This is a genomic window from Amycolatopsis sp. cmx-11-12 (genome assembly GCF_046269425.1).
Classification (GTDB): domain Bacteria; phylum Actinomycetota; class Actinomycetes; order Mycobacteriales; family Pseudonocardiaceae; genus Amycolatopsis.
The window spans coordinates 56,022-168,181 of sequence record NZ_JADNQM010000012.1 but is presented as its reverse complement, the minus strand read 5'-3'; the positions used below and the strand labels follow the sequence as shown (position 1 = coordinate 168,181).

Sequence of the window (112,160 nt, the reverse complement as noted above, 5' to 3'; positions counted from 1 at the left end):
CCCGCTCCAGTAGGAACGAGCGGAACAGCGGCCACGTCTCCGAATCCACGCCGTCGAAGCCGCCGACGGACGGGTAATACCGCGAGAGCGGGTGGATCGGGTCGGCCTGGATGAGCCGGTGCGCGGTCGCCAGTAGCAGCGTGCCGCGCGCTTCACCGCCGCGCGCGTCGGTCAGCAGCCCGGCGACGTCGTCGTCCTCGGCCGCCTTCGCCGCCAAGTGTTCGTACAGCGGCGAAACACCGGCCGCCTCGACCGTCGCGAACTTCCGCAGGCGGCTCTTGATCTCATCCAGCCCGATGGGCATCGACGCGCTCCCTTTTCCGTTCGTGACACCCGTTATTCGTGCGGCACGGGACGGCCGGGCTGTTCACCGCCCCTGGTGTCACCGTAGGACCGCTTCGGCACCATCACCTTGCGACGGAACACACACACGATCGTGCCGTCCTGTTTGTAACCACGGGTCTCGACGTAGACGACGCCGCGATCGTCCTTCGACTTCGAAGGCGTCTTGTCCAGCACCTCGGTCTCGCCGTAGATGGTGTCACCGTGGAAGGTCGGCTTCACATGTTTCAGCGATTCGACCTCGAGGTTCGCGATCGCCTTGCCGGACACGTCGGGCACCGACATCCCCAGCAGCAGCGAGTAGACGTAGTTGCCGACCACGACGTTCTTGCCGAAGTCGGTGGTCTCTTCGGCGTAATGCGCGTCGAGGTGCAGTGGATGGTGGTTCATGGTGATGAGGCAGAACAGGTGGTCGTCGTACTCGGTGACCGTTTTGCCCGGCCAGTGCTTGTAGACGGCACCGACCTCGAACTCTTCGTAATAACGACCGAACTGCACCCAGTCCTCCTGCACGAGTAACGCGGCGTGAGCCTGGAACGACAGGCTTTCGTGTTGAGGAGTACCCTCGACCATTGGTGTCGGGTCGTCAACGCGACCCACACCACTGCGTAACCGTCCGCCGAGCCGAAGGAGGTGAGGAACCCGATGTCCAGTGGCGATAGTCCGCTTCCTAGTAGTCGCAGCGTTTCCGCCTTCACGTCTCGCCGGATCCCCACCTGGCAGGGCTGACGAAACCGGGAACGCTGGCCTAGCCGAGCGGCCCCCCGACCGCTCGGCCCGTCGTCTTCGCGCACCAACGCACGACGTCTGCCCAGGAGATCCCATGCCTGCCATTCCCTCGCTCGGCGGCCTTCGCGGCCGGAGCAACGGTCGCGCCAAGAGCGGCGCCGAGCGCCCGCTGCCCGTCCCCCTTTCGGCGTACGTCGTCGATTGCGCGGTGTACGTGGAAGGCAAGCGCCTGCCCGGCCGCTGGTCGCACTCCGAGGCGATCAAAGAGGTGCGCAAGCGGCACGCCGGCTTCGTCTGGATCGGCCTGCACGAGCCCGACGCGGTCCAGATCCAGGGCATCGCGGAGACCTTCGGCCTGCACGAACTGGCCGTCGAGGACGCACTCGAAGCGCACCAGCGGCCCAAGCTGGAGCGCTACGACGACACGCTGTTCATGGTGCTGAAGACGGTCCGCTACGTCGAACACGAGTCACCCGCGACGGCGAACGAGATCGTCGAGACCGGCGAGCTGATGGCGTTCCTCGGCCGCGACTTCGTGATCACCGTGCGGCACGGGAACCACTCGGGGCTCGCCCGGCTGCGCCGCGAACTCGACCAGGACCCGGAGCGGCTCGACCTCGGGCCGTCCGCGGTGCTGCACGCGATCGCGGACCACGTCGTCGACCACTACCTCGATGTCACCACCGCCATCGAATCGGACATCGACGAAATGGAGACGCACGTCTTCGCGCCGCGCTCCAAGGTGAGCGCCGAGCAGATCTACTTCATGAAGCGCGAAGTGCTGGAGCTGCGCCGCGCGGTCATGCCGCTGGGGACTCCGCTGCAACGCCTCGCCGAGGGCTACACGCGGCTGATCCCGGACGAGGTCCGGTCCTATTTCCGCGACGTCTCCGACCACCTCACCACGGTCGCGGAGCGGGTCGCGAACTTCGACGAACTGCTGACCACCCTGGTGGACGCGACACTGGCGAAGATCACGCTCCAGCAGAACACCGACATGCGCAAGATCACCGCGTGGGCGGCGATCATCGCGGTCCCGACGGCGCTGGCCGGCATCTACGGGATGAACTTCGACTACATGCCGGAGCTGCACTGGCGGTTCGGCTACCCGATGGCGATGACGGTCATCTTCGGCGTCTGCATCCTGCTCTACCGAATATTCCGGAAGAACCGCTGGCTCTGACCTTCTTCCCCTTTCGGTAGTTGTGGAGTTCCCTCATGCCAAGGATCCTGACCAACCTCAAGTTCTGGGCACTGGCCTTCTGCGTCGTCTGGCTGGGCATCGTGATCGCGATCATCGCCAAGGACCCCGCGTTCGCGCACGGCCCCAAGTAGCGCGTCCGGCATTACGCTGGAGCGCATGAAGGCGCTGGTAGTCGCGGACGAGGTCGAGGAGCGGTTGTGGACGTCCGCTGTCCACAACCACCGGGCCGACCTCGTCATCGGCGCCGGTGACCTGCCGTACGACTACCTCGAGTTCCTGGCAGGCGCGCTCGACGTGCCGTGCGTGTTCGTGCCTGGCAACCACGATCCCGACCTGTCCGGCTACACGCGCTACGGCGGACTGTCCATGAAGGACGGTTTCCCGGCGGTGTGGCCGGGCCCGGCTGGCGGGGTGAACGCGGACGGCCGGATCGTCGACGTCGGCGGGCTCCGGTTCGCCGGGCTCGGCGGCTCGGTTCGCTACAACGACGGCCCGAACCAGTGGACGCAACGCCAGCAGGCGCGGCGTGCGCGGCGGCTCGTGCGCCGGGCGCGGTTCCGCCGATGGCGGGACGGGCGGGGCGTCGACGTCCTGCTCACCCACGCGCCGCCGCGGCACTGCGGCGACCGCGAGGACCCGCCGCACCGCGGGTTCGACTGTCTCCATCGCACGATCGAGTCGTTGCGGCCGAAATGGTTGCTGCACGGGCATATCCACCCGCACGGTGAACCCGTGCCGGACCGGGTGGTCGGCGGAACCACGGTACGCAACGTGGTCGGGCACCGGATCATGGAGTTCGCGCTATGAAGGACACCGGATTTCCCAGGGCTGACGCGGAACACGACTTCCTCCGCGCACGGCGGCGTCAGGTGCTGTCGCGGCTGGCGAACTGGCTGCGGGGCGAACCCGACGACGTCAACATCATGCTGCCGTTCCACGAGGTGGTCGACGCGCTCGGCTACCTCGGCGAACGGAAGATCGGGGCGCGGGTGATCCGGCTCGATTCGATCGTCGGCAGCGTCGACCGCGGCCGCGACTTCGACCGCCGCTTCCGCCCGACGTCCGGCCGCGTCCGCGAACGCTGGGAACGGCTGGCACTCGCGACCAGGCGCGGCGAGTCGATTCCGCCGATCGAGGTGTACCGCGTCGGCGAACTGCATTTCATCATCGACGGGCACCACCGCGTTTCGGTGGCGCACGCGATGGGACTGTCCACAATAGAGGCGATGGTCACCGAGGTACGGACCAAACTGGACCCGAGCGGCATCCGGTACCGCGGCGACCTGATCGTCAAGGACTACCGGCGGCTGTTCCTGGAGCGAGTCCCGCTTTCCGGGCAGTCGCGGGCTTCGGTGGTGTTCACGGATCCGTGGGACTACGCGCGGCTCGGTGAGCATGTGGAGGCCTGGGGTTTCCGGCTGATGCAGGACGAAGGGCACTACTCGGACCGCGCGACACTGGCGCAGCGGTGGTTCGACGAGGAGTTCGTCCCGGTGGTGGCGATGCTGCGGCAGGCGGATCTGATCGGCGACCGCACCGATGCCGAGGCGTATCTGTGGGTGGCTTGCGAACGGTACCGGCTGATCCGGACGCACCGGTGGGACGACGAGGTCTTCGAAGCCGTGCGCTCACAGTCCCGGTGACGCCTCCCCCGCGTGTTATGAACGGACCTTTCATAACAAATTCTGTTATGAAAGGTCCGTTCATAACAGCCGAACTACATGTGTACGGCGACCGGAGCGTCTGAAGAGGCGGCCTTCGCCGGAGCACCCGACCGCAGCAGCAGCCCGCAGATCACCGCACCCGCGACGAAGATCCACCCGCCCCACACGAAGGCGGTCGTGTAGCTGTGCACAGCCGCTTCGGCCGCGAGTTGCGGCGAAGGCGTCTTCCCGACGGCGAACGACGTCGCCGCGTTCCCGGCCAGCGTGCTCAGCAGCGCGGTCCCGATCGAGCCACCGACCTGCTGCGCGGTGTTGACCGCGGCCGACGCGACACCGGCGTCGTGCGTGTCGACGCCGAAGGTCGCGACGCTCATCGCGGGCGCCATGGCGAGGCCGATACCGACGCCCATGATCATCAGCGGGAACAGCACCCCGCTGGCGTAGGTGCTGGTGGTGTCGATCGCCGAGAGCCAGAACAGGCCCACTCCGGCGATCAGCATTCCCAGTGACACCAACGGTTTCGCACCGAACTTCGGCAGCAGCACGGCCGTCGCCGACGTCGCGCTGGCCATCAGGGTGGCGACCATCGGCAGGAACGCGACCCCGCTCTGCACCGGCGTGAACCCGAGGTTCAGCTGGATGTAGAAGGTGAGGAACAGGAAGATCGAGAACATCCCGATGGCGAGCAGGAACATCGCGAGGTACGAACCGCCGCGGTCGCGGTCGAGCAGGACGCGCAGCGGCAGGAGCGGGTGTTCGGCCCGTTGCTGGATCGCGACGAACGCCACGAGCAGCACGACACCGGCGGCGAGGAAACCCCACACCGAGATCGCGGACCACGAGTCACGCTCGGCGTTCGCGAAGCCGTAGACCAGCGCGAAGAACCCGGCCGACGCGGTGATCGTGCCCGGGATGTCGAGCTTCGGGCGCGGGCCTTCGGTCTCGGAGTTCTTCAGCAGCACGAGCGCGCCGGCGAACGCGATCACCGCGAAGACGATGTTGACGTACATCGACCAGCGCCAGTCGAGGTACTCGGTCAGCACGCCACCGAGCAGCAGGCCGATCGCCGCGCCGGCACCGGCGATCGCGCCGAAGACACCGAAGGCCTTGCCGCGTTCCTTCGGGTCGGTGAAGGTCGTGGTCAGCAGCGAAAGGGCGGCCGGAGCGAGAAGCGCGCCGAAGACGCCCTGTGCGGCACGGGCGACGAGCAGCATTTCGATGCTGGTGGCGGCGCCGCCGATCGCGGACACGACGGCGAAACCGGCGAGCCCGACGAGGAACGCGCGTTTGCGGCCGAAGAGGTCCGCGAGCCGCCCGCCCAGCAGGAGCAGGCTGCCGAACGCGAGCGCGTAGGCGGTGACGACCCACTGGCGGGCGTCGTTCGAGAAGCCGAGGTCCTGCTGCGCCGACGGGAGCGCGATGTTCACGACGGTGGCGTCGAGCACCACCATCAGCTGGGCGAGACCGATCATCACCAGGATCAGCCATCTCCTGGCGTGGTGCGGATTGGTGTGCTGCGCGGCCGCGTCCCCCGGCGGCGTGACGACAGCGGTGGATGACTCAGGCATACGGGCGGTTTCCTCACCGATAGTGACGGAGAAGCTATGTGGAGTAGGTATCTCCCCTTTCGTCGCCAAGGTACCCGAAAAGCGGAGAAGCGTCCTCTACTTCATTTGTTAAGCTGGACGAATGGCTCGGGACCTCGCTCCCGCCGCACCGGCGCGACCGCTGCGGCGCGACGCTGAACTCAATCGGCAGCGCATCATCGCGGCGGCACGCGATGTCTTCGGCGAGCGCGGGCTCGAAGCGACACTCGACGACGTCGCGCATCGCGCCGGCGTCGGCGTCGGCACCGTCTATCGACGCTTCCCCAGTAAGGAACACCTGGTCGAGGCGATGTTCGTCGACCAGTTCGAGACGATCCGCGAGTTCGCCGAAGAGGCGCTTCGCGCCGAAGACCCTTGGGAAGGCTTCACTAGCTTCACTTGGCGCGCGGCCGAACTGCACGCCGGTGACCGCGGGTTACGTGAGGTCATGCTGTCGAACGTCTTCGGCCACGAGCGTGTCGCCGAGGCGAAAGCACACATGGTGCCGTTGATCACACAGCTCGTCGAGCGGGCCCAGTCGGCGGGCGTCCTCCGCGCGGACGTCGTTCCGACGGACATGCCGCTGCTGCACCAGATGATCGGCTCGGTCATCGAGTTCACGCACGGTATCCAGCCGGACCTGTGGCGCCGGTGCCTCGCGCTGTTGCTGGACGGCCTGCGCGCCGAACCCGGCCGCGCCACCCCGCTGCCGCACCCGCCGCTGGACTTCGAGGCGCTCGACGAGGCGATGTGCTCCTTCCGACTGCCCAAGCTGCGCTGACTCACTCGCAATTAGTCACCTACTTGCGGCCCCACCCCGCCTCCAACGGCGAACTCGCGTGATTGGGCGGCGAACTCGCGTGTCCAGACGGCGAACTCGCGTGCTTGAAGGCGGAACTCACGTGATTAGACGGCGAACTCGCGTGATTGGGCGGAGAACTCGCGGCGAGATCCGGCCGCGGGCAGATCTCCGCTCAGTCACGTGAGTTCTCCGCTCAGTCACGTGAGTTCTCCGCTCAGTCACGCGGCGCGGAGCGAGGGCCACGCAAGTAGTCCTCTAGTTGCGGTAGTTGCGCGGGCAAGGACCGCAACTAGGGGACGAATTGCGGTCAGGGGAGCTTCGGGAAAACGGCCACGGCGACTTCCCGCGCCGCGGCGCACGTGGCGTCCTCCGGCGCACCGTCGACGCCGACCACCGAGAGCAGCGCCTGCTCGACCCGTTCCGGCGTGCCCGGGATCGGCCGGTGCGTGGTCACCTGGCAGAACGCGCCCGACGTGGTGACCTGGACCTGCCGCCCGCCCAGCGCCTCCGTCGCGCCCGGCGTGGTGTCCACCCCGACCGACAGCGAGACGCTGACCTTGCCGCGGATGCAGTTGTGCCCGGACAGCGCCGGGGCCGGTTTGGTCTCCGCCCCGGCGGCGGCGTCGAGTTCGTGCTGGTCGAGCAGGGCACAGGGGGCGACACGGCCCCAGGACCGCTGGTCGAAGTTCAGCCGGCCGACCTTCTGCGCGGCGATCACCCCCGCCGCGCTGCCGACCGTCGCGTCCGCGATCCGGCAGCGATCGGCCTGGTCGGCCGGGTTCTCGTTGTCGGAGGTGACGACGATGGACAGCCGGATCCCGTCGGCGAAGGTCAGCAGCCGCGTGCAGGTGGTGTCCTCGTTGAACGTCGACTGCTGGACGCTGACACCCTCCGGCAGCGATCCGCCGAATTCGTAGGGCTGATTGTTCGGATCCTGCCCGGAAGTGATCGGACCGGTGGTCACGGTGTAGCGATTGGCGCCCTCGACGAATTCGAGACGGCAGAACTCGAAAGAGGACAAGGGTGGTTTGACCGCGTTTCCCCCGCCGATCACTTTCGCCTGGTCGACCAGGCTGCAGTAATCGAGCGACGAGTAGTCCCCGAGCGCCTCGGCGGCGGTCAGGGCCTCGTCACGAGCCATGGTCGGCGACGGCGTCACCGCCGGTTCCGGAGTGGCACAGGCCGCGGCCAGGAACAGGCCACAGAGGACCACGATCAGTCTCTTCGAGGGCACCGGAGCAGTATCGTCAAAAGAACCGGGAACACCACCCCCTACGGGCGAAGAACACAGGGTCTTCGGCGTTTTCCCAGGTGGGTGCTTTACCGCGATTTCACGCCCTTAGGGGTGCGTTTCGTCCCGCGGTGGGATGCGGCGGCGGCGCCGCGCGACGAGAATGGGTTTCACACACAGCGACGACCGAGAGGGAAGAACCCGTGACCAACCCCGTAGCCGCCCGCCTGACCCGACCGCGCCAGGGCCGCATGATCGGCGGCGTCTGCGCCGGGATCGCCAAACGCTTCGGCACCACGCCGGGCAAGGTCCGCCTGCTCGCCGTGCTCTCCTGCCTGCTGCCCGGCCCGCAGTTCATCGTCTACATCGTGCTGTGGCTCGCCCTGCCCGAGAGCCAGTACTGACCCCGGGCAGGACGAACCGGCGAGCTAGTCGGTGTAGGTCAGGTTCTTTCCGCTGGCCCCGTCGAACAGCTTGATCTTGTCGGCGTCGAACCACAGCTCGACGTTTTGGTTCTCCGCCGCCGCGGACGCCGCCGAGAGGCGGGCCACGATCTGCGACTCGGAGCCGGGAACGTCCGAGGATCCGCTGTCGGCGGCGAGATCCGCGAGGTCCGACGACGACGCGGCCTCACCCTCGACCGAGAAGTGCGCGAACTTCTCCGAACCCATCGACTCGAGGACGTCCACGTGGGCGGTGAACGTCGCGCCCTCGCGGGCGGACGCGTCCACCAGTGCGGCGTCCTCGAAGTGCTCCGGCCGGATGCCGACGATGACCTCGCGAGGCGCGTCGGCGGCCTCGACCAGCCGCCGGACCCGGTCGGTGAGCGGGATCTCGCCCAGTGCGCTGCGCGCGACACCGTTTTCCAGCGTCGCCGAGACGAAGTTCATCGACGGGCTGCCGATGAACCCGGCCACGAACAGGTTCGCCGGGTTGTCGTAGAGGAACTGCGGCGACCCGATCTGCTGCACGTAGCCCGCCCGGAGCACGACGACCCGGTCGCCGAGGGTCATCGCCTCGGTCTGGTCGTGCGTGACGTAGAGCGTCGTCGTGCCCAGCTGCTTCTGGATCTTCGACACCGAGGTCCGCATCTGACCGCGCAGCTTGGCGTCCAGATTGGACAGTGGCTCGTCCATCAGGAACGCCTTGGGGTTGCGGACGATCGCGCGTCCCATCGCGACCCGCTGCCGCTGCCCGCCGGAGAGGTTCGCCGGTTTGCGGTCGAGATGCCCGGTCAGGTCGAGGATGTTCGCTGCCTCTTCGACCTTCGCGCGCACGGTCTTGTCGTCGACCTTGGCCAGCCGCAACGGGAACGCCATGTTCTCCCGCACGCTCATGTGCGGATACAGCGCGTAGGACTGGAACACCATCGCGATGTCGCGGTCCTTCGGCGCCTTTTCGTTGACGCGCTTGCCGTCGATGCGCAGTTCGCCGGAGGAGATGTCCTCCAGGCCGGCGACCATGTTCAGTGTCGTGGACTTGCCGCAGCCGGACGGGCCGACCAGGATGATGAACTCACCGTCGGCGATCGTGATGTCCACTTCGGACACCGCGAGGGCGCCGTCGGGGTACTTCTTGGACACCTTCTCGAGAACAATTTCAGCCATGGGTCAGCCCTTCACCGCACCGGACGTCAGCCCCGCCACGATGCGACGCTGGAATAGCAATACGAACAGGATGATCGGGACGGTGATCACCACGGCGGCCGCGGAGATCGTCCCGGTGGGGTCTTCGAACTGCGAGGACCCGGTGAAGAACGACAACGCCGCCGGGACCGTCCGCGAGGCCTCGGTCGAGGTCAGCGAGATCGCGAACAGGAAGTCGTTCCAGCAGAAGATGAACACCAGGATCGCGGTGGTGAACACCCCTGGTGCGGCCAGTGGCGCGATCACCTTCCGGAACGCCTGTGCCGGCGTCGCGCCGTCCATCTTCGCCGCTTTTTCCAGCTCCCACGGGATTTCCCGGAAGAACGCGGAAAGCGTGTAGATCGACAGCGGCAGCGCGAACGTGATGTACGGCAGGATCAGCCCCGGCCAGGTGTCGAACAACCCCAGCTCACGTTCGATGTTGAACAGCGGCGTCACCAGCGACACCTGCGGGAACATCGCGATCAGCAGCGACATCCCGACGAGCAGCTGCTTACCGGGGAAGTCCAGCCGCGCGATCGCGTACGCCGCCATCGTGCCGAGGACGACCGCGATCACCGTCGCGATGATCGCGATCCCGATCGAGTTCACCAAGGCCCGGATGAACTCCGTCGTCTCGAAGATGTCCGCGTAGTTCTGCCACGTCCATTCCTGCGGGAAGAAGTACCCGTCGTCCAAGGTCTCCTTGGTCTTGAACGAAAGGGACACCACCCACAGCACCGGGAACAGCGCGAACACCAGGACCAGGAGGTCGACCAAACCCCATTTGAGTTTGCGGCCGGGAGTGACCGCTCCACCCATCACCATCAGCGCTTCCCCCCGTTGTCACTACCAGGTGCGGCCGTGCCGAACACCTTGATGAAGATGAACGCGATGATCGCCACCGTGATGAAGATCAGCACCGCCATCGTCGAGCCGATCCCGAGGTTCAACCCCTTGACCAGGTTGTTGTAGGTCTGCATCGACACCGACGACGTGTCCTGTGCACCGTTGGTGAGCACGAAGATGTTGTCGAAGATGCGGAACGCGTCCAAAGTGCGGAACAGCAGCGCCACCAGGATCGCCGGCTTCATCACCGGCAGCATCACCTTGGTGAACCGCTGCCACGCGGTCGCGCCGTCCATCGACGCGGCCTTGAGCAGGTCATCCGGCACCAGCGCCAGCCCCGCCATCAGCAGCAGCGCCATGAACGGCGTCGTCTTCCACACCTCGGCCAGCACGATGATCGCCAGCGAGGGCCAGTACTCGGTCAGCGGCGCGGTGTCCGGGAAGAACAGGTTGGCCAGATACCCGGTGTCCGGTGTCCAGGCGTAGTACCAGGAGAACGCCGCGACCACCGTCACGATGCCGTACGGGATCAGGGCGACCGTCCGCACGAGGCCCCGTCCGACGAGCGTCCGGTGCATGATCAGCGCCAGGCCCATGCCGAGGACGAACTCGATCACCACCGAAACGATGGTCAAGCCCATCGTCGTCCCGAACGCCGTCCACCAATAACCGTTGGACAGCACCGCGATGTAGTTGTCGAGACCGACGAATTCCTGCTGCGCGGGGAACCTGAGGTCGTAACGCTGCAGGGACAGCCAGATCGAGTAGATGATCGGATACCCGGTGACGGCGATCATCACGAACGCCGCCGGGGCGCACAGCCAGAGCCCGAGCCTGCGCTCGGCCTTCTTTCCTTCACTGAGAACGGGTTTCGCCTTCTTGCCCGGCGCGCTCTTGGTCGCCGAACCGGCGGTTTCCTGCACGGTCACGGGATCACTCCCTTCGACTGGAGCGCGTCGGCGAGCTGCTCCCGCAGCTTGTCAGCCGTCTTCTGCGGATCGATTTCAGAAGGCGGGGAAAGCACCTTCGACAACACGGTCGAAGCGTTCTGGTACGCCGGGGTCAGCGGGCGCACCGCGGCGTTCTTGAGTGCGTCCAGGATCGTTTCCCGCATCGGGTATTTCGTGTCCATGCTCGGGTTGTCGTCGCCGACGGCGGCCGTCGGATCGAGCGGGACCGTGTCGGTGTAGAGCGATTCGAGCGTCGGTGGGACACCGTCCTTGAGCGCGGAGAACTTCTGGTTCTTCTCGTTGCGCAGGCACAGCGCGACCTCGTAGGCCTCGGCCTTGTGCTTCGACGTCGAGCTGACGGCCAGGTTGTAGCCACCGATCGTGGTCTTGGCGGGCTTGCCCGCTTCGAACTCCGGATAGGTGGTCCACTTGAAGTGCTGGAGTTCGTCCTTCTTCTCCTTGGCGTAGGAGGCGTAGACGAACGGCCAGTTCAATTCGAAGGCGGCGTTGCCGCGCTGGAAGGACTGGCGGACCTCGTCCTCCTTCGAGTTGGTCAGCGACGGGTCGGTGATCCCGGCCGTGGTGACCTTCTTGAGCATCTCCAGCGCCTTGATCGCGCCCGCGTCCATCACGACCGATTTACCGTCGTCGGAGAGGATCTTGCCGCCCGCCGACTCGACGAGCGTGTTGTAGATGACGACGAGGCCCTCGTACTGCGCGCCGGTGAACACGACGTTCGCCGGTTTGCCCTGTGCCTTGAGCGCCTGGGCCTGCTGGATCATCTCGTCCCAGGTCTTCGGCGGCGTCGGCGTCAGCCTGTCGTCGTACCAGAGCAGCTGAACGTTGGTGTTCTTGGTCGCCGCGTAGAGCTTTCCGTTCCACGTGGCGGTTTCGAGCGGTCCCGGCAGGACACCGGCGGTCGCTTCGGCCTTCGCCTCGCCGGTCCATTCGTCGGCCCAGCCCGCCTCGGCGAACTCGGAAACCCACGTGACGTCCAACCCCAGTACGTCGAGCGAATCGTCCCCGGCGGCCAGCCGGCGGACCATCTGTTCCCGCTGGCCGTCGGCCGGACGCGGGAGCTTGTTGTAGACGACCTCGTACCGCCCGTCCGAGGCCTTGGTGCATTCGTCCACAACGGACTGGAAGTTGTCTTCTGGCGCGTAGTAGACGTTGATCTTGAGTCCGGCATCCGATCCGCAACCGGCCAGCAGGCCGACCGTCAGCGCTGTCGCGCCGAGTAGCGAGCCGGTGCGGCCTGGTGAGCGACCCCTCCGGCTCGCGCTCATCCTCTTCCCCATGAGGCCTCCTCACCCGCGCACACCCGGGATGCGGCGGCGCTAGGACGCGTTGAAGAAGCCGCGCGCCAGCACCCCGACGTGCTAGTGCTCGGGCGGACACGCTGGAGTACGTGACCGCCCGACTGGTGTTGTGCAACCTATTCCGGGCGATCTACGCCCGCAAGCAGTATCGGTAACGATTCAGCGGATCGCACGACGAACAGGTGAACCAGTACCGCCGAATGTCAGTGGCGGTCCCGGCGTCACCCCGGCGAGCGCATCGCGAGCTGGGCGAGGAGCTCACGGCCCTGCTCGGCCGAACGCGGCTGGCAGAGCACGTCGTAGCGACCGGCGACCAGCTGGCTCGCGGAGGAGAAGTCGCGGCGGGACATGCTGTAACTGATCGCCGCGAAGACCGTCCACGCCAGAATGCCGAGCACGAGCCCGCCGATCATGGGCTGCCACGCGAAGCCCTGGTTGTTGAACATCCCCAGCAACAGGCCGATGATCAGGCCGAACCACGCGCCCGACACGGCACCGGTGCCCAGCACGCGGCCCCAGCTCAACCGGCCGACGACGCGTTCGACGAGCATCAGGTCGACGCCGACGATGGTCACGTCGGCGACCCCGAACTCCTTCTCCGCGAGGAAGCCGACGGCGTGCTGCGCTTCGCCGTACGTCGCGTAGGAGCCGATCGGCCATCCGGAAGGCGGCGTCGGCAGGCGGGGCAGCCCGCCTGCGGCACGTCCGCCTCCGCCAAAGGGAGCACTCACGTAATCACCTCTCGCCCGTCCTGGTCCATCTTCTCAAGGACGGGCGAAAGGCGCGAACGTTCAGGAGCGGGACTTGTACTCGCGGAGCAGGCCGCGGCTGATGATGGTCTTCTGGATCTCGCTGGTGCCCTCGCCGATGAGCAGGAACGGCGCCTCGCGCATCAGACGCTCGATCTCGTACTCCTTCGAGTAGCCGTAACCGCCGTGGATGCGGAACGAGTCCTGGGTGACCTCGGCGCAGTACTCGCTCGCGATCAGCTTCGCCATCCCGGCCTCGACGTCGTTGCGCTCGCCGGAATCCTTGAGGCGGGCGGCGTTGACCATCATCAGGTGCGCGGCTTCGACCTTGGTGGCCATCTCGGCGAGTTTGAACGCCACCGCCTGGTGCTCGGCGATCGCCTTGCCGAAGGTCTTGCGCTGCTGGGCGTACTCCACGGCCAGTTCGAACGCGCGGATCGCGATGCCGCAGGCACGCGCGGCGACGTTGACGCGGCCGACCTCGACACCGTCCATCATGTACGCGAAGCCCTTGCCCGGCGCCCCGCCGAGGACCTTGTCGGCACCGATCTTGTAGCCGTCGAAAACGGCTTCGGTGGTGTCGACGCCCTTGTAACCCATCTTGTCGATCTTGCCGGGGATGGTGAGGCCGGGAGCGACCTCGCCGAAGCCCTCGGGCTTCTCGACCAGGAACGTGGTCAGGTTCTGGTGGGCCTTCTCGGCGCCCTCGTCGGTCTTGACGAGCAACGCGATCAGGTTGGAGCTGCCGCCGTTGGTGAGCCACATCTTCGAGCCGTCGATGACGTAACCGTCGTCGGTCCGGCGGGCGCGGGTCTTGATCGCGGCGACGTCGGAACCGAGGTCCGGCTCGGACATCGAGAACGAACCGCGGACCTCACCGGTCGCCATCCGCGGCAGGAAGTGCTGCTTCTGCTCCGGCGTCCCGTGACGGGAGATCATGTGCGCCACGATGAAGTGCGTGTTGATGACGCCGGAGACGCTCATCCAGCCGCGCGCGATCTCCTCGACCACGAGCGCGTAGGTCAGCAGCGATTCACCGAGGCCGCCGTACTCCTCCGGGATGGTGAGCCCGAACAGACCCATCTCCTTCATCCCCTCGACGATGTCGGTGGGATAGGTGTCGGAGTGCTCGAGCTCCTGCGCGCGCGGGATGACCTCCTTGTCCACGAACTGGCGGACCGTGGCCAGGATTTCGGACTGCACGTCGGTCAAGCCGGCGGTCTGGGCGAGGCGAGCCATCGCTGCTCCCTAAATTCGCGCGCACCGGGCTCCCGGCGCTGGGTTACCGGTGAGTATGACGCTTGACCGGGGACCTCGCTATGAGCGCAGTCACGCGTACGCCATCCGTGACCATGGCACTACAGTGACAAGCCGATCACAGTCCGAGGGGGACGAACGTGGCTCTGCAGCCCTTTGGTGGATTCCCACCGCATCAGCAGTACGGCTTCCCGAACCAGCCACCGGCACAGAGCAAGGACTCCGGCCTGGCGGTCGCCGCCCTGATCTTTTCACTCTTCGGGCTGATCGGACTGGTGTCCGTGATCCCGGGGATCGTCCTGGGCCACGTCGCCTTCGCGAAGGCCCGGCGCGGCGAAGCCGGCGGCAAGGGCATGGCGCTGGCCGCTTTCATCGTCGGCTATCTGATGATCATCCTCTACGCCATCGCGATTCCGGTCCTCCTGAACGTCGCCGCGAAACACGGGGCTTTCCGCTAGCGATACCGTCCGGTGCCGACGAGGGGACCATCATGACGAATCCGCACGACCCGTACGGGCGACAGCAGCAGCCTTCCGGGCAGTTCGAACAGCCCTACGGCCTCCAGCCGTACCAGCCACCGCAGCACTTCTACGTCCAGCAGACCTACGTGCGGCCGCCGGACCAGGGCATGGCGGTGGCGTCGCTGGTGTGCTCGCTGATCGGGCTGATCATCTGCTTCCCGGCGATACTGGGGATCATCTTCGGGCACATCGCGCTCTCGAAGGCCAAGCGCGGCGAAGCGGGCGGCAAGGGCATGGCGCAGGCCGGAATGATCGTCGGGTACGTCGTCACCGGGCTGTGGCTGATCCCGGTCATCCTGTGGTTCGTGTTCGTGGTGTTCGCGATCGGTGCCGCGGGAGTCTCGTGACCCGTTCGGAGGATACGGTGGTGTCCCGCACGAACCAGGGGGCCGACCGGATGAACAGTTCCGACCCGCAGGACACGCCGTCCTACACCGACTCGAACACCTTTTCGGACCCGACGTCCGCGTCCTCGTCCGAAACGGTGGCGAGCCCGTCGCCGGCGGAACCGCAGCAGTTCCAGCCTCCCGAGCCCTTCACACCGCCTCCGCCTTTCGAGCCACCGGCTCCGTTCGAGCCTCCTGGTTCCGCTGCTCCGGTGGATCCTCCCGCTCCCGTGGAGCCGTACGCGCAGGCCATCGACCCGCTGACCGCCGAGCCCGTCCCGCAGCCCGAGACCACCTTCGCGACTCCGGACCCTTCGGTCCTTCCGGTGTACCCGTCCGCGCCCATGCCGCTCGTGTACCCGCCGCAGCCGTACAACCCGTACGCCGCGACGGCACCGCAGCGTCCGCAGGACAACGGGATGGCGATCGCCGGACTGGTGTGCTCGCTCATCGGGATCTGCTCGTGCGTGACCGTGATCGTCGGGCTGATCCTGGGGCACATCGGGCTCGCCAAGGCGAACCGCGGTGAGGCCGGCGGGCGAAGCATGGCGCTCGCGGCGGTGATCATCGGTTACATCGTGCTCGCGCTGTACGTCGGTTTCTTCGGGACTTTGATCGTTTTGGGTGTCAACGGCGAACTGGACTAAAGGGCCTCGTCGTCCGGTTGGCGAGGCGCGGGCGCCCTACCGGGTGTCGCGAAAGCCACTTTCGCGACGTCTGATGTCCCGAAAGTGGCTTTCGCGACACGGCCACTGGGTTGGCTCTAACCGTCCTTACCACTCATGAGCCCTGGAGCCGCGTCGTCCGATTCGCGAGGCGCAGGCGCCACTTGTCCATTGGCCTCCTCCGGGGAAGGCGAGGGAGAAGCTTCCCGCTTCGGGGTGTTCGCGTCCAGGAAGCGCAGCAGTTCCACCGGGAACGGCAGGACCAGCGTCGAGTTCTTCTCCGCCGAGACCTGCACGACGGTCTCCAGCAGCCGCAGCTGCATCGCCGCCGGGGTGTCGGCCATGGTCGCGGCCGCCTGCGAAAGTTTGTGCGACGCCTGCAATTCACCGTCGGCCGAGATGACCCGCGCGCGCCGCTCGCGTTCGGCTTCGGCCTGGCGTGACATCGAGCGTTTCATCGATTCCGGCAGCGCGACGTCCTTGATCTCGACACGGTCGATGTGGATGCCCCAGTCCAGCGCCGGGCTGTCGATCATCAGCTCCAGGCCCTCGTTGAGCCGTTCGCGGTTGGACAGCAGGTCGTCCAGTTCGCTCTTGCCGATGATGGACCGCAGCGACGTCTGCGCGACCTGCCCGACGGCCGAGCGGTAGTCCTGCACGTTCACCGCGGCCAGTACCGGGTCGATCACCTTGAAGTACACGACCGCGTCGACCCGCACGCTGACGTTGTCGCGGGTGATGCCGTCCTGCGCGGGGATCGGCATCGTGATGATCTGCATGTTGACCTTCTGCATCCGGTCCACGAAGGGCACCAGCATCGCGAGCCCCGGCTGCCGGGGGTTCACGCGCACCCGGCCGAACCGGAAGATCAGACCGCGTTCGTACTGTTTCACCACGCGCAGACTGGTCGCGAGCCAAGCGCCGCCCGCGACGGCGATCGTACCGAGAATCTCCACCACCATGGCTACTCCCCGGGGTTGTGTTCTCCCTGCTCACGGTACGCCTGACGGGTCACGGGCGAAACACGGTGGACACGCCTGCCAAGGTGGGATCGTGACCGGTTTCAAGATCCCGCCCAAATTCCTCGACCGCGCCGCCGGACTCGGCCCTGGAGCCGCCGAATGGCTCGATTCCCTCCCCTTTCTCGCCGCGAAGTACACGGCCAAGTGGGACCTCGGTTACGACGGCGAGGCGATGCACGGTTTCGCCGGCGTCGCCCAGCCCGTCCGCCGGGCCGATGGCTCCCCCGCGATCCTGAAACTCGGCTGGCCGCACGAGGAATCGGTCGACGAGCCGCTCGCACTGTCCACTTGGGCCGGTCAGGGCGCGGTGCTGATGTACGACAACGTGCCCGAGGACGGCGTGCTGCTCCTGGAGCGGCTCGACTCCACTCGATCGCTCGAAACCGAGCCGATCCAGGAAGCGATCGAGACCATCGGCGTGATGGCCCGGCGACTGGCCGTCCCGGCTCCCGAAGCGCTGCAACGTTCCCTTCGCGAGGAAGCCGAGGAGCTGGTCACCGAACTTCCGAAGACGTGGAGCGAACTCGGCGAACCGTTCGACCGGAAGTACATCGACGCGGCGGTCGAGATCTGCGTGAACCTCGGGCCGGAGGCCGGTGAGCTGATGGTGAACGAGGATCTGCACTTCGAGAACGTCCTCGCCGGGGAACGCGAACCGTGGCTGGTGATCGATCCGAAGCCACTTTCGGGTGACCTCGAGTTCGGCGCGATCTCGATCCTCTGGAACCGGGCGGCCGAGTCCACAATGGACGAAAAGATCGCGTGGTTCACCGCCGCTGCCGGTGTGGACGTCGAGCGCACGCGGGCGTGGACGCTCGTGCGCGCGGTGGAGAACTGGATTTGGCTCCACGAAGACCTCGCCGAGGGTGCCGAGCCCACGACCCTCGCCGAAGACCCGGCCTACGCAGCTGTCCCCGAAATCGCCGCGTGGGCATTGCGGTGATCACACGAATCGTCTCCAGGCCCGGAAGCCGATAACCTTCGGGCATGGCACCCGTGAACAGGGTATTCGCAGCTCAGTTGGCCGGTTTGCCGGTTTTCGGACCCGACGGCGAATCGATCGGCAAGGTGCGGGACCTGGTGGCGGGTCTCCGGCTCGACCAGCAACCACCGCGGATCCTGGGCATCGTCGTCGAGCTGACGACGAGGCGCCGCGTGTTCGTGCCGATGTTGCGCGTGACCTCGATCGAGCCCACCGCCATCACGCTCGCCACCGGTTCGGTCAACATGCGGCGGTTCCACCAGCGGCCCAACGAGGTGCTGGTGGTCGGGCAGCTGTTCGACGCGTACGCCACGCTCACAGGCTCGGACACCCGTGTCACCGTGGTCGACGCCGCCATGGAGCCGACGCGGACCCGGGACTGGGTGCTCGCGAAACTCGCGATCCGCGAGCGGTCGAGCAGGCTCGGCCTCGGCAGGCGGCGCGCGCCGATGCAGGTGCTGCCGTGGTCGGAGGTGTCCGGGCTCGGGCTCACCGACCTGACCGGCCAGACTCAGGGCGCGGCGCAGCTGCTGATGCTGTTCGACACCATGCGCCCGGCGGACGTCGCAGCCACGGTCCGGGACCTGCCGTTGAAACGACGGCACGAGGTCGCCGACGCGATGGACGACGAGCACCTCGCCGACGTCATCGAGGAGCTTCCCGAGGACGACCAGAAGGAACTGTTGTCCTACCTCGCCGAGGAACGGGCCGCCGACATCCTCGAAACGATGAACCCCGACGACGCCGCCGACCTGCTGGCCGAACTGGCACCCGCCGAACAGAACCGGTTCCTGGAACTGATGGAACCCGAGGAGTCGGCGCCGGTGAAGCGCCTGCTGAAGTACTCCTCCGACACCGCGGGCGGGTTGATGACGCCCGAACCGGTCGTCCTGACCCCGGACGGCACTGTCGCGGAGGCACTCGCGCATATCCGCAACGCCGACCTGCCGGTGGCACTGGCGAGCATGGTGTTCGTCTGCCGCCCGCCCACCGAGACGCCGACGGGGCGTTTCGTCGGCGTCGTCCATTTCCAGCGGCTGCTGCGCGAACCCCCCGCGGAGATGGTCGCGAGCGCCGTCGACACGCAGCTGCCGGCGTTGCGGCCCGACGCCACGTTGTCCGAGGTCACCCGCTACTTCGCCGCCTACAACCTCACCTGCGGGCCGGTGGTCGACGCCGAGGACCACCTGCTGGGCGCGGTCACCGTCGACGACGTGCTCGACCACCTGCTGCCGGAGGACTGGCGCGAGACCGGGCTGCACGACACCACCGGCGAGATCAATGAAGAGATCGAGGAGGACGACCGTGCCTGAACTGACGTCCGGGCGGCGGCTGGACCAGCCCCGCGGCCAAGGCCGGTTCAGGCTGAACATGGATCCGGACACGTTCGGCAGGCTCACCGAACGGGTCGCGCGGTTCCTCGGTACCGGCAAATACCTGTTCTGGCAGACCCTGACCGTCATCGTCTGGATCGTGCTGAACCTGGTGGCGGTCTCGCTGCGCTGGGACCCGTATCCGTTCATCCTGCTGAACCTGGCGTTCTCGACGCAGGCCGCGTACGCCGCGCCGCTCATCCTGCTGGCACAGAACCGCCAGGACGACCGTGACCGCGTCTCGCTGGAGGAAGACCGGAATCGGGCCGAGCAGACCAAGGCGGACACCGAATACCTCGCGCGGGAGCTGGCGTCACTGCGGATCGCGGTCGGCGAGGTCGCCACCCGTGACTTCCTCCGTGGCGAACTCGACCGCCTCCGTGAGGATCTTGATGCCAAGCCGCGCAAGGGCAAACCCGACCGCACGGCTACCGGTACGTAACATGGACGTGTGACCAGTACGCAGCAACTCCCCAGCGTCGACGACGTCCGCACCGCGCTGAAGGCCGTGTACGACCCGGAGATCAAGAAACCGATCACCGACCTCGGCATGGTCAAGGGCGTGGAGGTGGGCTCGGACGGTGTGGTCACCGTCGGGATCTACCTGACGGTCGCCGGCTGCCCGTTGAAGGCGACGCTGACCAAGGACACCACCGACGCCGTCGCGAAGCTCCCCGGCGTCAACGACGTCCGGGTCGAGCTCGACGTGATGAACGACGAGCAACGCACGGCACTGCGAAAATCGCTGCGCGGTGACGCCGCGGAACCGGTGATCCCGTTCGCGCAGCCGGGTTCGCTGACGCGGGTCTACTGCGTCGCGTCCGGCAAGGGCGGGGTCGGCAAGTCCTCGGTGACGGTGAACCTCGCGGCCGCGATGGCCGAACGCGGGCTTTCCGTCGGCGTGGTCGACGCGGACATCTACGGGCACTCGGTGCCGCGGATGCTCGGCGCGCGGGAGAAGCCGACCAAGGTCGACACCATGATCATGCCGCCGCAGGCGCACGGCGTGAAGGTCATCTCGATCGGCATGTTCACCCCGGGCAACGAACCCGTCGTGTGGCGCGGGCCGATGCTGCACCGCGCGTTGCAGCAGTTCCTGGCCGACGTGTTCTGGGGCGACCTCGACATCCTGCTGCTGGACCTCCCGCCGGGCACCGGCGACATCGCGATCTCGGTGGCGCAGCTGATCCCGAACGCGGAGATCCTGGTCGTCACCACCCCGCAGCAGGCGGCCGCCGAGGTCGCCGAGCGCGCGGGCGCGATCGCGTTGCAGACGCGGCAGCGGATCGCCGGGGTCATCGAGAACATGTCGTGGCTGGAGACGCCCGACGGCGGCCGGATGGAGATCTTCGGGTCCGGCGGCGGGCAGTCCGTCGCCGACTCGCTGTCGAAGTCGGTCGGCTCCCCCGTGCCGCTGCTGGGGCAGATCCCGATGGACCCGCGTCTGGTCACCCTCGGCGACGCGGGCAAGCCGATCGTGCTGGCGGAGCCGGACGCGCCGGCGTCGCTCGTGCTCAAGGAGGCGGCGAAGAAGCTGACCGTCCGGGCGCGCGGGCTGGCCGGGATGATGTTGAACGTGACCCCCGCAGGCCGCTGACCTCAGGCCTCGCCGAAGCACCCCTCGCGTGCAATGAAGGGGCCTTTCATAGCAAAATTTGCTATGAAAGGCCCCTTCATTGCAGCTTGGGGCCGTGAGGTCAGGTGGCGTCGGGGTCGACCGGCGGGCGCTCGCCCGGCTTCAGCGGCTCGGGCTGCGCGGCGGTCGCCGGATAGCCGTTGGGCTTGGCCGCACCACTCGAAGCGCCGTTCGTGGCGCCATTGGAGCCATTGGTGCCGTTGGCGTCCTTGAGCCCCAGCGGATCCGAGTCACCGTCGAACAGGTGCTGGGTGACGACCCGCTTCGGGTCGAAGTTGCGCAGGCCTCGCAGGTCCTCCAGCGGCTTGCGCAGCTGATCGAACTCCGGGCCCATCTCTTCGCGCAGTTGCGTCTTGGCCCCGGTCGCGAACTCGCGGACCTTGCGGACGCTCTTCGCCATCCACGCCGCAGCTTCCGGGAGCCGTTCCGGACCGAGAATGAACAGACCCGCGACGATGATGATGAGGATCTCGCCCCAGCCGACACTTTCGAACACCCGTGTGAACCTCCGCCTCGGCGTCTTCCCCGTTCAGGGTACCCGGCCCGACCGGCTAGTCCGAGGCCAGTTTCACGTCCACCACAAGCGAAGACCCATCCCGGACAAGCCGGACTGGGACCATCTCGCCGACTTCGCGGGCGCGGACCGCGACGAGCAGCTCCGCCGAGTCGCGCACGAGCCGCCCGCCGACCTCGGTGATGACGTCGCCTTCCTTGATCCCGGCCGACGCGGCCGGGCCACCAGGGGCGACATTGCGGACCTGTGCGCCCATGGTGCTGGAGCCCGCGACGGTCGACGAAGCGTTGATGCCGATGTCGGGGTGGACGACCTTTCCGTCCTTGATCAGTGTTTTCGCGATCTTCACCGCGTAGTCGCTCGGGATGGCGAACCCGATGCCGATGCTGCCGCCCTCGGCACTGGACGAGCGGATCGCCGAGTTGATCCCGACCAGCGCACCGGTCGCGTCGACGAGCGCGCCGCCCGAGTTGCCGTGGTTGATCGCGGCGTCGGTCTGGATGGCCTCGTAGATCACCGGCGCGCTGCCGCCGTCGCCGCCCGCGGTCACCGGGCGGTTGAGCGCGCTCACGATGCCTGCGGTGACCGAGTTCTGCAAGGCCAGCGGCGAGCCGACGGCGATCACCGAGTCGCCGACGGCCAGGTCGGACGACTTCCCGACCTGTAGCGCGGTCAGGTTCTTGACGTCGACCTTGACCACGGCCAGGTCGGTCTTGGCGTCGGCGCCGACGACCTTCGCCTCGACGCGCTTTCCGTCGAAGAACACGGCGGTGACCTTGGTGGCCGAGTCGGCCGTCGCGGCGGAGATCACGTGCTCGTTGGTGAGCACGTAGCCCTGGTTGTCGATGACGACGCCGGAGCCCTGCTGACCGGCATCGGCGCCGGGCTTGAACACCTCGAGCGAGACGACCGCGGGCGCCACGCGGTGGGCGATGTCGGCGATCGAACCCGCCGGACGCTCCTTGGCCGCGTCGGCCTCGGAGATGCTGGCCTGCCCGGTCAGTTCGGTGCCGGTGTCGGCGAACCACCAGCCGATCAGCCCGCCCGCGGCGCCGACGACCAGCGCGACGGCGGCGAGCATCGCCAGCGCCTTCGTCTGCACGCGCCGCCCGAAGAGGACTTCCGGGAGGCTCAGCAGCGCGCCTTGCGGGCGCTTCGCGTCCTTGTCCGGTTCTGACTCCGCCTGCACGGCGGGCCCGGCGAGCACCGCGCCGGAGGAGGGGTCACGCCACGGATCCGAGGTCGTGGTCCAGAGCGGGCCCTCCACGCCGTTTTCGGACGCTTCGGAGCCGTTGGACCCGTGCGGCCGCTCCAGCACGACACCTTCGGCGCCCGGCGGGCGGCGGAAGGCCTCGGCGAGCGATTCCGGCGTCGGCGGTGCCAGGTTCACACCCGGCATGGCCTGCCCGTTCGTGCCGGGCTGGTAGAGCTTGTCGAAGGCGCCGTCGACGCCACGCGGCCTGCCGAACGTGGCCGCCTGAGCCGGATCGACGGCGGGCCGGGCCAGCGGGCGCGGCGCCAGCCGATCCCCCGCCGGGTCACCAGGCTGCTGCGGATTCGCGTTCGGCTGCTCGGTCATCATTCCCCGGGGCTGAGATCAGGTTGGCCGGACGCGAGAGTACGCCAGGCCTCGACCTGGATTCTGCCGTGACCACGGTGAAGTGCGCGTTGATTCCCCGGAACGACAAGAAATGTGACACTTGAGGCAACCATGTCTCACTTCTGGCAGTCTAACGACCATGTCGGAGAATCACGGGGGACACTTCCCACCTCAACAGCAGTGGCAGCAACACCAGCAGTGGCCCCAGCAGCAAGGCTGGCCGCAGCAACCACCCAAGAAGAAGGGCCTGTCCACCAAGGTGAAAGTGCTGCTGCTCGTCGCCGCGCTCGTGGTGGTCGGCGGCGGACTCGGCCTGCTCTTCGTGCTGAAGGCGGCCGCCGGGCCGGAGAAGCAGGCGAAGATGCTGACCGAGGGCGACTGCGTCGTGCTGACCGGCTCCGGCAAGGAGGCCGACGCGGTCAAGACGCCGTGCGACTCGCCTCAAACGCCGTACGCGGTGAGCCTCACCGGCGTCGACAAGGGCGATTGGGACTGCAAAGAGGGCTTCTACAAGTACTCCGTCCCGAGGCCGGCGCGCGGGGACGGCGTCGCCCTGTGCCTCGCGATCAACGCCAAGGTCGGGCTGTGTTTCGACGACATCGGCTCGAAGACCCCGCCGCCGCTGAAGGACTGCGGCTCGGCGCGGCTGCGGATCAGCGAGGTCTTCCCGAAGATGAGCATCGTGAACAGCCCGTGTGCCGAGGGCACGGCGGAGGTCATCTCCTACGCCAGCTACGGGACTTCGAACTTCAAGAGCGCGACGATCTGCTTCGTCAAACCCTGACGAAGCGGATCAGCGGGCCGACACGGGCATGGGCGCTGTCGACGTGCTCGGGCTCGGCGCGGGGCTGCGCGGCGGTTCCGGTTTGGCGCCGCCGCCCAGCTGCGCGGGCAGCAGACCGGCGTTGACGCCCTGCGGAGGTACGAAAGCGGGGCTCGGCTGGTCTTCCACGCCGTCACCCGAGGTCGCGACCAGGGCCAGGGCGCTCAGCACCAGACCCGAAACGACGACTCCGGCGCCCTGCGCGTACTTCCGGCGGGCGAGGCCGAACTTCCCGCCGCCGAGGACGTTCGGGGACTGGCCCAGTGGCGCGGATGATCCCAACGGCGCTGTACCGCCCAACACCCCGCCGCCCAGCACTCCGGCGTCACGAAGGCCGGCGACCCTGTCGGGCCGCTGGATGGCCACCAGCTGACCGTCGGCTGTCATCGCCAGGTTGTCCGGCGCGCTGGGGAGTTCGGTGTTCTGCGGGATGGAGCACAGGCTGGCCAGGAAACCCGCCGACATCGACGGGGCGCCTGCCTGCTTCACGGCGGTGACGGCCTGGCGCTGCGCCGTGACCTCGGCCGCGCACGACTGGCAGCGGGCGATATGCGCCGATGCCCTGTCCTGGGCGCCGAGACTCAGCTCGCCGTCCACGAAGGCGACGATGGCGTCCGGAAGCAGATGCGACTCGGGGAGTCCCCAGCCTCGCGGTGCGGTCATACCCCCACCTTCGCAGACTCCTGCGCCGCGGCGCGACGACGCTCCAAAGAAGCTCGAAGCGCCTGGCGGCCGCGGTGGATCCGGCTGCGCACGGTGCCGAGCTTGACACCGAGGGTGGCGCCGATCTCCTCGTACGAGAGGCCTTCGACGTCGCACAGCACGACCGCGGCGCGGAACTCGGGCGGCAACTCGTCGAGCGCGGCTTGCAGATCCGGGTCGAGATGGGTGTCCGAGTAGACCTGCTCGGGGCTCGGGTCGTCACCGACGATGCGGTCGGTGTCCTCGGGGAGGCCTTCCATCCGCACGCGTGAGCGGCGGCGGGCCATGTCGAGGAAGAGGTTCGTGGTGATGCGGTGCAACCAGCCCTCGAACGTGCCGGGCTTGTAGGACGCGAGGGAGCGGAAGACCCGGATGAAGGTCTCCTGCGTCAGATCCTCGGCGTCGTGGGCGTTACCGGTCAGGCGGTACGCCAGCCGGTACACGCGGTCGGCGTGTTCGCGCACGACCTCGTCCCACGACGGCGGCGTCCATGCGGCCTCGTCCACGGTCACCGGCGTGACCTGGTCCGCGTGCTGGTCCTGCATCGTTTCCTGCATCGGGGAAGTAGGCACCTCCATCAGCGTCTTCTCCCAACTACTCCACCCAACGCGGGCGATGTGCACGGTGTTCCCGTTGTCGAGACCCAGTCTGTCCGGCCTGCTTATGTTTCTAGTGAGACTGGACTGAGAAGAGGCTGAGAAGTCGGTACCAGGGAGTCTTCGCTGTTTTGTCCACAGGCAGCGCTAACCTCCGCGTGTGAATTCCGGGACGCATGCGGGCTCGCCAGCCGAGGCCGCCGACGCCGACCTCGTCGACGGGTACCTCCCCGACGACGAGGTACTGGCCACCGCGCGGGCGCGGTCGGCCGACCTGGGGTGCGGTCCGCTGAGCGCGGGTGCCGGCGCGACCCTGCGTTTCCTGGCGACGACGCTGCGCGCGAAGGCCGTCGTCGAGGTCGGGACCGGAGCGGGAGTGAGCGGGTTGTGCCTGCTCAGAGGCATGGTCGACGACGGGATCCTGACCTCGATCGACATCGAACCCGAGTACCACCGGGCGGCGCGGGCGGCCTTCCGTGAGGCGGGTTATCCGCCGGGGCGGACCCGGCTGATCATGGGCCGCGCGCTCGACGTTCTGCCCCGGCTCACCCCCGGCGGTTACGACCTGGTGTTCGTCGATTCGGCGCCGATCGAGTACCCGAGTTGCTATGAGAAGGCCGTCGCGCTGTTGCGGCCCGGCGGGATACTGGCGTTCCACAACGTCTCGGGTGCCAGGGTGACGGATCCCTCACGGCGCGATCCGGACACCCTCGCGCTGCGCGAGGTCGCGCGGGCCTTCCGGGAGGACGACCGGCTGGTCCCGGCGCTGTTGCCGGTGGGCGGCGGCCTGCTGGTCGCCGCCATCGCGTAGCAAGGGACCTTTGCTATCGCCGGGGGCTGAAGGACGCTTTCACCGCATCAGACGGGGCGAAGGACGCTTTCACCACGTGCGATGCGGGGAAAGTCCCCTTCAGCACGGCGACCGCGGCGAGGGCGAGCCAGGCGGCGGTGAGCGCGATCAGCCAGGTCCAGCCCGCGTGCCCGTAGACGGTCGCGCCGACAGCGCCGCCGATGCTGCTGCCGAGGTAGTACGAAAGCGTGTACAGCCCACCCACCTGGCCTCGGGCGTTCTCGGGCGCCTCCGCGGCGGCCCAGCCGTTGGCGACGGCGTGAGCGGCGAAGAACGCGCCCGTCAGCACGACGAACCCCACGATGACCAGCGGCAGCGAATCGGGCAGCGTCAGGGCGGTCCCGGCGATCGTGAGCAGCAGCGCGCCGGCGAGCGACCGGCGGCGTCCGAACCGGCCGACGAGCTTGCCCGCGGTTGCCGACGAGACCGCGCCCATCGCGTAGGCGAGGAAGACGAGCGACGCGATCGCGGGCGAGAGGTCCAGCGGCTCGCCGGTCAGGCGGAATCCGGCGGCGTTGTACAACGCGACGAACGAGCCCATCGCCAGCAGCGCGACCGCGTACTGGACCAGCAGGACCGGCTTCCGCACGGCCGCGCCGAGCCCCTTGAGGACCGCTTGCCCATGCCCGCGCAGTACCTCTGACCTGCGACCATCCCCGGAAGTGATAGCAAAGGTCCCTTGCTCCCCCGGCGGCAGGGCCACCACCGTGACCACCGCGCAGACCAGCCCGATCACCGCGACGACGAGCAGCGCGCCGTGGTAGCCGAACGGACCGGCGGTGAACCCGGCCGCGAGCCTGCCGACCATGCCGCCGACGGTGTTCCCGGCGATCATCGCGCCCACCGCCGCCGCGAGCCCGGCCTTGCCGAGCCGTTCCGCGAGGTAGGCCGCGGCCACTCCGGGGAACCCCGCGATGGCGACGCCCTGGAGCGCCCGCAGCACGAGCAGCGCCGGGTAGCTGGGCGCCAGCGGCAGCAGGAAACCGAACACGACCGCCGAGACCACCGAAGCGATGATCACCGGACGCCGTCCCACGACCTCGGAGAGCACCGCGATCGGCAGCACGGCGATCGCGAGCGCGCCGGTCGCGACGCTCACCGCGAGCGAAGCGCCGCCCGGGTCGAGGTGGTACTGCTCGGCCAGCTGCGGCAGCACCGGCTGCGGCGCGTAGAGCAGGGCGAACGAGGAGATCCCGGCCGCGGCGACGGCGATCGTCACGCGGCGAGTGGTTCCGGTGGCAGGCACGATCTTGAAGCTAAGCCCGGCTAAACGATACGTCTAATACGTCCATCTGCCACAATCGATACCGTGCTGAATGAAAGGATGACCGCCCAGCTAGCGCCCCAGCTCGCGTTGCTCTCCGCACTGCGCCGCACGACGAACGTCACACGCGCGGCCGAACTCCTCGGTGTCCCGCAGCCGACGGTGAGCCGCCGGATCGCCGCGCTCGGCGAGGCCCTCGGCGCCCCGCTGACCGTCCCCGACGGCCGCGGCATCCGCCTCACCCGGGCAGCCGAACTGCTGGCCGACGCCGCCGAACGCGCCCTCGCCACCGTCGACGCCGGAGTCCGCCAAGCCCGCGAAGAGGTCGACCCCGAATCCGGGCACATCGTCCTCGGCTTCCTGCACCTGCTCGGCCGGTCGCTGGTCCCCACCCTGCTCCGCGGCTACCGCGCGGACCACCCGCACGTGCGCTTCACGCTGGTCCAAGGCTCACGCCAGGACATAGTCGACAGGCTGACCAGCGGCGAACTCGACGTCGCGCTGCTCGCCCCCGCGCCCGTCGAAGACCCGCTGCTCGACACCGTCGTGCTCGCCGAACAGGAGATCTTTCTCTCCGTCCCGACATCGCACCGCCTCGCCGACCGGCCCAGCGCCGCCGTCGTGGACCTCAAGGACGAGGAATTCGTCCTCCTCGAAACCGGCTACGGCCTTCGCACCATCACCGACGAGCTGTGCGCCGAAGCCGGCTTCGAACCGAAGATCGCCTTCGAGGGCCAGGAGTCCGACACCGTCCGAGGGCTGGTCGCGGCCGGGCTCGGGGTGGCGCTGCTCCCCCGGTTCGAACCCGGCAGCCCCGCGGGCGTCGCCGAAGTCCCGCTGGTGCCACCGGTCGGGCGGACCATCGGACTGGCGTGGCGCAAGGACGTCGTCCTGCCGCCCGCGGTCATGCGGTTCCGGGAGCGGGTCCGCGCCGAGCGCTGGTGACGATCGTCAGGGTCGGTCACTGCCTTTCGTACAAGGCGGTGAGTCCGTCATTTTCGCTAACTTCGGGTGAATGTACGACGACATCGTGGAGCTGGCCAGGGAGAGCCCGAACTGGCTTCAGGCATCAGGCGTCCTGTTCACCGACGCGGGACTGCTGATCTTCGCCGCCCTGATGGCCTGGGTCTTCTGGCGGGCTCGCCCCTCGCCCGCCATGATCGCGGTGTCGCTGCTGGTGCCCGCCGCGACCGCGATCGCGTACCTGATCAGTGAAGCGGCGAAGAGCGTGATCCGCGAGGACCGGCCATGCCGGAACCTCGTCACGCTCGTCGACTGTCCCGCGCCAGGCGACTGGTCCTTCCCGAGCAATCACTCCACGATCGCCGCGGCGGCCGCCGTCGGGCTCGCGCTCGCCTGGCGACGACTCGCGCCGTGGGTGCTCCCGGGTGCCCTGCTGATGGGCTTCTCGCGGGTCTTCGTCGGCGCGCATTACCCGCACGACGTCCTCGCCGGACTCGTCCTCGGCGCCGTAACCGCGTGGCTCGTGTTCCGCTATCTGACCGGTCCCGCGACCAGGCTCGCTCGACGGCTCACCGCGCATGCCGGTGACGCGCCGACCCAGCCCATGCCCAGGGTGCGCCCGCGGGGCGATAGCAAAGGTCCCTTGCTACCGCCCCGCAGGTCAGGCGTAGGAAGCGACCAGTTCGACCAGCGTCCGCGCGGCGAAACCGGTGGCTCCCGGCACGACGTCGGCGTAGGTCTTGTCGGCCCGCGCGGGCCCGGCGATGTCGAGGTGCGCCCACGGCACGTCGCCGACGAACTCGCGCAGGAACAGCGCCGCGACGATGCTGCCGGGGCCACCGGGCGCCTGCCGGACGTCGCCGAGTGAACCCTGCACGGTCTCGGCCAGGTCCTCCAGCAGCGGCATCCGCCACCACGCCTCGCCGACCCGCTCGCCCGCCTTCGTGACCCGCTCCGCGAGCGCGTCGTCGGTGGCGAACACGCCGCCGATCCGGACGCCGAGCGACACCTTCATGGCGCCGGTCAGCGTCGCCGCGTCGATCACGGCGTCCGGTTTGTGCTTCTTGATGCCGTAGACGAGCGCGTCGGCGAGGACCATGCGGCCTTCGGCGTCGGTGTTGCCCACCTCGGTCGTCTTGCCGCCGTAGTGCCGGACGATGTCGCCGGGCCGGTACGACGAGCCGGACACGTGGTTCTCGGCGGCGGGCACCAGCCCGGTCACCTTGACCGGCAGGCCGAGCGCGGCGATCGCGCGGACCGCGGCGATGATCGCCGCGCCGCCCGCCATGTCGGTGCGCATGAGGTGCATGCCGTCGGCCGGTTTGATCGAAAGACCGCCGGTGTCGAAGGTGATGCCCTTGCCGACCAGCAGCAGATGCGTGGTCGCCCCGCGCGGCCGGTACTCCAGCTCGATCAGCCTCGGCGGCGCGGCCGAACCGCCACCGACGGCCAGGACACCGCCGAAGCCCTGCTCCGCCAGCCACTTCTCGTCCCGGACCGAGACGGTCAGGTTCGGGATGCCGCCGGCGACGCGCGCGGCGGTGTCGGCGAGCCAGGCGGGGGTCTTGACGTTCGAAGGCGCGTTCGCCAGGTCGCGGGCGAACGAGGCGGCGGCGGCGAGTTCGCGAACCCGCTCCAGTGCCTTCTCGTACGTGGGCACGGCGCGCTCGTAGCGGGTCAGCAACCGCACGGTCCGCGGGCTCGGCTTCGGCTCCTCGGCCGTCACCGTGAACCGGTAGCCGCCGAGCAACAGGCCGAACGCCAGTTCCTCGACGTGCTCGGCGCCCGCGTCCTCGGGTAGTTCGACGGCGAAGGCACGGAACGCCTTCTGGCCCGCCTTGACGTCTTCGTCCAGCGCCGAGGAGACGGCGCGGATCAGCGCGGCACCGGCTTTGCGATACTGACGCGGTTCCCCATCGCCGACACCCGCGACCCAGCGGGTGCCACCGGTCGGCACGGCCTGCACGTCACCGGCCTTGCCGGTCGGCCGCACGCCCTCGATCTCCTCGAGTCCGGCGTCACCGTCCTCTTCGGACGGCGCCGCGATTAGCGTGGCCAGCGGCGTACCGCGCCGCAGATCGTCCGAGACCTCGATTTCGAGCAGCTTCCCCGGAACGGGGGGTAGCGGGTTACGCACAGTGAGCGACCTCCGGGCGCAGATGAACCGCGACCCCGGCCTCCGAACGGAGACCGGGGTGCGGGTGGTTGAACGTTGGTGCGGTCCGGCTCAGCCGGTGACCTCCTGCAAGGCCGCGCCGAGATCCTTCGCTTCTTCCGCGGAGAGTTCGACGACGAGGCGCCCACCACCCTCGAGTGGTACGCGCATCACGAGGCCCCGCCCCTCCTTAGTCACTTCGAGGGGACCATCTCCGGTCCGGGGCTTCATGGCCGCCATAGCGTGCTCCCTCCGTCTCAACCGGCGCGCCCGGGTCGCGCTCGTCAAAGCCAGCCGGGTCTACTGTCCATTGTCCCTCATCAGCGGCCGGGCGCGAACGCGGACCGATCTTTTGCCGTCGTATCGGTGCTGGTATGCGGCTCGCGAGGCTGAAAGACTCCACTCAGACCGCAGTTTCGCCGACTAGGAGATCCCGTGACCACATCCGACGTTCTGCTGACCGCCGACGCCGATGGCGTGCGCACCTTCACGCTGAACCGGCCGCAGGCGTACAACTCGCTGACCGTCGAACTCAAGGAACTGCTGCTGGCGGGGTTGCGGGAGGCCGCAGCCGACGACAGCGTCCGAGCCGTCGTGCTGACCGGCTCCGGCAAGGCGTTCTGCGCCGGGCAGGACTTGAAGGAGCATGTCGGACTACTGCAGGCGGGTGACCCGGCTCCGCTACACACCGTCAAGGAGCACTACAACCCGATCGTCAAGACCATCGTCGGGATGCCGAAGCCGGTCATCGCCGCGGTGAACGGCCCCGCGGCCGGTGCCGGTGCCGCCTTCGCCTACGCGAGCGACCTCCGGATCGCGGCGACGTCGGCGAACTTCCTGATGGCGTTCGCGAACGTCGGCCTCGGCCCGGACTCGGGCGCGTCGTGGACGCTGCAGCGGCTGATCGGCCTCGGCCGCGCGGCCGAACTGATGCTGCTGGCCCGCACGGTCGACGCCGCCGAAGCGCTGACGCTGGGACTGGTCAGCGAAGTCGTCCCCGACGAGGAACTGGCGGCCCGCGCGCAGAAGGTCGCCGCGAAGCTCGCGGCCGGCCCGACGGTCGCCTACGCGAAGATCAAGAACGTCCTGTCCGTCGCCGCCGAGTCCTCGCTCGAAGAGGCGCTCGACGCCGAGGACGCCGCGCAGTCCGCACTGGGCGCGACCGCCGACCACAGCGAGGCGGTCGAGGCCTTCGTGGGCAAGCGCAAGCCGAACTTCCAGGGCAAGTAGCCGCCCCGGACGTGCAATGAAGGACGCTTTCATAGCAAATTTTGCTATGAAAGCGTCCTTCATTGCACCTTCGGGACCGGTACCGAGCCTGAGCGGTTAGCGTCCCGCCGTGATCCCGATCCCCGCCCACCTCCACGCGAAAGCCGCGGAGCACGGCCTTGGCGAATGCCTCCGCCGCTACCGTCGCAGACCAGGGGTCGTCGGCACCTTCTTCGCCTTCGCACCACTAGCGGGCGCTCTGGCGCTCGGGATCCGCGAAGGCGACATGACCGGAGCGCTGGCCGTAGTGCTGTTCGTGTGGCCGCCCCTGTTCCTCCCGTGGTGCCACCTCACGGGGAAACGCCTCGCCGGTGGCGTCTACGTCTTCACCGGCGGCTTCGCCGAGGTCTATGGCCGCAAGATCCCGCACGCGATCACCTGGGCCGAAGTCCGTGAAGTGCGCTACAAGGGCGTCGAGCACTGGGTGAACTTCTTCCCCGTCGCCTACGTCGCGAGGTGCACGATCGGCCTGCGCGACGGGCGCGAGATCGAGTTCGACGGCACTTACCGGCCGCTGGAGCGACTGGCGAACGACCTCCACGCCCGCGCGGCCTAGGCTCGGAAGCAGTCCTTCACGTGGTCGTCGACCATGCCCGTCGCCTGCATCAGCGCGTAACACGTCGTCGGCCCCAGGAACACGAACCCGCGTTTCTTGAGGTCCTTCGCCATTGCCTTCGACTCGTCGGTGATCGCCGGGACGTCCGCCATCGTGCGCGGCCGCTTGTGCCGCGCGGGCGCGAACGACCACAACAGGTCGTCCAGCGAGCCGTCCAGTTCCGCGATCACGCGCGCGTTGTTGATGGCCGCGAGGATCTTCGCCCGGTTCCGCACGATCGACGCGTCCTGCATCAGCCGTTCGACGTCGTCGTCGGTGAAGACGGCGACCTTCTTCGGCTTGAACTTCTTGAACGCCTTACGGAACGACTCCCGCTTGCGCAGGATCGTGATCCACGAGAGCCCGGACTGGAACGACTCCAGGCACAAGCGCTCGTACAGCTCTTCGTCACCGTGGAGCGGCACGCCCCATTCGGTGTCGTGGTACTCGACGTAGTCCGGCGCCGAGTTGCCCCATGAGCACCGCTTGATCCCGTCCGTGCCCAGCAAACCCGCCTCAGCCAACCCGGTACCCCTCCGCGTACTTCACGAACTTCTGCAGGCACAGCCGCAGTCCCAGCTCGAACCCCGGTTTCGCGACCGGCCAGCCGAGCCGTCCGACGACGCCGAACGGCGGCCGCAGATGCTCCGCCCAGACGAACGTCGACGCGTGCGGCCCCTTCTCGATCACCTGGAACACCCCGGTGCCCCGCACGATCTTGCCGAGGTGCCGTACGACGCACCGCAGCGGCGGCTCCCAGCTGGTGATCTCCATGGTGTCGGTGAACCCGATCCCGGCGACACCGGTGAAGGCCGACAGCTTCGAGCCCACACTGCGCCCGTTGCCCTCGACGATTTTGACCTCGGTGCCGAGCATCCATTCACCCTGGCGTTCCCAGTCGGTCAGCGCGAGCCAAGCCGTCCCGGCCGGTACCGCGACGTCGACGGAGACGACGACATCGGTCACCTGGCGCCCTCGCGCTCGGCCTCCAGCTCGGCCACCTTGGAGCGCAGTTCGTCGATCTCGACGCCGAGGCGCCGCATCACCCAGTCCACTTCGGACATCTTGTAGCCGCGCACCACCATCTGATAGCGGACGGCGTAGACGTCCTCGGCGGTGATGTCCTCGGCGGGCAGCCTGGTCGGCGAGCTGCCGGGGGGCAGCGGGGCCAGTTCCTCACCCCGGCCGAACACCACGGCGGCCAGCAGAAACACCACTGCGGCCACCAGCAGCATGACTACGAGATAGATCAGGGCGGTCGTCACGCCACGATCGTGGCACACGAACGCCACGATCGTCGCGCCAGCAACGCGAGTCGCACGCTGACCACCACCCAGAGGATCATCAGGATCCCGCACGGCACGGACAGGAACAGCCGCGACGCGTCGAGGAACCCGGTGGCGAGAACCATCAGGGCCACCGAAAGCAGGTTCAGCCCGACGGCCTCACCGATCAGCACCCCGGCCGTCCGGACCAGCCGGACGCCGTCCATCCGCCGGGAGAGCCGTCGCATGCAGAGGAGCGCGAACACTCCCAGCACCGGCACGAGGTACACCGAGCCGTGGGTGAATTGGGCGACGTAGAGGTACCAGCCCGGGGTCGGCGTCGCGAGCTGCGACCAGTCACCGAAGGTCCACTTGCGGGCGAATTCCCAGGTGAGCTGCATCAACGGCACGCCGAGGATCAGCTGCCAGAGGGTGCGGGTGCCGCTGTGCATCCCGAGTTCGGCCTGGTAGTCCCGCGCGATCAGGTGCGCCGGCCCGAAGTCTTCGACGGCGCGCCGCTGCGCGTCGTGCTCGCTCCACCCGCCCTCGCGGTAGGCGTCGGCGGCGTCGTTGAGCCCGTCCCGCGCCTCGCGCAGCAGATCCCGCTTCGCCGACGCCGGGCCGTCCAGCCGCGTGCGCAGGTCACCGAGATAAGCCTCGATCACAGTCATGCCGTAGTTCTCCCGAAGCTCCGCGCGGTCAGGCCGCGATCGCCATTTCCGGCCGCCGGTGGCGGCGCGCGGCGACCGTGAGCCGCATGCTGAACAGGATCCACGCTCCGGACAGGACGGCGCACGGCACGCTGATGATCAGCCGGGCGGGCTCCAGCAACCCGGTCGCGCCGCCGTACAGCGCGACCGCGATGAGGTTCAGCCCCACCGCCGCGGCCACGGTCAGCGAGACCGAGCGTGCCGTGCACGGGCCGTCCATCCGCCGCGAAAGCAGCCGTGCCGCGATCACCCCGGCGATCGCGACCACCGGGGACAGCGCCGCCACGACGTCGGCCGCGCCGATCACGCGGTGGTACCAGGACGGCGGCGGGGCACCGAACCGCGACCAGTCGCTGAAGCTCAGCACCCGCGCGAGGTCCCAGGCGACGATCAGGATCGGGACACCGACGATCAGCTCCCACAGGACGCGGACGTCACGCCGTAGTCCCAGTTCCGCCTGGTAGTCACGGGCGATCAGGTCGGCCGGGCCGAAATCGGCGACGGCCCGTCGTTCGGCGTCGAGCTCCGTGACACCGCCCGCGCGATAAGCCTCGGCCGCGTCGATCAGGCCGTCCCTCGCCTCGGTGAGCAGGTCGGCCTTGGCCCCCGCCGACCCGCTCAACCGTCTGCCCAGCTCCGAAATGTAGGCCTCGATCGCGCTCATGCCGTGCTCCCCCCGAGGACACCACCTATGACCGTGGTGAACTCCTGCCACTCCGCCCGTTCCGCCGCCAGCGCCTTCTGCCCGGAGCGGGTGAGCTTGTACGTACGACGTTTGCGGCCGGACACGACGTCCCATTCGCTGGCGAGGAACCCGGCGCGCTCCAACCGGCGAAGCGCCGGGTAGACGGTGCCCGTCGGCAGGTCGAGCGCACCGTCACTGCGGAGCTGGAGCGCCTCGATGATGGCGTACCCGTGCAGCTTCCGGCCGTCGAGGACGGCAAGGAGCAACGCGTCGAGGTGCCCGCGCAGGCTGTCGGCCTTCATAGATAGACAGTCTACACATCGCCGATCATCAGGGTAGTCGGGTTCTTCCCGGAACCACCTCAGGGAATGTCCCCGAGATCACCCCGATTTCATAGATTTCGTGCCTACATGTAGCCAGCCTACGTATACAGTGCTTCGACATGGACGCACTCCCGATCGCGAGACTCCAGTTCGCGACGACGACCTCGTTCCACTTCCTGTTCGTGCTGCTCACACTGGGGCTCGTGACACTCGTCGCGGTGATGCAGACACGCTCCGCGCTCGGCGGCAAGCCGACACACCTGCGGATGACCCGCTTCTGGGGCAAGCTTTACGTGATCAATTACGCGCTGGGAATCGTCACCGGAATCGTGATGGAATTCCAGTTCGGACTGACCTGGACCGGCTTGTCGTCGGTCGCGGGCGACGTCTTCGGCGCGCCGCTGGCCATCGAGACGCTGGTGGCCTTCTTCGCCGAATCGACCTTCCTGGGGCTGTGGATCTTCGGCTGGGGGCGGCTGAACAAATGGGTCCACCTGGCGCTGATCTGGCTGGTCACGCTGACCGCGTACGCCTCGGCACTGTTCATCATGGTGGCCAACTCGTTCCTCCAGAACCCGGTCGGCACGCACAACGAAAACGGTGTGCTGAAGCTCGACGACTTCGGTGCCCTGTTCACCAACCCGGCATTGACGATGTCGCTGCCGCATGTGCTGAGCGCGGCGTTGATGACCGGCGGGTTCTTCGTGGTCGGCGTCAGCGCGTACCACTTCATCAAGCGCACCAAGGAGATCGAGTTCTTTCGGCGTTCGATGCGGATCGGCGTGCTCGCCTCGCTGGTGGGCAGCACGCTGGTGATCGGCTTCGGTTTCGGCCAGTTCGGCCCGCTCGGGGAGTACCACCCCGACAAGCTCGACGGAGCGGATCCCCTCGTCGGTGCCTCGCTGGGCTTCATGATCCAGATCGGGTTCATCGCCTTCCTGGCCTCGATCCTCGGCACGCTGCTGCTGTTCCGGAACTGGATCACCAAGGTGCGCCCGCTGCTGTACGTGATGGTGCTGGCCATCCCGCTGCCGTTCATCGCGGCGATCCTCGGCTGGCTGGTGCGGGAGATCGGCCGTCAGCCGTGGCTGATCCGCGGTCAGCTGACCACGGCCGACGCCGTCGCGTCGATCCCGGCGGGCCAGATCCTGTTCTCCTTCATCGCTTTCACGCTGTTGTTCACGGTTCTCGCGATCGCCGACTGGGTGCTGATGTCGAGGGTCGCCAAACGCGGCCCGGAACCCGAAGAAGAGACGACCGCGCCTCGTGCCGAACTTCCCGTCCTGAGCGGAGTCTGACCCATGGTGATCCTGTGGTGGTGTGTGCTCGGTTTCCTGACCTCGGGCTATTTCGCGCTGGCCGGCTACGACTACGGCGTCGGGATGCTGCTCGGCAGGCTCAGCCGTGACGAGGAAGGGCGGCGGCGCGTACTCGGCGCTTTCGGCCCGTTCTTCCTCGCCAACGAGGTCTGGCTGGTGGCCGCGGTCGGCGTCCTGTTCGGCGCTTTCCCCCATCTGGAAGGGAAAGTGTTCTCCGGGGCCTATCTCCCGGTCGTCACCCTGCTGCTCGGACTGGTCACGTTCACCGCGGCGGTGCAGTTGCGCAGCAGGCGGCCGGACGCCGGGCGCGGCACCTGGACGCTCGCGATCACCGTCGGCGCCTGGGTGACGGCGGTGTCCTGGGGCGTGTTCCTCGGCAACCTCGTCCTCGGGCTCCCGCTCGACGCCGAGGGAGCACCGACCGGCGGTGTTCTCGCCGCGTTCGAGCCGTACGCGCTGCTCTGGGGTGCCGGGTTCGTCGCGCTGTTCGCCTTGCAGGGAGCGGCTTTCCTCACCGTCCGGGCGCCCGCCGAATTCACCGCCCGCGCGAACCGGGTCGCCAAGGCCCTGCTCGCGCCCGCGCTCGCGTTCCTGGTCGTGGCGGTCGTCTGGGGCGCGATCGAGACCACCGCGTCGTGGACCGTGCTGCCCGCGATCGTGCTGGCGTTCGGCGCGCTGGCCGTCGCGGCCGCGGCACTGCGCGCGGGGCGGCACAAGGCTGCACTGGTCGCCACGATGGTCCTGTCCGCTTCGCCGGTGCTGGCCGTCGGGACACTGCGCCTGCCGGACGCTCTGGTGTCCTCTGTGGACGGAGGGTACTCGCTGAGCCTGACGGAAGCGGCCTCCAACCCCGAGATGCTCGAGCTGCTCACCTTCGTCCTGCCGCCCGCGCTGGTGGTGATCGCCGCCGTGCAGTGGGTGACCTGGCGACAGCACGGCGACCGTGTCGACCAGCGCTCGTTGCTGCACTTCTAGGAGTCTGAGATGCCTCCCCTTCCCGGGCTGCGACGCCATTTCGGCGTGCTGGCCGTGCTCGGCACGCTGACCGCCGTGGCGATCCTCGTCCAAGCGGACGGCCTCGCGACGCTGCTCACCGGCGGCGGCGTGACCTGGACACTCGCGGCCGCCATCGCGGTCCGCGTGCTGCTCACGGGTGTCCAAGGTTCACTCGGCGGCCGGTTCGCTGCGACGGTCAAAGCCAAGCTGCGCAAGCGGCTTCTCGGCGCGGAAGCGGAGAATCCCGGCGAGGTCGCGACTTTGGTGACCAAAGGGATCGACGCCGGCGACGCCTACCTGACGGGCTATCTGCCGACGGTGGTGCTGTCGGCGATCGTTCCGGTCGCCGTGCTCGTCCGGCTGTTCACCGCGGATCTGGCGTCGGCGCTGATCATCACCGCGACGCTGCCGCTGATCCCGGTGTTCGCGATCCTGGTCGGGCAGCATACGAAAGCGAAGACGGCCAAACAGTGGCGGCTGCTTTCCAAGCTGGGCGGACATTTCCTCGACGTCGTGCGCGGGCTCGGCACGCTGAAGGTGTTCGGCCGCGCCGCCGCGCAGGCCAAGACCGTGCGGGCGATGGCGGACGCGCATACGGACGCGACGATGCGCACGCTGCGGGTCGCGTTCCTGTCCGCACTGGTGCTGGAACTGGTGGCGACGCTTTCGGTGGCGCTCGTGGCGGTGCCGATCGGTTTCCGGCTGCTGGAAGGCGGCATGGTCGTGCACACGGCCGTGCTGGTGCTGCTGCTCGCGCCCGAGGCGTACCTGCCCTTGCGGGCGGCTGGGGCGAAGTTCCACGCCAGCGCGGAAGGGCTCGCCACGCTGCGGGAAGCGCTGGCCGTTCCGGCGGAGGAGCCTGTCCGGGGTTCCCGGGTGGCTGGCCGTGGTGCGCCGCGGATCGTGCTGGAGAAGGTGAGCGTCGCGTACGGCGACGAGGTCGCTCTGTCCGAAGTGGACCTGACGATCGAGGCGGGCGAGCACGTCGCGCTCGTGGGCCCCAGCGGTTCCGGGAAGAGCACCTTGCTGGCGGTCTTGCTGGGCTTCGTCACTCCGACGTCCGGCCGCGTCCTCGTCGACGGCGTCGACCTGCGCGAACTGGATCCGGCGTCGTGGCGGGCCGGGACGGCCTGGGTGCCGCAGCGGCCGACGCTGTTCACCGGGACCATCGAGGAGAACATCGCCATGGGCCAGGTGCCGGACGTCCAGGCGGCGGCCCGCGCGGCGGCGTTCGACGAGGTCGTGCGGGGGCTTCCCGGCGGCTACCGGACGCGGATCGGGGAACTGGGCGCGCCGCTTTCGGCGGGGCAGCGGCAACGACTCGGCCTCGCCAGGGCGCTGGCCCGCACGGAGGCGAGTCTGGTGCTGCTCGACGAACCGACCGCCCGGCTCGACGCGGAGACCGAGGCGGCCGTGCTCGGCGCGACCCGCGAACTGCTCACCGGCCGGACCGCGGTACTCGTGGCCCACCGGCCCGCGATGGCCGAGCTGGCCGTCCGCGTCATCGAAGTCCACGATGGCGCCGTAAGAGAACGGGAACTCGTGTGAACGTCTGGGGTGTGTCCACAAAGGACGTCGTCCGACTGGTGCGTGCCGGGCTGATCGCGGCCGGGGCCGAGCTGGCCGGGCTGGCGCTGATGGCCACGGCCGCGTGGCTGCTGCTGAAGGCGGCCGAGCAGCCGCCACTCGCGTCGCTCACGGTGGCGATCGTCGCCGTCCGGACGCTGGCGTTGCTGCGCGGCGGGCTGCGCTACGCGGAACGGCTCGCCGGGCACGAAGTCGTCCTGCGTTATCTCGGCGCCCTGCGGACCCGCGTGTACACGTCACTGCTGCCGCAGCGGGTTTCCCGGCATTCCGGCGGTGACCTGGTGACTCGTCTGGTGTCCGATGTGGACGCCGTGCAGGACGCGATCCTCCGCTGCCTGTTGCCCGCCGGTGTCGCCGCTTTCGTGGGCACGGTGTCGACCGCGGTCGCGCTGATCGTCAGCCCGACGGCCGGTCTGGTGCTGGCGCTCGGGCTCGCCGTCGCCGGGATCGGGTTGCCGCGGCTGTGCGTGCGGATCACTCGCGCGGCGGCGCAGGAGAGCGCTCCGGCACGGGCTGATCTGGCCGAACGATCGGTCGAACTGATCACCGGGCGACGGGAGCTGATCGCCTACGGTGTGCACGAGTCCACTGTGGACGCCGCACACACCGCTGTCGATGCCCTCGCCGCCCGGGACCGGGCGACGGCTAACCGGATCAGCCTGCTGACCGCGGCAGGGATGCTCGTCCAGCTGCTGACCTGCGTCACGATCGCGCTGACCGCCGGGGTTTCGCCGCCGCGGACGGCGGCGCTGGCCTTGGGCGCGCTGGCCGTGTTCGAGCTGGTCCTGCCGCTGACCGCGGCCGCCCAGCGCTGGGTCGAGGTCCGCGCGTCGGCCGAGCGGGTGCGCGCGCTGCTGACCGAACCGCCGCCCGCACGCGGAACCGCGGTGCCCGAGCCGGGGCACCTGCGGCTCGAAGGCATCGGCGTGCGTTTCGAGGGCAGGGCTCCGGCGCTGGACGGCGTCGACCTCGACCTGCCGCCGGGCAAACGGGTCGGGATCCTGGGGCCGAGCGGTGCCGGGAAGACGACGCTGCTGAACGTGCTGCTGGGATCCGTGACGCCGACGTCCGGACGCGCTCTGCTGAACGGAAAGCCGCTCGACACGTACGACCCGGCACTGCTGCCGTCGGTGGTTTCGGGCGCGCTCGCGGACGCGCACGTCTTCCACACCACCGTCCGGGAGAACCTGCTGCTCGCGAAGCCCGGTTCTTCGGACGCCGAGTTGCTCGCCGCCTGTGAAACGGCGGGTTTCGACCTGCCGCTGGACCGTGAAGCCGGCTCCGATGGCGACGCTCTGTCAGGAGGGCAGCGCCAGCGGCTCGTGCTCGCGCGGGCGGTGCTGGCCGCGCCGCCGGTCTTGGTGCTGGACGAGCCGGTCGAGGGACTGGACCCGGAACACGGCGACGCCGTCCTGGCCGATGTCCTCGCTGCCGCGCGCGGCACTGTCGTCCTCGTGACGCATCGCGAAGCGCACTTGGCGGGCTTCGATGAGGTCGTGCGGCTGTGTTCCGCGTCCAATCACGCAAGTTCTCCGGCTGGACACGCGTGATCTCCATCCAGTCACGCGTGTCCTCCCTAAGATCACGCGACAACGAGGGGGATCACGAGAGGCCACGGACTTCGCGCATCGGCGGCCGGTCGCTGATCGACACCTCGGCGACCTCCGGCCGCCATTCGTCACCTAGTTGCATGAACTGGGTGAGCTGAGCCGGGTCGTCCGACTTGATGCCGCAGCGCGCGAGCGCCGTCCCGAGGATCTGCCGCGCCATCACACCCAGCTGAAGCAGCGAACGGTTGCGATGCTTGCGTACGCCGAGGTTGACCTGTGCGAGCCCTTCGAGGCCGTAGCGCGCTTCGGCGTCGAGGATGAGCCCGATCTCGACGCCGTACCCGGCCGCGAAGGGCACTGACTCGAGGAACTCGCGCGTCGCGGCGTACTCGCCGCCCAAGGGCTGGATGAGCCCCGAGAGCGAGGGGCGCAGCGCCGAGAGGACCGGTCGCGCCAGCAGTTCGGTGACCCGGCCGCCGCCGCTGCTCTCCAGCCGCAGCGGCCGCCGATAGAAGCCTTTGACCAGGTGGACGCCGTCTTCGCAGAGCAGGGGCCCGAGCAGGGTCGGCACGAACGCCGGATCAGGGTCGACCAGGTCGGAGTCGAGGAATACGACGACGTCACCGGTCGTCGCGGCCAGCGACCGCCACAGCACCTCGCCCTTGCCCGGCACCGGCGGCAGTTCGGGGAGCACGTCCTCGCGGTGCACCACCCGGGCGCCGGCGCGTTCGGCGAGCTCGGCGGTGGCGTCGGTGGACCCGGAGTCCATCACGACCAGCTCGTCGACGATCGTGCCCAGCAGCGGCCGCACCGTGCCGACGACTTCGGCGACGGTGTCCTCTTCGTCGAGTGCCGGTAGCACGACCGAAACCGTCCGGTCACCCTTCGCAGCGACGATGTCGTCGAGCGTCCAACCGGGGTTCTGCCACGTGCGCCGCTCGAACCAACTCATGAGTAGTGATCGTGCCATGCTGGAGTCCGACACCCTGTCGATGGAGGAAACCTTGCTACCGCTACTCGTCCGATTCGTGCTGGGCCCGCTGGTCAGGGCGCTGTACCGCCCCGAGATCCGCGGCGTGGAGAACATCCCCGCCACCGGTCCGGTGCTGCTGGCCCCCAACCACCGGGCGGCCCTGGACACCGGCGTGATCACTTTCACGGCGATGCGGCAGGTCAAGTTCCTCGGCAAGGCGGAGTACTTCACCGGCCGCGGGCTCAGGGGCAAACTAATGGCGGGTTTCCTGGGCGGCCTCGGCTACGTCCCCGTCGAACGCGGCAACGCGCAAGCCGGTCTCGCCGCGCTGGAAGCGGCGCGGAAGGTGCTCGACGCGGGCGGCGCGTTCGCGATCTACCCCGAGGGCACCCGCTCGCTGGACGGACGGCTGCACCGCGGCCACACCGGCGTCGCCGCCCTGGCGCTGGCGACCGGCGCGAAAGTCGTCCCCGTCGCCCTTTCCGGCACCGAGGACTTGCAGCCCGAGGGGAAGCGGATCCCGCGGCGGGCGAAGATCACCGTCACCTACGGCTCGCCTTTGGACTTCTCGCGGTACGAGGGACAGGACTCATCACCGGCGATCCGGCGCTCGGTGACCGACGAGATCATGTACACGATCCTGGAGCTTTCGGGGCAGGAGTACGTCGACTCGTACCACAAACGCCCTGATCAGAGCGCTGCCTGACGCTCGGGCGATAGCAAAGGTCCCTTGCTCCCCCTGAAGACCTCCACATGCCGTGAAGGCCTCCTTGCCTACCCTCAAGGTAGGCAAGGAGGCCTTCACGGACTGGCGCTTCGCCACCTGAGTCCCAGCAACCCCAAGCGCCACAGCAGCGTCGCGTGAAGGCCCCCTTCCCTCGGCTGAGCCGAGGGAAGGGGGCCTTCACGCGACGACAAGACCTACTTAGCCCACTTAGGACGCGGCGGAGGCACGTAGCCCGCGAAGCCGTCCAGAAGCGCCGAAGCGTCCGAGTCGATCAGAAGCATGTCCCGGTACCCCGCCGACAGGAAGCCCTCCGACACCATGTGGTCGGCGAACTTCAGCAGCGGCGCGTAGTACCCACCGACGTCGACCAGCCCGATCGGCTTCTCGTGCAGCCCGAGCTGCGCCCAGGTCCAGACCTCGAACAGCTCCTCCAGCGTCCCGGCACCGCCCGGCAGCGCGAGGAATCCGTCGGACAGCGCGGCCATTTTCGCCTTGCGCTGGTGCATGTCGGCGACGACGTGCAGTTCGGTCAGGCCGGCGTGCGCGATCTCGACGCTGCCGAGCGCCTCCGGGATCACGCCGATCACCTCGCCGCCCGCGGCCAGTGCGGCGTCCGCGACGACGCCCATGGTGCCGACCGAAGCCCCGCCGTAGACGAGTCCGATTCCGCGAGAGGCCAGCAACGTACCCAGCGCGCGTGCCTCGTCGGCGTAGCGCGGGTCGAAGCCCATCGAGGAGCCGCAGAAGACGCACACCCGGCGCGGAGCCGCCATCAGTGGGTGTCCTCCCATGCCTGGTACGAGTCCTGCACGACCCGCACGGCGTCGTCGATGTCGTCGGTGACGTGCAGCAGGTCGAGATCCTTCTCGCCGATTTTGCCCTCGGCGAGCAGCGTCTTGGCGATCCAGTCGTACAGGCCGCCCCAGTAGTCGCTGCCGAACAGCACGACCGGGAACTTCGTGACCTTCTTCGTCTGCACCAGGGTGAGCGCCTCGAACAGTTCGTCGAGCGTGCCGAAGCCGCCGGGCAGGCAGATGAAGGCCTGCGAGTACTTGATGAACATCGTCTTGCGGGCGAAGAAGTACCGGAAGTTGACGCCGAGGTCGACCCACGGGTTCAGGCCCTGCTCGAACGGCAGCTCGATGCCGAGGCCGACGGAGAACCCGCCCGCCTCGTTGGCGCCGCGGTTCACCGCTTCCATCGCGCCGGGGCCGCCGCCGGTCATCACCGCGAAGCCCGCGTTCGCGAGCGCGGCACCGATCTTGCGGCCGACTTCGTACTCCGGGTGGTCCCGCTTGGTCCGAGCCGAGCCGAACACGGTCACCGCGCGCGGCACCTCGGCCAGCGCGCCGAAGCCCTCGACGAACTCCGCCTGGATCCGCAGCACGCGCCACGGGTCGGTGTGCACCCAGTCGCTCGGCCCGCGTGAGTCCAGCAGGCGCTGGTCGGTGGTGCTGCCCTGGTCACGGCGATCCCGCCGCAGCACGACCGGGCCCTTGTGGCGCTCGATCGGACGTTCCGGGTACTGGCCGTCGGGGAACTCGCTGTTTGTCTCACTCACCCAACCAAGACTACGACGTCGTCACGGTCCGGAGCGGCAGCATCGCCGCGAACAGGAGTTGTCGGATTCGCGAACGTGGGGCCCGCCGGAGAGCGGGCCCCACGAGCACGTCTAGGAACGTCCTGCCAGCGAGAACGCGAGCATCGCCGTCGAGGTGAAGTCGATGGCGGGTTCGTTGCTCGGCCACGAAGCGAGGTCGTCGGTGTAGCGGGACTCGGTCGTGTCGAAGGCGTCGTACGGCTTCGTGCACTCCTTGGCCCCGGCCGGGAACGGCAGGTCCGCGAAGTGCTCGGCCCCGTTCGGTCCATTCACGACCGCGCCGTAGAGCACCTTCTCCTCACCCGCGAGGTTGGCCGCCTGGTGGTGCGGGCACTTCGGGGACGTCGTGCCGACCCCGACGACCAGCGAGATGCCCCAGGCGTTCGCCCCGAGGGTGAAGTTCCGTTGCTGCGAACCGAACGCCGCGTACCGCCGGTCACCGGTCACGTCCGCGTACAGCCGCTCAGTCGCGGCGAACCCGAAGCTCTTGCTGGCCGCGTCGAATTCCTTCACGGACACGGCAGTCCGGAAAGGACTCTTCGCCGCGTTCGCGACACCTTCGTCGAGTTGACGTCGGAGGTCTCCGATCAGCTCCTTCGGGCCGAGCGCGGCACCGGGGACGCCGTGCCGCAGGAGCTTCGCCAGTTCGGCGTGCGCCAGCGCGCTGGTGTCGTACAGGTTGAGCGTGCTCTTCTCTTCGAGGTCGATGTACGCCTTCGCCCAGTGCGCCGCCTGCTGCGTCCATTCGACGGACCTCGGGTCCCGCAAGGCCTTGCCCGCCAAGGCGAGCTGCGTCGCGCCGAGTTCCATATCGTCCCGCCAGGACGATTCCGGGTAGTAGGCGTGCGGGAACGCGGTGACGAGTTCGCCGACGTCCTCGGTCTTGGCCTGTGCGAAGACCGAGGCGGCCTCGGCGAGGTACTTCCTTGCCAGCACGGGGTTCCGCTTCGCCTCGACCTGCGCGCCGAGCGCGAACGCGGCGGCCACGCGGCCGGCGAGGTTCGGGCTGAGCGCGGAGCCGCCGGGGTTGGCGGGGAAGACCGGCCGGTGCTTGACGAAGTACTTGGGGTCACCGGGTTTCACGTCGAGCGGGTCGTCGTCGTGCGGGTTCCGCCAGACGTCGTGGTCGCCGAGGAACCCGAACTTGTCGCTGCCCGTCCCGATCCCGACCTGGGCATACAGCGTCTTGTTCTGCTGGTCCCACATCTTGTCGAGCCAGTCGAGGCCGAGCGTGACCTCCTTGGCCAGCACCGGGTCGTAACCCTCGCGGAGCACGTAACCCATCTCCGCCAGCGAATACGCCGTGTTCGAGGTGAACTTGACGAAGTCGCCCGCGTCGACCCAGCCGCCTTCGACGTCGATCGGCCCGCCGACCGGCTTCAGCGGTTCGGCGATCTCGTCGCCACCTTCGCCGACGAACACCGGCCAGTCGTAGACCGTGGCCTGCTTGTCCGCCAGGTGTGAAGGCTTCCTGCCGAGACGCCCGGGAATGATGTCGTCGCCGTCACGCTGAGCCTGGAAGAATTCGTTCGTGGCACGGACGAGCGGCGTGAAGAGCCGCTGCTTCGTGTCCACCCGGAACGTCGGCGACGTCGCCTTGGTCTCGCCGCTGACCTCGATCCGGTACTTGCCCGGCAGCCAGACCTTCGACAGGTCGAGCTGGTACACCGCCGGGTATTTCGCGTTCCACGCGCCGAGCGACTGCCCGGTCCGTCCACGATGGACGGTCCAGCCGTGCTCGTTGACCACCGAGAACGACCCCGGCGCGCTGGACAGGAGATAAGCGTACTTGGTTTCGGTGATGCCGTAGCCGACCTGATCGACCCGGACCTCACCTTGCACCGCCGCCGCGGCCGAAACCGCCGGAACCGTCAAACCCCCGAGGACCAGTGCCGAAACCGCGGCCACCGCCCGGGACCAGGAACTCACCATCATCGGCGCCCCGCTCATGACTCGTCAGAGTTGATCAAATTAGTTAAGAAAGTTTCCTTTTTATTGCGCACGACGCTAGCGCGCGGAACACCACCAGTCAATATGTCCGTTTCGGTGGTCGAAAGTCACCGGATCCGGAGCGTTGTTGGCGGGTATCTGTCCGGCTCAGCGCGGATGCCCGCCGGGAAGTCGTCTACCGTGGGCCGATGCCGTCCCTGCGAACCGAGGCCGAACCGCTCGGCGCGCGGATCCGGCGGTTGCGCAAGGCGCGCGGGCTGACCCAGCGTGAGCTCGCCGAGCCCCGGTACGACCGCGGTTTCCTCGCCAAAGTCGAGTCCGGCAGCCGCGTGCCCTCCGACGACGTCCTGGCCCATCTCGCGCGGCGACTCGGACTGACGGCGGACGAGCTCCGCTTCGGCAGGCCGCCGGGCGCCGCCGCGGAACTCACCGACGCGCTGGAAAGTGCATATCGGGAATTGCAGAAAGGCGGACTCGAAGCCGCCGAACGTGAATTCGCGCGGATCGAACGACGAGCGGCCGCGTACCGGCTGCCCGACGTCCAGTGTCACGCGCGGTTCTATCTCGGCGAGGTCCACTGGCAGCGCTACGACATCCCGTTGGCGGACAAGGGGTTCGCGCACGCCATGGAACTCGCCGAAACCGCGTCGCCGCGGCTTCGGGCGATGATCGTCAACCGCGTCGCCGCCTGCCGCGCACTGTCGGGCGATCTGGGCGCGTCGGTCGCTCTCGTCGAAACCGCGCTCGCCGGGCTCCGCGCCGCAGGCCCTGTCGACCCCGACGCCGAACTCGCACTGGTGACCGCGCTGATCCACCCGCTCATCGAAATGGGCGCGCTCCGCCGCGCGCGGCGGGCCGCCGAAGAAGGACAGCGCGCGCTGGCTTTCGCCCGCCGCAAGGACATCTCCGCGCGATACCACCGGCAGGCCGCCCAGCTGTGGCAGGCGATCGGCCTGGTCGACCGCGCCGAAAAAGATCTTTCGCGGGCACTGCGACTGTTCACCTCCATCGGCTACGACCGGGACGCCGCCCGGAGCCGCTGGGCCCGCGGCTTCCTGTGGCGACGGCTGGGCAAACTCGACGACGCGCACGCCGAACTACTGCTCGCCCGCGACCTCCTGGCCAAGGCCGGTTCGCGCGAAGGCGTCCTCGGCGCGACCATCGAACTCGCCGACGTCCGCCGCCGCCAAGGAGCACTCGACGAGGCCACCGAACTCGCCGAGGGGATCCGGCCGCTTCTGGATCGATCCCCCGACATCGAAGCCAAGGCGGAGGTTCTCCGGCTACTGGGACTCATCGCCCGCGCCCGCGGCGATCTGCCCGAGGCGACCGCGTTGCTCGAAGAAGCCGCCACCGCACAGGAAAACTCCGAACTGCGCGGCGCCCTCGTGGCGACCTCACTGCATTTGGGTGACATCTTGCGCGCTCGCGGACTGCTCGACGAGGCGACGGCGGCCTATCGGCGCGGCGTACGCGCGGCCGCTATGTCCGATTCCGGGCCGTCGGACTGAAAACCATACGAAAGTCGCCATATATCGCGACTGGCGGCAAAAGCCTTACTACACAAGGATTTTAATCCTCGCATATTGATCTTCACCCGCCCCGCTAGACCATCCGGCCCATTGACGGGCCTATGACCGGCTCCTTTACTCGGACGTGTCCATCGAGATAACTCCAGTTATCCGAATGGACACGCTCCCCGTCCCCCGCCGTGCTCCCCGACTCGGTCGAATTCCCCGCCGCGCCTCTGGCCGCCGGGTTCACGGTCCTGCCCATGGAAGGTTCCCCATGACCGTTCAGCGAGGGCTCAGAACAGGGTTGGCGGCCATCGCCGGCCTTGCCCTGAGCATGACGTTCCCGGTGACCCCGGCGAACGCGACCACCGCGACCAGCCAGCCCGCGAGCCCCGACTCGGTGGCCGCGAGCGCGGCCGACCGGGCCGCGGCGACTGGTGTAGACCAGTTGCGCAAGGGTGCCGACGAAGGCTTCCGCCGCGTCGGACTGACCCCTGGTGGCGGTGGACTCTTCTACGCCGCTTACGAACGGACCTACCGTGGCCTGCCGGTCGTCGGCGGGGACGCGGTGGTGGTCGCCGACGGCGCCGGGCGCGTCCGCGGCACCAGCGCCGCGGAGACCGCGGCGATCTCGGTCGACACCAAGGCCAGGATCTCCGCGGCGAAGGCGGCCGAGGTCGCCCGCGGCCAGCTGTCCAAAGTAGACAGTGTCACCGCGCCGAACCTCGTCGTGCTGGCGGGGAACTCCCCCAAACTCGCCTACGAGGTCGTCGTCGCGGGTACCAAGGCGGCGACGCCGAGCAACCTGCACGTCTTCGTGGACGGCGCCACCGGCGCGGTCCTCCAGACGCGTGACGACGTCAAGATGTCCAACTTCCCCACCGCCGCGCGGACCGCGTCGACCGACGCCAGTGTTCTGGGCGCCGGGAACAGCTACTACGCCGGCAACGTCACCATCGACACGACGAACTCCGGCGGCACCTACACCATGCGCGACCCGCAGCGCAGCAACATCAGCTGCGCCCGCCAGAACGGCTCGCCCTACAGCGGTCCGGACGACAACTGGGGCAACGGCTCCGGCACCGATCTGGAAACCGCCTGTGTCGACGCGCTCTTCGGCGTCCAGACCGAGTGGAAGATGCTGAGCGAATGGCTCGGCCGCAACGGTATCAACGGCAACGGCGGCGGCTTCCCCGCCTACGTCGGCCTCAACCAGGCCAACGCCTTCTGGAACGGCTCGTCCACCACCTACGGCCGCTCGTCGGACAGCCAGCGCCAGGCCACCCCGATGGACGTCGTCGCGCACGAGTACGGCCACGCCATCTTCCAGACCACGCCGGGCGGCGCGGGCAGCGGCAACGAGAACGGCGGCCTCAACGAGTCCACCGGTGACATCTTCGGTGCCGTCACCGAGCACTACGCGAACAACGCCAAGGACACCCCGGACTACGACGTCGGCGAGGGCGTGAACCTGGTCGGCCGCGGCCCGATCCGCTACATGAACCAGCCGAGCAGGGTCTCGGGCAACCCCGACTGCTACTCGTCGTCCATCCCGAACACCGAGGTGCACGCCGCCGCGGGCCCGCAGAACCACTGGTTCTACCTGCTGGCCGAGGGCACCGCGCCGGTCGGCAAGCCGGCCAGCCCGACCTGCAACAACACCTCGATCACCGGTATCGGCATCCAGAAAGCCGCGAAGATCTTCTACAACGGCCTGCTGAAGAAGACCTCCGGCTGGAACCACCGCGCGGCCCGCAAGGCCACCCTGGAAGCGGCGCTCGCGCTGTACCCGAGTTCCTGCACCGAGTTCAACACCACCAAGGCGGCGTGGAACGCCATCAGCGTTCCCGCGGCGACCGGCGAGCCGACCTCGTGCACGCCGCAGGGCAACGACTTCTCGGTCGGCGTCACCCCGGCGTCGGGCACCGTCAAGCCGGGTGAAACGGCCACCGTCACGGTGAACACCGCGACCACCAACGGTACGGCGCAGTCGGTGGCGCTCAGCGCCAGCGGCCTCCCGGCCGACGCGGCCGCGAAGTTCAACCCGGCTTCGGTCCAGTCCGGTGCCTCCTCGACGCTCACCATCGAGACGACGGCGAGTACCCCTGAGGGCACCAGCACCATCACGGTGACCGGCACCGCGGCCAGCGGCACGCATACCGCGCAGTACACGTTGACCGTCGGCACCGGCGGCAACATCCGGACGTTCAGCAACGAAACCGACTACCCGCTGAACGACTACGCCACGGTGAACAGCACGATCTCCTCCACTGCGACCGGTAACGCCGTGTCCCCGGTGAAGGTGACCGTCACCGGTACGCACACCTGCTCCGAGGACCTTCGCATCAGTCTGAAGGCCCCCGACGGCAGCACGTACTCGGTGAAGGCCACCGGTTCCCTGCCGTGCACCGATCTGGGCACCCGGAACTACTCGGTCCCGGTGACCAACGAAGTCGCGGCGGGCACCTGGACCCTCGTGGTCTACGACGCCTACGCACAGGACACCGGCACGCTCAGCAGCTGGTCGATCACCGTCTAGCTCTCCCACGTGCGTGAAGGACTCCTTCTCCTGGCCCGGCCGGGGGAAGGAGTCCTTCACGCAAACCCCGATCCAGGAAGGAATCCCGGCATGAAGTGGGGAAAGCGAATAGGAGCGGCCGTCATCGGCATGGCCGCCGTATTGGGTGTCGTCGTGACACCCGCGCAGGCCGTCACGGCCGCGACCAGCAATGCCGCGCCGGACATCTCGCTCGCCAACATCAAGGCGCACCTGAGCGCGCTGCAGACGATCGCCAACCAGAACGGCGGAAACCGCGCCTCGGGACGGCCGGGCTACCCGGCGTCGGTGTCCTATGTGGCGCAGAAGCTGCGCGACGCCGGCTACAACGTCACGCTCCAGACCTGCACGAGTTGCGCGGGCCAGAACCAGAACATCATCGCGGAATGGCCGCAGGGTGACGCCAACCAGGTCATCATGCTCGGCGCGCACCTCGACAGCGTCGCCGCCGGCCCCGGCATCAACGACAACGGTTCAGGTTCGGCGTCGATCCTCGAAGTCGCGCTGACTCTGGCCCGTGAGAACCCGACGATGGCCAAGCGGGTCCGCTTCGGCTGGTGGGCCGACGAGGAGTCCGGCCTGCGCGGGTCCAAGCACTACGTCGCCAACCTGCCGGCCGCCGAGCGTACGAAGATCAAGAACTACTTGAACTTCGACATGATCGGCTCCGACAACTGGGGCTACTTCGTCTACGACGACGTCGCTTCGGTCAAGGCGGTGTTCGACGAGTACTTCACTTCGATCGGCATCCGGACCGAAGGCGACACCGAGGGCGACGGCCGCTCGGACCACGCCTCGTTCAAGAGCGCGGGCATCCCGGTCGGTGGCCTCGCGACCGGTGCGGGCTACACCAAGAGCGCCGCTCAGCAACAGAAATGGGGCGGCACCGCCGGGCGGGCGTTCGACAGCTGCTACCACCGCGCCTGCGACACGCTGTCCAACATCCCGGACACCCCGCTGGAGAAGAACAGCGACGCGATCGGCTACGCGGTCTGGAAGCTCGCCGTCGGCGCGTCGACGGGCCCCGACTTCTCGCTGGCCCTCTCCCCGTCGTCCGGCACCGTCCAAGCGGGACAGTCGACCACGGTCACGGTCAACACCGCGACGACTTCCGGTGCGGCACAAGCGGTTTCGCTGAGCGCCAGCGGCCTCCCCGCCGGGGCGACCGCGACGTTCAACCCGGCTTCGGTGCAGTCCGGCGCCTCCTCGACGCTCACCATCGCGACGTCGGCGAGTACTCCCAACGGCACCAGCACGATCACGGTGCTCGGTGACGGAACCGCAGTGGACCGCACGGCGCAGTACACGCTCACCGTCGGCGATGTCAGCGTCCGCACGTTCACCAACGGCACCGACTTCGCGCTCAACGACTACGCCACGGTGAACAGCCCGATCACTTCCAGCGCAACGGGTTCGGCGACCTCGCCGGTGAAGGTGACGGTCACCGGAACGCACACCTGTTCCGAGGACCTGCGGATCAGTCTGAAGGCGCCGGACGGCAGCACGTACTCGGTCAAGGCGACCGGTTCCCTGCCGTGCACCGACCTCGGTACCCGGAACTACTCGGTCCCGGTGACCAACGAAGTTGCTTCCGGCACTTGGACGCTCGTGCTCTACGACGCCTACGCGCAGGACACCGGCACGCTCGACAGCTGGACCATCACGGTCTGACCAGCTGAATCGACAGGGCCATCTCACGGGGGCACCCGGCCTCGTGAGATGGCCCTCGTGCTGCCCGGGAGAATTTCGGACAACCTTTCGATATCTGGTCTAGACCACCCGATCGTCGGTAGCGCCACTCATGCGTGGCGACCTATGTTGAGCCGAACGGCCGCTTCCTGTTCGTTCACAACCGCTTTCGAGATGGGAGCTGGGTATGTTCGGTCGCGTCTCACGGCTGCTCGCAATCACCGGCGCGGCGGTACTCGCCGTCACCACACTGGTCGTCCTGACCCCGGCGCAGGCGTCGGTGGACGCCGAGGTCTGCGCGGTCAAATCGAAGCCAGCGGGCAAGATCCTGCAAGGCTACTGGGAGAACTGGGACGGCGCTTCGAACGGCGTCCATCCGCCGATGGGCTGGATCCCGATCACCGACGCGCGGATCAAGGCCAATGGGTACAACGTGATCAACGCGGCCTTTCCGGTCATCCTGTCCGACGGAACGGCAAAATGGGAGGATGGGATGGACGCGACTGTGAAGGTCGCCACACCGTCCGAAATGTGCGCCGCGAAGGACGCGGGCGCGACGATCCTGATGTCGATCGGCGGCGCCACCGCGGGCATCGACCTGAACTCGGCCACCGTGGCGGACAAGTTCGTCGCGACCATCGTGCCGATCCTGAAGAAGTACAACTTCGACGGGATCGACATCGACATCGAGACCGGCCTCGTCGGCAACGGGAACATCAACACGCTTTCCGCGTCGCAGAAGAACCTCATCCGCATCATCGACGGCGTACTCGCCGCGATGCCGCCGAACTTCGGGCTCACCATGGCGCCCGAGACCGCGTACGTCACCGGCGGCAGCGTCGTCTACGGCTCGATCTGGGGCGCGTACCTGCCGATCATCAAGAAGTACGCGGACAACGGCAAGCTGTGGTGGCTGAACATGCAGTACTACAACGGAAGCATGTACGGCTGCTCCGGCGATTCGTACCAGGCCGGGACTGTGCAGGGCTTCGTCGCGCAGACCAACTGCCTCGACAAGGGCCTGGTGATCCAGGGCCAGACGATCCGGGTTCCCTACGACAAGCAGGCACCGGGTCTGCCCGCGCAGGCCGGAGCCGGTGGCGGCTACATGTCGCCGAGCCTGGTTTCCCAGGCGTACCGGAGCATTCCGGCGCTCAAGGGCCTGATGACCTGGTCGATCAACTGGGACGGTTCACGGAACTGGACCTTCGGGAACAACGTGAGGTCGCTCCAGGGCCGCTGACCATCTCGTGCGGCACCCCGGCGCAAGTAGTCCTCTAGTTGCGGTCCTTGCACACGCAACTACCGCAACTAGAGGACTACTTGCGGTCGGTCGGTGGGCCGCGCACGCACCCTTTCGGCGCGCTCGGCCGTATCGTTCTCGGGCATGGGCGAGGAGGTCGGCGGACGGCTGCGGCGGTTGCGCGCCGAACGCGGCCTCACCCAGCGCGAACTCGCCGAACCGCACTACACCGCCGCGTACGTTTCGTCCGTCGAGACGGGCGCCCGGACCCCGTCCGGTGACGCGTTGCGCCACTTCGCCGCACGGCTCGGGGTGGACACCGGCGAACTGCTCGGCGTGACCTCGCCGCGCGACGACGTCCGGCTCGACCTGGACATCGCGGCGGCCGCGGCGGACTTCCTCGCGGGGAACGACTCGGCTCCGAAGATGCGGCGACTGGCGCGGCGCGCGCAGGGGATCGGCAGGAGCCGCCAGGCCGGGCTCGCCTGGCTGTGGCTCGCGCGGTACGCCGAAGGCGAAGCCCGGCCGCGGCTGGTGGTCGCCGCCGAAACCGCGCTCGGCGACGACATCCCGCCGTACCGGGAATTGGCCGTGGCGCTGCGGGCGAACGTCCTGATCGACCGCGGCGAGCCGCACCACGCGATGCACCTGCTCCGGACCGCGCTCGACGCGAGCCTCGACCGTCATCCGCATCCGGTGCTCCTGCTGACGCTGCACGCGTACCTCGCCGAAGGACGGCTCCGCCTCGGCGAGACCATCCAGGCCGCGCACCACGCGGGCGAGGCTCTTCGGCTGGTCCGCGGCGGCGAGGAGCTCCTGGCCGAGCTCACCGAGAATCAGCGGCGGCTGGCCGAGGCGTATCTCGGCGAAGGACGGGTGGCCGACGCCGTCGCCACCGTGTCGGCGCTGCACGACCTGCTCCACGAACGGGCGCTGCGGCCGGTGCTGGCCCGGTGCCTGTTCGCGCGGGCGCTGGTCCGGCGAGCCGACGATCCCGAGGGCGCTCTCGCGGACCTTCGCGCGTCACGTGCGGCCGTATCCGATCACGCCGTCACCTTGGAACTCGCCGATCTCTGCCGCGAACTCGGCCGACTCGACGACGCCGCCGTGCTTCTCGCCGAAGCGGCCGAAGCCATCCTGGAGGACTCGCCACACTCCGCGTCCCTTACTTTTCAGCAGGGCTTACTCGCTCTGGCGCGCGGAGACCTCGAAGCGGCCGAAGCGGGCTTCGCGCACGCCATCGACGTCGCCGCCCTCCGCGAGGCTCGGGGCGTCCTGGCCGCTTCAGTGGACAAGGCGGGAGAGCTGCTTCGCGACCAGGGACGCTCAGAAGAAGCCGCGGACCTGTTGCGGCGTGGACTACTCCTATTAGGTGCCGAAGAGGACATTCCAACGTGACCGAAGTGGACATGGAAGACATCCGCGCCCGGCTGGTGGGCCGATTCGGCCCTGACGCCGAGGAATGGCTCACCGGCGTCCCGGCCCTCGCCGCGCGGCTGGCCTCCCGGTGGGGTTTCGTGCTGGGCGAGTTGTTCGAGAGCGGCGCCTCGTCCGTCGTCCTGCGTTGCCGCTGGTCCGACGGGACCCCGGCGGTGCTCAAGCTCAGTCCGGACGGGGCACTGCTGGCCAAGCAGATCGAGATGCTGCGGGTGTTCGCCTCGTCGGGCCGGGTGCCCGCCGTGCTGGCCGCCGACGCGGACGCCGGAGCGATGGTGCTGGAGGAGATCCTGCCGGGCACCGAGGCCGAGGACCTGCCGTCGCCGTCCTTGCCACGGCGATGGGGAGAGTTGCTCACCGCGCTGCACTCCGTGGACACGCCCGCGCACTGGCCGTCGAGCCTGCGCGGCCGATGCGAGGAAGCCTTCGACCGGATCGGCCGGAGGCTGACCGAACCGGCCATCGCCGCCCGGATCGGCCAGGAAACCTGGCGGCGGGCGATAAAGCGCTGCGAGGCGCTGCTGGACACGCAGGACCGGATCGTGTTGCTCCACGGCGATCTGCACCTCGGCAACGTCCTGGACGGCGGTCCGTCGCGCGGTCTGATCGCGATCGATCCGAAGGCGTGCCTTGGCGATCCGTGTTATGACGCGGTCGACTACGTGGTGTCCGGCGCCGGGCACGAGGGTGTCGAGGCCCGCTGCCGCCTGGTGGCGAACGCGTGCGGGCTCGACGGGGACAGGTTGTACGCCTGGAGCCGGGTCATCGCGCCGATGTTCGCCATCGGGTACCTCACCTATGGCGGCCCGGAAGGGGCGATCGACGAACTGCTCGCCCTGGCTAGCTGAGGAACTCGCGCAGCACCGCGGCGACCTGCCGGATCTCACCGGCCCGCACGTTCTCCTGCCGCGTGTGCGCCAGCGTCGGGTCGCCGGGCCCGAAGTTCACCGCCGGAATCCCGAGAGCCGCGAAGCGCGCGACGTCGGTCCAGCCCAGCTTCGCGACCGCCTTGCCGCCTGCCGCCGCGACCAATTCAGCCGCCGCGGGGGCGCTCAGACCAGGCAGCGCACCTGGCGACAAGTCGACAATCTTGACGTCGTAGCCCTCGAAGACCTCGCGAAGGTGCGCCTCCGCCTCCTCGGCACCGCGGTCGGGGGCGAACCGGTGGTTGATCGTGAGCACGGCCTCGTCCGGCACGACATTGCCCGCGACACCGCCGCCGATCTTGGTGGCCTGCAAGCCTTCGCGATAGGTCAGGCCGTCGATGTCGACCACCCGCGGGGTGTACTCGGCCAGCCTGCGCAGCGGTTCGGCGAGGCCGTGGATCGCGTTGACGCCCATCCATCCGCGCGCGGTGTGCGCCCGGACGCCTTCGACGCGGATCTCGATCCGCATCGTGCCCTGGCAACCGCCCTCGATACCGCCGTTCGACGGCTCGCCGAGGATCGCGAGGTCGGCCCGCAGCCACTCGGGCAGCTCACGCTCGATGCGGCCGAGGCCGTTCTTCGTCGCTTCGATCTCTTCGCAGTCGTAGAAGACGAAGGTCAGGTCGTGCCTCGGCTCGCGCACGGTGGCAGCGAGGTGCAGGAAGACGGCGTCGCCGCTCTTCATGTCGACGGTGCCCAGGCCGTGCAGGATCTCGTCGTCACCGGCCCCCTCACGACGCACCGGCAGGTTCTCGTTGACCGGAACGGTGTCGAGATGCCCGGCCAGCATCACCCGAGAAGGGCGGCCGAGGTTCGTGCGGGCGAGGACGGCGTCGCCGTTGCGGATCACCTCGAGGTGCGGAGCCTGCGTCTCCAGCGCGGCCTGCACGGTGTCCGCGATGGCCTTCTCCTCTTCCGAGACGCTGAAGATGTCCACCAGCGCGGCGGTGAGGTCGACGGGGTCCGCGTGCAGATCGAGCGAAGGCATGCCCGCACCGTACCGGCGAGGCAGCGGGGCTACCGTGAAGGAGTGCGCATGCGAGTGATCTTGGCCGGCCTTCTCCTCGTGCTCGGCGGCTGCGGATCGGGTGAGGTCCCGGTGACGGTGAGGCCCACCCAGAGCGTGGGGCCGGACGTGCTGCCGATCAAGCTCAAGGCGCTGACCACCGACCAGTGCTACCTGACACCCGGGACCGAGTCGCCCAAGGGCTGCCAGAAGTACGTCACCGAACTCTCCAGCGCGGCGGGCAGCATCCGCAAGCGCCGCCCGGACCTGTCGTCGCACGCCGACACCCTCGATCGCCCGATCTCGGCGTTCCGCACCGCGAACTGCCAGGACCAGGCGGCCCCCGGCGGCCCGTGCGGACAGGCCCTCACCGACATGTCGGCGGCACTGACCTCGGTGAAGAGCCTCGTCGGCGGCTGACCCCGGTCACTGGGTTACCGTTCAGGGCGTGAGCGAGCAGACCCCTGATCCCGAAACGACCGGCGCCACCGGCGTCGGACTGGCCACCGTCACGACCGACGGCACGGTGCTGGACACCTGGTTCCCGCTGCCCAAGCTGACCGAGAGCGCCGAGGGCGAGCCCGGCACGGTGCGGCTGACCGCCGAAGAGGTCACCGAGGCCCTCGGCGAGGCGGCCGCCGCCCAGCTCGGGCCGGACACCGACCGCGGTGTCGAGGTCGTCGCGGTCCGCACGACCATCGCCAGGCTCGCCGACGCCCCCGGCGACACGCACGACGTCTACCTGCGCCTTCACCTGTTGTCGCACCGCATGATCCGGCCGCACGGCGCGAGCCTGGACGGCATCTTCGGCCTGTTGGCGAACGTCGTGTGGACCAGCCACGGGCCGTGCCCCGTCGAGGGCTTCGAGGCGACCAGGCTGCGGCTGCGGGCACGCGGCGAAGTCACCGTCTACGGCGTGGACAAGTTCCCGCGGATGGTCGACTACGTCGTGCCCACCGGCGTCCGCATCGCCGACGCCGACCGCGCCCGCCTCGGCGCACACCTGGCCAACGGCACCACGGTCATGCACGAGGGCTTCATCAACTTCAACGCCGGCACGCTCGGCGCCTCCATGGTCGAAGGCCGGATCTCGGCGGGCGTCGTGGTCGGCGACGGCTCCGACGTCGGCGGCGGCGCGTCGATCATGGGCACGCTGTCCGGTGGCGGCAAGGAGACCATTTCGATCGGCGAGCGCTGCCTGATCGGCGCCAACGGCGGCGTCGGCATCTCGCTCGGCGACGACTCCGTCGTCGAAGCCGGCCTGTACGTCACGGCGGGCACGAAGGTGAGCTTCGAGGGCAAGGTCGTGAAGGCGATGGAGCTGTCCGGCATCTCGGGTGCGGTTTTCCGGCGGAATTCCGGGACCGGCGCCGTCGAGGTCGTCGCGCGCACCGGCGTCGGGATCGAGCTGAACGCGGCCCTGCACGCCAACTGACCTGCCGGAGCTACCGCTTGGGTCTCCCGGGTGTCGCGAAAGCCACTTTCGCGACGTCTGATGTCTCGAAAGTGGCTTTCGCGACATCCTCGGCAGCATGAAAAGAGAGCAAGGGACCTTTGCTGTCACTCTCCCCCGGAGAGCGATAGCAAAGGTCCCTTGCTTCTCTCACGGCCTGGACCACCTTGCCGGTTCACCTAGAATTCATCTTGTGACAGCCGAGACCCTGCCGCGTAAGAACGCCCCTTCGACCACTCCGGCCGCGCTCGGACTCGGCGACCGTCCCGCGAAAGCCGGGCCGGACGATCCGGCGGCCACCCACGTCCGGGTCAAACTCGACGTCGAGATCCGCGCGCTCCTCGCGCACGAACCTGGCACCAAATCCGGCGCCGACCCCGAGGACCTGCACCAGATGCGGGTAGCCTTGCGCCGGATGCGCAGTGTCCTCAAGCTGTCGGGCCGCCTCGTCGGCCCGGACGCCGAACCGGTGCGCGCCGAACTCGGATGGCTCGGCCAGTCGCTCGGCGACGTCCGCGACTTCGACGTCCTGATCGGGCATCTCCGCGAGGTCGTCGCCGAGTTCGAGGTGCGCGACCAGCCCGCCGCACGCCGTCTGGTCTCGATGTTCGTCACCGAACGCGGGGTCGCGAAGCGGCGGCTCACCCGCGCGCTCGCCAGCCCCCGGTACGCCTCGATGTTGCAGGGCATCGGCCGTCTCGCCCGGCAGCCCGCGGCCGAAGAGCCCACCTCCGAGGCCCCGCTCACCTCGGCCGATCTCGTCGCCGGGCTCGCGAAGCCGCATCGAAAGCTCGCGAAGGCCGTGAAGGCGCTTCCCTCCAATCCCCCGGATGACGACCTTCACGCGCTTCGCATCTACGGCAAGAAGCTGCGCTACGCCGCCGAGATGGCCAAGCCAGCCGCGAAGAAGAAGCAGGCGGCGAGGATCCAGCGGCTGATCAAGGCGACGAAGGACCTTCAGACCGTTCTCGGCGACCACCAGGACGCGTGTATCGCCGCTGATCGCATGCGCGAAGCCTTAAACTCTAGCGATGTCGAGCTCGCGTTCATCGCGGGCCGGGTCGCGGAGAAGGAACTGCTGCGCCGCGCCGAGGTCCGTGCCGTATGGCGCGACGTCTGGGCCGAGGTCGACGCGGCCGCTCAGGCAGTGAGCCCGCGAATGTAGCCGTCCGGGCGGATCGACACTCGCCGTCCGTTCTCGGCCTCGTACGCGGCGAAGGCGTGCCCGCCGACGTCCTCGAAGTCCCCATCGGACAGTGCGCTGCCCGCGGGCAGGATCCGGCGCGCGTCTTCGGGGGCGGGACCGTCGCCGAAGACCAGCACCGTCGCCTGCGGACCGCGCAGCAGCTCGAACAGCCGGACGGGTTTGCCGTTCGCGTCCACCAGCGGCGCGTCCGGCGCGCGGTCGCCAGGCCGGATCCGGCCGGAGGACTCGGGCGCGAGCGGGCCACCGCGGTACCCGATGTCGAGCTGGCGGGTGTTCTCGCCGCGCTCAAGGGCGTCGTCCGCCCCCTCGGTGTACTTCTCGAGCAGCTCGGTGCTGATCTTCAGCACCCGCGCGGCGACCCCTCGCCGCTCCGGCTCGTAGCTGTCGAGCAGCTCGCGTGCCCCGTCGGCGAGCTTCCAGCCCAGGTTGTACGCGTCCTGCACGCCGGTGTTGAGCCCCTGCCCGCCAGTGGGCGGATGGGCGTGCGCGGCGTCGCCGGCGAGGAACACACGGCCGTCCCGGAACCGCTCGGCGAGCCGGATGTTCGGCCGCCACACCGTGGACCACGCCAGATCGTGCAGCCGGACGCCGCCGCCGGACAGCTCGTCGAGCCGGGCCTGCAACGTGTCCAGCGACGCCTCGACCTCGCCCTCCCCCAGCTGCGCGCCGAACTGGAAGTGCGGGACGCCGGGCAGCGGTGTGAGCACGATCCCCGACATCGGATCCTCGGGTTTCGCGAACCAGTGCCCGTACGCGCGATCGAGCCCGTCGGCCTGGACGTCGCCCAGCAGCATGCGGATCGCTTCGTCGGTGGTGCCCTCGAAGGCGATGCCGAGCGCCTTGCGCACGAAACTCTTCCCGCCGTCCGCGCCGACGAGGTAGTCGACCCGGACCCGCTCGCCGGGCAGTTCGGCGGTCACCCCGTCGGCGTCCTGTTCGAAGCCGATCAGCGGAGTGCCGAGCTCGACGTGGACACCGAACTCGGCGAGCCGATCGCGCAGGATCCCCTCGGTCCGGGACTGGCCGAGGAACCAGCCGTTCGGATACGGCACGGCCGGCGTCGGCTCGACGAGTTCGGCCATCATCCGCTCGCCGACGACCTCGCCGCCAAGGTGGATCCGCAGGGGCACCGGCGCCTGACCCGCCGCCAGCACCGCGTCCAGTACGCCGAGGTCTTCGAAGACCTCCAGCGTGCGCGGCTGGATGCCGTCGCCGCGCGAGCCCTCGAAGAACGTCTCGGCCTTCTCCACGATCCGCACGCCGACACCGCGGCGCGCGAGATCGATGGCCAGCGTGAGCCCGGTCGGCCCGGCTCCCGCGATCAAGACTTCGGTCATCTCTCCTCCAGTGAATTATGATTCAGTGAATCTGGATTCAGCATGACCGTTGCTAGCCTTCCGTGTCAAGGAGGTGCCGATGACGGCGACGAGTCGCAAGGAGAAGGCGGCGGAGACCGAGGCCGCGCTCAAGGACGCGGCGAAGCGCGTCTTCGCGGCGAAGGGGTATCTGAACACCAAGATCACCGACATCACGGCGGAGGCCGGACGCGCGGCGGGATCGTTCTACAACCACTTCGCGAGCAAGGAAGAGCTGCTCGAAGCGCTCCTCGCGGACCTCGCGGCGGCGAGCGACGTCAACGCGGCCTCGCCGGAACACAAAGCCGACTTCACCGACCCGGACGCGGTGCGCTGGCACGTCCGCGAGTACTGGAACTTCCATCGGGACAACGCCGCGACGATGCTGGCGCTGCGTCAGGCCGCGATGGTCAACGACGACTTCGCGCGCACTTTCGCGCGGTTCGGCGCCGATCAGGCGGCGGACATCCTCGACCACCTCGGGTACATCACCGCGGCGGGGATGAAACTGCCCGCGTCGGAACGGCTTTCGCTCGCGATGATGGTCGAACTCGTCAACGCTTTCGCGCACACGTGGCTGCTCGACCCGGCATCCGCCTCCGAGGAGGAAGCCGTCGAGGCGCTCACGCGGTTCGTCTACCGGGGCTTCACGGGTCGCGACGTGGGCTGAAAGTCCCTGTCACCGCTTCCACGCGTGTTATGAACGGGACTTTCATTGCAAAATTTGCAATGAAAGTCCCGTTCATAACACAAGCTAAGCGAGTCGCTCCGCAGCGGTCTCGATCCGCTCATCCGTGGCCGTAAGGGCGATCCGCACGTGCCTGTCGCCCGTCGGCCCATAGAACGTCCCCGGCGCGGCGAGGATGCCCCGCTCGGCCAGCCAGTCGACCGTGTCGAGCGCGGATTCCCCGCGCGTGGACCACAGATACAACCCCGCCTCGGAGTGCGAGATCTCAAAACCGCTGTCCAGCAACGCCTTCCGCAGCACCAGACGACGGCGCGCGTAACGCTCCCGTTGCACGGCAAGCGCTTCGTCGTCCTTCAGCGCGGCGACCATGGCCTCCTGCACCGGCCGCGGCATGATCAGCCCGGAGTGCTTGCGGATCTCCAGCAGCCCGGCGACGAGCTTCGGATCGCCGGTGACGAACCCGGCCCGGTAGCTCGCGAGGTTCGCGGACTTCGACAGCGAGTGGACGGCCAGCAGACCGTCGAGCGAGCCGCCGTGCACGGACGGGTGCAGGATCGACACGGGCTCGCTTTCCCAGCCCAGCGCCAGATAACACTCGTCGGAGACCACGACGACGTCGCGTTCCCGCGCCCATTCGACGACTTTGCGCAGGTGCTCGACACCGAGCACGCGCCCGGTCGGGTTGGACGGCGAGTTCAGCCACAGCATCGACGGCCGCTGCGGACCGACCGCGAAAGTGCTGTCCGCGCGTAGCAGCGAAGCACCCGTCAGCAGCACGCCGACCTCGTAGGTCGGGTACGCCACTTCGGGGATGACGATGAGGTCACCAGGGCCGAAGCCCAGCTGACGAGGCAGCGAGGCGACCAGTTCCTTCGAACCGATCGTCGGCAGCACGGCCGCTTCAGGGACTCCCTCGACACCGTGACGCCGCGCGAGCGCGTCGATCGCGGCCGCCCTCAGCTCCGGCGTCCCGTGCGTGGTCGGGTACCCCGGGATCTCCGACACGGACGCGAGCGCCGCGCGGATGCTCTCGGGGACCGGATCCACCGGCGTGCCGATCGACAGGTCGACGATGCCACCGGGATACGCCTGGGCCTTCGCCTTGGCTTCGACGAGGGAGTCCCAGGGAAAATCAGGAAGAGCGACCCGGCTCATTCGCCCTGCGGGGGAAGAGCCTTGATGAAGGCGGGGTCGTGGCTGGTCTTGCCGACCTTCGAGGCGCCACCGGGCGAGCCGAGTTCGTCGAAGAAGTCGACGTTGGCCTTGGTGTAGTCGTTCCACTCGTCGGGGACGTCGTCCTCGTAGTAGATCGCCTCGACGGGGCAGACCGGCTCGCAGGCACCGCAGTCGACGCATTCGTCCGGGTGGATGTACAGCATGCGGTCACCCTCGTAGATGCAATCCACGGGGCACTCGTCGATACACGCCTTGTCGAGCAAGTCGACGCAGGGCTCGGCGATCACGTAGGTCACTGCGCACTCCTGCTTTATCTCTGCTTCACCAGTCTGCAACGGACATTACGCGCCCACAGGCGCGACCGGCCCGCTTAGGCCACCCTTATCCGTACCCCGGGTATGGGCCGTCAGCGATCCTTCCGGCGAGGCGGCGGAGTGGCCCTGCTGTCCCCCGTGATGACGAACTTCGGCGCGGCGGGTTTCGCCTTTTCGACGTCCGCCTCCTCGACGGCCTTCTCCGAGCCCAGGGCCCGGTTGAAGCCGTCGGAGATCTCGCGGACCAGGTCCTCGTTGTGCCGGTCGTCCTTGCGCGCGATGCTCATCGGGTTCCTCCCACTGCCTTCCTTGGCACAATCTAACCGTGAACAGTGCGGAAATGCTCGAGCTCACCTGCAGCCAGGCCTGGACGCCCCTGCTCGAGAGCCGGATCGGCGACTGGAGGCTGCGCTGGGCGGACGGGTTCACCGCCAGGGCGAACAGTGCCCTGGCGATCGGTGACCCGGGAAAACCGCTGCCAGACGCCTTGAAACAGGTCTGTGACTTCGCCCACGATCATGCCATCCCGCCGGTCGTCCAGGTGATCCAGAACACGTCCATCGAGGACGCCATCGAAGCCTGCGGCTGGGTCCACTATGTGGAACACCGTCCCGCGCACGAGGTGCGCCTGATGACCGGGCCGCTCTCGCGCGGGACCTCGGCGGGAGCGGTGATCCTCGACGAGCCGACGCCCGGATGGTGGGAGATGACGGCGGGCGGAGCGGAGCCCGCGGAGGCGCCGCGGCATGTCCTCGGCACCGGCAAGGTCGGTTTCGGGGTGGTCGAGCTGGACGGCGTCACGGCCGGGGCGGTGCGCGGCGCGATCGTCGGCGAGTGGCTGCACGTCGCCCGTTTGGCGGTCCGGCCGGAGTTCCGGCGGCGGGGGCTGGCGCGTGACCTGATGAACGCGGTGGGTGCCTGGGGCGCCGCTCAGGGCGCGACGGGCATGCTGCTTCAGGTCGCGGTGGCGAACTCCGGCGCGCTGAAGCTGTACGAGAACCTGGGCTGTACGGAGCACCACAGGTACCGCTACTGGGCCCCCGGTCCGGACGCGTGCGAGGATCGCCTGTCGTGAAGGTCGTCATTTTGGTCGGTGGAGTGGGCGGGGCCCGCTTCCTGCTGGGGCTCAAGCAAGCACTGGGTCTGCCCGCGGTCGGTTCCGCGCCGGATTCACCACACGAGGTGACCGCGCTGGTGAACACCGGGGACGACGTGTGGATGCATGGTCTGCGCATCTGCCCGGACCTGGACACCTGCATGTACACCCTCGGCGGGGGGATCGACTCCGAACGCGGCTGGGGGCACTCGGGCGAGACTTGGACGGTCAAGGAGGAACTCGCCGAGTACGGCGCCGAGCCGACCTGGTTCGGCCTGGGCGACAAGGACATCGCGACGCATCTGATCCGTTCGCGGATGCTGCGCGCGGGCTATCCGCTCTCGCAGGTCACCGAGGCGCTGTGCGACCGCTGGCAGCCGGGCGTGCGCCTGCTGCCGATGTCGGACGACCGGGTCGAAACGCATGTCGTGATCGACGATCCCGAAGATCCGGACCAGCGCAAGGCGATCCACTTCCAGGAGTGGTGGGTGCGGTATCGCGCCGAGCCGAAGGCGCATTCGATCATCGCCGTCGGCGCGGACGAGGCCAAGCCGGCGCCGGGCGTGCTCGAAGCGATCGCGGCCGCCGACATCGTGCTGTTCGCGCCCTCCAACCCGGTGGTGTCGGTGGGCACGACCCTCGGCGTCCCGGGGATCCGTGACGCGCTGCGGAAGACGCGTGCCAAGGTCATCGGGATCTCGCCGATCATCGGCGGGAAGGCGTTGCGCGGCATGGCCGACGCGTGCCTGAGCGCGATCGGCGTGGAGACCTCGGCCGGGGCCGTCGGGCGGCATTACGGTTCCCGCAAGGAATCCACGGAAGGTGTGCTCGACGGCTGGCTGGTCGCCGAGGGTGAGACCGTCGACGTGCCGGGCGTCGCCGTCCGCGACGTTCCCCTGCTGATGTCCGATGTGGACAAGACCGCGGCGATGGCGCTCGCGGCCTTCGAGCTGGCCGGAGTTTCTGTTGAGTGACCACGCCTCTTCGAAGATCGAGATCCTGCCGGTCGAAGGACTGCCGGAGTTCCGCCCCGGTGACGACCTGACCGGCGCGATCGTCAAGGCGGTCCCCTGGCTGCGTTCGGGCGACGTCCTGGTCGTGACGAGCAAGATCGTCTCCAAGGCCGAAGGCATGCTGATCCGAGTTCCGGCCGATCCCGAAGAGCGTGACGCCGCCCGGCGCAAACTCGTCGAGGACGAGTCCGTCCGCGTGATCGCACGGATCAACCGGACGGTGATCACCGAGAACAAACTCGGCATCGTGCAGGCGGCGTCCGGCGTGGACGCGTCGAACGTGGCCTCCGGTGAGGTCGCGCTGCTGCCGACGGATCCGGACGCCTCCGCGCTCGCGCTGCGCAACGGGCTGCGCGAGCGGATGGGCGTCGAGGTCGCGGTCGTGGTCACCGACACCATGGGCCGCGCGTGGCGCGTCGGGCAGACCGACGCCGCGATCGGCTCGTCCGGGCTGCGGGTGCTGCACGCGTACGCGGGCGAGGTCGACAGCCAGGGCAACGAACTCGCGGTCACCGAGGTGGCGATCGCCGACGAACTCGCCGCCGCGGCGGATCTGGTCAAGGGCAAACTCGGCGGGACACCCGTCGCCGTCGTGCGCGGGCTTCGGCTGACCGACGACGGTTCCACCGCCCGCAAGCTGATCCGGCCGATCGAAGAAGACCTGTTCCGGCTCGGTACCAACGAAGCCATCGCGCAGGGACGGCGGGAAGCGGTGCTCGCGCGGCGTTCGATCCGGTCGTTCACCGACGAGCCGGTCGATCCCGAGGTGCTGCGCCGGGCCGTCTCGACGGCGCTGACCGCGCCCGCGCCGCACCACACGAAGCCGGTGCGGTTCGTGTGGCTGCGAGAGGAAGGCTTGCGCCGCAAGCTACTCGACTCGATGAAGGCGTCATGGCAGGCCGATCTCGAAGCCGACGACTTCACCGCCGAGCAGGTCGCGAAACGCCTCAGCCGCGGCAACATCCTGTACGACGCTCCCGAGGTCGTGGTGCCGTTCCTCGTCGCCGAGGGCGCGCACACCTACCGCGACGATCGTCGGAATGCCTGCGAGCACACGATGTTCACCGTCGCCGGTGGCGCGGCGGTGCAGGGTCTGCTGGTCGCGCTCGCCGCCGAAAACCTCGGCTCGTGCTGGATCGGGTCGACCATCTTCGCCGCGGACATCGTGCGTGAGGTGCTCGGCCTGGACGCGCGCTGGGAGCCGCTCGGCGCGGTCGCGATCGGACACCCCGCCACCCTGCCGCCCGCTCGCGGCGTGAGCGAACCCGGAGAAGGACTTCTCGAACTGTGACCCTCCACGCTGACGTTGTGTCCACTTTGTCCGGTTGGCGACCAGTGGACGCCGCTCAGGAATCCTTGCGCCAGGCCTATCTCGGCTTCCTCGCCGCCCGCGACGACGTCTGCCGCCGCGAATGCGCGGCCGGGCACATCACCGCGTCGGCCGTACTTCTGGACGCCGACGCGGAAAACGTCCTCCTCACCCTGCATCCGCGAGTCGGACGCTGGTTGCAGCTCGGCGGGCATTGCGAACCGGGTGACGCGACGCTCGCCGACGCGGCTTTGCGTGAGGCGCGGGAGGAATCGGGCATCGAGGAGCTGGTGATCGACCCGGTTCCGGTGCATCTCGACGTCCACCCCATCACCTGCTCGCTCGGTGTGCCGACAAGGCATTTCGACGTGCGTTTCGTCGTGCGCGCACCCCGGGGCGCCCAGCCCGTACAAAGCGACGAATCGGACGATCTTCGCTGGTGGCCGGTGAATTCTCTCCCTCAGGGGTCGGAAGATCTCGCCGAACTGGTGGAAGCGGCCATCCCGGCGTCACTCGGCCGTTAGGGTGTCGGCTGACGTTCAAGGGGGAATGATGCTGACGACGCTGACGCCATACCTGGACCGGGTCCGGGTCCACAGCAGCGGTGACGGTGACGGCTTCGGCTGGTTTCTGCTGATCCTGGCGATCATCATCGTCATCATCGTGATCGTGGTGATCATCGTGAAGGTCAACCAGGCGAAGAAGCCGCCGATGACCTTCCCGCAGAACCCGAACTTCGGCGGTGGCGGCCCGGCTCCGGGCTTCCCGCCCGCCCCGCAGGGCAACTGGCAGCAGCAGCCCGGTTTCCCGCCGCCTCACCCCGGTTATGGCCAGGCGCCCGGCTTCCCGCCGCCTCCGGCCCCGGCTCCGGCGGGTTTCGCGCCGCCGCCCGCGGGCTTCGCGCCACCGCCCACGGGCTTCGCGCCACCGCCCGCGGGTTTCGCGCCGCCGCCCGGCGCCCCGGGACACAACCCGTTCGCCATGTCGCAGCCTCCGATGTCCCAGCCTCCGATGCAGCAGCCCGGTTTTCCGCCGCCTCCTCCGCAGGCCGGTCCGCCGGTCGACGGCAGCGCGGACCGCACGCAGGTCGTCTCCCCGCAGCAGCAGGCGAACACCGGAGCCGACCGTACCCAGGTCGTCTCGCCCGCGGGTGGCGGCGACCGGACACAGGTCGTGCCCGGTAGCGCGGGTGACGCCACCCAGGTCGTCCCGCCCCGCCAGTAGCCACGGCATTTCCAGCAGGGAGAAACCGCATGGTCAGGGTCGACCCGAACTCCTCGGTCCCACCCTTCGAACAGGTGCGCACCGCCTACGCGGCGCGGATCAACGACGGCTCGCTGCCCGTCGGGGCGAAACTCCCGACCGTGCGGAAGCTGGCCGAGGATCTCGGTATCGCCCCGAACACCGTCGCGAAGGCCTACCGCGAACTCGAAGAAGCGGGACTGATCGAGACCCGAGGCCGCGCGGGCACTTTCGTCAGCGCCGTCGGCGACGAGACCCGCGAACGAGCGAGGCGAGCAGCTGCCGACTACGCCACGCTGACCAGGAAACTGGGCCTCGACCGCGACGAGGCGAAGGCGATCGTCGACGCTGCCCTCGGCTGATCTTCTCGATCAAGACGCACGACAAAGCCGAAGCCGCCGCAGCAGCGGCGACGGGCGTCCGGTTAGCCTCAAGGCATGGTCTTCCTTCTGATACTCGTGGTCGGCTTCCTCATCTTGGCCGGGATCGGGGTCGGCGTCTTCTTCCTGGTGAAGTCGAACACCAAGCAGCCACCCGCCCTCCCCTACCACCAGTACCCGCAGCAGCAGCCGCAGTACCCGAGCCAGCAGCAGAACTACCCGCCGCAGGGCTGGGGAAGCTGAGTCACATCGCGCGGTAGTCGCGCAGTTCGATCTTCGGCCCGAACCGCGGACGGCGGAACCCGGCCGTCGACAGGTAGCGCACCGCGCGCTGCCGCTGCGGCGAATACGGCGCCAGCACCTCGGACATCCCGGCGTCGTCGAGTTTCGTGCCGACGAGCGCGTGCCCGACCATCGACGGGATGTTGTAGTCGCCGAAGCTCACCGCGTCCGGGTCACCCCAGGCGCGCTGCGCGATCTCCGCGGCGGTCCACACGCCGATGCCGGGCACCTTCCGCAGCCAAGCCCGGCCCTCGACGCCCTTCAGCTCGACGGCTTTCTCCAGCCGAGGCGCGGCGCGGGCCGCGGCGATCAGCGTCGTCCGCCGTTTCAGGTCCACCCCGGCGCGATGCCATTTCCAGTCCACAATGGACCGGATGGCGACGGGCGTCGGCGGCACCCGCAACCGTGCCGGTGACGGCCCCGGCGCGGTTTCCCCGAACCAGCGGCACAGTTCGCCCCACGACCGCAGCGCCTCACCGCTGGTCACCTTCTGTTCCAACACGGCGAGCACCAGCGCGTCCCACACCCGGCCGGTCGAACCGAGACGCAGTCCCGGATTCCGGCGCCGCGCCGACGCGATGACGTCGTGGTGCGCCACGAATTCGGAGTCGTCGTCGTGCGCGCCCAGCATTGCCGGGACGCCGTCGAGCAGCCTGTCCGCGCCGGGCCCCCAGGCCTCCGCCTCGATCTCGCCGTCCGCGCGCCGCAGCAGCGCGAGCGTGCCGGCGCCGTCCGCGGTGTTGGCGGCCAGCCAGGTGACCCCGCTCTCGGTGCGGGCGAGGTTGGGCGACCGCGACCCACGACTCAGCGGACCCAGCACCGTGTCCAGGTCGAGTTCGAAGGCGGGTCGGAACAGCACACGGTGAAACTACCCGGCACTCGGCTAGGGTTGTCCGAGCCACCCGATCCGTAAGCCGATGGAGGACACCGACGATGACCGAGCGACCGGCGAAGGCCTCGATCGTCAGCGGGTACTTCAACCCGCTCCACCAGGGCCACCTCGACCTGTTCGAGGACGCGCAAGCGCGGTCCGGCTACCTGATCGTCATCGTCAACAACGATCACCAGCAAGTGCTCAAAAAGGGCAGGGTGATCCAGACCGAGGACATCCGGGCCCGTATCGTCCGCGCGCTGCGCATCGTCGACGACGTGTACATCGCCGTCGAGCAGGGGCCGGGAATCAACGAATCGTTCGATCTGATCCGGGCGGCGTACCCGGACACGGAACTCGAGTTCTGCAACGGCGGAGACCGGCGCAGCGTCGACGAGCTTCCGGCCGACGAGATCGAGGCGGGGGCCCGCAACGACATCGCGTTGCTCTACGGCATCGGCGGCACGGACAAGGCCGACTCCAGCACCCGGATCCTGTCGGACATGGAAGCCTGAGTCCGTTGAGGCCGGCCAGGTGCCTGCCGAGAATTGTCGGAAGACGTTTGCGGGTCTGCTGACGGCAGCCGCTCCTAGGGCCTACCCTAGACATCACACAGTCGGCCCTGAACCCAGAGGGCCCCAGGTCAGTCGGGAGGCCTAGGGGATGGACCCCCGTGCTCGGGCGGACGCCTTGCTCGCACGCGCCAGCGCGCGTGGAGCCTTCGTCGTGACACCGGACAACGCGACGTCGCCGATGGACTCCGCGAACACCCAGCAGATCCCCCGATCGGTGGTCGCCGAGATCGACCGGTCGTCGGACCCGGACACGACCACGCAGCTACCGGCCTCGCTGATCGCGGAGAACGATCACCCGCTGGCGGGGCCCGAACCGACCACCCGGCTGGACCTGCCGCCGGTGCGGGGCGAAGGCTCGACACAGCCGCAGCCGTACCCGCGCCGTCCCGGTATGCAGCCGACCAGGCCTCTGCCGCAGGCGACGACCCCACTCACCCGGCGGCCGCCCGCCGCGCCGGTGCAGAGCCCCCTGATCGAGCAGCCGGAGCCGGACACCCTCGAGAACGAGGTCGGTGGCCTGGTGCCGACCGTGAAGCAGAACCCTTCGGGACGTTCGAACCTTTCGCGACGTCTGGACGGCATCTAGCCCCTACGCGAGTGTTATGAACGGTCCGTTCATTGCAAATTTTGTTATGAACGGACCGTTCATAACACTGGGACCACCTCAGGAAGCCCGGATCACCCGATCGATCTCCTGGATCGCCGCGCCTCCCCCGTAGGTGTGGTTCGATAGCATCGCGACGTCCAGTCCCTCGCCCGGATAGTGCCGCGCGAGCGAGCAGACACCGGCGTTGCCGCCGTCCTTGTAGTAGTTCCACACCGAACCGTCCTGCTCCAGGACGAATTCGAGACCGAAGCCGTACCAGACGCCCTTGCTGTGCAGCACCTGCGGCGTGAGGAACTCCTTCGTGCGCTCAGGAGACAGGAGCCGTTCTTCGCGGATCGCCCGCAGGAACAGGACGAGGTCGCCGACAGTGCAGTACGCACCCCCATCGGGTGAACCGATCGGCGGGTAGCTGAAGATGTTCTGCTTCCAGCCTGTGACCAGCTCGCCATCGAAGATCTCGTCCCAGCCTTCGGCGACCCTCGGCTGCGGATCGCGCCGGTCGAAGAAACCCGACTCGGTCATCCCCGCGCGGTCGAGCACGGTCTCCTGGACGTGTTCGCGATAAGGCCCGCCGACGACCGCCTCGATCACCAGACCGGCGAGGACATACCCCGAGTTGCAGTACCGGCAGCCTTCGCCGGGCGCGAAATTCGGTGCCCGGTAAGCGAAATTGGGCAGATGGTCGCGGGTATTCACGACCGAGTACACCGGTTTGTCGACCCACAGCGCCTCGTAGCTCTCGCCCGCCTCTTCGTCGGCGTCGTCGGCGATGCCGGAACTGTGCGTGAGCAGGTGCCGCGTGGTCGCCTCGGTCGCGATCGCCGTTCCGGTGAGATCGATGATCTCGCCGATGGGGCGGTCCAGGTCGAGGCGTCCCTTCTCGACCAGTTGCAGTGCTGCGATCGCGGTGACGACCTTGGTGATCGACGCGGTGTCGTACCGGATGTCCGGCGCGTTCGGCACCGACCAGCGCCGGCTGGCCAGGCCGTATCCGCGTTCGAACAGCGTCTCGTCGCCGCGGCGGATCAGCACCACGCCGGAGAAGCGGTCCTCCCCGGCACGTTCGGTCAACCAGGCGTCCAGCTCGGCGAAATCCATGCACCGACGGTAACGACGGCGGGTTCGCGAGTCGCGCGAGTTCCGTTGACCGGAACGGCTACTTCTTGCGGGTCTCCAGCTTGAGCCGCAGCGCGAGACCGGCCTTCACCGCGAGCATGACCGGCTTCCACAGGAGGCCGGGGTGACGGTCCGAGAGGTAGCGGTAGGCGCTGTCGTGGTGCGCGCGCAGCATCTTCTCCGAAGCCTGCGAAGTCGAATGCCCGCCGATGTGCATGACACTGGACGAAGGCGCGTACACGTTCAGCCAGCCCGCGCGGGACAGCCGCTCACCGAGGTCGACGTCCTCGAAGTACATGAAGTAACGCGTGTCGAATCCGTCGACCGAGTCGAAAGCCTCACGGCGGAACAGCTGGCAGGACCCGGAAAGCCAACCCGCCGTGCGCTCGACGGGGGTGCCGGTCTCCTGGCGGTACTGGCGCGTCCACGGGTTGCCCGGCCAGATCTTGCCGAACGCCGCGTGCCCGATCCCCCGGCCGAACGACGGCAGCAGGCGAGCCGACGGGTAGACGGTCCCGTCGAGGTCGTGGATCAGCGGCCCGAAAGCGCCCCCGCGCGGCCAGCGCCCGGCGACCTCCAGCAGCGCGTCGAGCGAACCGGGTTCCCATTCGAGGTCCGGGTTCACCACGACGATCCAGCCGTAGCTGTCGTCCAGCGCCGCGACACCGCGGTTGGCGGCCGTGCCGTAACCGACGTTCTCGCCGATGCTGACCAGCTTGACGTTGTCCCGCAGGGCGGCCTTCTCGGGCGCGCCGTCCGTGGAGTCGTTGTCGGCGACGACGACCTGGACGTCCCGGTCCGTCGCCTTCTCGAGCGTGTCGAGGAACTTCTCGAGGGTTTCGCCGGGGAAGTACGTCACGGTCACGACGGCGAGCCCGTCGCCGTAGCTGGGGTGCTCAGTCACGCGGCCATTGTCCACCCGTCACCGAACGCGACTCCGGCCCCCACCCCCGCGGAGTCGGCGATAGCAAAGGTCCCCTGCTCCCTCATGCCTGCCCGAGGCAGTACATGAAGGCCCCCTTCATGTACCTCAGCGCCCTGAAGGACCCCATCCTGTACTTGGGGCCCGCTGCGCCTGCCGGTGCCAAGCCTTCGCGTAAGCCTCCCGGTGACGCTCCGCGGTCGTCGCCCACGAGAATTCCTTCGCCCGCCGCTGCGCGGCTTCGGCCAGCTCCGCCCGCCGCGACGGGTCATCGAGCAGTTCCGAAATGGCCGCGGCGACGTCCCCGGCGCCGACACCGCAATAGGCGACCGCGTCCCCGCCGACCTCCGGCAGCGAAAGCCGCCGTGTCGTGAGCACGCTCGCGCCGCACGCCATCGCCTCCAGTACCGGCAGCCCGAACCCCTCGCCGAGGCTCGGGTAGGCGACCAGTTCGGAGCCGCCGAGGAAACCGGCGAGCGTGTCGAACGGCAGATATCCGGCGCGGATCACCCGCAGCCGGTGCGGCACGGCGTCCAGCGCCCGCTCGACCTGCGAATCCCAGCCCGGCTGACCGGCCAGCACCAGCGCCGGCGGGTTCGGCCTGCCGATCACGGCGTGCGCGAAGCCGCGGATCAGCGCGGGCACGTTCTTGCGCGGTTCGAGCGCGCCGAGGAAGGCGACGTATGGTGTCTTCCCGAGTCCGACGGCCTTTCGCGCGGCTTCGATCTCGGCGGGCGAAGGCGGATGAAATCGATCCGGTTCGACGCCGTGGTGGATGATCTCCAGCTCGGCTGTCCGTACCTGACCGACGCGCTCCAGTTCGGCCGCCGTCGCGATGCTCGGCACGACGCACAGCGTCGCGCGCCGAAGCGCCGTCGCGGTCCAGGCGCGGAAGAAGCGCGCCTTCACCGAAGAGTGCAGGATCGCGTCGGTGAAGAAGGTCGCGTCGTGCAGCGTCACCACCGAAGCGGCCGGGCTGGCCAGCGGCATCGTGTAGTGCGGCGAGTGGACGACGTCGGCGGCGAGCCGACGGACCAGCCGGGGCAACGTCGCCTGCTCCCAGGTCAGCCGCGCGGTCCGGGTCGAAGTCGACGGCGAGGTGGGCACGATCCGCGCCCCGGGCGCCAGCCGGTCGTACAGCACCGCGTCCCGCGGCTGGCAGACGACCGTGATCCGCGCGCCGTCCGTGTCCAGCGCCGCGACCAGCGAATCCACGTAGCGACCGACGCCACCCCTGTCCGCCGGGACGGCTGTCGCGTCGATCAGCACGCGAGGGTCATCGGTCACCCTCGCAGAGTACGACGGCACCACGCCCCAGTGGTGGGGAACCGACAAACTAACGACGCAGGTGAAGGGCCCAAACAGCGGAAGCGGCACGCCGCCAGGTGAAGTCACTCGAACGGCTGAGACCGCTGTCACGCAGCGCTGCCGCTCGCTCCGGATGGTCGAAGACATCACGCAGGGCATCGGCAAGCGCTTGCGCGTCACCCACCGGTACGACGACGCCCGCTCCCCCGGCGACCTCGACCAGAGCCGGGACGGCCGAGTGCACCACCGGCACCCCCGCCGCCATCGCCTCGATCAGCGGCAGCCCGAACCCCTCCGCCCGGCTCGGCATCGCCAGCACGGACGCGCCCCGCAGCGCGAACGCCAGTTCCGCGTCGCTCACCTTCCCCAGCAGCCGGACGTCCGCGCCGTGCTCGCGCGCCAGCCCCATCGGGTCGATCCCGCCCCAGCCCGGCTGCCCGGCCAGCACCAGCGGCACTCCGATCCGGCCGACGGCGTCGATCAGCACGTCGACGCCCTTGCGCGGCTCGATCGTCCCGATCGCCAGCACGTAGCGCTCGGGCAGCGCGACCTCGGCGAACTCGGTATGCGGCCGCACCCCGTGCGGAATCACGCTGAGCGGCACCGAGACCGGCACCAGCCCCGCGAGTTCGTCCGCGATCGCTCGCGTCGGCACGGTCAGCGCGGTCGCGCGCGACGCGGCCCGCGCGATCATCGCCTTGTGCCACGAGACTCCGCGCGGCGTCAGCGTCTCGGGATGCGTCCACGGCACGGTGTCGTGCACCGCGACCGACAGCGTCCGCCCCTTCGGCACGCGGGCGGGCGCGAGCGGTGTCGGCGCGTGGACCGCGTCGCCGCCCGGCCACCACGGCAGGCCCAGCTGCCAGGCCGCGATCAGCGCCCGGGGCGGGACGGGCAGCATCCGCGGCCCCTCGACCCCGTCGACGACAGCGGCGTCGACGTCGGCATGCCGCGCGACCACACTCGACACCGTCCAACCCGGTGGTGCGGTCTCGGCGAGCGCCCGCAGCAGCTCGCCGGTGTAGCGGCCGGTCCCGCCGGGGACGGGCGCCAGCAGCTGCTCGGCGAGCACGACCAGTTCGGGCATGGTCTCTATTCTCTCTGGCATGACCGCCGCCGAGCCCAGCACCACCGTCGTCGTGGTCACCTGGCGCGGCGCCGCGCACATCACCGATTGTCTCGACGCCCTCGCGGCGCAATCCCGTCCGCACCGCACCCTGGTCGTCGACAACGCCTCCGACGACGGAACGGCCGCGCTCCTCGCCGCCCACCCGTCGAAGCCCGAGGTGCTCCGGCTGCGGCGCAACACCGGTTACGCGGGTGCCATGGCCGCCGCACTGGACAAAGTGGACACTCCGCTGATGGCGTGGCTGAACGACGACGCCGCGCCCACCCCGGAATGGCTCGCGAACTGCGAAGACACCCTCGCGAAAGCCCCGCTCGCCGCGGCCGTGAGTGCCCGGCTGACGCTGGCCGACGGGACCGTCCAGTCCACCGGCGTCCGCCTGACCGCCGACGGCCACGGCGCCGACCTGCCGGAACCCACCGGCGAGGTCTTCGGCTTCTGCGGGGGCGCGGCCGTGCTGAACGTCGAGGCGCTCCGCTCCGTCGGCGGCGTCCCGGCCTCCTACTTCTGCTACTACGAGGACACCGACACCGCGTGGCGCCTGCGGCTCGCGGGCTGGGACGTCGTCAGTGCCGACGCCGAGGTCACCCACCAGCATGGCGCGAGCACTCAGCCCGGTTCGGTCCAGTTCCACCTGTGGAATGAACGCAATCGCCTGCTGACCCTCCTCCGGTGTGCTCCACGCCCGGTAGCGATCCGCCAGATGGTGAAGTTCGCCGCGCTCACCGCGGTACTTCCTCTCCGGGGGAAACCAACCGCGCCGAACTTCCGTCTCAGCGTCCGGTGTCGCGTGCTGGGCGCCGTCGCTGCCCGCCTGCCGCGCACGCTGTTCGAGCGGCGGGCCATCGGGCGGCGGACGGCACTCGGCCGAGGCGCGGTCTGGGACGCGTGGGCCGGGCTTTAAGCTTGGGCCATTCGAGTAGCAGGGAGTACGACTTTGGCGCAGGCGGAAACGCAACCGGTCGTCTCGGTGATCGTGGTGAACTATCGCGGGGCCGCCGACACCGTCACCTGCCTGCGCGCACTGGCTGAACACGATTACCCGAACCTCGAGGTCATCTGCGTCGACAACGCCTCCGGCGGCACCGACGTGGCCGAGATCAAGGCGGCGGCCCCGGGCGTCAAGCTCGTCGAGTCGCCGGTGAACTCCGGCTTCGCGGGCGGCTGCAACCTCGGCGCGAAGCACGCCACCGGCACCGTCCTCGCCTTCCTCAACAACGACGCCCGCCCGGCGCCCGGCTGGGTCGGCACGGCCGTCGCGGAACTCCGCGCGCAGCCGACGGTCGCCGCGGTGGCCAGCAAGGTCCTCGACTGGGACGGCACCGGCACCGATTTCGTCGACGCGGGCCTGACCTGGTTCGGCATGGGCTACAAGCGGCACGCGGGCAGCCCCCTGGCCGACGTCCCGGCCGCCGAACACGAGATCGCCAAGGACGTCCTGTTCGCGACCGGTTCGGCGATGTTCGTCCGCGCCGGGGTGTTCGCCGAACTCGGCGGATTCGACGAGCGGTTCTTCATGTTCTACGAGGACGTCGATCTCGGCTGGCGGCTGAACCTGCGCGGCTGGCGCGTGCGGTACGTGCCGGAATCGCTGACCTACCACAAGCACCACGCCACCATGTCCACAGTGGACGCTCCGGACTCCGGCCGCGAGACGTTCTTGCTGGAGCGCAACGCTTTGGCCGCGCTGTACAAGAACCTCTCCGACGAGACACTGTCGCGAGCGCTGCCTGCCGCGCTGGCACTGGCCGTCCGACGGGCGACCGCGCGCGGTGACCTCGACGCCACACAGTTCGACCTCGCCAAGGGCGTCGGGCCGGCCGAAACCGGTCCGGTCGAGGTACCGCGGACGACGTTGGCCGGCGTGCTGGCGATCGACCAATTCGTCGAACTACTGCCGTCGCTCGCCGAGTCTCGCGCCGCCGAGCAGGCCGCCCGCGTCCGTACCGACGCCGACCTGCTTCCCTTGTTGCGCAAGGCTTTGGAGCCCGCTTACCCGCTGCCGCGCTACCTCGCGGCGCACGACATCCTGGTCGAGACCTTCGGTATCGACGCGCTCTTCGGACAGCGCCGCAAGGTACTGGTGATCACCGGCGACGCGATCACCGAGCGGATGGCGGGCCCGGCGATCCGCGCGTGGAACATGTCCGCGACCCTCGCCGCCGAACACGACGTCCATCTGGTGACGGTCAACCCCCTCGCCGACCCGCCGCCCGCGCCGTTCCAGGTCAGCGCGGCGACCCGGCGCGAGCTGGAAGCCCCGATCGCCTGGGCCGACATCATCGTCCTGCAAGGCCACGTGCTGGAACTCGCGCCTTCGCTCAAAAAGCAGTACGCGCACAAGATCGTGGTCGCGGATCTGTACGACCCGATGCACCTGGAACTGCTCGAACAGGGCAAGGGCGTCCCCGACGACAAACGCGCCCTCGACCTCATCGGCGTCACCAAGGTCCTCGACGCGCAACTGGAACGCGGCGACTTCTTCCTGTGCGCGTCGGAACGTCAGCGGCACTTCTGGCTCGGGCACCTCGCCGCGATGGGCAGGCTCTCGCCGCGGCTGTACGACGCCGACCCGACCACCCAGTCGCTGCTCTCGATCGTCCCGTTCGGCCTGCCCCCCAACGCACCGGTCCGCACCGGCCCCGGCCTCCGGTCCACTTTGGACGGAATCGGCGAGACCGATCACGTCGTGCTGTGGGCGGGCGGGGTCTACAGCTGGTTCGACCCGCTCACCCTGGTCCGCGCGATCGAGCGGCTGCGACAGCGCCGCGGCGACGTCCGACTGGTGTTCCTCGGGATGAAGCATCCCAATCCCGAGGTCACCGAGATGGACATCGGCGCGCGGACGATGCTGCTGTCCGACACGCTCGGGCTCACCGGCAAGCACGTGTTCTTCAACCAGCAGTGGGTGCCGTACGAGGAGCGCCAGAACTGGCTGCTGGACGCGAATTGCGGCGTCACCACGCACTACGAGCACGTCGAGACGACGTTCGCGTTCCGCACCCGGGTGCTGGACTACCTGTGGGCCGGGCTCCCGATCGTCACCACCGACGGCGACTCGTTCGCCGACCTGGTCCGTGAGGAACGGCTCGGCGTCGTCGTCCCGGCCGAGGACGTGGACGCGCTGGCCGACGCGCTGGAAAAGGCGTTGTACGACGAGGAGTTCGCGGCGGGCTGCGTCGAGCGGATGGCCGCCGTCGCCCAGCGATACGCCTGGCCGGAAGCACTGAAACCGTTGGTGGAGTTCTGCCGGAACCCGCGGCCCGCCGCGGACCGGCTGCCCGGTTCGGAAGACCTCGTGGTCACCGCGCCGGTGCGGGGCAAGGAAATGCTGCGCCGCGACGTCGACCTGATCCGCGAGTACCTCGCCGACGGCGGACCGAAGGAACTCGTGCGGCGCGTCGGCGGCCGCGTGGTCAAGGTCGCCAAGCAGAGGCTCGGCCGTGGCTGACCGCCCTTTGCGCGTCCTGCTCGACGGGACCCCGCTTCTCGGTGCTAGGACGGGTATCGGCCGGTACACGGTCGCACTGTCCGAAGAGCTGGCCTCGATGTCCGAAGTGGACACTCGTGCGGTCGCGTTCACGTTGCGCGGCTGGCGGCGGCTGCGGCACGTGCTCCCGCACGGCGTCCGTGCCCGGGGAATGCCCGTGGCGGCGCGGTTGCTGCGCAAAGCCTGGCTGCATTCGCAACTGCCGCCGGTGGAACTGTTCGCCGGGCCGACGGACGTCGTGCACGGCACCAACTTCGTCCTGCCTGGCCGGTTCCGTGCGGCAGGTGTGGTGACGATCCACGATCTGGCCTTTCTGAACGCTCCCGAGGAACTCGCGCCGAGCGATCACGAACTCCCGCGGCTGGTCCGCCGGGGAGCCCGGCTCTCCGACGTGATCTGCACACCGACCAACGCCGTCGCCGACCAGATCGCCGAACGGCTCGACGTCGACCGCCGCAAGATCGTGGTTACCCCGCTCGGCGTCAACCCGGCCTGGTTCACCGCGCGCCCGCCGGACAAGGAACGCCGCCAGGAACTCGGCCTTCCGGACAAGTATCTGCTCTTCGCCGGCGCGCCCGGGCCCCGCAAGGGCCTTCACTGGCTCCAGCAGGCACACGAGGCCGCGCCGGACCTGCCGGAACTGGTGTTCGTCGGCCCCGGCACGTTCTCGGTGAGCTCACGTTCGCGGCATGTCGGTTACCTGTCGGACGTAAACCTCCGGCGGGTCGTCGCCGGGGCGAGCGCGCTGGTGCTGCCGTCGCGCGACGAGGGTTTCGGGCTCCCGGTGCTGGAAGCGATGGCGTCGGACGTTCCCGTGGTGTGCACGGACATCCCGGCGCTGCGCGAGGTCGCGGGGAACTGCGCGAGCCTGGTCCCCTACGAGGATGTCGACGGTCTCGTGGAGGCCCTGCGGATCGCCGTCAGCGACCCGCACGCCGTCGCCACCTCGGCCGCGCGCCGCGCCCACGTCGCGAACTTCACCTGGCGCGCGTGCGCCGAACTCACCGTCGCCGCCTACCGCCAAGCGAGCACCAAGCACTAGACCGCCCGCGTTTCGTCCTCTAGTTGCGGTACTTGCGTGCGCAACTACCGCAACTAGAGGACGAAACGCGACGGGGTCAGGAAGCGAAGTAGGCCTTCAGCGCATCGGACCAGTCCCGAAGGGGCGTCAGGCCAGCCTCGCGCCACGAAGCGTTCGACAGCACCCCGTACACCGGACGCACCGCCGGACGCGGGAACTCCGACGTCGCACAAGGCTTCACCCGCGCCGGATCCGCGCCGAGTTCCGTGAAGATCGCGCGCGCGAATCCGCACCACGTCGTCGATCCGCCACCCGAGCAGTGCAGCAGCCGCTGCGACGGCCCTTGTCCGGAAGCGACCTTCCCGGCCAGTTCCAGCAGCCCGGCGGCGAGATCACGGGACCACGTCGGCGAACCGGTCTGATCGTCCACAACGGACAGTTCGTCGCGCTCCTTCTCCAGCCGCGCCATGGTCTTCACGAAGTTCGACCCGGTCTTGCTGTACACCCAGGACGTCCGCACGATCCAGGAACGGGCCCCCGACCCGAGAACGGCGTCCTCACCGGCCGCTTTCGTCCGGCCGTACGCGTTGAGCGGCCCCAGCAGGTCACCGGTCTCGTACGGCGAAGTCGCGTCGCCCGCGAAGACATAGTCCGTCGACACATGGATGAGCGGCACTCCGCGCGACGAGCACGCCGCGGCGAGCACCCGGGGGCCGTCGGCGTTCACCGCGAACGCCCGCTCCTCATCGGTTTCCGCCGCGTCCACCGCGGTGTAGGCCGCCGCGTTGATCACCACCGGCGACGTCCCGGCCGCGCGTGCGCGGTCCGCCAGTTCGGTCACCGCGGCGACGATCTGGCCGGTGTCGCGCACGTTCAGCTCCGCCGACGACGGTGTCGTGGCGTCCGGCACCAGCGCGGCGATGTCCTGCCCCAGCTGACCGGAGCCGCCCGGCACGAGAATGCTCAGCAACTTCTCACGCCCCCGCACGGTTCTTCAGCGGCTCCCACCAGGACCGGTTTTCGCGATACCAGGCGACCGTGTCGGCCAGACCGTCCTCAAAGGACCGTTGAGGCGTGTAGCCGAGCTCCTTCGAGATCTTGCCGATGTCGACCGAGTACCGGCGATCGTGCCCCTTGCGGTCCTCGACCGGCTCGACACTCTCCCAATCGGCGTCGACGGCGCTCAGCAGCAGCCCGGTCAGCTCACGATTGGTCAGTTCCGTGCCACCGCCGATGTTGTAGACCTCGCCCGGCCTGCCACCGTCGGCGACGAACTGGATACCGCGGCAGTGATCGTCCACGTGCAGCCAGTCACGCACGTTGAGCCCGTCGCCGTACAGCGGGACCTTCTTGCCGTCGAGCAGGTTGGTCACGAAGAGGGGGATGACCTTCTCCGGGAATTGGTACGGACCGTAGTTGTTCGAGCACCTGGTGATACAGACGGGCAGGCCGTGGGTGCGAAAGAAGGAGCGTGCCAACAGATCCGAGGACGCCTTCGACGCCGAGTACGGCGAATTCGGCTCCAGCGCGTGGTCTTCGGTCCAGGATCCCTCGTCGATCGAGCCATAGACCTCGTCGGTGGAGACGTGGACGAACTTCCCGACCTCGGCTTCGAGCGCGCCCTGCAACAGGGTCTGCGTGCCGAGCACGTTGGTCAGCACGAAGTCGGCCGCCCCGGTGATCGAACGGTCCACATGGGACTCGGCGGCGAAGTGGACGACCAGATCGATGCCCCGCATCAGCTCGCTGACCAGGGCGGCGTCACAGATGTCACCCTTTTCGAACCGGTAGCGCGGGTTCTTGCTCACCGGCCCCAGGTTCGCCTCGTTGCCCGCGTAGGTCAGCTTGTCGAGTACGACCACCTCGGCGTCGGCAAGACTCGGATACGCCCCGCTCAGCACCTGCCGGACGTAGTGCGAGCCGATGAATCCGGCACCTCCGGTGACCAGCACGCGCATCCCGCGATCCTCCCTTTACGACTTCCGGACCAGCCGAGTGTGCACGACCGGGGCAACCTTCCACCAGCCTACGGACGTCTAACACAGGGATCAGTAGAGTTGTGGGAGTGGCACGCGTGTGCCCTGGGGAGATTCGTGGAGGACGGCACGTGACCGAGTGGCCCGGGCCGCCCATTCCGGCGCGCCGGAACGGCGGCGTCGTGGTGTTCGCCCGCCGTGGGGTGAAGGTCGTGTTCAGCCTGGTCTCGATCACGATTTTGGCGCTGACCTGGTGGGGCTGGCAGTTCATCGGCGACCCGTCTAAGGGCTTCGCGACCACGAACATCTTCGAGGACAACGGCCACCCGCCGGCGAAACCGCTGGACGGCGCGATCGACATCCTGCTCGTCGGCCAGGACAGCCGCACCGACGCGCAGGGCAACCCGCTGCCGCGCGAGGTCCTCGACATGCTGCACGCCGGTGTCTCCGACGGTGAGCGCCAGACCGACACGATGATCCTCGTGCACATCCCGCAGGACGGTAAGAAGGCGACCGCGATCTCCTTCCCCCGCGACTCGTGGGTCGAGATCACCGGCGGCTTCGGCAAGCACAAGCTCAACAGCGCGTACGTGTACGCCTACAACGACACGTCGAAGACGCTGCAACAGCAGGGCAACTCGAATCTCAAGGACGTCGACGCCAAGGCGAAGGACGCGGGCCGCAAGAACCTGATCGCGACGCTGGAGAAGTTCATCGGCAAGCCGAAGATGATCGACCGGTACGCCGAGGTGAACCTGTCGAGTTTCTACGAGATCACCAAGGCGATCGGCGGCGTCGAGGTCTGTCTGAACGGGCCGGTCAAGGAACGGAAGTCCGGCGTCGACCTGCCCGCCGGGCGGCAGACCGTCGAGGGCGTCCAGGCGCTCGCGTTCGTCCGCCAGCGGTACGACCTGCAAAATGGTGACCTGGACCGGATCGCGCGCCAGCAGGCCTTCCTGTCCGGGCTGGCGAACAAAGTCCTGTCCTCCGACGTCCTGGTCAACCCGGTGAAGATCGCGGACCTCATCGACGCGGTGAAGAAGTCGGTCGTGCTGTCGGCAGGCTGGGACCTGCCGGAGTTCGCCGCGCAGATGCGCGGGCTGACCAGCGGCAACGTCGAGTTCCACACGATCCCGACCCAGGGTGACGCGACGATCGGCGGCGCCGCCGTGCTCCGGGTGGACCCGGCACAGGTGCAGGCCGAGGTCACCCGCCTGACCTCCGACGGGCAGACTGCGCCCGTCGAGACCTCGGCCAAGCTGCCGGGCGCGGAGGCGGTGACCGTCGAACTGTTCGACGGGTCCGGCTCCCCCACCCTGGCCACTGAGACACGGAATCTCTTGCAGGGCAAGGGTTTCAAGCTCGCGGCCGACACCAAGCTCAGTACCCGCAACTCCACGGTCGTCCGGTACGCGCCGGGTGACGAGAACGCGCTCGCCCTGATCAAGCAGGTCTTCGGCACCGCGGTCCAGGCCGAAGCGGATCGCGACGTCGCCCCGGGCAAGGTGCGGGTCCTGCTCGGCAAGGACTTCAAGGGTGCGTCCGCCGGGGGCCCGGCCACGGCCCCGTCGAAGACGTCGCCCCCCTCGCAGCCCGCTCAGCCGCCCTCCAGCGCTCCGGCGGCACCCACGACGACGCCGATCGTCGCGGGCGATGTGCCCTGCGTCAATTAATGGCCGGGTACTCAGCGTGGCCGACCTCGCGGTGGCCTAGCCTTCTCCTACGATCGGATCAGCGGGCACGCCAGGGGAGGTGAGCAGGGATGGACAGCGAGGACAAGGACGCGGGTGAGCGTTCTGAGCAGTTGGACGCGGAAGATCCAAAGCCGGAGGAAGACACCAACTCGGACACCGAGAGTGACGAAGAGCCCCGGTTCGTCCCGACGCCGTACCCGCGGAACCCGCTCCCCCAGCCGTCCGCCCCACCCGAGGACGACGCAGTCTCGGGCGTGCTCGCCGTGCCTGAGCGCCCGCTGCGCCGCGCCGGCCGGATCACCCGGCGGATCGCACTCGGCCTCGTGTCGCTGCTCGCCCTCGGCACGACGGGCTACGCGTACGTCACCAAGGACCAGTTGCAGAACAACGTCCCCACGACGAACGCCCTGAGCAAGGCGGACGATCCCGCCGCGCCGCCCGCCGACGACGGCGCGAACGACATCCTCCTGGTCGGCAGCGACGCGCGCACCGACGCGCAGGGCAATCCGCTGCCGCTCAAGGTCCTCAAGGAGCTGCGCACCGAGGAGAAGCCGGGCGTCAACACCGACACCATCATCATCCTGCGCATTCCGAAGAACGGCGGGAAGCCGTCCGGCATCTCGATTCCGCGCGACACCTGGACCGACATCCCCGGCCGCGGCCCGAACAAGATCAATTCGGCGTACGGCGTCGCGAAGGCCAACTACGCGAACGCGCACCGCGGTGAGCCCGACCAGGCGAAACTCGAACGCGATTCCGACCAGGAGGGTCGCAAGGCACTGGTCCAGACCGTTCAGGACCTGACGCAAATCCGCATCGACCACTACGCCGAGGTCAACCTGCTCGGGTTCTACCTGCTGACCGAGGCGCTGGGCGGGGTCAAGGTCTGCCTCAATCACTCCACCGAGGACAAGGACTCCGGCGCGAACTTCCGGCGCGGCGAGCAGACCGTCTCGGGCGGTGAGGCGCTTTCCTTCGTACGCCAGCGGAAGAACCTGCCGCGCGGCGACCTCGACCGCATCGTGCGGCAGCAGACCTTCCTGTCCTCGGCGCTGAACCAGGTGCTCTCGGCGGGCACGCTCACCAGCCCGTCGACGATGGCGGGCCTGACGGACGTCGTGCGCCGGTCGATCGTCCTGGACGAGGGCCTGGACCTGCTGGAGTTCGCGCAGCAGGCGAAGGGGATCGCGTCGGGCGACCTGACGTTCACGACCATCCCGGTGGTGAACATCAACGGCCGCAGCGCGGACGGCCAGAGCATCGTCGAGATCGACCCCGCCGCCGTGCGGACCTTCGTCACCGGCCTGGTGGGCCGGGGCGGTGGTGGCGGGGCCTCCGGCGCGGCTCCCCTGCTCGCCGCGTCGAGCGTTCCCTGCGTCAACTAGCGTTGGGGCGTGAGCCTCACCGAACTGCTGCTGCGGCCCCTGCTCGGGTCGCCCGCGAAACCGCTGATCACGCACTACGACGACAAACAGGGCAGCCGGGTCGAACTGTCCGTGGCGACCACGGTGAACTGGGCGGCCAAGACCGCGAACTGGCTGGTCGACGAGTTCGACGTCGAACCGGGCGACGAGGTCGCCGTGGTACTGCCGCCGCATTGGCAGACCGCCGGTGTCCTGCTGGGCGCGTGGTGGTGCGGTGCCAGGGTGGTGACCGAGACCGCGGGAGCGCGGGTGGCGTTCATCGCGCCGGGCGGCGTCTCCGACGCGGCCGCGACGGCCGTCGTCTCACTGCACCCGATGGGCCTCGGGCTGCCCGCCGGTTCCGTGCCCGACGGCGTCTTGGACTACCTGACCGAAGCGCGGCTCTCGGGCGACCAATTCAGCCCGCTGTCGCCCATTCCTGGCGACACTCCGGCGCTGGGTTCGTCCACTGTGGACGAAGTGCTGGCCGAAGCCCGCTCGCGCGCTTCTGCGGCGGGCTTGACCGCGGCCGATCGCGTTCTGTCCACTGTGGAGTGGGTGGGCGAGGAAGGGATTCTCTCGGGGTTCCTGACGCCGCTCGCGGCCGGTGCGCATCTGGTCCAGGTGACCGACGCCGATCCGGCCAAGCTCGCTTCTCGGCGCGAAGCCGAACGAACGACCGCGGATCTTCTCCCCTGAAGTGTTATGAACGGACCTTTTATAACAAATTTTGTTATGAAAGGTCCGTTCATAACAGGCGCGGATCAGGCGTCCTGAAGCTGCTTCGCCTCACGCTTGCGTCCGAAGAGCACGTGGTCGAGCGACAGCTTTCCGGCGTTGAAGCCGAGCGCGAGCCCTGCCACCGCCAGGACGAGGACGAGTTCGTAACCACCCTGGCCGGTCAGGCCGTTGTCGAGGTGCACCGAGAGCAGCGCGCCGACGGAAACCACGACGAAGCCGAGGCCCACCAGCGGCGTCAAGAAGCCGACGATGAACAAGATGGCTCCCACGATCTCCACCGCGATCGCGAAGATCGCCGCGAGCGTCGGCAGCGGGATTCCTGTCTGCTCGAAGAACTTCGCGGTGCCGTCGATCCCGTTTTCCCACTTCTGCAGGCCGTGTGCGAGGAAGACCACACCGACACCGATCCGGCCCAGCAGGAGGGCGACATCCTTGAAACGAGCGAACATCGGGTATCAGCTTTCTGGTCGGTGAATATTCAACTTACCGGGATCACGGTAAGGCACCGAGCGCCTCCGACGGCACCTCCGGAGCGTGATCGACAGGTACCCGACAGGAACCGGACCCGGACGGCGGCATGTCCTCTGTGGAAGCTCGTGGATGTTATTCCCCCGTACGGCGCTCCCGACGGGCAGAATCCCCTCCGTGACGGACGACCGACTGACCGGCCTCTGGTCGGATGAAATCCTGCATCCGAGCGACGTCGAGTCCGTCGACCTGACGTTCCGCGCTGACGGCTCCGGATGGCTCTACTGGTCGAGTTGGAGCACCGAGTTCTCGGTCTCCCGCTACACGTGGACGGCGTCCACCACGGGGAACCTGGTTCTGCGATTTCACCGCACCCTCGGCGGCACGTGGTCGATCGACGACGGCGTCACCCACCACGAAGTCGAATCGGACGAGCGCGAGGAGTCCGTGGTCGACGTCGGCTACGAGATCGCGCCCGGCGAAGATCCCTTCGGAGAGCCGATCATTCTGCTCACCTTGGCCCGTCCGCTGCACGACCACCTCGCGGGCTCGCGGTTCGCCTGGGTCGAGAAACCGGAATCGCTCAGCGATCCGTCCGCCGATGCTCCGAGGCCAGGCCCGTCCAGCCCCCGCTGACGGCCAGCACCGCGAGCACCCGCTCGGCCTGCTCGGCGAACCCGGCCAGATCCGCGTGCAGCAACGCGATCCGCTCGGCGTCGAGCGGGACCTCGTCGTCGGCCCACAGCTCGATCACCGTGCTGACGGTCCACACGAGGAACTGGATGATCCGGATGAACTCCTCGGAGGGCTCGTCGACGGCCTTGCGGTAACCCGTCTCGATCTCGTCACAGGCCGCGACCAGCTCACGCAGCGGCTTGACGACGTCGGCCGCCGTCCCGTCCCACGCGGCCGACGGCCACGTGCGATCCCCGAGCTCGAGCCACAACCGCCAGCCGGCGATCAGCTCGGCCTCGTCGTGCGGTGTCCACGACACCGGAGCGGACCAGAACATCCTTCGAGAGTGACACCGTCGGCCCATGATCGCCGTACTTCCGTGAAGCATCTCACCGACGCACACCCCAAGCGCGTGAAGGCCCCCTTCCCTCGGCTGAGTCGAGGGAAGGGGGCCTTCACGCGGAATGCGCTAGGAGACCTCAGCCCTTGAGCAGGGCGCGTGCCATGACCATGCGCTGGATCTGGTTGGTGCCTTCGTAGATCTGGGTGATCTTCGCGTCGCGCATCATGCGCTCCACCGGGAAGTCGCGCGTGTAGCCCGCGCCACCGAAGAGCTGGACGGCGTCCGTCGTCACCGACATCGCGATGTCCGACGCGTACGCCTTCGCGGCCGCGGCCATGTAGCCGCCGCGCTTGTCGCCACGTTCGGTCGCTGCGGCGGAGGCGTAGACGAGGTTCCGGGCAGCCTCGATCTTGATGCCCATGTCGGCCAGCATGAACTGGACGCCCTGGAACTCCGCGATCGCCTTGCCGAACTGCTTGCGCTCCTTGACGTACGCGATGGCCGCGTCGAGTGCGCCCTGCGCGATGCCCAGCGCCTGCGCGCCGATGGTCGGGCGGGTGTGGTCGAGGGTGCGCAGCGCGGTCTTCAGGCCGGTGCCGGGCTCGCCGATGATGCGGTCGGCCGGGATGGTGCAGTTCTCGAAGTGGATCTCGCGGGTCGGCGAGCCCTTGATGCCGAGCTTCCGCTCCTTCGAGCCGACGGTGAAGCCGGGGTCGTCCTTGTGCACGGCGAAGGCGGAGATGCCGTTGGCCTTCTTCTCGGCGTTGGGGTCGGTCACCGCCATCACGGTGTACCAGGACGATTCACCCGCGTTGGTGATCCAGCACTTGGTGCCGTTCAGCACCCAGTGGTCACCGTCGAGCTTCGCGCGGGTGCGCATCGACGCGGTGTCCGAGCCGGCTTCGCGCTCCGAAAGGGCGTACGACGCCGAGGCCTCGCCGGAGGCGATCGACGGCAGCACCAGCTTCTTGAGGTCTTCCGACGCCGAAAGGATGATCGGGACCGTGCCCAGCTTGTTCACCGCCGGGATCAGCGACGCCGACGCGTCGACGCGCGCGACCTCTTCGATCACGATGCAGGCGGCGATGGCGTCCGCGCCCTGGCCGTCGTAGGCCTCCTCGATGTGGACGGCGTTGAAACCCGACTTGACCAGCGCGTTGTACGCCTCGATCGGGTAGCGCTCGTCCTCGTCGACCTCGGCCGCGTACGGCTCGATTTCCTTTTCCGCCAGGGCACGGACCGCGGCCCGCAGCTCTTCGTGCTCCTCGGCAAGCTGGTACAGACCCGGGCCGTCAGACACCTTTGTCACCTCTTCTAACGCGAATGAGAGTTCGATCGATGTTAGCGCTCGTTCACATTCCGCGACATCGCGAGTGCTTGTGTCCTTGACCGCAAAGTCCGTACGTTCGAGTGATGCAGCTCACCCCGTTCCCCCGGTCGCTCGACTACCCCGAGGTCCCGGTCGGCTCGGTGCTGGCCGGCGCCGCTGCTCGCTGGGGCTCCCGCACGGCCTTCGCCCACGGAGACCAGAGCCTCACCTTCGCCGAGACGTACAGCGCGGCCTGCCGGTTCGCGAACGCGCTGCGTGCCGAGGGCATCGGAAGAGGCGACGTCGTCGCGCTCCACCTGCCGAATTGCCTGGCGTACCCGGTCGCGTACTACGGGACGCTGCTCGCGGGTGCCGCCTTCAGCCCGGCGAACCCCCTGCTCCCGCCGGAAGACCTCGCCTCCCAGCTGGCCGACGCGGGGGCGGTCGCCGCCGTCACCGTCGGCCCGGTCGCGCGCGTGCTCGCTTCGATCCGTGACCGGACCTCGGTCCGGCTGAGCATCGTCGTTCACCCGCCCGAGGCACTGAACGAAGGTGAAGTCGAGTTTACCGAGTTTCACTCCGGTCACTCCGACGAACGACCGGACGTGGAGATCGACATCTACCGCGATCTCGCCCATCTGGCGTACACCGGCGGCACCACCGGTCGTTCGAAAGGTGTCTGCCTGCCGCACCGGAACGTGGTGGTCAACAGCCTCCAGAGCTCCTGCTGGCGGCTGGGCGCGGTGCCCGCGCTCGACGCGTCAGGCGAGGTGATCGTCGAGCAGTTCGGCGGCCCGGACGAATGGCCGTCCCGTATCGGCACCGGGATCGCCCTCAACCTGACGCCGTGGTTCCACGCCATGGGCACCATCGCCGCGCTCAACGTCCCGCTGCTCGACGGCGGCACCATCGTCCTCCACGACCGCTTCCACCCGGCCGCGTACGTGGCCGACGCCGAGATGCTGCGCGTCACCACCATCGGCGGGGCGCCCGCACTGTTCGCCGCCCTGCTCGCGTGCCCCGCGTTCCACACGGCCGACCTGTCCTCGGTGCTGACCATCGGCTCCGGCGCGGCGCCGATGCACCACGAGATGATCCGCGCCCTTCAGAACCGCTTCCCCGGCGTGCTCGTCATCGAGGGCTACGGCCTCACCGAGGTCACCATGGGCGCGGTCATCGCGCCGTCCTATCGCTCCGCCACCCGCAAGGTCGGCTCGGTCGGCCTGCCGTTACCCGACACCGAGATCAAGATCGTCGCGGCAGAAGGCGGCGAGGATCCCTTGCCGTCCGGGGAACGCGGCGAAGTGTGCCTGCGCGGGCCACAGGTGATGACCGGCTATCGCAACCGCCCCGAAGAAACCGTGGCCGCACTCGTCGACGGCTGGCTGCACACCGGCGACATCGGCGTCCTCGACGAGGAGGGCTACCTGTCCATTGTGGACCGCAAGAAGGACATGCTGCTGTACAAGGGATACAACGTCTTCCCGCGCGAGCTCGAAGAGCTGCTGATCACCCTGCCCGGCGTATCCGCGGCGGCCGTCGTCGGCAAACCGGACACCGAGGTCGGCGAACTGCCGGTCGCGTTCGTGGTCCGCAGCGACGAGAACGTCACCGCGGACCAGCTCATGGACGCGGTCAGCGAGCGCGTGCTGCCGTACAAGCGACTGCGGGCGATCCACTTCGTCGACCAGATCCCGGTTTCGGCCGCCGGGAAGGTACTGAAGCGAGAACTACGGAAGCAACTCGCCGACTAACGCCACGCAATTCGGCACCTACTTGCGATGGTTCGGTCATCGAACCACCGCAATCAGGTGCCGGGTTGCGCGACCTTCGAGCGCAGTGCGGCGTCCTTGTCGAGCACGAGCTGCTCGAGGTCCGCCTGGAACCGAGCCATCTTCGCCTGGAGTCCTTCGTCGGACGCGGCGAGGATCCGCACCGCGAGCAGGCCCGCGTTCCGTGCCCCGCCAACGGAAACCGTCGCGACGGGGACACCGGCGGGCATCTGCACGATCGAGAGCAGCGAGTCCATGCCGTCGAGGTACTTCAGCGGGACGGGCACGCCGATCACCGGCAGCACCGTCGCCGACGCGACCATGCCGGGCAGGTGCGCGGCGCCACCGGCACCCGCGATGATCACGCGCACACCGCGCGAAGCGGCCGAAGTCGCGTAGTCGAGCATCCGTTGCGGAGTGCGGTGCGCCGAGTAGACGCCGACCTCGTATTCGACGCCGAACTCGGCCAGCGCCTGCCCGGCCGCTTCCATCGTCGGCCAGTCCGAATCGCTGCCCATAATCAGGCCAACCTGCGGCGACATCTTCAACTCCTAGTGAATCTCGTAGCCGTCGAGCCAGACGGCGTGGGAAAGCCAGTGCGCGGAGAGCAGCGCACGGTCGCGCAGCTCTTCCATGCGTTCGCCGACGAAGTTGACGTGACCGAGCTTGCGGCCAGGACGCTCTCCCTTGCCGTACAAGTGGACGCGGATGTCCGGGTACCGCGCGAACAGGTGGTGCAGCCGCTCGTCCGGCCCCATTGCGGGGGCCTCGGGGGCACCGAGGACGTTCGCCATCACGCAGGCGGGCGCGATCAGATCGGTCGCCCCGAGCGGGTAGTCGAGCACGGCGCGCAGGTGCTGCTCGAACTGCGAGGTGCGCGAGCCGTCCTGCGTCCAGTGTCCCGAGTTGTGCGGGCGCATGGCGAGTTCGTTGACCAGCAGGCCTTCGTCGGTCTCGAACAGCTCGACGGCGAGCAGCCCGGTCACGTTCAGCGTCGCGGCGATCCGCAGCGCGAGGTCCTGCGCCTCCTGCGTGCGCGCGTAGCTCAGGCCCGGCGCGGGCGCGAGCACCTCGGTGTTGATCCCGCCGGACTGCACGGTCTCCACCACCGGCCACGCCGCGCCCTGTCCGAACGGCGAACGGGCCACCAGTGCGGAGAGTTCGCGCCGCATGACGACCTTTTCCTCGACCAGCAAAGGAGTTCCGGCGTCGAGGAGTTCGGGCACGGTCTCGCGCGCCTGCTGCGCGGTGTCGAGCATCCAGACGCCGCGGCCGTCGTAACCGCCCTGCGCCGCCTTGAGCACCACCGGCCAGGAGTGCTTGTCACCGAAGGTGATCACATCGTCCACAGAGGACACTTCGGCGAATTCGGGGCCGGGGATCTCGAGTCCGGCCATCATCTCGCGCATGACGAGTTTGTTCTGCGCCATCGACAACGCGGCCGGATCGGGCCGGATGGTGACGCCTTCCATCGCGAGCGTCAGCAGGTGCTCGCCGGGAACGTGCTCGTGGTCGAAGGTCAGCACGTCGACCCCGGCGGCGAACGAGCGCAGCGCTTCGAGGTCGGTGTGATGCCCGTGCACTACCTCGCCCGCGACGAGGCCGGCGGATTCGTTCTCCCCGGCGGCCAGCACGCGCAGGGATTGGCCGAGGGAGATCGCCGCCTGGTGGGTCATCCTGGCCAGCTGTCCGCCGCCCACCATGCCCACGATCGGAAGACCGGTTCGTTTGTCCATAACAGTGTGGAGATTACTTGGCCGCCACCGCCGCGACCTGGGCGGACCCGCGTCGCAGCTCCCGAACGGCCAGTCCTGTGATGGCGATCGCAGCCGCGAGCACGTAGACGTTGCCGACCAGCGACCAGCCCGGTCCCCAGCCGAACTCGGTGTCCCCGCCGTTGGGCACGAACATGATCACGCCGCTCGCGAACAGCACCGCGACACCCGCGGCCGGAACCCACGATCGGCGGAGGACGAGCAGGACGAGCAGCGGCACCGTCCACACCCAGTGGTGTGACCAGGACACCGGCGAGACCAACAGTCCGTAGAACGCGGTGACCAGCAGCGCGCCGACCGGGTCACCGCGGCGGTGCAGGCGCACGACCAGCCAGACGGCGGGGACGGCCAGGACGGCGGCGACCGCGATGGCCACCGTCAGCGACCACGGCGCGAGTTCCGAAGCGCGGTTCACCAGCCCGTTGAGTGATTGGTTGAAGATCCAGTGCACGGAGCCGACCCGGCTGGGGTCGGTCGCCGATTCCGTCCAGAACCGGAACGCGTCGCCGGGGATCACCGCGAACATCACGGCTTCGAGCACGACGAACGTGCCGAGCGCCCGCAGCGCGTCCTTCCAGCGGCCGGTGAACAGGAGATGCGGCACGAAGATCAGCGGCGTCAGCTTGATCGCGGCCGAAATCCCGATCAGTACCCCGGCCCAGCGTGAACCGCGCGCCGAAAGCACCAGGACGTCGAGGACGATCAACGCCATCAGGATGAGGTTGATCTGGCCGAGGAAGATCGTCTTCCAGACCGGCTCCAGCGCCAGCGCGCCCGCCGTCGCCAGCGGCAGAACCCACCACCGGGTGATCGGGGCACCGCAGGCGCGGGTGACCACGGAGATCACGACACTCAGGCAGACGAGGGAGAGCGCGCCGACGACTCCCCAGGTCAGCCCGGCCGGGACGATCGCGAGCGGCAGGAACAACGGCGCCGCGGCCGGGGTGTAGGTGAACGGCAGCAGCACCCACGACGGCAGTGTCGTCAGTGCCTCGCGGGTGTAGAGCGGTTCACCCTTCAGCAGGGTGAGGGCACCGGCGCGGTAAACCGCGCTGTCCGCGCCGAGATGCCATTCGCCGAGCCAGGCCACGACGCCCAGCGTGAGCATCGCCAGGGCGAGCGCACCCGCCAGCGCGACCCCGACGAGCCGTGGCTCAGCCGCCGGTCGCGACTTCAGCATGCTCGCCGTCGTCCCCGGCTCCCGTACGCCGCTTCCGGCGCAGATACCACCAGCGTCCGGCGAGCGCGAGCGCCAGTACCAGTGGCATGAGGATGTACGCGCTGCCGAGGATGTTCTCCCACACCTTCCAGTGCAGCTCGACGTTGCGGCCGTTCGGCAGGATCAGCAGCACGCAGCTGATGAAGACGAAGAACACCGCGAACGTGCCCAGCCAGCGTTTCCACGCGGTGGCGGGCGTGGTCTTCGGCAGGCGCGAGACCAGCAGGACGACCAGCGGTGCCACCCAGACCCAGTGATGCGTCCAGGAGATCGGCGAGATCAGCAGGATCCAGAACGCCGTCACGAGCATCGCCGCGAGCGCCTGGCCCTTGCGGTGGAAGCGCAGCACCAGCCAGATCGCAGGGATCGCAAGCAGCGCGCCGATCCCCATCGCCGCCTTCGACGCCCAGGGCGCGAGCTCGGTGAAGCGGTTCATCAACGCGTTCAGAGACTGGTTGCCCGCCCAGTGCACCGGGCCGATGCGGCCGGTGTCGGGCAGCGTGTAGGTCCAGTAGCGCGCCGCGTCGTGCGGGATGATCAGGAACATCAGGCCCTGCATCACGACGAAGGTGACGAGCCCGCGGATGGCGTCCATGCGGCGGCCGGTGATGAACAGGTGCCCCAGGAAGACGATCGGGGTGAGCTTGACCGCGGCCGCGATGCCGACCAGCACTCCGCCCCAGCGGCTGCCCCTTGCCCCGATGACCAGGATGTCGAGCATCACGAGCGCCATCAGGATGATGTTGATCTGGCCGAGGAAGATCGTGCGCCACACCGGTTCGAGACCGAGGAACACCAGGAAGAACGCGATCGTCGACCGGGCGGGCGAGGCCCACCAGCGGGGTCCGTCGGTCGACGGCTTCGGCAGCGCGCCGATCGCGATCCGGACGCACAGCGCCAGCGCTAGCAGCGAAACCGCGGTCAGGAGCCCCCAGGCGACCTGCGTCGGGACCAGCGCGAGCGGGATGAAGAGCAGAGCGGCCGTCGGCGGGTAGGTGAACGGCAGCAGCGCCCACCACGGTTCCACCGGAAGAGTGTTGGAGTCGTAGAGCGGGTCACCGTTCAGCAGTGTCAGGGCGCCGGCGCGGTAGACCGCGCTGTCCACGCCCAGCACCCATTCGTGCTGCCAGCCCCAGATGCCGAAACCGATCGCGACCAGCGGGATCACCGAAAGGATCAGGATCGATCTCGGCCGGACGGACAAGCGAGCGAGCGAGCGGCGCAACGAGAGACGATGCTGCGGGCGGCTCGCCGATACGTCGCCGTTCGCGTCGGCGGGAACAGTCCGGGTCACGCAAACAGGAAATCATGAACCGGGTCGTCGCACGTCGACAGGGTCGCCCGTGACCTGGAGAACGTCTTGCGCTACCCCGGTTCAGGACCGCGCGAGGGAGCCGAGGAGATCGCACGCCTGGTCGTAGGTCGCCGGGAGCCGGACGGCCGAGATCTGCGGACGGCCGGTGTCCCGCAGCTGGGCGTCCACCGAAAGCCGCTCGTTGAGCGCCCGCCGCAGCGCGACACCGGACGAAGCGAGCCTCCCGTCCTTCGGCACCAGCGCGCCCGCGACCGACGGGCCGAGCGAGGCGACGCTCTCGCCGCCGTCGAAGACCTGCTTCAGCGCGTCCGCGACCAGGATCATCCCGGTCAGCCGTGGCCAGCCCGCGACCGAACTGAAGTCCATCGAGACCACGAGCAGGGTGTGCGCCTCCGCGACCGGCCGCTCCTCGCGGCGGGCCAGGCGGTACAGCTCACTCAACCGGGTCCTCAGGTACGCGGCCGTGGGCAGCCCGGTGAGCGGTTCGGTGACTTCGGTGTTCACGAGCTGATCGGTCGCCACGTCCGCCCACGCCAGCGCCGTCACCCGGAGTAGCCGGGACGGCGTGGAGTCGACATCCGGTGCGATGAAACCGTCCACCGCGTCCGGATCGGCGAGCACCGCGTGCAACGCCGCGAGATCCGCGAGCGTCTCGGCCAGTCCGGCACCCGCCGCGGCACGTGCCCTGCCCAGTCCCGCGAGGGCGGTTTCCGCCACGTCGACGGTGACGGTCCGGCCGTTCTTGATCACCGCCGCGCAGACGGCGTCGACCTCGGGGAGGCCCCAGTCACTGGGGAAACGCCAGCCCGCGGCCAGACTGGCGGTCCGCCAGCGAGCCCGCAGGGCGCGGAGAGAACGATCTCGTTCGAACCGGTTCCAGGCGGCTTGCCCGTCGGGTCCTCCGGACGGCGCACCGGTCGCCGGTACGTCCACTGGCCACCGCCCCTTCCGTCCCGATCTTTTCGATCTTGCGATCGCTTCACGGTGGGGACGATGGTCCGCGCCCGGCGTGACGGCGTTTTTCAAGGATCTTTCCGAACTCTTCGGTAACCCGGCGCGGGTGAAGCCGTTGGGCCCTCCGGGTCATCGGCGGGACCGCAAGGTGACGTACGTCGCGTGGTCCGTCACACTGAGCGTGTTCGGGCGTTTAACGAGTAGAAGCACCGAACCCGCTGATGAAGGAGTCCCGTGTCCACCGTTCCCGCCGATCTCACCGGTAAGAGTGACGCCGAGCTGATCGCCGAGGTGCGTGACGGGAAGATCGCGTCTTACGGAACGCTTTACGAACGTCACGCCGCCGCGGCGCACAACCTCGCCCGCCAGCTCGCCCGGTCGAGTTCCGAAGCCGACGACCTCGTTTCGGAAGCCTTCGCGAAGGTGCTGGACACGCTGCGCGGCGGCAAGGGTCCCGACACGGCGTTCCGCGCGTACCTGCTGACGGCGCTCCGGCACACCGCCTACGACAAGACGCGCAAGGACAAGCGCCTCGATCTCAACGAGGACATGTCCGACGTCGGCGGTGCCGTCGGCGAAGCACTGACGGTCCCCTTCTCCGACACCGCCGTCGCCGGGCTCGAGCGCACGCTCGCCGCGAAGGCGTTCACCCGGCTGCCCGAGCGGTGGCAGGCGGTGCTGTGGCACACCGAGATCGAGGGGCAGAGCCCCGCCGAGGTCGCGCCGCTGCTGGGGCTGACCGCGAACGGCGTCTCCGCGCTCGCCTACCGGGCCCGTGAAGGCCTGCGGCAGGCGTATCTGCAGGTGCACCTGGCCGAGAACTCCGGCGAACGCTGTCGCGCGAGTGCGGACAAACTCGGCGCGTGGACCCGCGACGGCTTGTCCAAACGTGAACGGGCCCAGGTGGAGAACCACCTGGACGAATGCGAGAAATGCCGCGCGCTGGCCGCGGAACTGGCCGACATCAACGGCGGTCTGCGCGGGATCATCGCGCCGATCGTGCTCGGTGGCGCGGCTCTCGGATACCTGGCCACCACCGGGGCAGGCAAGGCGGGCGCGGTCACCGCGGTCGCGACGACCGCCGCCGCGGGTTCGAGTTCGGGCGGTGCGGCCGGTGCCGCCGCTGGCGGACCGCGCCAGTTCGCCGGAGTGGCCGGATCGAGCGCGGCCATCGTCGCCGCCGTCGCGGTGGCGCTCGCCGCCGGTGGCGGCACCCAAGAGATCCCGGCCGCCGCGGCCGTCCCGCCGCCCGCCGTGGCACCCACTCCCAACCCCGAGGTCCCGCCGGGGCAACCGGTGCCTCCCGCGCAGCCCGTGCCTCCCGCTCAGCAGCAGCCTCCGGTGGCACCTTCTCCGGCCGAGCCCTCCGCGACTCCTCCCACTCAGCAACCTCCGCCCACTCAGCCACCGCCCGCGTCGTCGCCGACGATCCCGTCACCGCCGGTGATGACGGCGTCGACCCCGCCCGGTGGAGTCCAGCTCCAGCCAGGCGAAGAAACCAAGATGCCGATCACCGTGCGCAACGATGGTGGCTCGAAGTCCGAGCCCGTGGCGGTCTCGCTGAACCTGCCGAAGGGCGTGAAGGCCGTTCCCGCCGCCGGCGGCGGTGGCGGGATGGGCGTCAGCGGCTTCCGCCAGCAGGCGGGACCCGCCACGATCGCGGTGAACTGCCCCGGCGGCACCGGCACGGTGACCTGCCGGACCGGCGCCGGACTCGAACCGGGACAGTCCGCGGTGCTGACGTTCCGGCTACTCGCCGACGACACGGCCGTGGACGGCAGCACGGTGACCGGATCGGTGATGGCTGGCGCGCAGATCAAGGTGTCGATCGCGGTGAAGGTCAAGGTGCCGGCGCCGCCGGACGACCTCGTGCTGACTGCCAAGAGCGACGGGCTGTCGGCGTTGCCGTGGAACCGCAACCCGTTCGTGACGATCCGTGTGACGAACACGGGCAAAACGACGAAGCCGGTGACGATCACCCTGGACCACCGCCTGCTCTACTCGTGGAGCTTTTCCGGCGTTCCGTGCCACCCGACTGGCGAAGGTGCGTCGTGCACTTCACGCGGCTCACTGGCCCCGGGGCGTGAGGTGAGCCTGTTGGTCCGGTTGAAGGGTCGCCCAGCGAACAATGTCCCGTTGACGGTGAACGCCACTCTCGGCGTCGCCAAGGCGAAGCCGGTCGCGGTCTACTTCGGCTGCTGGCACCACTGGTGTGACGACACCTCGCTGCTGCCGCCGACCACGGTGCCTTCGCTGCCTTCGGTCACTTCTAAGCCTCCGGCCACTTCGGAGACGACGAAGCCGGGGCGGCCTGGGTGGCCTTCTCCGTCGAAGAAACCTGTGCCGTCCGCGACGCATTCGGAGCCCGCGAAGCAGGAGCCGGCCCCGCCGGCCGCGACCACGAGCGCGCCGCCGCGGCCGGGCAAGTCGAAGCCGACCACGGAGCCCCACGGGATAGTCGACCGTATTTTCCAGTAGCGTGCCGTTCATGTTGGGGAAGCATCGGGAGATGCTGCGTTTCGCCGTGGTCGGGAGCGCGAGTTTCGTCATCACGATGACGGTGACGTACGGGCTGAAGTTCACGGTGCTGACCGAGAAACCGGTGACCGCGCTGGTGACCGGCGTCCTGGTGGCGACCGTTTTCTCGTACGTGGCGAACCGTGAATGGTCCTTTCGCACCCGTGGCGGTCGTGAACGGGCCCACGAAGCGGCGCTCTTCTTCCTGCTCAGCGCGATCGCACTCGGCCTCAACGCGCTTCCGCAGGTGGTTTCGCGGTACGTGTTCAAGCTGGAACAGCCGCATGTCGGGCTGCTGACGCAGGAGATCGCCGACTTCGTCAGCGGCGTGATCATCGGGACACTGCTCGGCACGGCGTTCCGCTGGTGGTCGTTCAAGAAGTGGGTGTTCCCGGACGCCGACGCGCGACCGCGGCTGCTGCGGGGCGGCGGGCAGCGCTCGTCGGGCGACCGGGACGAGTCAGCGGCCTGACCCGGGTGGGCGTTTTCGAATCGCCCAAAGTGTCCAATAACGCTCCGACAATGCCCTGCCAACCCGTTGGACGGGCCGCGCGAATTAGACTGGTCGGGTGACCGTGGTCGAATCCGTCCTTTCCCGGACGCCCGAGCCGCTCCGATCCGTGCTGATCAAGCACCGCGAGCTGCTGAAGTTCGCGATCGTCGGCGGCACGACGTTCCTGGTCGACAACGGGGTCTGGTACCTGCTGAAGCTCAGCGTGCTGGAGTCGAAGCCGACCACGGCGAAGGCGATCGCGATCATCGTCGCGACGATCGTGTCCTACATCCTCAACCGCGAATGGTCTTTCCGGACCCGCGGCGGCCGCGAGCGGCATCACGAGGCGGCGCTCTTCTTCGTGATCAGCGGGATCGCCGTGGTGGTCAACCTGATCCCGCTCTACACGTCGCGGTACTTCTTCGATCTCGAAGTGCCGCACGTGACGCGGTTCGTCCAGGAGTTCGCGGACTTCACGAGCGGGTCGATCATCGGCATGGTCCTGGCGATGTTCTTCCGCTTCTGGGGTTTCAAGAAGTGGGTCTTCCCGGATGAGCTGGGCAAACGCCGCCGGGACAGCGACGAGCAGGATGACGACGTCGTCCCCCTCCGATAAGTACTTGTCAGAAGACATGTGATTGTTTAGGGTCATCCATGTCAACGTTCCTTCACTGATGACGCCGGCCGGGTTCGTACGGTCGAGCGGGACGAATCCGAGGTGATCGCCAAGCGCGAAGAGGACCGCATCCGATTCGGATGACGGTTGAGCCTTTTCCCGTCTTGGCGGGGACCGGAGTGACCCTCCGTGTCCTTCGCGTTCCCTCGTTTCTTCCAGTGAATGGATCTCTTTCTTGAGCACCGCTCTCGGGGCGCCTCCGCGCGCCCAAAACACTCTTGCCCTCATCGGGCTCTTCGCCGCCGTATTCCTGGCGATGCTCGACACCCAGGTCGTCGCGACCGCCCTGCCGCGGATGGTCGGCGAACTCGGCGGTGCCGCGTCGTTCGCCTGGGTCACCACCGCCTACCTGCTGGCGGGCAGCGTCAGCGCGCCCGTCTACGGAAAACTCGGTGACCTGTTCGGCCGCAAACGTGTCGTTCTCGTCGCGATCACGCTGTTCGTCCTCGGCTCCCTCGCCTGCGCGTTCGCGCCGACGATGCCGCTACTGATCGCCGCCCGCGTTCTGCAAGGCGTCGGCTCCGGCGGCCTGTTCGTCGCGGTCGCCGCGATCATCGGCGAACTGTTCCCCGGCCGCGAAGGCGCGCGCTACTTCGCCTGGTTCTCGATCTGTTTCGCCGGGTCCTCGCTGGCGGGCCCTGTCGTCGGCGGCGTGCTGACCGACCTCGCGGGCTGGCGGTCGATCTTCGGGATCAATGTGCCGATCGGGCTGGTCGCGCTCGTCATCGTCGCGCGATCCCTGCGGCTCGAACGACGCCGGACGACCGCGCCGTTCGACTTCGCGGGCATCGTCGTCCTGTCCGGCGCGATCGTCGGACTGACCTTGGCGACGCCGCTGTCCGCGTCGATCGGCGCGGTGCTGCTCGTCGCGTTCCTGGTCATCGAACGCCGGGCGGCCGAGCCGATCATCCCGCTTCGGCTGTTCCGCGCCAGGATGTTCAGTCTCAGTGTGCTGGCCAGTGCCGCCGCCGGGTTCGTCTTCCTGGGTTCGGTCAATTATCTGGCGCTCTTCCTGCAGACCGCGGGCGGCGCCGGGCCTTCGGAAGCCGGACTCCTCCTGCTGCCCATGTCGCTCGCCGTCGCCGCGTCGTCGATGGTCGCGGGCCGGATCATCGCCAAGACCGGCGCCTACCGCTGGGCGCCGATCCTCAGCATGACGCTCGGCCTCGCCGCCGCGCTCACGATGTCCACAATGGACGAAACGACCCCCTTGCCGCTCGTCGTCGCCTACCTCGTCGTGTTCGGCGCGGCGGCCGGGCTCAACATGCAGGTGCTTTCCATGGCCGCCCAGCAGAACGTGCCCCGCACCGATCTCGGCGCGGTTTCGGCGACCGTCGGCTTCCTGCGTTCACTCGGCACCACTGCCGGGCTGACCGTTTTCGGCGCGGTGTTCACGAATTCGTTCGGCACCGACAGTCCCAGCGGCTACGCCTCCGCGCTCAACGGGGTGTTCTGGGTGATGGTCCCCGCCCTCGCGATCGGCCTCGCCGCCTCCCTCTTCCTGCCGCGCGTTTCCTTGCGGCGCAACCACTAAAGGAGTTCTACGATGATTCTCGTTCTCGGTTCCACCGGTAAGATCGGCCGCGAACTCGTTCCCTCGCTGCTGGACAAAGGCGCCCGCGTACGCGCACTGACGCGCGACCCCGCCCGCGCCCGGATCGATCCGCGTGCCGAAGTGGCCGCCGGCGATCTCGACGCTTTCGACCCCGCGCTGCTCGACGGCGTCGAGCGCGTCTTCATCCTGACCTCCGGGCACGGCTCGGACCCGCTCGCACAGGAACGAACGGTGCTCAAAGCGGCCGCCGACGTCGCGCACGTCGTCAAACTCTCCACCACCGGCGTCCACTTCGGACAGACAGATCCGATCTCCCTCGTCCACGCCTCGGCCGAACAGGCCGTGCGTGAGGCCGGGCCGGACTGGACGATCCTGCGTCCGGGCACGTTCATGGACAACCGGTTCGCGTGGCTGCACGCCGTGCGCGGCGACGGCGTCATCCGCGTCCCCGAAGGCGATCCGGCGTCCGCACTGGTGCACGTCCGCGACATCGCCGCGGTCGCCGCGACCGTGCTGACCACCGACGGACACGCGGGCGAGACGTACCCGATCACCGGCGGCGAGGCCCTCACGACGCGACGGCAGGTTGAGATCCTGAGCGACGCCCTCGGTCGACGACTGACCTACGTCGAAGAGCCCGAAGCGGACGCCCGCGCCCGGATGCTCGGGTTCGGCTGGCCCGCTTCGGCGGTCGACGGGATCTTCGAACTCAAGCGGCAGTCAGCCGGGAACGAAGAGATCGTGTTCGACACCGTCCGCGAACTCCTCGGCCGGGCGCCGCTGACGTTCGCCGACTGGGCAGGCGAGCACGCCGCCGCATTCGCCTGACCTGCGGAAAGAGAGCAAGGGACCTTTGCTCCCGTTAGTTAGCGTGCTAACGAACGCGAGCAAAGGTCCCTTGCTCTCCCGCCTGGGCCGAGGGTCGCATAGCTGCTGGTAGTCCGAGACCGAGGTCATCGGCAGTCCGAAGAAGGGACCGGGCCAGGTGTCGTGAGGGTCTTTTGGTCGTTAGGGCCATGGGTGTCTTAGGTACCTACTGGATTCCGGGTGCGTTTTGATCGCAGGTTCGGTCCGTGAAGGTCTCCTCGTGCCTGCCTGCTGGCCGTGTCGCGAAAGCCACTTTCGGGACATCAGACGTCCCGAAAGTGGCTTTCGCGACACACCCTGGACGGCGGCCGCGCTTACTCATTCGGTGAATCATTCGCACATCGGACTATGAAGTCGTGAGGCACTTTCGATGGGAAAAGCCTCACATCCAGTGACCGCGGCCGTTGCTTGCTCCCCCGCCTGGGCCGAAAGGGTTAATCACTTGGGCTGGTCCCCGCGATACGCGACACTCATCAGGCGTTTAATTCTCGCCGGGTCCGCTGTCCGGACCGCGCATTGTTCCCGGCCGCTCCTCTCGCTAGCGTGCCGCCTCGGGGAGACAGGGGGACTACATGGACGGACACCTTCGCGTGCTCGTGGTCGACGACCATCCGCTGTTCCGGTTCGGGGTGTGCACTTTGCTCGCCAACGAGCCCAACGTCGACGTGGTCGGGGAGGCCGCGAGCGGGGCGCACGCGATCAGCGCGGCGAGCGCCCTCAGTCCCGACGTCGTGGTCATGGACCTGCATCTGCCTGATCTCAGCGGCGCCGAAGCGACCCGGCACATCGTCGCCGAACAGCCCGGTATCGGCGTGCTCATGCTGACGATGGCGGACGAAAGCGAATCCGTTTTCTCCGCGATGCGTGCCGGTGCTCGCGGTTACCTGCTGAAAGACGCGGAACCGGACGAAATCATCCGTGCCGTTCACGCCGTCGCAAGGCGCGAAGCGATCTTCGGGCCCGACATCGCGACGCGCGTTCTCGGCTTCTTCAACCACTCTCAGCCGAACCCGGACACGGTGTTCCCGGAACTGACCGTCCGCGAACGAGAGGTCCTTTCGCTCATCGCAGGCGGGCACAGCAACACCGCCATCGCCAGCACCCTGTGCCTCAGCCCGAAAACCGTGCGGAACCACATTTCCAACGTGTTCAGCAAACTTCATGTCGCAGACCGCGCCGAAGCGATCGTTCTCGCCCGTGAAGCGGGACTCGGTCGTTGAAAACCCCAATTGGGGTGGCTTTTCGGGCAATGTCGGGACCGGAGTCCCATGCGCCCGGGACACCTCACCCGGCAGGGTGAGCGGTGTGAGGGGTGGGGCCCTCGCACCGTTCGAGGGGAATGGGAATCACATGTTCGAACCGAACAGAACACCGGTGCTCGTCCGCGCCACCGATCCGATCCTGCACAACGGCGTCTGCATGACGCTTCGCTCCCGTGACGACGTCTGGCTGGTGGACGGGGAGACCGCCGACCCGACCATGGTGGCCCTCCTGGTCACCGACCGCCTCGACGAGGCCATGACGCAGCTGCTGTCCGCGCTGCACCACCAGGGATTCACCCGCATCGTGCTCATCGCGGGTGAAGTCGACGACAACGAGATCCTCAGCGCCATCGAGCACGGCGTCTGCGCGGTCGCCCGTCGCTCGGAGGCGGGCGCCGACGTGCTGGTCCGGCTGATCAAGGCGGCCGCCGCCGGGGAAGGCGCGCTCCCGCCCGACCTGCTCGGCAGGCTTCTGCACCGGGTCTCCCGGCTGCAGCGTCAGGTCCTGCAACCGCGTGGCCTGCAGTTCGGCGGCATGAGCAGCCGGGAAACCGAGGTGCTCAAACTGGTCGCGTCCGGGTTCTCGACGCAGGAGATCGCCGACCAGCTCTGCTACTCGCAGCGCACGGTGAAGAGCATCCTGCACGACGTGACCAACCGGTTCCAGCTCCGGAACCGCTCGCACGCGGTGGCCTACGCACTGCGTGAGGGATTGATCTGAGCTCGTGATCACTCAGGTCGACGAGGCTCTGTGCCTGCTCATCGCACCGCATCTGCCGGAAGGGACGGTGGTCCGGCTGGATCCGCCGAAACCCACCTGGCAGACCGAGACGCAGGTGTCGAGCGTCGATCTGTTCCTCTTCGCCCTGCACGGCGCCGGTCCGGGAACCGGCGCCGTGCGGGCGAAGCGGTGCGAGCTGTCGTACCTGGTCACGGCGCGGGCGGACAAGGTCCGGGACGAGCACACCCTGCTCGACCGGGCGCTCCGAGTGCTGCTCGACACCGAGTTCCTCATGGTCGGCGAGCAGCGGTTGCGGATGGCCCTCGGGGAAACCGATCCGACCGGGCTGTGGGTCAGTCTCGGCCTGCCCGCCAGGGCGGCGTTCGTCGTCACGGTCACGGCGGAGTACCGAGACTGAGCACCGAGGACCGCCGCAGGACCACCCCGCCGATGGACGCGAGCTGCCCGCCGAAGAGTTCGCCCCATTCGGCGGCCGTCCCGGGCGGGCCGCAGTCACCGGCGCGCCTGGCCCACCCCGCGCGGACTTCGAGGCGGTAACCGACTATCCCGGTCAAGGTCAGCCCGTTCCGGCTGGCGCCGACCCCGCACATGCCCCGGTAGAGCCTGCCGTCCGGCGGCTGGAACACCGCGCTCTCCTGGATGAACCGGTGTCCCGCCGCTCCGGTGACGGTCGCGACCGGGGTGTCGATCCCGCTGACGAACAGGCCCTTCGAGAGCAGGTCCAGTGCTTCGGCCTCCATCCGTTCCATCACACCGGGCGATCGGCGGCACGCGTACAGAGCGCCGTCGAAGGACAACCGCACGGAGATCGCCACCTTGCCGATCTCCAGGGTCGCCGCAGCCACCGGACTCACCGGTGGGCGGTACCGGAACGCCGACGCATGCACCCCTCGACGTTAGGTCCGCGCGCTTCCCCGGCGTTGCCCGATCGGGAGATCCTTCGGGAGGTCTTACCGCGGGACCCGTTCGGCCGGCCAGCGCACTTCGGCCACATCGCCCGGCCGGGGCACCTTCAGGAAGAGGCTGAACACCGCTGGCTGCTTGCTCGACAGCTCCAGCCGTCCACCGTCGGCCTCGACGAGCGCGCGGGCGAGGGCGAGCCCGACGCCGGTCGAGCCGCCGCCGGAGAAACCGCGTTCGAAGATGTGCGGCGCCAGCTCTTCGGGCACGCCTGAGCCGGTGTCGGCGACTTCGATGACCACGGTGCCGTCCGCGTCGCCGCGCCGGGCGGCGAGCGTGACCGTTCCCGCGCCGTGGCGCAACGCGTTGTCGAGCAGGACGCCGACGACCTCACGCAACCGGCCGGGGGTGGCCCTCGCCCTCAACCCGTCGGTGACGCGAAGCCGCAGATGCCTGCCTTCGGCGCGAAGCAACTGTCGCCATTCCTCCGAAACCGCGGGAAGCACCTCCGGCAGATTCACCGGTTCCGCGCCGACCTCACGCGCCGCCCGCGCGGCGGCCAGCAGTTCGTCGAGTGCCCCGGCCAGCCGATCCGCCTGTTCCTGCGCGGCTCTCGCTTCGTCGGCGACGTCCTGCTCGGGGTGGACGGTGAGCGGTTCGAGCCGCAGCTGCAACGCCGTCAACCGGCTCCGCAGCTGGTGGGAGACGTCGCCGACGAGCTGACGTTCGCGCTGGACGAGCTGCGCGAGCGCCGAGCCGGACGCGTCGAGCGCTTCGGCGACCATGTCGAGTTCGCCGACGCCGTAGCGCTTCGGATCCGGCCGGAAGTCACCGCCGCCGAGTTTGACCGCCCGGTCGGCGACGTGTCTCAGCGGTTTCGCGAGCCGTCGCGCGGTCACGGTCGCGACCACCGTGCCCGTGCCCACCGACAACACGACCAGCAACACCACGAGCAGCGTCACCTGGGTCTGGCGAGTGCGCATCGGCCCGGCGGGAATCGCCAGCTCGACCTCGCCGTGCAACGCGATCGGCGCTCGCTCGGACACCACATCGGGGCCGGGGTCGGAGCCGTACCGCTTCTCGATCTGTCCCTGCGCGCGAACGGTCAGCAGTCCGCCCTGCGGCACGCCCACCCTGAGCAGGTCGAGGTTGATCGGCTGGCCGACGGCGATCTCGTTGTCCAGCGTCGCCGCGATCCCGCGCGCCGAGGAAGCCAGGTTCTCGCGGTTGAGGTTCTCGACCAGCTGCCAGGCGGTGATCCCCAGCGGGATGCCCAGCACCGCCGCGGTGACCGCGACGGCGAGCAGGATCGCCAGGAGGATGCGACGGCGCATGCTATTCCGCGTTGAAGCGGAAACCGACGCCGCGGACCGTGGCGATCCGCCGTTCGCCGTCGCCGTTCCCGCCTGGCCTCGCCGCCCGGCCCGCCGCCTCGTCCGCGGCTATCGCGAGCTTCCGGCGGAGCCACGACATGTGCATGTCGAGGGTCTTCGACGTCTTCGATTCGAGGTCGTTCCACACCTCGGCGAGGATCTCGTCGCGGCTGACCACCTGGCCCGCGCGGCTCATCAGCACCCGGAGCAGTTCGAACTCCTTGTTCGCCAGCTGCACCTCGCGCAGCTCCACGGTGACCATCCGGGCACCGAGGTCCATCCGCACTCCCCCGGCCTCGAGCACCTCGGGCGCCCGGCGGCGGAGCAGCGCGCGGATGCGGGCCAGCAGTTCGGCGAGCCGGAACGGCTTGGCGACGTAGTCGTCGGCGCCCGCGTCCAGGCCGACCACGAAGTCGACCTCGTCCGTGCGCGCGGTGAGCATCAGCACCGGCACCTCGGTCCCGCTCGCGCGCAGGCGGCGACAGACCTCGAGGCCGTCCATCCCTGGCAAGCCGAGATCGAGGACCAGGAGATCTACCCGGTCGGTCTCGGTCGCGTCGAGGGCGGCGGGCCCGTCGCCGACGACACGCACGTCGTACCCCTCCCGCTGTAGCGCGCGGGAAAGCGGATCGGCGATGGCCGGGTCGTCCTCGGCGAGTAGCACCATGCTCACCTGGCCAACTCTACGACTGCCGGGCGTGAAAGCATCGTGACCGTGCCTGGCTACGAGAATGATCTGGAACTCGCCACCCGGCTGGCCGACGCCGCCGACGCCATCACCACCGACCGTTTCCGCGCGCTGGACCTGGCCGTGGAGCGCAAACCCGACCGGACGCCGGTCACCGACGCGGACACCGCCGTCGAAGACGCGATCCGCGCGATCCTCGCCACAGAACGCCCGGAAGACACCGTCCTCGGCGAAGAACGCGGCGGTTCGGCCGCGACCGGCCGGGCCTGGGTGCTCGACCCGATCGACGGGACCAAGAACTTCCTGCGCGGCGTCCCGGTCTGGGCGACGCTGATCGCGCTGGTCGAAGACGGCACGCCGGTGGTGGGCATGATCAGCGCGCCACTGCTCGGCCGCCGCTGGTGGGCGGCCACCGGTGACGGCGCCTGGATGAGCGATTCCGCCGGCGAACAGCGTCTTTCGGTATCGAAGGTCGCCTCGCTCGAAGACGCGTATCTGTCCACGACGGACCTGAACTCGTGGGTCGAGTACCACTCGCGGGAGAAGTACCTCGACCTCGTCGACGCGTGCTGGGAAAGCCGTGCTTTCGGCGACTTCTGGCACCACTGTCTGGTCGCCGAGGGCGCGCTCGACGTCACCGCGGAATGCATCGTGAATCCGTGGGACGTCGCCGCGGCCCAGGTGCTGATCACCGAGGCGGGTGGACGGTTCACCGACCTTTCCGGTGAAGCGCGCTACGACAACGGCTCAGCGCTTTCGACGAACGGCCTGCTCCACGACGAGGTCCTCGGCATCCTGAAGCGCTGATCGGGCGGGAGCCGAAAGGGACTTTCCCCGCATCTCACGCGGCGAAGGCCGCTTGAAGCTCACTGCGCGCCGGGGAGGAGGCCGACGGCGCCGCGCGCGACCTGGGACCAGGCCAGGCGGCCGAAGAGGTAGTGGCAGGCGACCTGTTCGCTGGTGAACCGCGCCCAGTCGTACCGGTTGCCCTGTTCACGCCAGAAGACTTCCCAGGCGGGCTCGGCACCTTCTTCCTCGGTGCGCATGAGACACCAGGCGTTGTCGGTCTCCGCGCCGACCGAGACCACCTCGGGCGGTACCCCCAGCGCGGCCAGCCACCGCAGGATCGTCCCCGTGTTCACCGGACCTCCCCCGTGACGTCCGCCAGGAAGCCCAGCGTGACGAGTTCATCGGCGCCCAGCACCGCGCGAAAGCGCACCCCGCCGCCCGGCTGGCCGAACCACTCGGCGGCCACCGAACGCCAGACCGGCAACGGCCGGACGACGCGGTAACGCCGGTACGCGGAGACCTGGTGCGGCGGCAGCGAACGCATCGAGAACAAGGTCTCGTCCTCGGCGAACACCCGGCCATGCCGGTCACCGAAGCGGTCGAGATGAGTGCCGACTTCGAGCATCACCGGCGTCGCCGGGTCGATACCGCCCTCGGAGAAGAGCTCCCCAGGAGGCCACAAGTAGCCCGTTTCGCCCATGAAGCGCTCTCGCCAGTCCTCTTGGGACTCCCCGCCCCACGGGTCGTGTCCTCTGGTCAACGCCTGCGGGGGAACGACGGCCGGAGTCGTCGGCGATCGCCGGAAACCGCTGCTGACGTGCGACAACGCGTCCAAGTCGTCCAGTACGTCCGCCTCGGGGTGATCCTGGGGACCGGAACCGCCGTCGGGAAGCGGCAGCTGGCGCGCGGGTTTACCCATCGCCACCGGGAGATGCCCGATGGGGAACATGTGCACGAGGAACAGCGCGATCACGCTCTCCCGTTCGGTCCGCAGGGCCCCCATCGGCGGCGGGGCGGCGGGCGGCGGCGGGAAGGGCACTCGCAACGGTGCCACCGCTGGCGGCCACGGCGAAGGCGCGTACGGAACGCGCGCACCATGAGGCGGCGTCGGCGCGTCCGCGCCTTCGTACTGGACGGGCAGCCGGATCGGGCCCGTGCCGGCCTCGCTCGGATCGGTCACCGCACCTCCCCCAAGGAATCGGTCCCACCGGTGAAGGGGGAGGCAGCGGACAGGACGCGCTACGACCTTAGCGCCGAACGGTGATCTCGTCGGCGGATACCCGAAAGCGCATCAAGGCCCGCGCGGGCGGGCGGCGTTCGACGAGGCCGAAACCCGCCTTCGCGAACGTGTTCACGGTGCCGTGGTACAGATCCGCGCGCCCCGTCTGGCCGCGTAATCGATCGCGGCCAGCAACAACGCGCCGGAAAGCCCTTGGCGGCGTCCTTTGCGATGGACGTCCGGACGAGGCGAGACGGCGACCCATCCGAGCAGCTCGTCGTCGACCAAGGCCAGCAGTCCCAACGGCTTTCCCCGCGGCGGCCTCAGCACGGACACACAACCGCTCGAAAAACGGCCAGGTCTCCTCGGTGAGTTCGACGAACCTCATCCAGCTAGCGCGTTGACCACCCGGGACGGGCTCGGCCTGCCCAGCTTCCCGGCCATCCACTTGCTCGTCGCCACCAGCGCGTCGAGGTCGACACCGGTTTCGACGCCGAGACCGTCGAGCATCCACACCAGATCCTCGGTCGCGAGGTTCCCGGTCGCGGATTCGGCGTACGGGCAGCCACCGAGTCCACCGGCGGAAGAGTCCACAGTGGACACGCCGCAGCGGAGCGCCGCCAACGTGTTCGCGAGCGCCTGGCCGTAGGTGTCGTGGAAGTGGACGGCCAGGGTGCCGACGTCGGGGAACTGCCCGATCAGCGCCTCGACCTGGCCCGCGGTGGCGACGCCGATGGTGTCCCCGAGTGAAAGCTGCGAGCAGCCGAGGTCCAGGAGACGTTTGCAGACCCCGGCGACCTGCGTGGCCGGGACAGCGCCTTCCCACGGGTCGCCGAAGCACATCGACACGTATCCGCGGACGTCGAGACCTTCGGCCCGGGCGCGGGTGACGACCGGTTCGAACATCGCGAACTGGTCGTCCACCGTCGAATTGAGGTTCTTCTTGGCGAAGGTCTCGGTGGCGCTGGCGAAGATCGCGATATGCGAGACCCCGGCCTCCAGCGCCCTGTCCAGCCCGCGCTCGTTCGGGACGAGCACCGGATAACGGACACCTTCACGCCGATCGAGCCCCGACAGGAGCTGCTCGGCGTCGGCCAGCTGCGGTACCCATTTCGGGCTCACGAAACTGGTCGCTTCGAGCGTGGTCAATCCGGCGTCGGCGAGCTTGTCCAGGAACTCGAGCTTCACCTCGACCGGAACGATCGACTTCTCGTTCTGCAAGCCGTCCCGGGGGCCGACCTCCCAGATCGTCACCCGCTCCGGCAGCGTGGCGGCGGACGGGACGCGATCGGGCAGCCCCAGCTCTCGCGTACCCATCACCGACGCCGGTTTCCGCGCGGCTGCGGCCCTTGCGGCGGCAGGGGTTCGGTCTGCTGCGGCCCGCCCGCGGCGGGCGGCGCGAAGTCGTCGTACGGGTTGTCGTTGACCTCGCGGTAGATGACCGTGTGCACCCGCTCGACCTTGGGGATGTCGTCGAATTTCAGCGGTTCGTCCGAAGCGGACTCGATGACCAGCGTGCCGCAGCCGAACACGCGGTCCAGCAGCCCGTGCTCGAACTGCACGCTGTTGATCCGCGACAGCGGGATGTCGATCCCGGTTCGCTTGAGCACGCCCTCGCGCGCGATCAGCCGGTCCGTGGTCACGATGAAGTGCGTCGTGCGCCAGCGGACGAACGGCGCAAGGAAGAGCCACACGACGAGACCGAGCCCGACCGCGCCGACCGCGATCAGCGAGATCAGGTCCCACGGGGCCGTCGCGTCCTTCGCCAGGATGCCTAGCCAGATGCCCACGCCGAGCGTGACGATCAGCGCGAGGAAGGGGAAGATCAGCATCTTGAAATGCGGGTGACTGTGCACCACGACGTGCTCGTTTTCACTGAGCAAATCGTCCGGATAGGCCACGGGGGACGCTCCCAAAGTGTGTTCGGCGCTGGTGAGCTCACCGTACCGGCGAACGGTCCCGGCGGAAGAGGAGGCGCCGAAAATCGAGACCTCCGGATCAAGCCTTGGCCGGCCGTACGTGGACGACGTCTCCGGCGAACACCGTGTACCGCTCACCACCGGGAACGTCGACCTGGAGCTGACCGGCGGGATCGATGTCGGCGGCGCGGCCGGTCAGCGCCGAACCGTCGGGCAGCTGGACCTCGACGTCCTGGCCCAGGGTGGCGCAATGCCGCCGGTAGTCCCCGAGCAGGCCCGCCTCGGCCAGCGACCCGCGGGCGAGCCGCCAGCGATGTTCGAGTTCGTCGAAACCGGTGAGCAGCCGGGCGGCGATCTCGGCGCGATCGGTCTCCGTCGCCCCCTGCTCGGCCAGCGAGGTCGCGGGCAGGCCGCCGGGCCCGGCCGGGACGTTCTCGCCCAGCGGCAGCACGTTCAGGCCGATGCCGAGGACCACGGTGGCCTCGTCCCCGGCGACGGCCTCCGCCAGGATGCCCGCGCATTTGGCGCGCTCCGCCCCGGCGAGGACGTCGTTCGGCCACTTGAGGACGGCGTCGACGCCGAGGTTCGCGGCGACCTCCCGCACCGCGAGGCCCGCGACCACGGAAAGTGAACCCAAATTGGCGAACGGGACCTCCCTCGGACGCAGCAGGACGCTGACGTAGAGGCCTGATCCCTTCGGCGAGGACCACTGCCGTGCGCGGCGGCCGACCCCGGCCGTCTGCTCTTCGGCGATCAGCACGGTGCGGTCCTCGGCCCCCTTCGCGGCGGCTTCCCGCAGGTCGGCGTTGGTGGACCCGGTGCTCGCCACGACCTGGATCGCGGCGTACCGGCCGGACAGCGCGGCACTCAGACGCTCGGCGTCGAGCGCTCCCGTCTCACTCATTTGTCCAGAATATGAGAGTCCCCCTAACGTGCAAGGCGTTCGCTCGTTACGCAGAGGTGGTCTCCAATAACCTGGACGGCGTGACCGACCCCGAGTCCGCCCCGAGCGCGCCCGAAACCGGCCCGAAGAAGAAGTCGTGGGCACAAGGCGTGGCGATGCGCAGCCTGGTCGCCCTCCCACTGGTCGTGGGGCTCGCGACGGCGGGCTGGCTGCTCGCGGGCGGCAACGATCCGGCGCCTGCCGACGGGAACACACAGGTCCCGCTCCCCGCCGCCAAACAGGACCCGGCCACCGTCGGCGGCGGCGCGGGCCCGTCGGTCCTCGAAGTCAGCGCACCGGTCAAGGCCCAGGAGACGCCGAAGGGCGCCCGGCCGCTCGAAGAGTGGGCCAACAAGCTCGCCGGGCCGCTCGACATTCCGGCGAAGTCACTGATCGGCTACGCGAACGGCGAGCTGGCACTGCGCGGCGAGCAGCCGAACTGTCACTTGTCCTGGGTCACCCTCGCCGGGGTCGGCGCGGCGAGTTCGAACCACGGACGCGGCGGCGACAACCCACTCGGCCTGTCGGCACAGCAGTGGAAGAAGCACGGCACGTCGATCCCCGGAATCGCGAAGCCCGCGCAGGCCGATCCCGATTCCGCCTCGGTCGCCGCCGGTCGCGCACTGTGCGCTTCCGGAGCCGACCTCGGCGGCGGCAACGGCTGGTGGAAGGCGATCGCCGGCTACCAGGGCGGCAAGGGCAACGAAGCCGAACTGTTCCGCCAGCGCGTCCTGGGCAACGCTCAGCTGTACGCGACCCTGTCCCTCGACCCGGCGCGAGCCTCCAGCCCCGCGGTGAAGGCGACCAGATTCGCCCTCGGCCAACTGGGGCTCCCGTACGTGTGGGGCGGCAACGGACCCGAAGCGGGCGCGGCGGGCTTCGACTGCTCCGGGCTGACCAAGGCGTCCTACGACGAAGCCGGAGTCGGGCTACCGCGGACCGCGGACAGCCAGTTCCGGGCCCTGCCGCAGGTCCCCGGCGAACCGAAACTCGGCGATCTCGTGTTCTACGGGAACCCGGCGACGCGGATCCATCACGTCGGGCTCTATCTCGGGAACGGCCTGATGATCAACGCGCCCACCCAGGGCCAGGCGATCCAGATCCACACGTATCACTCGAAGGGCGACGACTACACCGGTGCGGGACGGCCGTCGGCCTGAGCGTCGACACAAAGCGCGCGGTCGTTGTCCGTGTCCACAGAGGACGCTTTCCGGCGACTGGACGTCCGCTTGATGCTTATATGTACGGTTCTGGCGAGGTCGTGAGTGGTAAGGCGAAGGTGTCGTGTTCGGGCGCGGTGCGGGTGACCGGTCCCGCTGCTGGACCGCGTCCTCACTGTGTGGATTTTGGGACGTTAGATGACCCAAAATCCACACCGTGATCCGGATGCCGAGGTCTCGACGGCGCGCACCAGCTCCGAACGCCCCAGCGAGCGATGCACACTGCTGTTGCGTTGGGCACCCTTGACCTAGACCTCCTCTACGAGCTTCAGGAGCCGTATGTCGCGCTTTCACGAGATCAAGCATCGGGTGGCCACGACGTTTCAGCGGCACGTGGGCAACCCGCTCCTCAGCCGGCTGCCGAACCAGGCGATCCTCGAGACCACCGGGCGCAGGTCGGGTCTGGCCCGGCAGACCCCGATCGGCGGGAGCCGGGTGGGCCGCGAGTTCTGGATCGTCTCGGAGTTCGGCGAGAAGTCGCAGTACGTCCGCAACATCCAGGCCGATCCGCGCGTCCGGGTC

The 112,160-nt window shown here is 68.7% G+C and carries 117 protein-coding genes and 1 pseudogene (2 of these 118 cut by a window edge); 61 read left to right on the top strand and 57 right to left on the bottom strand.

What is annotated here, in order from left to right:
* Positions 1-304, bottom strand: partial view of a DUF2332 domain-containing protein gene (locus ACLARN_RS19115; protein WP_409492775.1) — the start only. Its footprint begins 803 nt before the window's first position; the window shows 304 of its 1,107 coding nt (coding positions 1-304); the start codon lies at positions 302-304; the stop codon falls past the left edge of the window.
* A gap of 32 nt (positions 305-336) precedes the next feature.
* Positions 337-840, bottom strand: a complete 504-nt coding sequence (locus ACLARN_RS19110) for a MaoC family dehydratase (RefSeq protein ID WP_409492774.1) — start codon at positions 838-840, stop codon at positions 337-339.
* Positions 841-1,165: 325 nt separating this feature from the next.
* Here ACLARN_RS19110 and corA point away from each other — a divergent pair, with 325 nt between their 5' ends.
* The 3 genes from corA to ACLARN_RS19095 all read left to right on the top strand — a co-directional run bounded on the left by corA (position 1,166) and on the right by ACLARN_RS19095 (position 3,918).
* Positions 1,166-2,254: a magnesium/cobalt transporter CorA gene (gene corA / locus ACLARN_RS19105; RefSeq protein ID WP_409492773.1), complete on the top strand. Its 1,089-nt coding sequence runs from the start codon at positions 1,166-1,168 to the stop codon at positions 2,252-2,254.
* A 177-nt stretch (positions 2,255-2,431) separates the two neighbouring features.
* Entirely contained in the window at positions 2,432-3,082 is a 651-nt protein-coding gene (locus ACLARN_RS19100; protein WP_409492772.1) for a metallophosphoesterase, read from the top strand.
* The gene (locus tag ACLARN_RS19095) at positions 3,079-3,918 is read left to right on the top strand and encodes a chromosome partitioning protein ParB (protein WP_409492771.1); all 840 of its coding nucleotides are present in this window, start codon (positions 3,079-3,081) and stop codon (positions 3,916-3,918) included. Before ACLARN_RS19100 ends, ACLARN_RS19095 begins: the two co-directional genes overlap by 4 nt.
* 74 nt (positions 3,919-3,992) lie before the next feature.
* Here ACLARN_RS19095 and ACLARN_RS19090 read toward each other — a convergent pair whose 3' ends face one another.
* Complete coding sequence (locus ACLARN_RS19090; RefSeq protein WP_409492770.1) at positions 3,993-5,507, bottom strand: MFS transporter; 1,515 nt, start codon at positions 5,505-5,507, stop codon at positions 3,993-3,995.
* A gap of 121 nt (positions 5,508-5,628) precedes the next feature.
* Between ACLARN_RS19090 and ACLARN_RS19085 the strand changes: the two genes are divergently transcribed.
* Positions 5,629-6,306, top strand: coding sequence for a TetR/AcrR family transcriptional regulator (locus ACLARN_RS19085; RefSeq protein WP_409492769.1), 678 nt, complete (start codon positions 5,629-5,631; stop codon positions 6,304-6,306).
* 328 nt (positions 6,307-6,634) lie between these two features.
* Here ACLARN_RS19085 and ACLARN_RS19080 read toward each other — a convergent pair whose 3' ends face one another.
* Positions 6,635-7,561, bottom strand: coding sequence for a hypothetical protein (locus ACLARN_RS19080; protein WP_409492768.1), 927 nt, complete (start codon positions 7,559-7,561; stop codon positions 6,635-6,637).
* A gap of 200 nt (positions 7,562-7,761) precedes the next feature.
* Between ACLARN_RS19080 and ACLARN_RS19075 the strand changes: the two genes are divergently transcribed.
* The gene (locus ACLARN_RS19075) at positions 7,762-7,962 is read left to right on the top strand and encodes a PspC domain-containing protein (protein ID WP_409492767.1); all 201 of its coding nucleotides are present in this window, start codon (positions 7,762-7,764) and stop codon (positions 7,960-7,962) included.
* Between the two features lie 24 nt (positions 7,963-7,986).
* Here the strand turns inward: ACLARN_RS19075 and ACLARN_RS19070 are convergent, their stop codons facing one another.
* From ACLARN_RS19070 to ACLARN_RS19045, 6 genes are all read right to left on the bottom strand, one after another.
* Positions 7,987-9,165 carry an ABC transporter ATP-binding protein gene (locus tag ACLARN_RS19070; protein ID WP_409492766.1) on the bottom strand — a complete coding sequence of 393 codons (1,179 nt, stop codon included), beginning with the start codon at positions 9,163-9,165 and terminating at the stop codon, positions 7,987-7,989.
* A 3-nt stretch (positions 9,166-9,168) separates the two neighbouring features.
* The gene (locus tag ACLARN_RS19065; protein ID WP_409492765.1) at positions 9,169-10,011 is read right to left on the bottom strand and encodes a carbohydrate ABC transporter permease; all 843 of its coding nucleotides are present in this window, start codon (positions 10,009-10,011) and stop codon (positions 9,169-9,171) included.
* Positions 10,011-10,961 carry a carbohydrate ABC transporter permease gene (locus tag ACLARN_RS19060; protein WP_409492764.1) on the bottom strand — a complete coding sequence of 317 codons (951 nt, stop codon included), beginning with the start codon at positions 10,959-10,961 and terminating at the stop codon, positions 10,011-10,013. Before ACLARN_RS19060 ends, ACLARN_RS19065 begins: the two co-directional genes overlap by 1 nt.
* Positions 10,958-12,280, bottom strand: a complete 1,323-nt coding sequence (locus tag ACLARN_RS19055) for an ABC transporter substrate-binding protein (protein WP_409492763.1) — start codon at positions 12,278-12,280, stop codon at positions 10,958-10,960. Before ACLARN_RS19055 ends, ACLARN_RS19060 begins: the two co-directional genes overlap by 4 nt.
* A 242-nt stretch (positions 12,281-12,522) precedes the next feature.
* Positions 12,523-13,032 carry a general stress protein gene (locus ACLARN_RS19050; protein ID WP_409492762.1) on the bottom strand — a complete coding sequence of 170 codons (510 nt, stop codon included), beginning with the start codon at positions 13,030-13,032 and terminating at the stop codon, positions 12,523-12,525.
* 60 nt (positions 13,033-13,092) lie between these two features.
* Positions 13,093-14,289 carry an acyl-CoA dehydrogenase family protein gene (locus ACLARN_RS19045; RefSeq protein ID WP_409492761.1) on the bottom strand — a complete coding sequence of 399 codons (1,197 nt, stop codon included), beginning with the start codon at positions 14,287-14,289 and terminating at the stop codon, positions 13,093-13,095.
* 158 nt (positions 14,290-14,447) lie between these two features.
* Between ACLARN_RS19045 and ACLARN_RS19040 the strand changes: the two genes are divergently transcribed.
* The 3 genes from ACLARN_RS19040 to ACLARN_RS19030 all read left to right on the top strand — a co-directional run bounded on the left by ACLARN_RS19040 (position 14,448) and on the right by ACLARN_RS19030 (position 15,861).
* Positions 14,448-14,765, top strand: coding sequence for a DUF4190 domain-containing protein (locus ACLARN_RS19040; RefSeq protein ID WP_409492760.1), 318 nt, complete (start codon positions 14,448-14,450; stop codon positions 14,763-14,765).
* 32 nt (positions 14,766-14,797) lie between these two features.
* Entirely contained in the window at positions 14,798-15,175 is a 378-nt protein-coding gene (locus ACLARN_RS19035; protein WP_409492759.1) for a DUF4190 domain-containing protein, read from the top strand.
* A 251-nt stretch (positions 15,176-15,426) separates the two neighbouring features.
* Positions 15,427-15,861, top strand: a complete 435-nt coding sequence (locus ACLARN_RS19030) for a DUF4190 domain-containing protein (RefSeq protein WP_409492758.1) — start codon at positions 15,427-15,429, stop codon at positions 15,859-15,861.
* Positions 15,862-15,977: 116 nt separating this feature from the next.
* Here the strand turns inward: ACLARN_RS19030 and ACLARN_RS19025 are convergent, their stop codons facing one another.
* The gene (locus ACLARN_RS19025) at positions 15,978-16,841 is read right to left on the bottom strand and encodes a slipin family protein (RefSeq protein WP_409492757.1); all 864 of its coding nucleotides are present in this window, start codon (positions 16,839-16,841) and stop codon (positions 15,978-15,980) included.
* Positions 16,842-16,932: 91 nt separating this feature from the next.
* On the opposite strand from ACLARN_RS19025, the gene ACLARN_RS19020 reads away from it, so the two are divergent.
* Genes ACLARN_RS19020 through ACLARN_RS19005 form a run of 4 tightly spaced genes read left to right on the top strand, consistent with a single transcriptional unit; the run spans position 16,933 to position 20,853 of the window.
* Positions 16,933-17,844, top strand: coding sequence for an aminoglycoside phosphotransferase family protein (locus ACLARN_RS19020; RefSeq protein ID WP_409492756.1), 912 nt, complete (start codon positions 16,933-16,935; stop codon positions 17,842-17,844).
* Positions 17,845-17,888: 44 nt separating this feature from the next.
* Complete coding sequence (locus tag ACLARN_RS19015) at positions 17,889-19,196, top strand: magnesium transporter MgtE N-terminal domain-containing protein (RefSeq protein WP_409492755.1); 1,308 nt, start codon at positions 17,889-17,891, stop codon at positions 19,194-19,196.
* Positions 19,189-19,698: a DUF1003 domain-containing protein gene (locus tag ACLARN_RS19010; RefSeq protein WP_409492754.1), complete on the top strand. Its 510-nt coding sequence runs from the start codon at positions 19,189-19,191 to the stop codon at positions 19,696-19,698. Before ACLARN_RS19015 ends, ACLARN_RS19010 begins: the two co-directional genes overlap by 8 nt.
* A 9-nt stretch (positions 19,699-19,707) precedes the next feature.
* A complete protein-coding gene (locus tag ACLARN_RS19005) occupies positions 19,708-20,853 on the top strand; it encodes an Mrp/NBP35 family ATP-binding protein (protein ID WP_409492753.1) in 1,146 nt (381 codons plus the stop codon).
* 100 nt (positions 20,854-20,953) lie between these two features.
* Here the strand turns inward: ACLARN_RS19005 and tatB are convergent, their stop codons facing one another.
* On the bottom strand, positions 20,954-21,388 hold the full coding sequence (gene tatB, locus ACLARN_RS19000; RefSeq protein ID WP_409492752.1) for a Sec-independent protein translocase protein TatB: 435 nt from the start codon (positions 21,386-21,388) through the stop codon (positions 20,954-20,956).
* Between the two features lie 55 nt (positions 21,389-21,443).
* Entirely contained in the window at positions 21,444-22,985 is a 1,542-nt protein-coding gene (locus ACLARN_RS18995; protein ID WP_409492751.1) for a S1C family serine protease, read from the bottom strand.
* Between the two features lie 160 nt (positions 22,986-23,145).
* On the opposite strand from ACLARN_RS18995, the gene ACLARN_RS18990 reads away from it, so the two are divergent.
* Positions 23,146-23,790, top strand: coding sequence for a hypothetical protein (locus tag ACLARN_RS18990; protein WP_409492750.1), 645 nt, complete (start codon positions 23,146-23,148; stop codon positions 23,788-23,790).
* 9 nt (positions 23,791-23,799) lie between these two features.
* On the opposite strand, the gene ACLARN_RS18985 is transcribed toward ACLARN_RS18990, so the two are convergent.
* Both ACLARN_RS18985 and sigE read right to left on the bottom strand, forming a co-directional pair.
* Positions 23,800-24,492, bottom strand: coding sequence for an anti-sigma factor family protein (locus ACLARN_RS18985; protein WP_409492749.1), 693 nt, complete (start codon positions 24,490-24,492; stop codon positions 23,800-23,802).
* On the bottom strand, positions 24,489-25,109 hold the full coding sequence (gene sigE, locus ACLARN_RS18980) for an RNA polymerase sigma factor SigE (RefSeq protein WP_034313360.1): 621 nt from the start codon (positions 25,107-25,109) through the stop codon (positions 24,489-24,491). The genes ACLARN_RS18985 and sigE overlap by 4 nt, the downstream gene beginning before the upstream one ends.
* 178 nt (positions 25,110-25,287) lie before the next feature.
* Here sigE and ACLARN_RS18975 point away from each other — a divergent pair, with 178 nt between their 5' ends.
* Positions 25,288-25,938 (top strand): O-methyltransferase, encoded by a 651-nt coding sequence (locus tag ACLARN_RS18975; RefSeq protein WP_409492748.1) that lies wholly within the window; start codon positions 25,288-25,290, stop codon positions 25,936-25,938.
* 13 nt (positions 25,939-25,951) lie between these two features.
* On the opposite strand, the gene ACLARN_RS18970 is transcribed toward ACLARN_RS18975, so the two are convergent.
* Positions 25,952-27,196 (bottom strand): MFS transporter, encoded by a 1,245-nt coding sequence (locus ACLARN_RS18970; protein WP_409492821.1) that lies wholly within the window; start codon positions 27,194-27,196, stop codon positions 25,952-25,954.
* 105 nt (positions 27,197-27,301) lie between these two features.
* Between ACLARN_RS18970 and ACLARN_RS18965 the strand changes: the two genes are divergently transcribed.
* Together ACLARN_RS18965 and ACLARN_RS18960 are read left to right on the top strand one after the other, a co-directional pair.
* The gene (locus ACLARN_RS18965) at positions 27,302-28,186 is read left to right on the top strand and encodes a LysR family transcriptional regulator (RefSeq protein ID WP_409492820.1); all 885 of its coding nucleotides are present in this window, start codon (positions 27,302-27,304) and stop codon (positions 28,184-28,186) included.
* A 70-nt stretch (positions 28,187-28,256) separates the two neighbouring features.
* Positions 28,257-28,730, top strand: a pseudogene (locus ACLARN_RS18960) (phosphatase PAP2 family protein); the annotation flags it as partial.
* 135 nt (positions 28,731-28,865) lie between these two features.
* Here ACLARN_RS18960 and ACLARN_RS18955 read toward each other — a convergent pair.
* Positions 28,866-30,341 (bottom strand): leucyl aminopeptidase family protein, encoded by a 1,476-nt coding sequence (locus ACLARN_RS18955; protein ID WP_409492747.1) that lies wholly within the window; start codon positions 30,339-30,341, stop codon positions 28,866-28,868.
* A 90-nt stretch (positions 30,342-30,431) separates the two neighbouring features.
* Positions 30,432-30,599, bottom strand: coding sequence for a DUF3117 domain-containing protein (locus ACLARN_RS18950; protein WP_005155393.1), 168 nt, complete (start codon positions 30,597-30,599; stop codon positions 30,432-30,434).
* 195 nt (positions 30,600-30,794) lie between these two features.
* On the opposite strand from ACLARN_RS18950, the gene ACLARN_RS18945 reads away from it, so the two are divergent.
* Positions 30,795-31,589, top strand: coding sequence for an enoyl-CoA hydratase-related protein (locus tag ACLARN_RS18945; RefSeq protein ID WP_409492746.1), 795 nt, complete (start codon positions 30,795-30,797; stop codon positions 31,587-31,589).
* 109 nt (positions 31,590-31,698) lie between these two features.
* Entirely contained in the window at positions 31,699-32,184 is a 486-nt protein-coding gene (locus ACLARN_RS18940; RefSeq protein WP_409492745.1) for a hypothetical protein, read from the top strand.
* Here the strand turns inward: ACLARN_RS18940 and ACLARN_RS18935 are convergent.
* The 6 genes from ACLARN_RS18935 to ACLARN_RS18910 are packed head-to-tail and all read right to left on the bottom strand — an operon-like array spanning position 32,181 to position 35,185.
* Positions 32,181-32,747, bottom strand: a complete 567-nt coding sequence (locus tag ACLARN_RS18935; protein ID WP_409492744.1) for a DNA-3-methyladenine glycosylase I — start codon at positions 32,745-32,747, stop codon at positions 32,181-32,183. The genes ACLARN_RS18940 and ACLARN_RS18935 overlap by 4 nt on opposite strands.
* Complete coding sequence (locus ACLARN_RS18930; RefSeq protein WP_409492743.1) at positions 32,740-33,189, bottom strand: SRPBCC family protein; 450 nt, start codon at positions 33,187-33,189, stop codon at positions 32,740-32,742. Before ACLARN_RS18930 ends, ACLARN_RS18935 begins: the two co-directional genes overlap by 8 nt.
* On the bottom strand, positions 33,186-33,488 hold the full coding sequence (locus ACLARN_RS18925) for a DivIVA domain-containing protein (protein WP_076163283.1): 303 nt from the start codon (positions 33,486-33,488) through the stop codon (positions 33,186-33,188). Before ACLARN_RS18925 ends, ACLARN_RS18930 begins: the two co-directional genes overlap by 4 nt.
* On the bottom strand, positions 33,485-34,159 hold the full coding sequence (locus ACLARN_RS18920; RefSeq protein ID WP_409492742.1) for a permease prefix domain 1-containing protein: 675 nt from the start codon (positions 34,157-34,159) through the stop codon (positions 33,485-33,487). Before ACLARN_RS18920 ends, ACLARN_RS18925 begins: the two co-directional genes overlap by 4 nt.
* A gap of 28 nt (positions 34,160-34,187) precedes the next feature.
* Positions 34,188-34,862, bottom strand: coding sequence for a permease prefix domain 1-containing protein (locus tag ACLARN_RS18915; RefSeq protein WP_409492741.1), 675 nt, complete (start codon positions 34,860-34,862; stop codon positions 34,188-34,190).
* On the bottom strand, positions 34,859-35,185 hold the full coding sequence (locus ACLARN_RS18910) for a helix-turn-helix transcriptional regulator (protein WP_005155407.1): 327 nt from the start codon (positions 35,183-35,185) through the stop codon (positions 34,859-34,861). The genes ACLARN_RS18915 and ACLARN_RS18910 overlap by 4 nt, the downstream gene beginning before the upstream one ends.
* Positions 35,186-35,325: 140 nt before the next feature.
* On the opposite strand from ACLARN_RS18910, the gene ACLARN_RS18905 reads away from it, so the two are divergent.
* From ACLARN_RS18905 to cydC, 4 genes are read left to right on the top strand one after another with little or no spacing between them, the layout of a single operon-like run.
* Positions 35,326-36,504, top strand: coding sequence for a cytochrome ubiquinol oxidase subunit I (locus ACLARN_RS18905; RefSeq protein WP_409492740.1), 1,179 nt, complete (start codon positions 35,326-35,328; stop codon positions 36,502-36,504).
* A 3-nt stretch (positions 36,505-36,507) separates the two neighbouring features.
* On the top strand, positions 36,508-37,500 hold the full coding sequence (locus ACLARN_RS18900; RefSeq protein WP_409492739.1) for a cytochrome d ubiquinol oxidase subunit II: 993 nt from the start codon (positions 36,508-36,510) through the stop codon (positions 37,498-37,500).
* Positions 37,501-37,509: 9 nt separating this feature from the next.
* Positions 37,510-39,069, top strand: a complete 1,560-nt coding sequence (gene cydD, locus ACLARN_RS18895) for a thiol reductant ABC exporter subunit CydD (protein WP_409492738.1) — start codon at positions 37,510-37,512, stop codon at positions 39,067-39,069.
* The gene (gene cydC, locus ACLARN_RS18890; protein ID WP_409492737.1) at positions 39,066-40,658 is read left to right on the top strand and encodes a thiol reductant ABC exporter subunit CydC; all 1,593 of its coding nucleotides are present in this window, start codon (positions 39,066-39,068) and stop codon (positions 40,656-40,658) included. The genes cydD and cydC overlap by 4 nt, the downstream gene beginning before the upstream one ends.
* 52 nt (positions 40,659-40,710) lie before the next feature.
* Here the strand turns inward: cydC and ACLARN_RS18885 are convergent, their stop codons facing one another.
* Positions 40,711-41,610 carry a glucosyl-3-phosphoglycerate synthase gene (locus ACLARN_RS18885; protein ID WP_409492736.1) on the bottom strand — a complete coding sequence of 300 codons (900 nt, stop codon included), beginning with the start codon at positions 41,608-41,610 and terminating at the stop codon, positions 40,711-40,713.
* Positions 41,611-41,662: 52 nt separating this feature from the next.
* On the opposite strand from ACLARN_RS18885, the gene ACLARN_RS18880 reads away from it, so the two are divergent.
* Complete coding sequence (locus ACLARN_RS18880) at positions 41,663-42,337, top strand: lysophospholipid acyltransferase family protein (protein ID WP_409492819.1); 675 nt, start codon at positions 41,663-41,665, stop codon at positions 42,335-42,337.
* Positions 42,338-42,552: 215 nt separating this feature from the next.
* Here the strand turns inward: ACLARN_RS18880 and ACLARN_RS18875 are convergent, their stop codons facing one another.
* The 3 genes from ACLARN_RS18875 to ACLARN_RS18865 form a co-directional block, all read right to left on the bottom strand.
* Entirely contained in the window at positions 42,553-43,131 is a 579-nt protein-coding gene (locus ACLARN_RS18875; RefSeq protein ID WP_409492735.1) for a TIGR00730 family Rossman fold protein, read from the bottom strand.
* Positions 43,131-43,919 (bottom strand): TIGR00730 family Rossman fold protein, encoded by a 789-nt coding sequence (locus tag ACLARN_RS18870; RefSeq protein ID WP_409492734.1) that lies wholly within the window; start codon positions 43,917-43,919, stop codon positions 43,131-43,133. Before ACLARN_RS18870 ends, ACLARN_RS18875 begins: the two co-directional genes overlap by 1 nt.
* A gap of 111 nt (positions 43,920-44,030) precedes the next feature.
* Positions 44,031-45,893: a glycoside hydrolase family 9 protein gene (locus ACLARN_RS18865; RefSeq protein ID WP_409492818.1), complete on the bottom strand. Its 1,863-nt coding sequence runs from the start codon at positions 45,891-45,893 to the stop codon at positions 44,031-44,033.
* 203 nt (positions 45,894-46,096) lie between these two features.
* Between ACLARN_RS18865 and ACLARN_RS18860 the strand changes: the two genes are divergently transcribed.
* The 6 genes from ACLARN_RS18860 (at position 46,097) to ACLARN_RS18835 (ending at position 55,196) form a co-directional block, all read left to right on the top strand.
* Positions 46,097-47,419, top strand: a complete 1,323-nt coding sequence (locus ACLARN_RS18860; protein ID WP_409492733.1) for a tetratricopeptide repeat protein — start codon at positions 46,097-46,099, stop codon at positions 47,417-47,419.
* Positions 47,420-47,696: 277 nt separating this feature from the next.
* Positions 47,697-49,961, top strand: coding sequence for a M4 family metallopeptidase (locus tag ACLARN_RS18855; RefSeq protein WP_409492732.1), 2,265 nt, complete (start codon positions 47,697-47,699; stop codon positions 49,959-49,961).
* 90 nt (positions 49,962-50,051) lie between these two features.
* Entirely contained in the window at positions 50,052-51,650 is a 1,599-nt protein-coding gene (locus ACLARN_RS18850) for a M20/M25/M40 family metallo-hydrolase (protein WP_409492731.1), read from the top strand.
* Between the two features lie 205 nt (positions 51,651-51,855).
* Positions 51,856-52,911, top strand: coding sequence for a chitinase (locus ACLARN_RS18845; protein ID WP_409492730.1), 1,056 nt, complete (start codon positions 51,856-51,858; stop codon positions 52,909-52,911).
* Positions 52,912-53,055: 144 nt separating this feature from the next.
* On the top strand, positions 53,056-54,309 hold the full coding sequence (locus ACLARN_RS18840; RefSeq protein ID WP_409492729.1) for a helix-turn-helix domain-containing protein: 1,254 nt from the start codon (positions 53,056-53,058) through the stop codon (positions 54,307-54,309).
* Positions 54,306-55,196 (top strand): aminoglycoside phosphotransferase family protein, encoded by an 891-nt coding sequence (locus ACLARN_RS18835; protein WP_409492728.1) that lies wholly within the window; start codon positions 54,306-54,308, stop codon positions 55,194-55,196. Before ACLARN_RS18840 ends, ACLARN_RS18835 begins: the two co-directional genes overlap by 4 nt.
* Here the strand turns inward: ACLARN_RS18835 and dapE are convergent.
* Positions 55,189-56,262: a succinyl-diaminopimelate desuccinylase gene (gene dapE, locus ACLARN_RS18830; protein WP_409492727.1), complete on the bottom strand. Its 1,074-nt coding sequence runs from the start codon at positions 56,260-56,262 to the stop codon at positions 55,189-55,191. The genes ACLARN_RS18835 and dapE overlap by 8 nt on opposite strands.
* A gap of 48 nt (positions 56,263-56,310) precedes the next feature.
* On the opposite strand from dapE, the gene ACLARN_RS18825 reads away from it, so the two are divergent.
* From ACLARN_RS18825 to ACLARN_RS18815, 3 genes are all read left to right on the top strand, one after another.
* The gene (locus tag ACLARN_RS18825; protein ID WP_409492726.1) at positions 56,311-56,700 is read left to right on the top strand and encodes a hypothetical protein; all 390 of its coding nucleotides are present in this window, start codon (positions 56,311-56,313) and stop codon (positions 56,698-56,700) included.
* A 28-nt stretch (positions 56,701-56,728) separates the two neighbouring features.
* A complete protein-coding gene (gene dapD, locus ACLARN_RS18820; protein ID WP_409492725.1) occupies positions 56,729-57,715 on the top strand; it encodes a 2,3,4,5-tetrahydropyridine-2,6-dicarboxylate N-succinyltransferase in 987 nt (328 codons plus the stop codon).
* 211 nt (positions 57,716-57,926) lie between these two features.
* Positions 57,927-58,898, top strand: coding sequence for a CHAD domain-containing protein (locus ACLARN_RS18815; protein ID WP_409492724.1), 972 nt, complete (start codon positions 57,927-57,929; stop codon positions 58,896-58,898).
* On the opposite strand, the gene ACLARN_RS18810 is transcribed toward ACLARN_RS18815, so the two are convergent.
* On the bottom strand, positions 58,874-60,277 hold the full coding sequence (locus ACLARN_RS18810) for an FAD-dependent monooxygenase (RefSeq protein WP_409492723.1): 1,404 nt from the start codon (positions 60,275-60,277) through the stop codon (positions 58,874-58,876). The genes ACLARN_RS18815 and ACLARN_RS18810 overlap by 25 nt on opposite strands.
* A 79-nt stretch (positions 60,278-60,356) precedes the next feature.
* On the opposite strand from ACLARN_RS18810, the gene ACLARN_RS18805 reads away from it, so the two are divergent.
* Positions 60,357-60,965, top strand: coding sequence for a TetR/AcrR family transcriptional regulator (locus tag ACLARN_RS18805; protein WP_409492722.1), 609 nt, complete (start codon positions 60,357-60,359; stop codon positions 60,963-60,965).
* 84 nt (positions 60,966-61,049) lie between these two features.
* Here ACLARN_RS18805 and dapC read toward each other — a convergent pair whose 3' ends face one another.
* The 3 genes from dapC to ACLARN_RS18790 all read right to left on the bottom strand — a co-directional run bounded on the left by dapC (position 61,050) and on the right by ACLARN_RS18790 (position 62,760).
* Positions 61,050-62,138: a succinyldiaminopimelate transaminase gene (dapC, locus tag ACLARN_RS18800; protein ID WP_409492721.1), complete on the bottom strand. Its 1,089-nt coding sequence runs from the start codon at positions 62,136-62,138 to the stop codon at positions 61,050-61,052.
* On the bottom strand, positions 62,135-62,455 hold the full coding sequence (gene fdxA, locus ACLARN_RS18795) for a ferredoxin (RefSeq protein WP_409492720.1): 321 nt from the start codon (positions 62,453-62,455) through the stop codon (positions 62,135-62,137). The genes dapC and fdxA overlap by 4 nt, the downstream gene beginning before the upstream one ends.
* Positions 62,456-62,565: 110 nt before the next feature.
* On the bottom strand, positions 62,566-62,760 hold the full coding sequence (locus tag ACLARN_RS18790) for a hypothetical protein (RefSeq protein ID WP_409492719.1): 195 nt from the start codon (positions 62,758-62,760) through the stop codon (positions 62,566-62,568).
* A 53-nt stretch (positions 62,761-62,813) separates the two neighbouring features.
* Between ACLARN_RS18790 and ACLARN_RS18785 the strand changes: the two genes are divergently transcribed.
* The 7 genes from ACLARN_RS18785 to ACLARN_RS18755 all read left to right on the top strand — a co-directional run bounded on the left by ACLARN_RS18785 (position 62,814) and on the right by ACLARN_RS18755 (position 67,756).
* Positions 62,814-63,548 (top strand): GNAT family N-acetyltransferase, encoded by a 735-nt coding sequence (locus ACLARN_RS18785; RefSeq protein WP_409492817.1) that lies wholly within the window; start codon positions 62,814-62,816, stop codon positions 63,546-63,548.
* Positions 63,545-64,543: a 2-phospho-L-lactate transferase gene (gene cofD, locus ACLARN_RS18780; protein WP_409492718.1), complete on the top strand. Its 999-nt coding sequence runs from the start codon at positions 63,545-63,547 to the stop codon at positions 64,541-64,543. The genes ACLARN_RS18785 and cofD overlap by 4 nt, the downstream gene beginning before the upstream one ends.
* Positions 64,479-65,873 carry a coenzyme F420-0:L-glutamate ligase gene (locus tag ACLARN_RS18775; RefSeq protein WP_409492717.1) on the top strand — a complete coding sequence of 465 codons (1,395 nt, stop codon included), beginning with the start codon at positions 64,479-64,481 and terminating at the stop codon, positions 65,871-65,873. Before cofD ends, ACLARN_RS18775 begins: the two co-directional genes overlap by 65 nt.
* Positions 65,870-66,415: an NUDIX hydrolase gene (locus tag ACLARN_RS18770; protein WP_409492716.1), complete on the top strand. Its 546-nt coding sequence runs from the start codon at positions 65,870-65,872 to the stop codon at positions 66,413-66,415. The genes ACLARN_RS18775 and ACLARN_RS18770 overlap by 4 nt, the downstream gene beginning before the upstream one ends.
* A 28-nt stretch (positions 66,416-66,443) precedes the next feature.
* Entirely contained in the window at positions 66,444-67,115 is a 672-nt protein-coding gene (locus ACLARN_RS18765; RefSeq protein ID WP_409492715.1) for a hypothetical protein, read from the top strand.
* A gap of 29 nt (positions 67,116-67,144) precedes the next feature.
* Positions 67,145-67,495: a GntR family transcriptional regulator gene (locus ACLARN_RS18760; protein WP_409492714.1), complete on the top strand. Its 351-nt coding sequence runs from the start codon at positions 67,145-67,147 to the stop codon at positions 67,493-67,495.
* Positions 67,496-67,570: 75 nt separating this feature from the next.
* Entirely contained in the window at positions 67,571-67,756 is a 186-nt protein-coding gene (locus tag ACLARN_RS18755; RefSeq protein ID WP_409492713.1) for a hypothetical protein, read from the top strand.
* 1 nt (position 67,757) lies between these two features.
* Here the strand turns inward: ACLARN_RS18755 and ACLARN_RS18750 are convergent, their stop codons facing one another.
* The gene (locus ACLARN_RS18750) at positions 67,758-68,654 is read right to left on the bottom strand and encodes a DNA-3-methyladenine glycosylase family protein (protein WP_409492712.1); all 897 of its coding nucleotides are present in this window, start codon (positions 68,652-68,654) and stop codon (positions 67,758-67,760) included.
* 74 nt (positions 68,655-68,728) lie between these two features.
* Between ACLARN_RS18750 and ACLARN_RS18745 the strand changes: the two genes are divergently transcribed.
* Entirely contained in the window at positions 68,729-69,181 is a 453-nt protein-coding gene (locus ACLARN_RS18745) for an adenylyltransferase/cytidyltransferase family protein (RefSeq protein ID WP_409492711.1), read from the top strand.
* A gap of 148 nt (positions 69,182-69,329) precedes the next feature.
* Positions 69,330-69,827 (top strand): hypothetical protein, encoded by a 498-nt coding sequence (locus ACLARN_RS18740; RefSeq protein ID WP_409492710.1) that lies wholly within the window; start codon positions 69,330-69,332, stop codon positions 69,825-69,827.
* Positions 69,828-69,905: 78 nt separating this feature from the next.
* On the opposite strand, the gene ACLARN_RS18735 is transcribed toward ACLARN_RS18740, so the two are convergent.
* From ACLARN_RS18735 to ACLARN_RS18720, 4 genes are all read right to left on the bottom strand, one after another.
* Positions 69,906-70,946: a serine hydrolase domain-containing protein gene (locus ACLARN_RS18735; RefSeq protein WP_409492709.1), complete on the bottom strand. Its 1,041-nt coding sequence runs from the start codon at positions 70,944-70,946 to the stop codon at positions 69,906-69,908.
* A gap of 58 nt (positions 70,947-71,004) precedes the next feature.
* Complete coding sequence (locus ACLARN_RS18730; protein WP_409492708.1) at positions 71,005-71,868, bottom strand: glycosyltransferase family 2 protein; 864 nt, start codon at positions 71,866-71,868, stop codon at positions 71,005-71,007.
* A 126-nt stretch (positions 71,869-71,994) separates the two neighbouring features.
* Positions 71,995-73,155, bottom strand: a complete 1,161-nt coding sequence (locus tag ACLARN_RS18725) for a glycosyltransferase family 4 protein (RefSeq protein ID WP_409492816.1) — start codon at positions 73,153-73,155, stop codon at positions 71,995-71,997.
* A 67-nt stretch (positions 73,156-73,222) separates the two neighbouring features.
* Complete coding sequence (locus ACLARN_RS18720; RefSeq protein WP_409492707.1) at positions 73,223-74,281, bottom strand: glycosyltransferase family 4 protein; 1,059 nt, start codon at positions 74,279-74,281, stop codon at positions 73,223-73,225.
* Positions 74,282-74,300: 19 nt separating this feature from the next.
* Between ACLARN_RS18720 and ACLARN_RS18715 the strand changes: the two genes are divergently transcribed.
* Genes ACLARN_RS18715 through ACLARN_RS18705 form a run of 3 tightly spaced genes read left to right on the top strand, consistent with a single transcriptional unit; the run spans position 74,301 to position 78,852 of the window.
* Positions 74,301-75,224, top strand: coding sequence for a glycosyltransferase family 2 protein (locus ACLARN_RS18715; protein ID WP_409492706.1), 924 nt, complete (start codon positions 74,301-74,303; stop codon positions 75,222-75,224).
* A gap of 33 nt (positions 75,225-75,257) precedes the next feature.
* Positions 75,258-77,771 carry a glycosyltransferase gene (locus ACLARN_RS18710; RefSeq protein WP_409492705.1) on the top strand — a complete coding sequence of 838 codons (2,514 nt, stop codon included), beginning with the start codon at positions 75,258-75,260 and terminating at the stop codon, positions 77,769-77,771.
* Positions 77,764-78,852 (top strand): glycosyltransferase family 4 protein, encoded by a 1,089-nt coding sequence (locus ACLARN_RS18705; protein ID WP_409492704.1) that lies wholly within the window; start codon positions 77,764-77,766, stop codon positions 78,850-78,852. The genes ACLARN_RS18710 and ACLARN_RS18705 overlap by 8 nt, the downstream gene beginning before the upstream one ends.
* 76 nt (positions 78,853-78,928) lie before the next feature.
* Here the strand turns inward: ACLARN_RS18705 and rfbD are convergent, their stop codons facing one another.
* Positions 78,929-79,801 (bottom strand): dTDP-4-dehydrorhamnose reductase, encoded by an 873-nt coding sequence (rfbD, locus tag ACLARN_RS18700; RefSeq protein ID WP_409492703.1) that lies wholly within the window; start codon positions 79,799-79,801, stop codon positions 78,929-78,931.
* Between the two features lie 4 nt (positions 79,802-79,805).
* Complete coding sequence (rfbB, locus tag ACLARN_RS18695; RefSeq protein ID WP_409492702.1) at positions 79,806-80,789, bottom strand: dTDP-glucose 4,6-dehydratase; 984 nt, start codon at positions 80,787-80,789, stop codon at positions 79,806-79,808.
* A gap of 149 nt (positions 80,790-80,938) precedes the next feature.
* Between rfbB and ACLARN_RS18690 the strand changes: the two genes are divergently transcribed.
* From ACLARN_RS18690 to ACLARN_RS18680, 3 genes are all read left to right on the top strand, one after another.
* Positions 80,939-82,480 (top strand): LCP family protein, encoded by a 1,542-nt coding sequence (locus ACLARN_RS18690; RefSeq protein ID WP_409492701.1) that lies wholly within the window; start codon positions 80,939-80,941, stop codon positions 82,478-82,480.
* Positions 82,481-82,569: 89 nt separating this feature from the next.
* Complete coding sequence (locus ACLARN_RS18685; RefSeq protein WP_409492700.1) at positions 82,570-83,886, top strand: LCP family protein; 1,317 nt, start codon at positions 82,570-82,572, stop codon at positions 83,884-83,886.
* A gap of 9 nt (positions 83,887-83,895) precedes the next feature.
* A complete protein-coding gene (locus tag ACLARN_RS18680; protein WP_409492699.1) occupies positions 83,896-84,603 on the top strand; it encodes a TIGR03089 family protein in 708 nt (235 codons plus the stop codon).
* Between the two features lie 65 nt (positions 84,604-84,668).
* Here the strand turns inward: ACLARN_RS18680 and ACLARN_RS18675 are convergent, their stop codons facing one another.
* Positions 84,669-85,094, bottom strand: a complete 426-nt coding sequence (locus tag ACLARN_RS18675) for a DoxX family protein (RefSeq protein ID WP_125789921.1) — start codon at positions 85,092-85,094, stop codon at positions 84,669-84,671.
* Between the two features lie 196 nt (positions 85,095-85,290).
* Between ACLARN_RS18675 and ACLARN_RS18670 the strand changes: the two genes are divergently transcribed.
* Positions 85,291-85,749, top strand: a complete 459-nt coding sequence (locus ACLARN_RS18670; protein ID WP_409492698.1) for a hypothetical protein — start codon at positions 85,291-85,293, stop codon at positions 85,747-85,749.
* Here ACLARN_RS18670 and ACLARN_RS18665 read toward each other — a convergent pair.
* Together ACLARN_RS18665 and ACLARN_RS18660 are read right to left on the bottom strand one after the other, a co-directional pair.
* A complete protein-coding gene (locus ACLARN_RS18665; protein ID WP_409492697.1) occupies positions 85,697-86,125 on the bottom strand; it encodes a hypothetical protein in 429 nt (142 codons plus the stop codon). The genes ACLARN_RS18670 and ACLARN_RS18665 overlap by 53 nt on opposite strands.
* Before the next feature lie 142 nt (positions 86,126-86,267).
* A complete protein-coding gene (locus ACLARN_RS18660) occupies positions 86,268-87,440 on the bottom strand; it encodes an acyl-CoA dehydrogenase family protein (protein WP_409492696.1) in 1,173 nt (390 codons plus the stop codon).
* 104 nt (positions 87,441-87,544) lie between these two features.
* On the opposite strand from ACLARN_RS18660, the gene ACLARN_RS18655 reads away from it, so the two are divergent.
* Entirely contained in the window at positions 87,545-89,194 is a 1,650-nt protein-coding gene (locus ACLARN_RS18655) for a class I adenylate-forming enzyme family protein (protein ID WP_409492695.1), read from the top strand.
* 53 nt (positions 89,195-89,247) lie between these two features.
* On the opposite strand, the gene purE is transcribed toward ACLARN_RS18655, so the two are convergent.
* From purE to ACLARN_RS18630, 5 genes are all read right to left on the bottom strand, one after another.
* On the bottom strand, positions 89,248-89,754 hold the full coding sequence (gene purE / locus ACLARN_RS18650; RefSeq protein ID WP_409492694.1) for a 5-(carboxyamino)imidazole ribonucleotide mutase: 507 nt from the start codon (positions 89,752-89,754) through the stop codon (positions 89,248-89,250).
* A gap of 9 nt (positions 89,755-89,763) precedes the next feature.
* Complete coding sequence (locus tag ACLARN_RS18645) at positions 89,764-90,948, bottom strand: 5-(carboxyamino)imidazole ribonucleotide synthase (protein WP_409492693.1); 1,185 nt, start codon at positions 90,946-90,948, stop codon at positions 89,764-89,766.
* Positions 90,949-90,961: 13 nt separating this feature from the next.
* On the bottom strand, positions 90,962-92,167 hold the full coding sequence (locus ACLARN_RS18640) for a glycosyltransferase 87 family protein (protein ID WP_409492692.1): 1,206 nt from the start codon (positions 92,165-92,167) through the stop codon (positions 90,962-90,964).
* The gene (locus ACLARN_RS18635; RefSeq protein WP_409492691.1) at positions 92,142-93,500 is read right to left on the bottom strand and encodes a glycosyltransferase 87 family protein; all 1,359 of its coding nucleotides are present in this window, start codon (positions 93,498-93,500) and stop codon (positions 92,142-92,144) included. Before ACLARN_RS18635 ends, ACLARN_RS18640 begins: the two co-directional genes overlap by 26 nt.
* An 81-nt stretch (positions 93,501-93,581) precedes the next feature.
* On the bottom strand, positions 93,582-94,454 hold the full coding sequence (locus ACLARN_RS18630) for a GGDEF domain-containing protein (RefSeq protein ID WP_409492690.1): 873 nt from the start codon (positions 94,452-94,454) through the stop codon (positions 93,582-93,584).
* A gap of 255 nt (positions 94,455-94,709) precedes the next feature.
* Here ACLARN_RS18630 and ACLARN_RS18625 point away from each other — a divergent pair, with 255 nt between their 5' ends.
* The 8 genes from ACLARN_RS18625 (at position 94,710) to ACLARN_RS18590 (ending at position 102,984) form a co-directional block, all read left to right on the top strand.
* A complete protein-coding gene (locus ACLARN_RS18625) occupies positions 94,710-96,953 on the top strand; it encodes a sigma-70 family RNA polymerase sigma factor (protein WP_409492689.1) in 2,244 nt (747 codons plus the stop codon).
* 10 nt (positions 96,954-96,963) lie between these two features.
* Positions 96,964-97,464 (top strand): GtrA family protein, encoded by a 501-nt coding sequence (locus tag ACLARN_RS18620; RefSeq protein WP_409492688.1) that lies wholly within the window; start codon positions 96,964-96,966, stop codon positions 97,462-97,464.
* A gap of 97 nt (positions 97,465-97,561) precedes the next feature.
* Positions 97,562-98,101 carry a GtrA family protein gene (locus tag ACLARN_RS18615; protein ID WP_409492687.1) on the top strand — a complete coding sequence of 180 codons (540 nt, stop codon included), beginning with the start codon at positions 97,562-97,564 and terminating at the stop codon, positions 98,099-98,101.
* 235 nt (positions 98,102-98,336) lie between these two features.
* The gene (locus tag ACLARN_RS18610) at positions 98,337-99,695 is read left to right on the top strand and encodes an MDR family MFS transporter (RefSeq protein WP_409492686.1); all 1,359 of its coding nucleotides are present in this window, start codon (positions 98,337-98,339) and stop codon (positions 99,693-99,695) included.
* Positions 99,696-99,707: 12 nt separating this feature from the next.
* On the top strand, positions 99,708-100,544 hold the full coding sequence (locus ACLARN_RS18605) for an NAD(P)H-binding protein (RefSeq protein ID WP_409492685.1): 837 nt from the start codon (positions 99,708-99,710) through the stop codon (positions 100,542-100,544).
* Between the two features lie 611 nt (positions 100,545-101,155).
* Positions 101,156-101,803: a response regulator gene (locus ACLARN_RS18600; RefSeq protein WP_409492684.1), complete on the top strand. Its 648-nt coding sequence runs from the start codon at positions 101,156-101,158 to the stop codon at positions 101,801-101,803.
* 130 nt (positions 101,804-101,933) lie between these two features.
* The gene (locus ACLARN_RS18595; protein WP_409492683.1) at positions 101,934-102,566 is read left to right on the top strand and encodes a LuxR C-terminal-related transcriptional regulator; all 633 of its coding nucleotides are present in this window, start codon (positions 101,934-101,936) and stop codon (positions 102,564-102,566) included.
* Positions 102,567-102,570: 4 nt separating this feature from the next.
* Positions 102,571-102,984, top strand: coding sequence for a hypothetical protein (locus ACLARN_RS18590; RefSeq protein WP_409492682.1), 414 nt, complete (start codon positions 102,571-102,573; stop codon positions 102,982-102,984).
* Here the strand turns inward: ACLARN_RS18590 and ACLARN_RS18585 are convergent.
* From ACLARN_RS18585 to ACLARN_RS18575, 3 genes are all read right to left on the bottom strand, one after another.
* Positions 102,962-103,432, bottom strand: a complete 471-nt coding sequence (locus ACLARN_RS18585; RefSeq protein ID WP_409492681.1) for a hypothetical protein — start codon at positions 103,430-103,432, stop codon at positions 102,962-102,964. The two genes, ACLARN_RS18590 and ACLARN_RS18585, sit on opposite strands and share 23 nt — an antisense overlap.
* Before the next feature lie 105 nt (positions 103,433-103,537).
* A complete protein-coding gene (locus ACLARN_RS18580) occupies positions 103,538-104,821 on the bottom strand; it encodes an ATP-binding protein (protein ID WP_409492680.1) in 1,284 nt (427 codons plus the stop codon).
* Position 104,822: 1 nt separating this feature from the next.
* On the bottom strand, positions 104,823-105,527 hold the full coding sequence (locus ACLARN_RS18575; protein WP_409492815.1) for a response regulator transcription factor: 705 nt from the start codon (positions 105,525-105,527) through the stop codon (positions 104,823-104,825).
* Positions 105,528-105,569: 42 nt separating this feature from the next.
* On the opposite strand from ACLARN_RS18575, the gene hisN reads away from it, so the two are divergent.
* Positions 105,570-106,355, top strand: a complete 786-nt coding sequence (gene hisN, locus ACLARN_RS18570) for a histidinol-phosphatase (RefSeq protein ID WP_409492679.1) — start codon at positions 105,570-105,572, stop codon at positions 106,353-106,355.
* Positions 106,356-106,414: 59 nt separating this feature from the next.
* Here hisN and ACLARN_RS18565 read toward each other — a convergent pair whose 3' ends face one another.
* The 6 genes from ACLARN_RS18565 to ACLARN_RS18540 all read right to left on the bottom strand — a co-directional run bounded on the left by ACLARN_RS18565 (position 106,415) and on the right by ACLARN_RS18540 (position 110,379).
* Complete coding sequence (locus tag ACLARN_RS18565) at positions 106,415-106,690, bottom strand: hypothetical protein (RefSeq protein WP_037316053.1); 276 nt, start codon at positions 106,688-106,690, stop codon at positions 106,415-106,417.
* A complete protein-coding gene (locus ACLARN_RS18560; protein ID WP_409492678.1) occupies positions 106,687-107,517 on the bottom strand; it encodes a TNT domain-containing protein in 831 nt (276 codons plus the stop codon). The genes ACLARN_RS18565 and ACLARN_RS18560 overlap by 4 nt, the downstream gene beginning before the upstream one ends.
* Positions 107,518-107,688: 171 nt before the next feature.
* Positions 107,689-107,892 carry a GNAT family N-acetyltransferase gene (locus tag ACLARN_RS18555; protein WP_409492677.1) on the bottom strand — a complete coding sequence of 68 codons (204 nt, stop codon included), beginning with the start codon at positions 107,890-107,892 and terminating at the stop codon, positions 107,689-107,691.
* Positions 107,893-107,940: 48 nt separating this feature from the next.
* Entirely contained in the window at positions 107,941-108,873 is a 933-nt protein-coding gene (locus ACLARN_RS18550; protein WP_409492676.1) for a hydroxymethylglutaryl-CoA lyase, read from the bottom strand.
* Positions 108,873-109,457, bottom strand: coding sequence for a PH domain-containing protein (locus ACLARN_RS18545; RefSeq protein ID WP_409492675.1), 585 nt, complete (start codon positions 109,455-109,457; stop codon positions 108,873-108,875). Before ACLARN_RS18545 ends, ACLARN_RS18550 begins: the two co-directional genes overlap by 1 nt.
* Before the next feature lie 97 nt (positions 109,458-109,554).
* On the bottom strand, positions 109,555-110,379 hold the full coding sequence (locus tag ACLARN_RS18540) for a biotin--[acetyl-CoA-carboxylase] ligase (protein ID WP_409492674.1): 825 nt from the start codon (positions 110,377-110,379) through the stop codon (positions 109,555-109,557).
* Positions 110,380-110,459: 80 nt separating this feature from the next.
* On the opposite strand from ACLARN_RS18540, the gene ACLARN_RS18535 reads away from it, so the two are divergent.
* Entirely contained in the window at positions 110,460-111,578 is a 1,119-nt protein-coding gene (locus ACLARN_RS18535; protein WP_409492673.1) for a C40 family peptidase, read from the top strand.
* Between the two features lie 339 nt (positions 111,579-111,917).
* Positions 111,918-112,160: the 5' portion of a nitroreductase/quinone reductase family protein gene (locus ACLARN_RS18530; protein ID WP_409492672.1), read on the top strand. Its footprint extends 153 nt past the window's final position; only the first 243 of its 396 coding nucleotides appear in the window; the start codon lies at positions 111,918-111,920; its stop codon lies off the right edge, out of view.

Excerpts from the sequence above, each read along its gene's own strand:
- ACLARN_RS18965 (WP_409492820.1), top strand. The coding sequence starts at position 27,302 with ATGACCGCCCAGCTAGCGCCCCAGCTCGCGTTGCTCTCCGCACTGCGC.
- ACLARN_RS18755 (WP_409492713.1), top strand. The coding sequence starts at position 67,571 with ATGGTCTTCCTTCTGATACTCGTGGTCGGCTTCCTCATCTTGGCCGGG.
- ACLARN_RS18845 (WP_409492730.1), top strand. The coding sequence starts at position 51,856 with ATGTTCGGTCGCGTCTCACGGCTGCTCGCAATCACCGGCGCGGCGGTA.
- ACLARN_RS19085 (WP_409492769.1), top strand. The coding sequence starts at position 5,629 with ATGGCTCGGGACCTCGCTCCCGCCGCACCGGCGCGACCGCTGCGGCGC.
- ACLARN_RS18735 (WP_409492709.1), bottom strand. The coding sequence starts at position 70,946 with ATGGATTTCGCCGAGCTGGACGCCTGGTTGACCGAACGTGCCGGGGAG.
- ACLARN_RS18740 (WP_409492710.1), top strand. The coding sequence starts at position 69,330 with ATGGACCCCCGTGCTCGGGCGGACGCCTTGCTCGCACGCGCCAGCGCG.
- ACLARN_RS19015 (WP_409492755.1), top strand. The coding sequence starts at position 17,889 with ATGGCACCCGTGAACAGGGTATTCGCAGCTCAGTTGGCCGGTTTGCCG.
- ACLARN_RS18720 (WP_409492707.1), bottom strand. The coding sequence starts at position 74,281 with ATGCCCGAACTGGTCGTGCTCGCCGAGCAGCTGCTGGCGCCCGTCCCC.
- ACLARN_RS18655 (WP_409492695.1), top strand. The coding sequence starts at position 87,545 with ATGCAGCTCACCCCGTTCCCCCGGTCGCTCGACTACCCCGAGGTCCCG.
- ACLARN_RS19100 (WP_409492772.1), top strand. The coding sequence starts at position 2,432 with ATGAAGGCGCTGGTAGTCGCGGACGAGGTCGAGGAGCGGTTGTGGACG.
- ACLARN_RS18640 (WP_409492692.1), bottom strand. The coding sequence starts at position 92,167 with ATGCTGAAGTCGCGACCGGCGGCTGAGCCACGGCTCGTCGGGGTCGCG.
- ACLARN_RS18600 (WP_409492684.1), top strand. The coding sequence starts at position 101,156 with ATGGACGGACACCTTCGCGTGCTCGTGGTCGACGACCATCCGCTGTTC.
- ACLARN_RS19090 (WP_409492770.1), bottom strand. The coding sequence starts at position 5,507 with ATGCCTGAGTCATCCACCGCTGTCGTCACGCCGCCGGGGGACGCGGCC.
- ACLARN_RS19035 (WP_409492759.1), top strand. The coding sequence starts at position 14,798 with ATGACGAATCCGCACGACCCGTACGGGCGACAGCAGCAGCCTTCCGGG.
- sigE (WP_034313360.1), bottom strand. The coding sequence starts at position 25,109 with ATGGAGGTGCCTACTTCCCCGATGCAGGAAACGATGCAGGACCAGCAC.
- ACLARN_RS18715 (WP_409492706.1), top strand. The coding sequence starts at position 74,301 with ATGACCGCCGCCGAGCCCAGCACCACCGTCGTCGTGGTCACCTGGCGC.
- corA (WP_409492773.1), top strand. The coding sequence starts at position 1,166 with ATGCCTGCCATTCCCTCGCTCGGCGGCCTTCGCGGCCGGAGCAACGGT.
- purE (WP_409492694.1), bottom strand. The coding sequence starts at position 89,754 with ATGTCGCCGCAGGTTGGCCTGATTATGGGCAGCGATTCGGACTGGCCG.
- ACLARN_RS18605 (WP_409492685.1), top strand. The coding sequence starts at position 99,708 with ATGATTCTCGTTCTCGGTTCCACCGGTAAGATCGGCCGCGAACTCGTT.
- ACLARN_RS18775 (WP_409492717.1), top strand. The coding sequence starts at position 64,479 with ATGTGGACAAGACCGCGGCGATGGCGCTCGCGGCCTTCGAGCTGGCCG.
- ACLARN_RS18550 (WP_409492676.1), bottom strand. The coding sequence starts at position 108,873 with ATGGGTACGCGAGAGCTGGGGCTGCCCGATCGCGTCCCGTCCGCCGCC.
- ACLARN_RS18575 (WP_409492815.1), bottom strand. The coding sequence starts at position 105,527 with ATGGTGCTACTCGCCGAGGACGACCCGGCCATCGCCGATCCGCTTTCC.
- ACLARN_RS18915 (WP_409492741.1), bottom strand. The coding sequence starts at position 34,862 with ATGAGCGCGATCGAGGCCTACATTTCGGAGCTGGGCAGACGGTTGAGC.
- ACLARN_RS18685 (WP_409492700.1), top strand. The coding sequence starts at position 82,570 with ATGGACAGCGAGGACAAGGACGCGGGTGAGCGTTCTGAGCAGTTGGAC.
- ACLARN_RS18825 (WP_409492726.1), top strand. The coding sequence starts at position 56,311 with ATGCGAGTGATCTTGGCCGGCCTTCTCCTCGTGCTCGGCGGCTGCGGA.
- ACLARN_RS18620 (WP_409492688.1), top strand. The coding sequence starts at position 96,964 with ATGTTGGGGAAGCATCGGGAGATGCTGCGTTTCGCCGTGGTCGGGAGC.
- ACLARN_RS18990 (WP_409492750.1), top strand. The coding sequence starts at position 23,146 with ATGTCGGAGAATCACGGGGGACACTTCCCACCTCAACAGCAGTGGCAG.
- ACLARN_RS18850 (WP_409492731.1), top strand. The coding sequence starts at position 50,052 with ATGAAGTGGGGAAAGCGAATAGGAGCGGCCGTCATCGGCATGGCCGCC.
- ACLARN_RS18995 (WP_409492751.1), bottom strand. The coding sequence starts at position 22,985 with ATGACCGAGCAGCCGAACGCGAATCCGCAGCAGCCTGGTGACCCGGCG.
- ACLARN_RS18950 (WP_005155393.1), bottom strand. The coding sequence starts at position 30,599 with ATGGCGGCCATGAAGCCCCGGACCGGAGATGGTCCCCTCGAAGTGACT.
- dapC (WP_409492721.1), bottom strand. The coding sequence starts at position 62,138 with ATGAGCCGGGTCGCTCTTCCTGATTTTCCCTGGGACTCCCTCGTCGAA.
- ACLARN_RS18785 (WP_409492817.1), top strand. The coding sequence starts at position 62,814 with ATGCTCGAGCTCACCTGCAGCCAGGCCTGGACGCCCCTGCTCGAGAGC.
- rfbB (WP_409492702.1), bottom strand. The coding sequence starts at position 80,789 with ATGCGCGTGCTGGTCACCGGAGGTGCCGGATTCATCGGCTCGCACTAC.
- ACLARN_RS18910 (WP_005155407.1), bottom strand. The coding sequence starts at position 35,185 with ATGAAGGCCGACAGCCTGCGCGGGCACCTCGACGCGTTGCTCCTTGCC.
- ACLARN_RS18900 (WP_409492739.1), top strand. The coding sequence starts at position 36,508 with ATGGTGATCCTGTGGTGGTGTGTGCTCGGTTTCCTGACCTCGGGCTAT.
- ACLARN_RS19025 (WP_409492757.1), bottom strand. The coding sequence starts at position 16,841 with ATGGTGGTGGAGATTCTCGGTACGATCGCCGTCGCGGGCGGCGCTTGG.
- ACLARN_RS18805 (WP_409492722.1), top strand. The coding sequence starts at position 60,357 with ATGACGGCGACGAGTCGCAAGGAGAAGGCGGCGGAGACCGAGGCCGCG.
- ACLARN_RS18765 (WP_409492715.1), top strand. The coding sequence starts at position 66,444 with ATGCTGACGACGCTGACGCCATACCTGGACCGGGTCCGGGTCCACAGC.
- ACLARN_RS18665 (WP_409492697.1), bottom strand. The coding sequence starts at position 86,125 with ATGTTCTGGTCCGCTCCGGTGTCGTGGACACCGCACGACGAGGCCGAG.
- ACLARN_RS18920 (WP_409492742.1), bottom strand. The coding sequence starts at position 34,159 with ATGACTGTGATCGAGGCTTATCTCGGTGACCTGCGCACGCGGCTGGAC.
- ACLARN_RS18865 (WP_409492818.1), bottom strand. The coding sequence starts at position 45,893 with ATGATGGTGAGTTCCTGGTCCCGGGCGGTGGCCGCGGTTTCGGCACTG.
- ACLARN_RS19070 (WP_409492766.1), bottom strand. The coding sequence starts at position 9,165 with ATGGCTGAAATTGTTCTCGAGAAGGTGTCCAAGAAGTACCCCGACGGC.
- ACLARN_RS18675 (WP_125789921.1), bottom strand. The coding sequence starts at position 85,094 with ATGTTCGCTCGTTTCAAGGATGTCGCCCTCCTGCTGGGCCGGATCGGT.
- ACLARN_RS18580 (WP_409492680.1), bottom strand. The coding sequence starts at position 104,821 with ATGCGCCGTCGCATCCTCCTGGCGATCCTGCTCGCCGTCGCGGTCACC.
- ACLARN_RS18760 (WP_409492714.1), top strand. The coding sequence starts at position 67,145 with ATGGTCAGGGTCGACCCGAACTCCTCGGTCCCACCCTTCGAACAGGTG.
- ACLARN_RS19045 (WP_409492761.1), bottom strand. The coding sequence starts at position 14,289 with ATGGCTCGCCTCGCCCAGACCGCCGGCTTGACCGACGTGCAGTCCGAA.
- cydD (WP_409492738.1), top strand. The coding sequence starts at position 37,510 with ATGCCTCCCCTTCCCGGGCTGCGACGCCATTTCGGCGTGCTGGCCGTG.
- ACLARN_RS19065 (WP_409492765.1), bottom strand. The coding sequence starts at position 10,011 with ATGGTGATGGGTGGAGCGGTCACTCCCGGCCGCAAACTCAAATGGGGT.
- ACLARN_RS18790 (WP_409492719.1), bottom strand. The coding sequence starts at position 62,760 with ATGAGCATCGCGCGCAAGGACGACCGGCACAACGAGGACCTGGTCCGC.
- ACLARN_RS18885 (WP_409492736.1), bottom strand. The coding sequence starts at position 41,610 with ATGAGTTGGTTCGAGCGGCGCACGTGGCAGAACCCCGGTTGGACGCTC.
- ACLARN_RS18745 (WP_409492711.1), top strand. The coding sequence starts at position 68,729 with ATGACCGAGCGACCGGCGAAGGCCTCGATCGTCAGCGGGTACTTCAAC.
- dapE (WP_409492727.1), bottom strand. The coding sequence starts at position 56,262 with ATGCCTTCGCTCGATCTGCACGCGGACCCCGTCGACCTCACCGCCGCG.
- ACLARN_RS18905 (WP_409492740.1), top strand. The coding sequence starts at position 35,326 with ATGGACGCACTCCCGATCGCGAGACTCCAGTTCGCGACGACGACCTCG.
- ACLARN_RS18540 (WP_409492674.1), bottom strand. The coding sequence starts at position 110,379 with ATGAGTGAGACGGGAGCGCTCGACGCCGAGCGTCTGAGTGCCGCGCTG.
- ACLARN_RS18985 (WP_409492749.1), bottom strand. The coding sequence starts at position 24,492 with ATGACCGCACCGCGAGGCTGGGGACTCCCCGAGTCGCATCTGCTTCCG.
- ACLARN_RS18860 (WP_409492733.1), top strand. The coding sequence starts at position 46,097 with ATGCCGTCCCTGCGAACCGAGGCCGAACCGCTCGGCGCGCGGATCCGG.
- ACLARN_RS19095 (WP_409492771.1), top strand. The coding sequence starts at position 3,079 with ATGAAGGACACCGGATTTCCCAGGGCTGACGCGGAACACGACTTCCTC.
- ACLARN_RS18855 (WP_409492732.1), top strand. The coding sequence starts at position 47,697 with ATGACCGTTCAGCGAGGGCTCAGAACAGGGTTGGCGGCCATCGCCGGC.
- ACLARN_RS19055 (WP_409492763.1), bottom strand. The coding sequence starts at position 12,280 with ATGGGGAAGAGGATGAGCGCGAGCCGGAGGGGTCGCTCACCAGGCCGC.
- ACLARN_RS18810 (WP_409492723.1), bottom strand. The coding sequence starts at position 60,277 with ATGACCGAAGTCTTGATCGCGGGAGCCGGGCCGACCGGGCTCACGCTG.
- ACLARN_RS18875 (WP_409492735.1), bottom strand. The coding sequence starts at position 43,131 with ATGGCGGCTCCGCGCCGGGTGTGCGTCTTCTGCGGCTCCTCGATGGGC.
- ACLARN_RS18840 (WP_409492729.1), top strand. The coding sequence starts at position 53,056 with ATGGGCGAGGAGGTCGGCGGACGGCTGCGGCGGTTGCGCGCCGAACGC.
- ACLARN_RS18645 (WP_409492693.1), bottom strand. The coding sequence starts at position 90,948 with ATGGACAAACGAACCGGTCTTCCGATCGTGGGCATGGTGGGCGGCGGA.
- ACLARN_RS18595 (WP_409492683.1), top strand. The coding sequence starts at position 101,934 with ATGTTCGAACCGAACAGAACACCGGTGCTCGTCCGCGCCACCGATCCG.